The organism is Variovorax sp. GW821-FHT06D12, from assembly GCF_059419205.1.
Window position 1 is genome coordinate 1 of the sequence record NZ_JBWKRI010000010.1, and the last position, 110,550, is coordinate 110,550.

111 protein-coding genes and 1 pseudogene (1 of these 112 only partly in view) are annotated in these 110,550 nt (G+C 68.0%); 70 read left to right on the top strand and 42 right to left on the bottom strand.

The window, feature by feature from the left end:
- Positions 1–137: 137 nt before the first annotated feature.
- From AC07SQ_RS26890 to AC07SQ_RS26925, 8 genes are all read right to left on the bottom strand, one after another.
- Positions 138–1,574: an aldehyde dehydrogenase family protein gene (locus tag AC07SQ_RS26890; protein ID WP_307694252.1), complete on the bottom strand. Its 1,437-nt coding sequence runs from the start codon at positions 1,572–1,574 to the stop codon at positions 138–140.
- A gap of 53 nt (positions 1,575–1,627) precedes the next feature.
- Positions 1,628–2,725 carry an SMP-30/gluconolactonase/LRE family protein gene (locus AC07SQ_RS26895; RefSeq protein WP_495273354.1) on the bottom strand — a complete coding sequence of 366 codons (1,098 nt, stop codon included), beginning with the start codon at positions 2,723–2,725 and terminating at the stop codon, positions 1,628–1,630.
- A 52-nt stretch (positions 2,726–2,777) separates the two neighbouring features.
- A complete protein-coding gene (gene gudD, locus AC07SQ_RS26900) occupies positions 2,778–4,139 on the bottom strand; it encodes a glucarate dehydratase (RefSeq protein WP_495273353.1) in 1,362 nt (453 codons plus the stop codon).
- Positions 4,140–4,155: 16 nt separating this feature from the next.
- The gene (locus AC07SQ_RS26905; protein ID WP_495273352.1) at positions 4,156–5,145 is read right to left on the bottom strand and encodes a Bug family tripartite tricarboxylate transporter substrate binding protein; all 990 of its coding nucleotides are present in this window, start codon (positions 5,143–5,145) and stop codon (positions 4,156–4,158) included.
- Positions 5,146–5,159: 14 nt separating this feature from the next.
- Positions 5,160–5,618, bottom strand: a complete 459-nt coding sequence (locus tag AC07SQ_RS26910) for a nuclear transport factor 2 family protein (protein ID WP_495273351.1) — start codon at positions 5,616–5,618, stop codon at positions 5,160–5,162.
- A 52-nt stretch (positions 5,619–5,670) separates the two neighbouring features.
- Positions 5,671–6,582: a 5-dehydro-4-deoxyglucarate dehydratase gene (gene kdgD, locus AC07SQ_RS26915; RefSeq protein ID WP_062470656.1), complete on the bottom strand. Its 912-nt coding sequence runs from the start codon at positions 6,580–6,582 to the stop codon at positions 5,671–5,673.
- Positions 6,583–6,643: 61 nt separating this feature from the next.
- Positions 6,644–7,633, bottom strand: a complete 990-nt coding sequence (locus AC07SQ_RS26920) for a Bug family tripartite tricarboxylate transporter substrate binding protein (protein ID WP_062470659.1) — start codon at positions 7,631–7,633, stop codon at positions 6,644–6,646.
- Positions 7,634–7,756: 123 nt separating this feature from the next.
- The gene (locus AC07SQ_RS26925; protein ID WP_495273350.1) at positions 7,757–8,617 is read right to left on the bottom strand and encodes a FadR/GntR family transcriptional regulator; all 861 of its coding nucleotides are present in this window, start codon (positions 8,615–8,617) and stop codon (positions 7,757–7,759) included.
- Positions 8,618–8,726: 109 nt separating this feature from the next.
- Between AC07SQ_RS26925 and AC07SQ_RS26930 the strand changes: the two genes are divergently transcribed.
- The 18 genes and pseudogenes from AC07SQ_RS26930 to AC07SQ_RS27015 all read left to right on the top strand — a co-directional run bounded on the left by AC07SQ_RS26930 (position 8,727) and on the right by AC07SQ_RS27015 (position 29,654).
- Complete coding sequence (locus tag AC07SQ_RS26930) at positions 8,727–9,551, top strand: NAD-dependent epimerase/dehydratase family protein (RefSeq protein WP_495273349.1); 825 nt, start codon at positions 8,727–8,729, stop codon at positions 9,549–9,551.
- Between the two features lie 14 nt (positions 9,552–9,565).
- Positions 9,566–10,453, top strand: a complete 888-nt coding sequence (locus AC07SQ_RS26935) for an SMP-30/gluconolactonase/LRE family protein (protein ID WP_495273348.1) — start codon at positions 9,566–9,568, stop codon at positions 10,451–10,453.
- A 46-nt stretch (positions 10,454–10,499) separates the two neighbouring features.
- Positions 10,500–11,477, top strand: coding sequence for a TRAP transporter substrate-binding protein (locus AC07SQ_RS26940; protein WP_495273347.1), 978 nt, complete (start codon positions 10,500–10,502; stop codon positions 11,475–11,477).
- Between the two features lie 97 nt (positions 11,478–11,574).
- Complete coding sequence (locus AC07SQ_RS26945; protein ID WP_062470671.1) at positions 11,575–12,063, top strand: TRAP transporter small permease; 489 nt, start codon at positions 11,575–11,577, stop codon at positions 12,061–12,063.
- Positions 12,064–12,071: 8 nt separating this feature from the next.
- A complete protein-coding gene (locus AC07SQ_RS26950) occupies positions 12,072–13,367 on the top strand; it encodes a TRAP transporter large permease (RefSeq protein ID WP_070059673.1) in 1,296 nt (431 codons plus the stop codon).
- 22 nt (positions 13,368–13,389) lie between these two features.
- Entirely contained in the window at positions 13,390–14,961 is a 1,572-nt protein-coding gene (garD, locus tag AC07SQ_RS26955; RefSeq protein ID WP_495273346.1) for a galactarate dehydratase, read from the top strand.
- Positions 14,962–14,987: 26 nt separating this feature from the next.
- Positions 14,988–15,749 carry an SDR family NAD(P)-dependent oxidoreductase gene (locus tag AC07SQ_RS26960; RefSeq protein ID WP_159277605.1) on the top strand — a complete coding sequence of 254 codons (762 nt, stop codon included), beginning with the start codon at positions 14,988–14,990 and terminating at the stop codon, positions 15,747–15,749.
- A 53-nt stretch (positions 15,750–15,802) separates the two neighbouring features.
- Positions 15,803–16,783, top strand: a complete 981-nt coding sequence (locus AC07SQ_RS26965; RefSeq protein WP_495273345.1) for a tripartite tricarboxylate transporter substrate binding protein — start codon at positions 15,803–15,805, stop codon at positions 16,781–16,783.
- A 26-nt stretch (positions 16,784–16,809) separates the two neighbouring features.
- On the top strand, positions 16,810–17,802 hold the full coding sequence (locus AC07SQ_RS26970; protein WP_390345252.1) for a Bug family tripartite tricarboxylate transporter substrate binding protein: 993 nt from the start codon (positions 16,810–16,812) through the stop codon (positions 17,800–17,802).
- A 337-nt stretch (positions 17,803–18,139) separates the two neighbouring features.
- A complete protein-coding gene (gene asd, locus AC07SQ_RS26975; protein WP_070059678.1) occupies positions 18,140–18,985 on the top strand; it encodes an archaetidylserine decarboxylase in 846 nt (281 codons plus the stop codon).
- Positions 18,986–19,174: 189 nt separating this feature from the next.
- Positions 19,175–19,477: pseudogene (locus tag AC07SQ_RS26980) on the top strand (winged helix-turn-helix transcriptional regulator); the annotation flags it as partial.
- A 213-nt stretch (positions 19,478–19,690) separates the two neighbouring features.
- Entirely contained in the window at positions 19,691–20,041 is a 351-nt protein-coding gene (locus AC07SQ_RS26985; RefSeq protein WP_495273344.1) for an FKBP-type peptidyl-prolyl cis-trans isomerase, read from the top strand.
- A gap of 224 nt (positions 20,042–20,265) precedes the next feature.
- Positions 20,266–20,838, top strand: coding sequence for a nucleotide exchange factor GrpE (gene grpE / locus AC07SQ_RS26990; RefSeq protein ID WP_082817966.1), 573 nt, complete (start codon positions 20,266–20,268; stop codon positions 20,836–20,838).
- A 114-nt stretch (positions 20,839–20,952) separates the two neighbouring features.
- A complete protein-coding gene (gene dnaK / locus AC07SQ_RS26995; protein WP_495273343.1) occupies positions 20,953–22,890 on the top strand; it encodes a molecular chaperone DnaK in 1,938 nt (645 codons plus the stop codon).
- Between the two features lie 103 nt (positions 22,891–22,993).
- A complete protein-coding gene (dnaJ, locus tag AC07SQ_RS27000; protein ID WP_062470698.1) occupies positions 22,994–24,130 on the top strand; it encodes a molecular chaperone DnaJ in 1,137 nt (378 codons plus the stop codon).
- A 656-nt stretch (positions 24,131–24,786) separates the two neighbouring features.
- Positions 24,787–26,709 carry a PrkA family serine protein kinase gene (locus AC07SQ_RS27005; RefSeq protein ID WP_062470701.1) on the top strand — a complete coding sequence of 641 codons (1,923 nt, stop codon included), beginning with the start codon at positions 24,787–24,789 and terminating at the stop codon, positions 26,707–26,709.
- A gap of 81 nt (positions 26,710–26,790) precedes the next feature.
- Positions 26,791–28,083, top strand: coding sequence for a YeaH/YhbH family protein (locus AC07SQ_RS27010; protein ID WP_095744575.1), 1,293 nt, complete (start codon positions 26,791–26,793; stop codon positions 28,081–28,083).
- The gene (locus AC07SQ_RS27015; protein WP_495273342.1) at positions 28,080–29,654 is read left to right on the top strand and encodes a SpoVR family protein; all 1,575 of its coding nucleotides are present in this window, start codon (positions 28,080–28,082) and stop codon (positions 29,652–29,654) included. Before AC07SQ_RS27010 ends, AC07SQ_RS27015 begins: the two co-directional genes overlap by 4 nt.
- Before the next feature lie 170 nt (positions 29,655–29,824).
- Here AC07SQ_RS27015 and aroQ read toward each other — a convergent pair whose 3' ends face one another.
- A complete protein-coding gene (gene aroQ, locus AC07SQ_RS27020; RefSeq protein ID WP_062470706.1) occupies positions 29,825–30,265 on the bottom strand; it encodes a type II 3-dehydroquinate dehydratase in 441 nt (146 codons plus the stop codon).
- Positions 30,266–30,312: 47 nt separating this feature from the next.
- Positions 30,313–31,308 (bottom strand): LysR family transcriptional regulator, encoded by a 996-nt coding sequence (locus tag AC07SQ_RS27025; protein WP_495273358.1) that lies wholly within the window; start codon positions 31,306–31,308, stop codon positions 30,313–30,315.
- 170 nt (positions 31,309–31,478) lie between these two features.
- Here AC07SQ_RS27025 and AC07SQ_RS27030 point away from each other — a divergent pair, with 170 nt between their 5' ends.
- The 10 genes from AC07SQ_RS27030 (at position 31,479) to AC07SQ_RS27075 (ending at position 38,738) form a co-directional block, all read left to right on the top strand.
- Positions 31,479–32,153 carry a Rieske 2Fe-2S domain-containing protein gene (locus AC07SQ_RS27030; RefSeq protein ID WP_495273341.1) on the top strand — a complete coding sequence of 225 codons (675 nt, stop codon included), beginning with the start codon at positions 31,479–31,481 and terminating at the stop codon, positions 32,151–32,153.
- Positions 32,154–32,172: 19 nt separating this feature from the next.
- Complete coding sequence (locus AC07SQ_RS27035; RefSeq protein WP_495273340.1) at positions 32,173–33,018, top strand: aromatic ring-hydroxylating dioxygenase subunit alpha; 846 nt, start codon at positions 32,173–32,175, stop codon at positions 33,016–33,018.
- On the top strand, positions 33,015–33,665 hold the full coding sequence (locus tag AC07SQ_RS27040; RefSeq protein WP_495273339.1) for a glutathione S-transferase family protein: 651 nt from the start codon (positions 33,015–33,017) through the stop codon (positions 33,663–33,665). Before AC07SQ_RS27035 ends, AC07SQ_RS27040 begins: the two co-directional genes overlap by 4 nt.
- Positions 33,666–33,717: 52 nt before the next feature.
- Complete coding sequence (locus AC07SQ_RS27045) at positions 33,718–34,824, top strand: S-(hydroxymethyl)glutathione dehydrogenase/class III alcohol dehydrogenase (RefSeq protein WP_070059685.1); 1,107 nt, start codon at positions 33,718–33,720, stop codon at positions 34,822–34,824.
- Between the two features lie 131 nt (positions 34,825–34,955).
- A complete protein-coding gene (locus tag AC07SQ_RS27050) occupies positions 34,956–35,885 on the top strand; it encodes an alpha/beta fold hydrolase (protein WP_495273338.1) in 930 nt (309 codons plus the stop codon).
- Positions 35,882–36,766, top strand: coding sequence for an S-formylglutathione hydrolase (gene fghA / locus AC07SQ_RS27055; RefSeq protein WP_495273337.1), 885 nt, complete (start codon positions 35,882–35,884; stop codon positions 36,764–36,766). The genes AC07SQ_RS27050 and fghA overlap by 4 nt, the downstream gene beginning before the upstream one ends.
- Before the next feature lie 46 nt (positions 36,767–36,812).
- Positions 36,813–37,307, top strand: coding sequence for a GNAT family N-acetyltransferase (locus tag AC07SQ_RS27060; RefSeq protein WP_255221040.1), 495 nt, complete (start codon positions 36,813–36,815; stop codon positions 37,305–37,307).
- A gap of 26 nt (positions 37,308–37,333) precedes the next feature.
- The gene (locus AC07SQ_RS27065) at positions 37,334–37,729 is read left to right on the top strand and encodes a VOC family protein (RefSeq protein ID WP_235926677.1); all 396 of its coding nucleotides are present in this window, start codon (positions 37,334–37,336) and stop codon (positions 37,727–37,729) included.
- Positions 37,726–38,118: a TfoX/Sxy family protein gene (locus AC07SQ_RS27070; RefSeq protein ID WP_495273336.1), complete on the top strand. Its 393-nt coding sequence runs from the start codon at positions 37,726–37,728 to the stop codon at positions 38,116–38,118. Before AC07SQ_RS27065 ends, AC07SQ_RS27070 begins: the two co-directional genes overlap by 4 nt.
- Positions 38,115–38,738, top strand: a complete 624-nt coding sequence (locus tag AC07SQ_RS27075) for a 3'-5' exonuclease (protein ID WP_495273335.1) — start codon at positions 38,115–38,117, stop codon at positions 38,736–38,738. The genes AC07SQ_RS27070 and AC07SQ_RS27075 overlap by 4 nt, the downstream gene beginning before the upstream one ends.
- A 10-nt stretch (positions 38,739–38,748) precedes the next feature.
- Here AC07SQ_RS27075 and AC07SQ_RS27080 read toward each other — a convergent pair whose 3' ends face one another.
- Positions 38,749–39,477 (bottom strand): alpha/beta fold hydrolase, encoded by a 729-nt coding sequence (locus AC07SQ_RS27080; protein ID WP_495273334.1) that lies wholly within the window; start codon positions 39,475–39,477, stop codon positions 38,749–38,751.
- A 168-nt stretch (positions 39,478–39,645) separates the two neighbouring features.
- Here AC07SQ_RS27080 and AC07SQ_RS27085 point away from each other — a divergent pair, with 168 nt between their 5' ends.
- The 5 genes from AC07SQ_RS27085 (at position 39,646) to AC07SQ_RS27105 (ending at position 43,892) form a co-directional block, all read left to right on the top strand.
- On the top strand, positions 39,646–39,963 hold the full coding sequence (locus AC07SQ_RS27085) for an ArsR/SmtB family transcription factor (RefSeq protein ID WP_159272634.1): 318 nt from the start codon (positions 39,646–39,648) through the stop codon (positions 39,961–39,963).
- Between the two features lie 304 nt (positions 39,964–40,267).
- A complete protein-coding gene (locus tag AC07SQ_RS27090; protein ID WP_159277622.1) occupies positions 40,268–41,554 on the top strand; it encodes an arsenic transporter in 1,287 nt (428 codons plus the stop codon).
- A gap of 30 nt (positions 41,555–41,584) precedes the next feature.
- Positions 41,585–42,016 (top strand): arsenate reductase (glutaredoxin), encoded by a 432-nt coding sequence (gene arsC / locus AC07SQ_RS27095; RefSeq protein ID WP_495273333.1) that lies wholly within the window; start codon positions 41,585–41,587, stop codon positions 42,014–42,016.
- A complete protein-coding gene (gene arsH / locus AC07SQ_RS27100) occupies positions 42,000–42,719 on the top strand; it encodes an arsenical resistance protein ArsH (RefSeq protein ID WP_495273332.1) in 720 nt (239 codons plus the stop codon). The genes arsC and arsH overlap by 17 nt, the downstream gene beginning before the upstream one ends.
- A 147-nt stretch (positions 42,720–42,866) precedes the next feature.
- Complete coding sequence (locus tag AC07SQ_RS27105; protein WP_495273331.1) at positions 42,867–43,892, top strand: AraC family transcriptional regulator; 1,026 nt, start codon at positions 42,867–42,869, stop codon at positions 43,890–43,892.
- A gap of 10 nt (positions 43,893–43,902) precedes the next feature.
- Here the strand turns inward: AC07SQ_RS27105 and AC07SQ_RS27110 are convergent, their stop codons facing one another.
- Positions 43,903–45,099 carry an ABC transporter substrate-binding protein gene (locus tag AC07SQ_RS27110; protein ID WP_159277626.1) on the bottom strand — a complete coding sequence of 399 codons (1,197 nt, stop codon included), beginning with the start codon at positions 45,097–45,099 and terminating at the stop codon, positions 43,903–43,905.
- A 189-nt stretch (positions 45,100–45,288) separates the two neighbouring features.
- On the opposite strand from AC07SQ_RS27110, the gene AC07SQ_RS27115 reads away from it, so the two are divergent.
- From AC07SQ_RS27115 to AC07SQ_RS27140, 6 genes are read left to right on the top strand one after another with little or no spacing between them, the layout of a single operon-like run.
- Entirely contained in the window at positions 45,289–46,551 is a 1,263-nt protein-coding gene (locus AC07SQ_RS27115) for a dienelactone hydrolase family protein (protein ID WP_495273330.1), read from the top strand.
- Positions 46,548–47,513, top strand: coding sequence for a PDR/VanB family oxidoreductase (locus AC07SQ_RS27120; protein WP_495273329.1), 966 nt, complete (start codon positions 46,548–46,550; stop codon positions 47,511–47,513). Before AC07SQ_RS27115 ends, AC07SQ_RS27120 begins: the two co-directional genes overlap by 4 nt.
- 23 nt (positions 47,514–47,536) lie before the next feature.
- Entirely contained in the window at positions 47,537–48,904 is a 1,368-nt protein-coding gene (locus AC07SQ_RS27125) for an aromatic ring-hydroxylating dioxygenase subunit alpha (protein ID WP_495273328.1), read from the top strand.
- Complete coding sequence (locus AC07SQ_RS27130; protein WP_492741420.1) at positions 48,901–49,389, top strand: aromatic-ring-hydroxylating dioxygenase subunit beta; 489 nt, start codon at positions 48,901–48,903, stop codon at positions 49,387–49,389. Before AC07SQ_RS27125 ends, AC07SQ_RS27130 begins: the two co-directional genes overlap by 4 nt.
- A complete protein-coding gene (locus AC07SQ_RS27135; RefSeq protein WP_495273326.1) occupies positions 49,386–49,979 on the top strand; it encodes a cysteine hydrolase family protein in 594 nt (197 codons plus the stop codon). The genes AC07SQ_RS27130 and AC07SQ_RS27135 overlap by 4 nt, the downstream gene beginning before the upstream one ends.
- Entirely contained in the window at positions 49,976–50,761 is a 786-nt protein-coding gene (locus tag AC07SQ_RS27140; RefSeq protein ID WP_495273325.1) for an SDR family oxidoreductase, read from the top strand. Before AC07SQ_RS27135 ends, AC07SQ_RS27140 begins: the two co-directional genes overlap by 4 nt.
- 7 nt (positions 50,762–50,768) lie before the next feature.
- On the opposite strand, the gene AC07SQ_RS27145 is transcribed toward AC07SQ_RS27140, so the two are convergent.
- Positions 50,769–51,752, bottom strand: coding sequence for an AraC-like ligand-binding domain-containing protein (locus AC07SQ_RS27145; protein ID WP_495313013.1), 984 nt, complete (start codon positions 51,750–51,752; stop codon positions 50,769–50,771).
- A gap of 143 nt (positions 51,753–51,895) precedes the next feature.
- Here AC07SQ_RS27145 and gnd point away from each other — a divergent pair, with 143 nt between their 5' ends.
- On the top strand, positions 51,896–53,317 hold the full coding sequence (gene gnd / locus AC07SQ_RS27150; protein ID WP_495273323.1) for a decarboxylating NADP(+)-dependent phosphogluconate dehydrogenase: 1,422 nt from the start codon (positions 51,896–51,898) through the stop codon (positions 53,315–53,317).
- Positions 53,318–53,460: 143 nt separating this feature from the next.
- On the opposite strand, the gene AC07SQ_RS27155 is transcribed toward gnd, so the two are convergent.
- On the bottom strand, positions 53,461–53,970 hold the full coding sequence (locus AC07SQ_RS27155; RefSeq protein ID WP_240531376.1) for a gluconokinase: 510 nt from the start codon (positions 53,968–53,970) through the stop codon (positions 53,461–53,463).
- 113 nt (positions 53,971–54,083) lie between these two features.
- Positions 54,084–54,914 carry a helix-turn-helix transcriptional regulator gene (locus tag AC07SQ_RS27160; RefSeq protein ID WP_492695060.1) on the bottom strand — a complete coding sequence of 277 codons (831 nt, stop codon included), beginning with the start codon at positions 54,912–54,914 and terminating at the stop codon, positions 54,084–54,086.
- Between the two features lie 286 nt (positions 54,915–55,200).
- On the opposite strand from AC07SQ_RS27160, the gene AC07SQ_RS27165 reads away from it, so the two are divergent.
- Positions 55,201–60,306, top strand: a complete 5,106-nt coding sequence (locus tag AC07SQ_RS27165; RefSeq protein ID WP_495273322.1) for a DUF5801 repeats-in-toxin domain-containing protein — start codon at positions 55,201–55,203, stop codon at positions 60,304–60,306.
- Positions 60,307–60,398: 92 nt separating this feature from the next.
- Here AC07SQ_RS27165 and AC07SQ_RS27170 read toward each other — a convergent pair whose 3' ends face one another.
- A complete protein-coding gene (locus AC07SQ_RS27170; RefSeq protein ID WP_495273321.1) occupies positions 60,399–61,493 on the bottom strand; it encodes a PA0069 family radical SAM protein in 1,095 nt (364 codons plus the stop codon).
- A gap of 134 nt (positions 61,494–61,627) precedes the next feature.
- Between AC07SQ_RS27170 and AC07SQ_RS27175 the strand changes: the two genes are divergently transcribed.
- From AC07SQ_RS27175 to AC07SQ_RS27200, 6 genes are all read left to right on the top strand, one after another.
- Positions 61,628–62,230, top strand: coding sequence for a GbsR/MarR family transcriptional regulator (locus AC07SQ_RS27175; RefSeq protein WP_139705802.1), 603 nt, complete (start codon positions 61,628–61,630; stop codon positions 62,228–62,230).
- Between the two features lie 69 nt (positions 62,231–62,299).
- On the top strand, positions 62,300–62,731 hold the full coding sequence (locus AC07SQ_RS27180) for a thiol-disulfide oxidoreductase DCC family protein (RefSeq protein WP_495273320.1): 432 nt from the start codon (positions 62,300–62,302) through the stop codon (positions 62,729–62,731).
- Between the two features lie 49 nt (positions 62,732–62,780).
- Positions 62,781–63,713 carry an SAM-dependent methyltransferase gene (locus tag AC07SQ_RS27185; RefSeq protein ID WP_495273319.1) on the top strand — a complete coding sequence of 311 codons (933 nt, stop codon included), beginning with the start codon at positions 62,781–62,783 and terminating at the stop codon, positions 63,711–63,713.
- A 30-nt stretch (positions 63,714–63,743) separates the two neighbouring features.
- Positions 63,744–64,784 (top strand): SRPBCC family protein, encoded by a 1,041-nt coding sequence (locus AC07SQ_RS27190; protein WP_495273318.1) that lies wholly within the window; start codon positions 63,744–63,746, stop codon positions 64,782–64,784.
- Positions 64,781–65,398, top strand: coding sequence for a DUF4166 domain-containing protein (locus tag AC07SQ_RS27195; protein ID WP_495273317.1), 618 nt, complete (start codon positions 64,781–64,783; stop codon positions 65,396–65,398). The genes AC07SQ_RS27190 and AC07SQ_RS27195 overlap by 4 nt, the downstream gene beginning before the upstream one ends.
- Before the next feature lie 7 nt (positions 65,399–65,405).
- Positions 65,406–65,753: a DOPA 4,5-dioxygenase family protein gene (locus AC07SQ_RS27200; RefSeq protein ID WP_070059711.1), complete on the top strand. Its 348-nt coding sequence runs from the start codon at positions 65,406–65,408 to the stop codon at positions 65,751–65,753.
- Here the strand turns inward: AC07SQ_RS27200 and AC07SQ_RS27205 are convergent.
- The 3 genes from AC07SQ_RS27205 to AC07SQ_RS27215 form a co-directional block, all read right to left on the bottom strand.
- A complete protein-coding gene (locus tag AC07SQ_RS27205; RefSeq protein WP_495273316.1) occupies positions 65,750–66,382 on the bottom strand; it encodes a phosphoribosyltransferase in 633 nt (210 codons plus the stop codon). The genes AC07SQ_RS27200 and AC07SQ_RS27205 overlap by 4 nt on opposite strands.
- Before the next feature lie 83 nt (positions 66,383–66,465).
- A complete protein-coding gene (locus tag AC07SQ_RS27210; RefSeq protein WP_495273315.1) occupies positions 66,466–67,800 on the bottom strand; it encodes a Rieske 2Fe-2S domain-containing protein in 1,335 nt (444 codons plus the stop codon).
- Positions 67,801–67,833: 33 nt separating this feature from the next.
- Positions 67,834–68,817 (bottom strand): Bug family tripartite tricarboxylate transporter substrate binding protein, encoded by a 984-nt coding sequence (locus tag AC07SQ_RS27215; RefSeq protein ID WP_495273314.1) that lies wholly within the window; start codon positions 68,815–68,817, stop codon positions 67,834–67,836.
- A gap of 115 nt (positions 68,818–68,932) precedes the next feature.
- Between AC07SQ_RS27215 and AC07SQ_RS27220 the strand changes: the two genes are divergently transcribed.
- Positions 68,933–69,760 carry a helix-turn-helix domain-containing protein gene (locus tag AC07SQ_RS27220; RefSeq protein WP_495273313.1) on the top strand — a complete coding sequence of 276 codons (828 nt, stop codon included), beginning with the start codon at positions 68,933–68,935 and terminating at the stop codon, positions 69,758–69,760.
- Between the two features lie 10 nt (positions 69,761–69,770).
- On the opposite strand, the gene AC07SQ_RS27225 is transcribed toward AC07SQ_RS27220, so the two are convergent.
- The gene (locus AC07SQ_RS27225; RefSeq protein ID WP_062476661.1) at positions 69,771–70,427 is read right to left on the bottom strand and encodes a glutathione S-transferase; all 657 of its coding nucleotides are present in this window, start codon (positions 70,425–70,427) and stop codon (positions 69,771–69,773) included.
- A 91-nt stretch (positions 70,428–70,518) separates the two neighbouring features.
- Here AC07SQ_RS27225 and AC07SQ_RS27230 point away from each other — a divergent pair, with 91 nt between their 5' ends.
- Together AC07SQ_RS27230 and AC07SQ_RS27235 are read left to right on the top strand one after the other, a co-directional pair.
- Positions 70,519–71,739, top strand: a complete 1,221-nt coding sequence (locus tag AC07SQ_RS27230; RefSeq protein ID WP_495273312.1) for a polyhydroxyalkanoate depolymerase — start codon at positions 70,519–70,521, stop codon at positions 71,737–71,739.
- Positions 71,740–72,145: 406 nt separating this feature from the next.
- A complete protein-coding gene (locus tag AC07SQ_RS27235; RefSeq protein ID WP_495276211.1) occupies positions 72,146–72,844 on the top strand; it encodes an N-acetyltransferase in 699 nt (232 codons plus the stop codon).
- Here AC07SQ_RS27235 and AC07SQ_RS27240 read toward each other — a convergent pair.
- Positions 72,841–73,743 carry a LysR family transcriptional regulator gene (locus AC07SQ_RS27240; RefSeq protein ID WP_495273310.1) on the bottom strand — a complete coding sequence of 301 codons (903 nt, stop codon included), beginning with the start codon at positions 73,741–73,743 and terminating at the stop codon, positions 72,841–72,843. The two genes, AC07SQ_RS27235 and AC07SQ_RS27240, sit on opposite strands and share 4 nt — an antisense overlap.
- Positions 73,744–73,828: 85 nt before the next feature.
- On the opposite strand from AC07SQ_RS27240, the gene AC07SQ_RS27245 reads away from it, so the two are divergent.
- Together AC07SQ_RS27245 and AC07SQ_RS27250 are read left to right on the top strand one after the other, a co-directional pair.
- On the top strand, positions 73,829–74,941 hold the full coding sequence (locus tag AC07SQ_RS27245) for an adenosine deaminase family protein (protein WP_495273309.1): 1,113 nt from the start codon (positions 73,829–73,831) through the stop codon (positions 74,939–74,941).
- A gap of 8 nt (positions 74,942–74,949) precedes the next feature.
- Positions 74,950–75,933, top strand: coding sequence for a Bug family tripartite tricarboxylate transporter substrate binding protein (locus AC07SQ_RS27250; RefSeq protein WP_495273308.1), 984 nt, complete (start codon positions 74,950–74,952; stop codon positions 75,931–75,933).
- A gap of 30 nt (positions 75,934–75,963) precedes the next feature.
- Here the strand turns inward: AC07SQ_RS27250 and AC07SQ_RS27255 are convergent, their stop codons facing one another.
- Positions 75,964–76,422, bottom strand: coding sequence for a CBS domain-containing protein (locus tag AC07SQ_RS27255; RefSeq protein WP_062476634.1), 459 nt, complete (start codon positions 76,420–76,422; stop codon positions 75,964–75,966).
- Positions 76,423–76,570: 148 nt separating this feature from the next.
- Between AC07SQ_RS27255 and AC07SQ_RS27260 the strand changes: the two genes are divergently transcribed.
- On the top strand, positions 76,571–77,881 hold the full coding sequence (locus tag AC07SQ_RS27260; protein ID WP_495273307.1) for an O-acetylhomoserine aminocarboxypropyltransferase: 1,311 nt from the start codon (positions 76,571–76,573) through the stop codon (positions 77,879–77,881).
- A gap of 1 nt (position 77,882) precedes the next feature.
- Positions 77,883–78,689, top strand: coding sequence for an alpha/beta fold hydrolase (locus AC07SQ_RS27265; protein ID WP_070059720.1), 807 nt, complete (start codon positions 77,883–77,885; stop codon positions 78,687–78,689).
- Positions 78,690–78,708: 19 nt separating this feature from the next.
- Here AC07SQ_RS27265 and AC07SQ_RS27270 read toward each other — a convergent pair whose 3' ends face one another.
- Positions 78,709–79,374, bottom strand: a complete 666-nt coding sequence (locus tag AC07SQ_RS27270) for an NAD-dependent epimerase/dehydratase family protein (RefSeq protein WP_495273306.1) — start codon at positions 79,372–79,374, stop codon at positions 78,709–78,711.
- A gap of 21 nt (positions 79,375–79,395) precedes the next feature.
- Positions 79,396–79,779: a thioredoxin family protein gene (locus tag AC07SQ_RS27275; RefSeq protein ID WP_139705773.1), complete on the bottom strand. Its 384-nt coding sequence runs from the start codon at positions 79,777–79,779 to the stop codon at positions 79,396–79,398.
- 98 nt (positions 79,780–79,877) lie between these two features.
- On the opposite strand from AC07SQ_RS27275, the gene AC07SQ_RS27280 reads away from it, so the two are divergent.
- Positions 79,878–80,228: an Mpo1-like protein gene (locus tag AC07SQ_RS27280; protein ID WP_487849331.1), complete on the top strand. Its 351-nt coding sequence runs from the start codon at positions 79,878–79,880 to the stop codon at positions 80,226–80,228.
- Positions 80,229–80,250: 22 nt separating this feature from the next.
- Here AC07SQ_RS27280 and AC07SQ_RS27285 read toward each other — a convergent pair whose 3' ends face one another.
- Positions 80,251–81,462 (bottom strand): YihY family inner membrane protein, encoded by a 1,212-nt coding sequence (locus tag AC07SQ_RS27285; RefSeq protein ID WP_495273305.1) that lies wholly within the window; start codon positions 81,460–81,462, stop codon positions 80,251–80,253.
- Positions 81,463–81,528: 66 nt separating this feature from the next.
- Between AC07SQ_RS27285 and AC07SQ_RS27290 the strand changes: the two genes are divergently transcribed.
- Both AC07SQ_RS27290 and AC07SQ_RS27295 read left to right on the top strand, forming a co-directional pair.
- On the top strand, positions 81,529–81,942 hold the full coding sequence (locus AC07SQ_RS27290) for a DUF2069 domain-containing protein (protein ID WP_489057548.1): 414 nt from the start codon (positions 81,529–81,531) through the stop codon (positions 81,940–81,942).
- On the top strand, positions 81,939–83,366 hold the full coding sequence (locus AC07SQ_RS27295) for an FAD-binding oxidoreductase (RefSeq protein WP_354348183.1): 1,428 nt from the start codon (positions 81,939–81,941) through the stop codon (positions 83,364–83,366). The genes AC07SQ_RS27290 and AC07SQ_RS27295 overlap by 4 nt, the downstream gene beginning before the upstream one ends.
- Here the strand turns inward: AC07SQ_RS27295 and AC07SQ_RS27300 are convergent.
- The 3 genes from AC07SQ_RS27300 to nthA are packed head-to-tail and all read right to left on the bottom strand — an operon-like array spanning position 83,363 to position 85,040.
- On the bottom strand, positions 83,363–83,740 hold the full coding sequence (locus tag AC07SQ_RS27300) for a nitrile hydratase accessory protein (protein WP_070059726.1): 378 nt from the start codon (positions 83,738–83,740) through the stop codon (positions 83,363–83,365). The two genes, AC07SQ_RS27295 and AC07SQ_RS27300, sit on opposite strands and share 4 nt — an antisense overlap.
- The gene (gene nthB, locus AC07SQ_RS27305; RefSeq protein WP_495273304.1) at positions 83,737–84,402 is read right to left on the bottom strand and encodes a nitrile hydratase subunit beta; all 666 of its coding nucleotides are present in this window, start codon (positions 84,400–84,402) and stop codon (positions 83,737–83,739) included. Before nthB ends, AC07SQ_RS27300 begins: the two co-directional genes overlap by 4 nt.
- Positions 84,399–85,040: a nitrile hydratase subunit alpha gene (gene nthA, locus AC07SQ_RS27310; protein WP_495273303.1), complete on the bottom strand. Its 642-nt coding sequence runs from the start codon at positions 85,038–85,040 to the stop codon at positions 84,399–84,401. Before nthA ends, nthB begins: the two co-directional genes overlap by 4 nt.
- Before the next feature lie 36 nt (positions 85,041–85,076).
- On the opposite strand from nthA, the gene AC07SQ_RS27315 reads away from it, so the two are divergent.
- Genes AC07SQ_RS27315 through AC07SQ_RS27330 form a run of 4 tightly spaced genes read left to right on the top strand, consistent with a single transcriptional unit; the run spans position 85,077 to position 89,481 of the window.
- Positions 85,077–85,916 (top strand): thymidylate synthase, encoded by an 840-nt coding sequence (locus AC07SQ_RS27315; protein WP_095744526.1) that lies wholly within the window; start codon positions 85,077–85,079, stop codon positions 85,914–85,916.
- Between the two features lie 46 nt (positions 85,917–85,962).
- Positions 85,963–87,828 (top strand): M48 family metalloprotease, encoded by a 1,866-nt coding sequence (locus tag AC07SQ_RS27320; protein ID WP_495273302.1) that lies wholly within the window; start codon positions 85,963–85,965, stop codon positions 87,826–87,828.
- 25 nt (positions 87,829–87,853) lie between these two features.
- Entirely contained in the window at positions 87,854–88,357 is a 504-nt protein-coding gene (locus AC07SQ_RS27325; RefSeq protein ID WP_495273301.1) for a dihydrofolate reductase, read from the top strand.
- Positions 88,354–89,481 carry a phosphatidate phosphatase App1 family protein gene (locus AC07SQ_RS27330; protein ID WP_495273300.1) on the top strand — a complete coding sequence of 376 codons (1,128 nt, stop codon included), beginning with the start codon at positions 88,354–88,356 and terminating at the stop codon, positions 89,479–89,481. The genes AC07SQ_RS27325 and AC07SQ_RS27330 overlap by 4 nt, the downstream gene beginning before the upstream one ends.
- A gap of 7 nt (positions 89,482–89,488) precedes the next feature.
- On the opposite strand, the gene AC07SQ_RS27335 is transcribed toward AC07SQ_RS27330, so the two are convergent.
- Positions 89,489–90,730: an NADH:flavin oxidoreductase/NADH oxidase family protein gene (locus AC07SQ_RS27335; protein ID WP_495273299.1), complete on the bottom strand. Its 1,242-nt coding sequence runs from the start codon at positions 90,728–90,730 to the stop codon at positions 89,489–89,491.
- 69 nt (positions 90,731–90,799) lie between these two features.
- On the opposite strand from AC07SQ_RS27335, the gene AC07SQ_RS27340 reads away from it, so the two are divergent.
- Both AC07SQ_RS27340 and AC07SQ_RS27345 read left to right on the top strand, forming a co-directional pair.
- Positions 90,800–91,294, top strand: coding sequence for a MerR family transcriptional regulator (locus AC07SQ_RS27340; RefSeq protein WP_492681270.1), 495 nt, complete (start codon positions 90,800–90,802; stop codon positions 91,292–91,294).
- Between the two features lie 55 nt (positions 91,295–91,349).
- Entirely contained in the window at positions 91,350–91,589 is a 240-nt protein-coding gene (locus AC07SQ_RS27345) for a hypothetical protein (protein ID WP_095951069.1), read from the top strand.
- 25 nt (positions 91,590–91,614) lie between these two features.
- Here AC07SQ_RS27345 and gdhA read toward each other — a convergent pair whose 3' ends face one another.
- Complete coding sequence (gene gdhA / locus AC07SQ_RS27350) at positions 91,615–92,958, bottom strand: NADP-specific glutamate dehydrogenase (RefSeq protein ID WP_095744520.1); 1,344 nt, start codon at positions 92,956–92,958, stop codon at positions 91,615–91,617.
- Between the two features lie 232 nt (positions 92,959–93,190).
- On the opposite strand from gdhA, the gene AC07SQ_RS27355 reads away from it, so the two are divergent.
- Positions 93,191–93,682 carry a hypothetical protein gene (locus AC07SQ_RS27355; RefSeq protein WP_495273298.1) on the top strand — a complete coding sequence of 164 codons (492 nt, stop codon included), beginning with the start codon at positions 93,191–93,193 and terminating at the stop codon, positions 93,680–93,682.
- Positions 93,683–93,738: 56 nt separating this feature from the next.
- Here AC07SQ_RS27355 and AC07SQ_RS27360 read toward each other — a convergent pair whose 3' ends face one another.
- On the bottom strand, positions 93,739–94,758 hold the full coding sequence (locus tag AC07SQ_RS27360; RefSeq protein ID WP_495273297.1) for a TRAP transporter substrate-binding protein: 1,020 nt from the start codon (positions 94,756–94,758) through the stop codon (positions 93,739–93,741).
- A 45-nt stretch (positions 94,759–94,803) separates the two neighbouring features.
- The gene (locus AC07SQ_RS27365) at positions 94,804–95,586 is read right to left on the bottom strand and encodes an IclR family transcriptional regulator (RefSeq protein ID WP_062476577.1); all 783 of its coding nucleotides are present in this window, start codon (positions 95,584–95,586) and stop codon (positions 94,804–94,806) included.
- A gap of 196 nt (positions 95,587–95,782) precedes the next feature.
- On the opposite strand from AC07SQ_RS27365, the gene AC07SQ_RS27370 reads away from it, so the two are divergent.
- Genes AC07SQ_RS27370 through AC07SQ_RS27390 form a run of 5 tightly spaced genes read left to right on the top strand, consistent with a single transcriptional unit; the run spans position 95,783 to position 100,513 of the window.
- Positions 95,783–96,766, top strand: a complete 984-nt coding sequence (locus tag AC07SQ_RS27370; RefSeq protein WP_495273357.1) for a TRAP transporter substrate-binding protein — start codon at positions 95,783–95,785, stop codon at positions 96,764–96,766.
- A 28-nt stretch (positions 96,767–96,794) separates the two neighbouring features.
- The gene (locus AC07SQ_RS27375) at positions 96,795–97,262 is read left to right on the top strand and encodes a type II 3-dehydroquinate dehydratase (protein ID WP_495264001.1); all 468 of its coding nucleotides are present in this window, start codon (positions 96,795–96,797) and stop codon (positions 97,260–97,262) included.
- The gene (locus AC07SQ_RS27380; protein ID WP_062476567.1) at positions 97,259–97,825 is read left to right on the top strand and encodes a TRAP transporter small permease; all 567 of its coding nucleotides are present in this window, start codon (positions 97,259–97,261) and stop codon (positions 97,823–97,825) included. The genes AC07SQ_RS27375 and AC07SQ_RS27380 overlap by 4 nt, the downstream gene beginning before the upstream one ends.
- Positions 97,822–99,102, top strand: a complete 1,281-nt coding sequence (locus tag AC07SQ_RS27385; RefSeq protein ID WP_390345359.1) for a TRAP transporter large permease — start codon at positions 97,822–97,824, stop codon at positions 99,100–99,102. The genes AC07SQ_RS27380 and AC07SQ_RS27385 overlap by 4 nt, the downstream gene beginning before the upstream one ends.
- A 4-nt stretch (positions 99,103–99,106) precedes the next feature.
- Entirely contained in the window at positions 99,107–100,513 is a 1,407-nt protein-coding gene (locus tag AC07SQ_RS27390; protein WP_495273296.1) for an ELWxxDGT repeat protein, read from the top strand.
- Here AC07SQ_RS27390 and AC07SQ_RS27395 read toward each other — a convergent pair.
- The 9 genes from AC07SQ_RS27395 to AC07SQ_RS27435 form a co-directional block, all read right to left on the bottom strand.
- A complete protein-coding gene (locus AC07SQ_RS27395; RefSeq protein WP_495273295.1) occupies positions 100,494–101,426 on the bottom strand; it encodes an alpha/beta fold hydrolase in 933 nt (310 codons plus the stop codon). The genes AC07SQ_RS27390 and AC07SQ_RS27395 overlap by 20 nt on opposite strands.
- Before the next feature lie 12 nt (positions 101,427–101,438).
- Positions 101,439–102,608, bottom strand: coding sequence for a pyrroloquinoline quinone biosynthesis protein PqqE (gene pqqE, locus AC07SQ_RS27400; protein WP_495273294.1), 1,170 nt, complete (start codon positions 102,606–102,608; stop codon positions 101,439–101,441).
- The gene (pqqD, locus tag AC07SQ_RS27405; RefSeq protein ID WP_070059765.1) at positions 102,586–102,855 is read right to left on the bottom strand and encodes a pyrroloquinoline quinone biosynthesis peptide chaperone PqqD; all 270 of its coding nucleotides are present in this window, start codon (positions 102,853–102,855) and stop codon (positions 102,586–102,588) included. The genes pqqE and pqqD overlap by 23 nt, the downstream gene beginning before the upstream one ends.
- Positions 102,852–103,589, bottom strand: coding sequence for a pyrroloquinoline-quinone synthase PqqC (gene pqqC, locus AC07SQ_RS27410; protein ID WP_070059766.1), 738 nt, complete (start codon positions 103,587–103,589; stop codon positions 102,852–102,854). Before pqqC ends, pqqD begins: the two co-directional genes overlap by 4 nt.
- A gap of 4 nt (positions 103,590–103,593) precedes the next feature.
- Positions 103,594–104,514: a pyrroloquinoline quinone biosynthesis protein PqqB gene (gene pqqB, locus AC07SQ_RS27415; RefSeq protein ID WP_495273293.1), complete on the bottom strand. Its 921-nt coding sequence runs from the start codon at positions 104,512–104,514 to the stop codon at positions 103,594–103,596.
- A 58-nt stretch (positions 104,515–104,572) separates the two neighbouring features.
- Entirely contained in the window at positions 104,573–104,647 is a 75-nt protein-coding gene (gene pqqA, locus AC07SQ_RS27420; RefSeq protein ID WP_013539171.1) for a pyrroloquinoline quinone precursor peptide PqqA, read from the bottom strand.
- 36 nt (positions 104,648–104,683) lie between these two features.
- On the bottom strand, positions 104,684–106,909 hold the full coding sequence (locus AC07SQ_RS27425; protein ID WP_495273292.1) for an outer membrane protein assembly factor BamB family protein: 2,226 nt from the start codon (positions 106,907–106,909) through the stop codon (positions 104,684–104,686).
- A gap of 91 nt (positions 106,910–107,000) precedes the next feature.
- Positions 107,001–108,065 carry a ThuA domain-containing protein gene (locus AC07SQ_RS27430; protein ID WP_495273291.1) on the bottom strand — a complete coding sequence of 355 codons (1,065 nt, stop codon included), beginning with the start codon at positions 108,063–108,065 and terminating at the stop codon, positions 107,001–107,003.
- A 155-nt stretch (positions 108,066–108,220) separates the two neighbouring features.
- Positions 108,221–109,228, bottom strand: a complete 1,008-nt coding sequence (locus AC07SQ_RS27435; RefSeq protein WP_083277155.1) for a TRAP transporter substrate-binding protein — start codon at positions 109,226–109,228, stop codon at positions 108,221–108,223.
- A gap of 141 nt (positions 109,229–109,369) precedes the next feature.
- On the opposite strand from AC07SQ_RS27435, the gene AC07SQ_RS27440 reads away from it, so the two are divergent.
- The gene (locus AC07SQ_RS27440; protein ID WP_062481672.1) at positions 109,370–110,152 is read left to right on the top strand and encodes an IclR family transcriptional regulator; all 783 of its coding nucleotides are present in this window, start codon (positions 109,370–109,372) and stop codon (positions 110,150–110,152) included.
- A gap of 16 nt (positions 110,153–110,168) precedes the next feature.
- Here the strand turns inward: AC07SQ_RS27440 and AC07SQ_RS27445 are convergent, their stop codons facing one another.
- A protein-coding gene (locus tag AC07SQ_RS27445; RefSeq protein WP_495273290.1) for a prealbumin-like fold domain-containing protein crosses the window boundary here: on the bottom strand, positions 110,169–110,550 show its final stretch. It continues 6,788 nt past the right edge of the window; the window shows 382 of its 7,170 coding nt (coding positions 6,789–7,170); its start codon lies off the right edge, out of view; the stop codon is at positions 110,169–110,171.

The window sequence follows — 110,550 nt, forward strand, 5'->3', positions numbered from 1 at the left end:
AGCGAAATCAAGGAGGAGGGGCGAAGCCCCGGGGGACATTCGCGGAGGGAAGTACCCGGTGGCCTGTGCACGCGCCCCGAACCAGGCAGACGTAAAAAAGCCCCCAACTGGGGGCTTCCAACGAGACAAGAAAAGCGTCAGGCCAACGTGTAAGCCGTCTTCACCGTCGTGAAGAACTCCTGCGCGTACTTGCCCTGCTCCCGCGGTCCATAGCTCGATCCTTTGCGCCCACCGAAGGGCACGTGATAGTCCACCCCCGCCGTCGGCAGGTTGACCATCACCATGCCCGCCTGGCTGTGGCGCTTGAAGTGCGTCGCGTACTTCAGCGAGGTCGTCGCAATGCCGGCCGAGAGACCAAACTCGGTGTCGTTCGCCGTCGCCAGCGCCTCTTCGTAGTTCTTCACGCGGATCACGCTCGCCACCGGCCCGAACACCTCCTCGCGGTTGATGCGCATGTTTGCGGCGGACTCGCTGAACAGCGCCGGCGACATGTAGTAGCCGTCCGTCTCCAGCTTCAGCAGTTCGCCGCCGGCCGCCAGCGTGGCGCCTTCGCCCTTGCCGATGGCGACGTATTCCATGTCCTGGTCGAGCTGCGACTTCGACGACACCGGCCCCACGTCCGTGCCCTGCGCGAGCGCATCGCCGACCTTGATCTTCGCCATGCGCGCCTTCATCGCCTCGATGAACTTCGGGTAGATGCCTTCGGTCACGATGAGGCGGCTCGACGCCGTGCAACGCTGGCCCGTCGAGTAGAACGCGCTCTGCACGCTGAGCTCCACGGCCTGTGCGAGGTCGGCATCGTCGAGCACCACCTGCGGGTTCTTGCCGCCCATTTCGAGCTGAACCTTCTTGTGGTTGGTGACGCATTGCACCGCGATGTTGCGGCCCACGCCCACCGAGCCCGTGAAGCTGATCGCATGGATGCCCGGGTGGTTGACCAGCGCATCGCCGATCACGCTGCCGCGGCCCATCACGAGGTTGAACACGCCGGCCGGAATGCCCGAGCGGCTGATGATTTCGGCCAGCGCCCAGGCGCAGCCCGGCACGAGGTCGGCGGGCTTGAGCACCACACAGTTGCCGAAGGCCAGCGCGGGCGCGATCTTCCAGGCGGGAATGGCGATGGGGAAGTTCCACGGCGTGATGAGCCCGACCACGCCGACCGGCTCGCGCGTGATCTCCACGCCGATGTTCGGACGCACCGACGGCAGCACCTCGCCCGACAGGCGCAGGCACTCGCCCGCGAAGAACTTGAAGATCTGCCCCGCGCGCGTGGCCTCGCCGATGCCTTCGGCCTTGGTCTTGCCCTCTTCACGCGCTAGCAGCGTGCCCAGCTCTTCCTTGCGCGCGAGGATCTCGGTGCCGATCTTGTCGAGCGCGTCGGAGCGCGCCTGGATGCTGCCCGTCGCCCAAGCGGGGAAGGCCGCGGTGGCAGCAGCCACAGCCGCGTCGACCTGGCCCTTGTCGCCCTGCGTGTACTGGCCCAGCACGTCGGCCAGGTTGCTGGGGTTGATGTTGGGGCTGTAGCTTTGGCCAGCCAGCCATTCGCCATTGATGAGGTTGTTGAATTCAGTCATCGTCGATGTCCTTGTGTGCGTGTTGCGGTGAGGAGGCTGGAAAAGTCCCAAGGCTAGGTGGCGCCTTCGGACTCCACGTAGAGGGCGTACAGCGAATGGCTGGCCGCCATGTAGAGGCGATTTTTCTTGGGGCCGCCGAACGTCAGGTTGGCACAGCGTTCGGGCAGGCGGATGAAACCGATGGGCTTGCCTTGCGCATTGAAGATCTTGACGCCATCGAGGTCTTCGGACTTCGCCTGCGGCTGATAGACCTTCATGCCGTTGCCGGCATCGATGGGTTCGGGAGCGACGGCGCCGTTCCAGCCCCAGCCCATCCAGAGATTGCCGTCGCGGTCGACGCGAAAGCCATCGAGCGCCGCGGCGCCCGTGCCGTCGATGAGCTTCAGCTTGTTCGACACGCTGCCATCGGCCGCCACGTCGTAGCTCCAGAGGCTGCGGTTGGGCGTGCCCTTCCACTCGACAACGTAGAGCTTTTTCTCGTCCGGCGAGAAGGCCAGGCCGTTCGGGTTCACGAGGTCGGTGATCACCGCCGAGAGCTGGCCGTCGGGCGTGAGGCGGTACACGTTGGTCGTCGCCTGCTCGGGCGCGGCCTTCTCGCCTTCCCACGTGCCCGAGATGCCGAAGAGCGGGTCGGTGAACCACACGGTGTCGTCCGACTTCACAACCACGTCGTTCGGCGAATTCAGCCGCTTGCCCTGGTAGCGGTCGGCCAGCACGGTCATGCGCCCGTCGGCCTCGGTGCGCACCACGCGCCGCGTCACCGAGTGCTCGCAGCTGATGAGGCGGCCCTGCCGGTCGCGCGTGTTGCCGTTGCAGTAGCCGGCGTTCGCCTTGTGGACCTTGAACTCGCCGGTCTTCTCCTCGTAGCGCATCAGCCTGTTGTTCGGGATGTCGCTGCACACGAGGTAGCCCTCGCGCGGCAGGTACACCGGGCCCTCGGCCCAGCGCATGCCGGTGCCGACCTGCTCGAGCGTGCTGCTGTAGATGCGGTACTTCGCAAAGCTGGGGTCGAGGATCAGCACCGACGGATCGGGATACCGCTGCTGCGGCTTGTAGGGAAACGACTGGGCGCCCGCGGCGGCGGCCACCGCGCCGAGTGCCGAGCCGGCGGCTGCTTGCAGCAGGCGACGACGGTCCATGTGCTTGTTCATTCAGTCTCCTTGAATGTCGGGACGGTCGGCGCGTAAACAGCGCCGGGGGCGCTCAGCGGACCATGCAGGGCCGCTTGTTGTCGAAGGTCCAGTTCGAAATGAGGAACTGCATCGCCTGCGCATCGTTGCGCGCGCCCAGGCCGTGCGTCAGGTACAGCTGGTGCGCCTTCTCGACCTCGGCCATGTCGAGCTCGATGCCCAGGCCGCCGCGCGTGGGCACCTGCACGAGACCGCCCTCGATCTGCAGCGGCGCCTTCGTGAGGCGCTGGCCGTCCTGCCAGATCCAGTGCGTGTCGATGGCCGTGACCTTGCCGGGTGCCGCCGCGGCCACGTGCGTGAACATCGCGAGCGACACGTCGAAGTGGTTGTTCGAATGCGAGCCCCAGGTCAGGCCCCAGGCCTGGCACAGCTGCGCCACGCGCACCGAGCCCTGCATCGTCCAGAAGTGCGGGTCGGCCAGCGGGATGTCGACCGACTGCAGCGAGAGGCTGTGCACCATCTCGCGCCAGTCGGTGGCGACCATGTTGGTGGCGGTGGGCAGGCCGGTGGCGCGGCGGAACTCGGCCATCACCTCGCGGCCCGAGAACACGCCCTCGGCACCGCACGGGTCTTCGGCATAGGCCATCACGCCGTGCAGGTCGCGGCACAGGCGGATGGCGTCGGCCAGCAGCCAGCCGCCGTTCGGGTCGAGCGTGACGCGCGCCTGCGGAAAGCGTTCGTGCAGCGCGCGGATCGCCTCGACCTCTTCCTCGCCGCGCAGCACGCCGCCCTTGAGCTTGAAGTCGGTGAACCCGTAGCGCGCGTGCGTGGCCTCGGCCAGGCGCACGATGGCCTCGGGTGTCATGGCCTCTTCGTGGCGCAGGCGGAACCAGTCGTTGTCGGCGCCGGGGTCGGTCTCGTACGGCAGGTCGGTCTTGGTGCGGTCGCCCACGTAGAAGAGGTAGCCGAGCATCTGCACCGCATCGCGCTGCTGGCCTTCGCCGAGCAGCGCGGCCACGGGCACGCCCAGGTGCTGGCCCAGCAGGTCAAGCAGCGCGGCTTCGGCGGCGGTCACGGCATGGATGGTCACGCGCAGGTCGAAGGTCTGCAGGCCGCGCCCGCCGCTGTCGCGCGCGGCGAAGGCGCTGCGCATGCGGTTGAGCACGGCGTTGTGGTTGCCGATGGGCTGGCCCACGATGAGGTCGCGCGCGTCTTCGAGCGTCTGGCGGATCTTCTCGCCGCCCGGCACTTCGCCCACGCCGGTGTGGCCGGCGCTGTCGGTGAGGATCAGCAGGTTGCGCGTGAAGAACGGGCCGTGCGCGCCGCTGAGGTTCATCAGCATGCTGTCGTGGCCGGCCACGGGCACGACGCGCATGGCGGTGACGACGGGCGCGCCCGACACGACGGGGGAGGCAGCGGATTCAGGAGAGGTCATCTTCGGGCTCGGTGGCTCAGTCTGCGGTGATGTGGCGGGTGTCGATCAATGTCTTCCATCGCGCCCACTCGCGCAACTGGAAGGCGGTGAAGTCCTCGGGCGTGCTGGCGACGATTTCCAGGCCCTGGTCGAGCATGCGTTTCTTGGTCTCGGGGTCTTGCATGGCGGCGATGACCGCGTCGCTCAGCTTCTTCTTCGTGGCGGCGGGCAGGCCCTTGGGCGCGGCCATGCCCTGCCACGAATAGACCTCGGCGCCCTTCACGCCGGCTTCGGCGAGCGTGGGCACGTCGGGCAGCACGGGCGAGCGCCTGTCGCCGGTGACGGCCAGCGCGCGCAGCTTGCCGGCGCGGATGTGCGGCAGCACGGCGTTCACGTTCTGGAACGAGAAGTCGACCTGGTTGCCCAGCAGATCGTTCACCGCCGGCGCGCCGCCCTTGTAGGGCACGTGCACGCCTTCGGTCTTCGATTGCTGCCAGAAGAGTTCGGCCGACAGGTGGTCGGACGAGCCGTTGCCAGAGCTCGCGAACGAGACCTTGCCGGGCGCCTTGCGCAAGAGCGCGAGCACGTCGGCCACGCTGCGCTCGGGCCGCGCGACATTCGCCACGAGCACGTTGGGCGCCTGCACGGGCACGCTGATGTAGTCGAAGTCCTTGGTGGCGTCGTAGGGCACGCCCTTTTGCAGGTGCGGTGTGACGACGAAGGCGCCGAGCGACGACACCAGCAGCGTGTAGCCGTCGGGCAGTGCGCGCTTCACGAAGCCGGTGCCGATGGTGCCGGTGGCGCCGGGCCGGTTGTCGACCACGAAGCTGCCGCCGAGCTTGCCCTGCAGCTGCTGCGCCAGCGCGCGCGCCACCATGTCGGTGGAACCGCCGGCCGGGAACGGCACGATGATCGTCACGGGTTTCTGCTGCGGCCATGCATCGGCCTGCGCCGAGGCGTGCAGCGGCAGCAGCAGCGCGGTGGTGGCGAGTGCGAGGCCCGTCGCCAGGAATTGCGTTCTCTTCATGCGCGGTGGTCCGATCAGGAAGGAAGGCGCACAGCCTGGCGCGCGAGCAGCTTCCACTCGCCGCCCTGCTTCTGCCAGACGCCGAGGATCTTCAGCGCGACCTTGCCGGGCTTGCCCGAGTCGTTGGTGTCGGCCGTGAGCGTGTGGCGCACGATGGCGGTGTTTCCGTCGACGACCTTCACGGTCTGGTCGGTGATCGCGATGGTCACGAAGTCGGACTTGCGGTCGAGCAGGTCGCTGATGAAGCTGGCCTGCGTGTCGACCTTGCCGCCCGAATGGCCGTAGCTCAGGTCGTCGGACACCAGCGCGCGCAGCGCGGCGGGCGTCGGGTCGACCATGGCGACGCGCAGCCGCTCGGCGGCCGCCGCAACTGCGGGTTCGGCCGCTGCGCCGCTGCTGCTGCCACCGCTGGTGGCACAACCCGCGAACACGGCGGTCGCTGCGGCGGCGAGCAGGAATTTTCTGATGAGCATGTCGTTGTCTCCTGTTTGTCTTGTGGTGCGGTCGACTGCGATCAGTGCCGGCTTACTGCGGGCCGAGCGTGTCGATGAGCGCCTTCAGTGCGTCCATCTCGTCGGGCTTCAGGTCGGTCAGCGGCGCGCGCACGGGGCCGGCGTCGTGGCCGACAAGCTTGGCGCCCGCCTTCACGATGCTCACGGCGTAGCCGGGCACGCGGTTGCGCAGCTCCAGGTAAGGCATGAAGAAGTTCTTCAGCAGGCGGTGCTGCGTGGCCATGTCGTCGTTGGCGACCGCGTGATAGAAGTCCATCGCCGTCTTCGGAATGAAGTTGAAGACCGCCGACGAGTACACGGGCGTGCCCATCGCCTTGTAGGCGGCGGCATAGACCTCGGCCGTGGGCAGGCCGCCCAGGTAGGCAAAGCGGTCGCCCATCTTCTGGAAGATCGCGACCATCGCTTCGATGTCGCCCACGCCGTCCTTGAAGCCCACGAGGTTCGGGTTGCGCTCGGCCAGGCGGGCCAGCGTGTCGGGCTTGAGGCGGCTGCTGGCGCGGTTGTAGACGATCACGCCGAACTTCACGCTCTTGCACACGGCCTCGACGTGCGCGGCCAGGCCTTCCTGGCCGGCTTCGGTGAGGTAGTGCGGCAGCAGCAGGATGCCGTGCGCGCCGGCCTTCTCTGCGGCTTGTGCGCATTGGATGGCGAAGCGCGTCGGGCCGCCGGCGCCAGCAATGATCGGTACCACGCCGCGGCAGGTGTCGACCGCGGTCTGGATGATGCCGGGGTACTCGTCACCCGTCAGCGAGAAGAACTCGCCCGTGCCACCCGCGGCGAACAGCGCGCTCGCGCCGTAGGGCGCCAGCCATTCGAGGCGCTCGATGTAGCCCTTCTTGTTGAAGTCGCCGTTGCTGTCGAAGTCGGTCAGCGGGAACGAGAGCAGGCCGGAGCCCATGATGGTCTTGAGTTCTTGCGGATTCATCGGAAGTCGTCCAGTGAAAAAAGAGAAATGAGGAAAAGAAGAGATAAGAAGAAGGGGCCGCTCAGTCGAGCTTGAGATTGGCCTGCTGGATGACCTGCGCCCAGCGCGCGCGTTCCTTGGCGAAGAACTGGTCCTGCTCGGGCGCGGTCATGGTCACGACCTCGGCGCCCTGCCCCGCAAGGCGCGCCCGGATGTCGGGCGTGCGGATGATGCGGACCAGTTCCTTGTTGAGCCGGGCGATCACCGCGTCAGGGGTGCCGCGCGCCGCGACCACGCCCTGCCATGTGCCGGACTCGTAGCCGGGAACGCCCTGCTCCGCGATGGTCGGCACGCTGCCGATCAGCGGCATGCGCGTCGACTTCGACACCGCGATGAGCTTGAGCTTGCCGCTTTGCACATGCGGGTAGGTGGCCAGCATGCCGTTCATGAGCACCTGCGTCTGGCCCGCGACGGTGTCGAGCACGGCCTGCACGCCGCCCTTGTAGGGCACGTACTCCCACTTGGCGCCGCTCTTGCGCTGCAGCTCGACGCCGGCCAGGTGCGCGGTGCTGCCGCTGGCGGTGACGGCGAAGTTGAGGTCGCTCTTCTTCGACAGCTCGACCAGCTCCTTCAGCGTGTTGGCCTGCACCGACGGGTGCACCACCAGCAGGTGCGGCGAGTAGGCCAGCATGGCCACGCTGCGCAGGTCCTTCGACGGATCGAACGGCAGCTTGGGGTACAGCGACGGGCTGATGGCCAGCGCGCCGAGGTCGCACAGCATGAGCGTGTGGCCGTCGGCCGGCGCCTTGGCCAGCATGTCGGCGCCGAGGTTGCCGTTGGCGCCCGCACGGTTCTCGATGACCACGGGCTGGCCCAGCGCTTCGGACAGCGGCTGGCCGATGGCGCGCGCAATGATGTCCGACGAGCCGCCCGGCGGGTACGGCACGATGAGACGGATGGGCTTGGAAGGCCAGGTGCCGCCCGCCCCTTGCGCAAACGCGTGCAAGGGCAGGCTGGCGGCCAGTGTGGTGGCGAGGGCGGCGCCGAGCGCGCCGCGTCGGTTGACGGTCATGGGGGCTGTCTCCTGAGGTTCGATGCAGGCATGCGAGGCCGTGATGGCTCCGCATGTTATCAGTCATCGTACAACTAGAAAATCAGCTTGTCCAGACTTGAGCCCCGAAAACCCGGGGCGAACTCAGCGCGAAGGGGTGTTGTCGGACGAGGCGGCGCCGTTTCCGGCCGCCTCTGCCCTGGCTTTGTGCTGTTGCGCGGCTTCCTGCGCCATGCGCAGCCGCTCGCGGCTGTTGGTCAGGTGGATGCGCATCGCGGCGCGTGCCGACTCGGGGTCGCGGCGCGCGATGGCCGCGTAGATTTCCTCGTGCTCGCGGTTCACGCGGCTCAGGTAGCTGCCGTCCTGCACGCGGATCGCGCTGATGCGCGTGCGCGGGATGATCGTCGTGCCCAGGTGCCGCATGATGTCGGCGAAGTAGGGGTTGCCGGTCGACTGCGCAATCTCCAGGTGGAAGGCGAAATCGGGCGCCACGGTGTCGCCGCCCACCTTGACGTTCTGCTCGAACGCGTCGAGCGCCTGGCGCATCGCCACCAGCTGCTCGTCGGTGCGCCGGCTCGCGGCCAGCCCGGCGGATTCGGTCTCCAGGCTGATGCGCAGCTCGAGCACGGCGAGCACGTCGACCGAGGTCGCGATCTCGCCGGGATCGAGGCGGAACACGCCGCCCATGCCGCCCGGACGCGGCTGCAGCACGAAGGTGCCCACGCCGTGCAGCGTCTCGACCAGCCCGCCCGCCTGCAGCTTGGACAGCGCCTCGCGCACCACGGTGCGGCTCACGCCGTAGGCCTGCATGATGGCCGACTCGGTCGGCAGCTTGTCGCCCGGGCGCAGCGACTGGCTGCGGATCTTCTCGCCCAGGTCTTCCACCAGCCCGTTCGCCAGGCCGCGCGCGCGCTGGCGCGGCCGCCCCACGAAAGCGGCGTTGCCCGCCGGGTTGTCAGCGGTCGTTGTCTGAACCTCGGGATTACCCGCAGTCGTTGAGGCCATGACGACGATCATAATCCCCTCACAGTTGTACGACAACAGATAACTTATCACCTAAAAACGGTGACGACGTTGTCCACCTCCTCCGCTTCCCCTCACACATCCCGAAGACATGTCGACGCCTGAAGCCCCCTCCCCCCAGCTCGGCCGCCTGCTGCTGACCGGCGCCGCCGGCGGCCTGGGCCGCGTGCTGCGCGAACGGCTCGCGCCTTTTGCGAACGTGATCCGCCTTTCCGACATCGCCGACATCGCGCCGGCCACGGGCGCGCATGAAGAAGTCGTGCCCTGCGACCTGTCCGACAAGGCCGCGGTCGACGCGCTGGTGGCCGGCTGCGACGCCATCGCGCATTTCGGCGGCGTGTCGGTCGAGCGCCCGTTCGAAGAAGTGCTCGAAGCCAACATCAAGGGCGTGTTCAACCTGTACGAGGCCGCGCGCCGCCACGGCGTGAAGCGCGTGGTGTTCGCCAGCTCGAACCACGTGATCGGCTTCTACAAGCAGGACGAGCACATCGACGCGCACGCCGCGCGCCGTCCCGACGGCTACTACGGCCTGTCGAAGTCTTTCGGCGAAGACATGGCGCAGTTCTATTTCGACCGCTGGAGCATCGAGACGGTGAGCATCCGCATCGGCTCGTCGTTCCCCGAGCCGCTCAACCGCCGGATGATGAGCACCTGGCTCAGCTACCGCGACCTCACGACGCTGATCGAGAAGTCGCTCTTCACGCCCGACGTGAAGCACACGGTGGTCTACGGCATGTCGGCCAACCGCGACCTGTGGTGGGACAACGCCGCCGCCACGCACCTGGGCTTCGTGCCACAAGACAGCTCCGAGGTGTTCCGCGACAAGGTCGAGGCACAGCCACCGGTGGCGCCCACCGACCCGAACGCCATCTACCAGGGCGGCGCCTTCACCGCGCAAGGCCCGTTCGGCGACTGACCGCGCCGCACCGCATGCAAGCCGAACTCGTTCTCGACGCGCGCAACGGCACGGGCGAAAGCCCGGTGTGGCTGGCCGCGCAGCAGGCGCTGTACTGGGTCGACATTCCCGCGCGCACGCTCAGCCGCTGGCATGCCGGCGAAGGCCATGGGCAATGGCGCGCCGATGAAATGATCGCCTGCATCGCACCGCGTGCCGACCGGCCCGGCGAATGGATCGCCGGCATGGAAAGCGGCCTGTTCTCTCTGCGCCCGCGCACCGACGGCACGCTCGCGGCCACGCCGCTCGCTCCGGTGGCACACGCCGCGCCGGGCATGCGTTTCAACGACGGCCGCTGCGACCGGCAAGGCCGCTTCTGGGCCGGCACGATGCTGCTGGACATGGCCGCGGGCGCGCGCGTCGGCCGCCTGTACCGCCACGGCCCCGGCGACGACGGCGCGGCCTTGCAACTGGACGACCTGATCGTGCCCAACGGCCTGGCCTTCAGCCCCGACGGCCGCACGATGTACCTGTCGGACTCGCACCCGAGCGTGCAGGCCGTCTGGGCCTTCGACTACGACACCGACACCGGCACGCCGAGCAACCGCCGTCTCTTCGTCGACATGAATCCCCTGCCCGGCCGCCCCGACGGCGCGGCGATGGACGTCGACGGCTGCTACTGGATCTGCGGCAACGACGCCGGCCTGGTGCATCGCTTCACGCCCGACGGCCGGCTCGACCGCTCGCTCGCCGTGCCGGTGAAGAAGCCCGCCATGTGCGCCTTCGGCGGCACGAACCTCGACACGCTGTTCGTCACCTCGATCCGCCCCGGCGGCATCGACCTGTCGGACCAGCCGCTGGCCGGCGGCGTGTTCGCGCTGCGCCCCGGCGTGGCGGGCGTGCCAGAGCCGGCCTTCGGCTGACCCCTTTTCTTTTTTATTGACGACAACCACCAAGAGGACGAGACAAATGAAGCTCTACAAGACACTCATCGCACTTGCTGCCGGCGCTGCGGCCGCGTTGACCACACTGGCTGCAGGCGCCACCGAGTTCCGCTCGGCCGACATCCACCCCGACGACTACCCCACCGTGACCGCCGTGAAGTTCATGAGCGAACGGCTCAAGGCGTTGTCCGGGGGCAAGCACAGCATCAAGGTCTTCAACAACAGCGCGCTCGGCAACGAGAAGGACACGATCGAGCAGACCAAGATCGGCGCGCTGCAGATGGTGCGCGTGAACATCGCGCCCATGAACAACATCTGCCCCGAGACGCAGGTGCCGACCATGCCCTTCCTGTTCCGTTCAGTGGAGCACCTGCACAAGGTGCTCGACGGCCCGGTCGGCGAAGAAATCCTGAAGTCGTGCGAGAAGCAGGGCTTCGTGGGCCTGGCCTACTACGACAGCGGCGCACGCTCGATGTTCACGGCCAAGAAGGCCGTGCGCAACTTCGCCGACATGAAGGGCCTGAAGGTTCGCGTGCAGCAGTCCGACCTGTGGGTGTCGATGCTCGAGGCCATGGGCGCCAACGCCACGCCGATGCCGATGGGCGAGGTCTACACGGGCCTGAAGACCGGCCTCATCGACGCCGCCGAAAACAACTACCCCACCTACGAAAGCGCGCGCGCCTTCGAGGTCGCCAAGTACTACAGCAAGACCGAGCACTCGATGGCGCCCGAGATGCTGCTGTTCTCCAAGCGCGCGTGGGACAAGCTCTCCACCGAAGAACAGGGCTGGCTGCGCCAGGCCGCCAAGGAATCGGTGCCCTACATGCGCAAGCAATGGCAGGAGCGTGAAGTGAAGTCGCTGGCCACGGTGAAGGCCGGCGGCGCCGAGATCATCGACGTCGACAAGGCCCCGTTCCAGGCCGCGATGAAGCCGGTGTACGACAAGTTCATCACGGACGCGAAGCTCAAGGACCTGGTCAAGCGCGTCCAGGACACGAAGTAAACAGGGCTCGCCCCCAGGCTTCGCGCACTTCGTGACCCTGCGCCCCCTGCCGGGGGCCACGAAGAGGCGGAGCCTCTCCATTTTTCGCGCTGGAAATATGTACACCAAACTTTGCCGCACGCTCGCCCGTGCCTGCATGTGGTTGGGCATCCTCGGTCTCGTCGCGGTGATCTGCGCCGTGAGCTGGCAGGTGTTCGGCCGCTACGTGCTCAACAACACCCCCACCTGGGCCGAGAGCCTCGCACTGCTGCTGGTGCTCTACGTGACCATGCTGGGCGTGGCCGTGGGCGTGCGCGACGCGGGCCACATCGGACTCGAATCGTTCCTCGTGCTCGCGCCCGACTGGCTGCGCCTGAAGATGGAATACCTCATCCACGCGCTGATCCTGCTGTTCGGCCTGGCCATGGCCTGGAACTGCGCCTCGCTCGCCGAATCGGTGTGGGACTACCGCCTGCCCACGCTGTGGATTTCCGAAGGCTGGAAGTACGTGCCCGCCGCCGTGTCGGGCGTCCTCATCGTGATGTTCTCGATCGAACACATCATCGCCTTGGCCCAAGGCCGCGAAGTCGAACCCGCCTGGGGCTGAACCTCATCATGACGACCCCTCTTCTCATTCTCTGCCTCTCGTTCACGCTGTTCCTGCTGCTCGGCGTGCCGGTAGCGTTCTCGATCGGCCTGTCGGCCCTGGCCACGCTGCTGTACGAAGGCCTGCCGCTCGCGGTGGGCTTCCAGCAGATGACCTCGGGCATGGGCATCTTCTCGTTCCTGGCCATTCCCTTCTTCATCTTCGCCGGCGAGCTCATGCTCTACGGCGGCATCGCGGACCGCATCGTCAACTTTGCGCGCAACCTCGTGGGCCACGTGCGCGGCGGCCTCGGCATGTCGAACGTGGTGGCCTGCACCTTGTTCGGCGGCGTCTCGGGCTCGCCCGTGGCGGACGTCTCGGCCATGGGCGCCGTGATGATCCCGATGATGAAGAAGGAGGGCTACCACGCCGACTACGCCGTCAACGTGACGACGCACGCGGCCCTGGTCGGCGCGCTGATGCCCACCAGCCACAACCTCATCATTTACTCGCTCGCGGCGGGCGGCAAGGTGTCGATCGCGGCGCTGATCCTGGCGGCGCTGCTGCCGGCGGCCGTGCTCACGCTGAGCAACCTCGCGGCCGCGTACCTCGTGGCGGTGAAGCGCGGCTACCCGGCCGGCAGCTTCCCGGGCTGGGCCATCGTGGCGCGCTCGTTCGCGGCGGCGCTGCCGGGCCTGTTCATCGTGGTGCTGATCCTCGGCGGCATCCTGTCGGGCATCTTCACGGCGACCGAATCGGCGGCGGTGGCGGTGCTCTATGCGCTGGCACTCACGATCTTCGTGTACCGCACGCTGAAGTGGGAGCACTTCATCAAGGCCGCCTCGAAGGCCGTGCGCACCACGGGCGTGATCCTGCTGCTGATCGGCATCTCGAGCACCTTCGGCTACCTCATCAGCCTGTACGGCGTGGCCGAGCTCACGGGCCAGATGCTGTCGCAGGTGACGACCACGCCGTGGATGATCTTCCTGCTCATCAACATCATCCTGTTCGTGCTGGGCACCTTCCTGGACATGGCCGCGACCATCCTGCTGTGCACGCCGATCTTCCTGCCCATTGCGCAGCAGTACGGCATGACCTCGGTGCAGTTCGGCGTGGTGATGCTCATCAACTGCGCGCTGGGCCTGAACACGCCGCCCGTGGGCACCACGCAGTTCGTCGGTTGCGCCATCGGCGGGGTGTCGGTGGGCACGGTGATGCGCACGATCTGGCCCTTCTACGGCGCGTTGATCTTCGCGCTCGGGGTCGTGACCTTCGTTCCCGCGTTTTCCACCTGGCTGCCCAGCCTGTTCATGGTGGTGAAGTAAAGAAAAGAGAAAGGGCCTCCCGATGGCCGATGCGAACACCCGACCGCCGCTGTACATCCGCATCCACGCGGCCGACAACGTCGCCATCGTCGCGAACGACGGCGGCCTGAAGGCCGGCACGGCCTTCGACGACGGCCTGGTGCTGGTCGACACCGTGCCCCAGGGCCACAAGGTGGCACTCGTCGACCTGGCCGAAGGCGACGCCATCCGCCGCTACAACGTGGTGATCGGCTACGCGCTCAAGGCGCTGCCGCGCGGCAGCTGGGTGCACGAGCGCGTGATGCGCATGCCGGTCGCGCCCGAGCTCGACGGCCTGCCCATCGCCACGGTCAAGCCCCCTGCCCTGCCGGCGCTCGAGGGCTACACCTTCGAGGGCTACCGCAACGCCGACGGCTCGGTGGGCACGCGCAACATCCTCGCGATCACGCAGACCGTGCAATGCGTGGCGGGCGTGACCGAGTTCGCCGTGCAGCGCATCAAGGCCGAGCTGCTGCCGAAGTACCCGCATGTGGACGACGTGGTGGCGCTCGAACACAGCTACGGCTGCGGCGTGGCCATCGACGCGCCCGACGCCATCGTGCCGATCCGTACCCTGCGCAACATCAGCCTCAACCCCAACTTCGGCGGCGAGGTGATGGTCGTGAGCCTGGGCTGCGAGAAGCTGCAGCCCGAGCGCCTGCTGCCGCCCGGCACCATCCCCATCGCCGACCAGCGCGGCGCGCCCGCCGAGGCGCTCGACGTGGTCTGCCTGCAGGACGATGCGCACGTCGGCTTCATGTCGATGATCGATTCGGTGATGCGCCAGGCCGACGCACACCTTGCGCGTCTCAACAAACGCCGGCGCGAAACCGTGCCCGCGAGCGAACTCGTCGTGGGCGTGCAGTGCGGCGGCAGCGATGCCTTCTCGGGCGTCACCGCCAACCCGGCCGTGGGCTTTTGCACCGACCTGCTGGTGCGCGCGGGCGCCACCGTGATGTTCTCGGAAGTCACCGAGGTGCGCGACGGCATCGACCAGCTCACCTCGCGCGCGGCCACGCCCGAAGTGGCCGACGCCATGATCCGCGAGATGGCCTGGTACGACGCCTACCTCGACAAGGGCCGCGTCGACCGCAGCGCCAACACCACGCCGGGCAACAAGAAGGGCGGGCTGTCGAACATCGTCGAGAAGGCGATGGGCTCGATCGTGAAGTCGGGCTCGGCGCCGATCACCGGCGTGCTCGCACCCGGCGAGAAGGCGAAGCACAAGGGCCTGATCTACGCCGCCACGCCGGCCAGCGACTTCATCTGCGGCACGCTGCAGCTGGCGGCCGGCATGAACCTACACGTGTTCACCACCGGCCGCGGCACGCCCTACGGGCTGGCCGAGGTGCCGGTGATCAAGGTCGCCACGCGCAGCGACCTCGCGCGCCGCTGGCACGACCTGATGGACGTGAACGCGGGCCGCATCGCCGACGGCGAGGCCAGCATCGAGGACATCGGCTGGGAGATGTTCCGCCTGATGCTCGACGTGGCCAGCGGCCGCAAGAAGACCTGGGCCGAGCACTGGAAGCTGCACAACGCGCTGGTGCTGTTCAACCCGGCCCCGGTCACCTGATCGAACCACCCTCACGGAGCACAGCCATGGAAGACCTCAAGGACAAGACCGCCCTCGTCACCGGCGCCAGCACCGGCATCGGCGCCGCGGTGGCCATCGCGTTCGCCGCGCGCGGCATGCGCGTGGCCGTGCACTACAACAGCTCGGCCGATGCGGCGACCCGCGTGGTCGACACCATCCGCGCCGCCGGCGGCACGGCCTTCGCGCTGCAGGCCGACGTGCGCGACACCGCCGCGATCCGCGCCTGCGTGCAGGAAACCACGGCGCAGTTCGGCCGCATCGACGTGCTGGTGAACAACGCCGGCAGCCTGGTCAAGCGCATGCCGATCGCCGAGTTCGACGATGCGCTGTTCGACGAGGTGATGCACATCAACGCACGCTCGGTGCTGGCCTTCTGCCGCGAGGCCGTGCCGCAGATGCGCAAGCAAGGCGGCGGCGCCATCATCAACGTGACCTCGGTGGCCGCGCGCACCGGTGGCGGCCCCGGCGCCTACCTGTACGCGGGCGCCAAGGGCTTCGTGAGCACCGCGACGCACGGCCTGGCCCGGGAACTCGTGGGCGACCGCATCCGCGTGAACGCGGTGGCGCCGGGCGTGATCCAGACGCCGTTCCAGGACCGCTTCTCGACGCCCGCGATGCTCGAGACCTTCAGGACCGGCATCCCGATGGGGCGCCTGGGCACGGCCGACGAATGCGTGGGCGCCTTCCTGTACCTCGCCTCCGAGCAGCTCTCGGGCTACGTGACGGGGCAGGTGCTCGAAGTGAACGGCGGGCAGTACATGCCCTGACGCACTCCCCCGCCTTCTCAGCACAACAGATCAACAACGGAGACAGAGACACCATGCAAAGAAGCCAGTTCGTCCGCGGCCTTGCCGCCCTTTCGGCCACCGCCGCCCTCTCGCTCGGCGGGGCCGCGCCCGCCGCGGCGCAAGCCAACGACTTCCCGAACCGCACCATCGAGCTGCTCGTGCCCTACCAGCCCGGCGGCGGCACCGACGGCCTGGCGCGCGCGTTTTCCGAAGCGAGCCGCAAGCACATCTCGCAGAGCATCGTGATCGTCAACCGCCCCGGCGCGGGCGGCGCCATCGGCTGGACCGAGGTGATCAACGCCAAGCCCGACGGCTACAAGCTCGCCGTGCTCACGGTGGAGCTGCTCACGCTGCCGCACCTGGGCCTGGCCAAGTTCAACTACGACGACTTCCAGCCCATTGCGCAGCTCAACGCCGACCCGGCCGCGATCACCGTGAAGGCCGATGCGCCGTGGAACACCATCGAAGAATTCCTCGCCGCCGCGAAGAAGTCGCCCGAGAGCATCCGCGTGGGCAACTCGGGCAACGGCTCGATCTGGCACCTGGCCGCCGCCGCGCTCGAAGACAAGACCGGCACCAAGTTCGGCCACATCCCGTTCCAGGGCGCCGCGCCCGCCGTGCTGGCGCTGCTGGGCGGCCACATCGAGGCCGTGGCCGTGAGCCCCGCCGAAGTCACGACGCACGTACAGGGCGGCAAGCTCAAGGTGCTGATGGTGATGGCCGACAAGCGCGTGAAGGGCTTCGAGAAAATCCCGACCGCCAAGGAGCGCGGCATCGACCTGTCGATCGGCACGTGGCGCGGCCTCGGCGCGCCGAAGAACACGCCACCCGAAGTGATGGCCAAGCTGCGCGAGATCACCGCCAAGACCGCCGCCGAGCCACTCATGCACGAGGTGATGGACAAGCAGAACCTGGGCTACGTCTACACCGACGGCGCGGTGTTCAAGGAAACGCTGGCCAAGGACAACGCCTACTTCAAGGCGCTGATCACCAAGCTGAACATCAAGCCGTGAACGCGACACGACAAGGAAACACAGCCATGCAACGTCGCACACTCATCCAATCCGCCCTCGCCGCCTCGCTGGCGGCAGCCCTGCCCGCCTTCGCGCAGGGCGGCAACACCTGGCCCACGGGCAAGGCCATCACCTACCTCGTGCCCTTTCCCGCGGGCGGCACCACCGACGTGCTGGGCCGGCTCATCGGGCAGAAGCTCGGCACCGTGCTGGGCACGAGCGTGATCATCGACAACAAGGGCGGCGCCGGCGGCAGCGTGGGCTCCGAGATCGGCGCGCGCGCCGCGCCCGACGGCTTCACGCTGGTGGGCGGCACGATCAGCTCGCACGCGATCAACGTGAGCCTGTACCCCAAGCTGGGCTACGACCCGCAGAAGTCGTTCGCGCCCGTGACGCTGATCGGCACCAACCCGGTCGTGCTGGTGGTGAACCAGGCCAGCCCGTACAAGACGTTGAAGGACGTGATCGCCGCGAGCAAGGCCAAGGCCGGTGGCCTCTCGTCGGCCTCGGCGGGCACGGGCACCTCGCAGCACCTGGCGCTGGAACTGCTGGGCTACAAGTCGGGCGTGAAGTTCACGCACATCCCGTACAAGGGCAGCGGCCCCGCGATCCAGGACGTGATCGGCGGACAGGTCGACATGATGTTCGACACCACAGTGGTGGCCGGCCCGCACATCCAGAGCGGCAAGCTGCGCGCCATCGCCGTCACTTCGGCCAAGCGCCTGGCCTCGATGCCCGATGTGCCCACGGTGGCCGAGTCGGGCGTGCCCGGCCTGCAGGACTTCGAGGTGGTGTCGTGGCAGGCGATCTTCGTGCCCGCGGGCACGCCGCCCCCCGTCGTCGACCGCCTGCACACCGAGATCCGCAAGATCCTCGCAACGCCCGAGATGCAGGACAAGCTCAAGGGCTTCGGCATGGAGCCCGCCGACCTCACGACCGCGCAGATCGCGGCCTTCCAGAAGACGGAAGTGGAGAAGTGGGCGCAGGTGATCAAGGCCGCAGGCATCAAGGCCGACTGACCTCCCCGAATCCGGCAGCCACCACACCCCCACAAGCGCCTGGTGGGCGGTGTGGTGCGGGCGGCCCCTCTGTGCCGCCGAGGCGCGCAGCGTTTCGCGGATCAGGGCTCGCAGCTGTTTGAGCGCAGCGAGTTCTGCGAGACCCCGCGAAACGCGAGCACCGCAGGGCAGCCGCGAAGCGGCCGGCACAGTGGGGCCGCCCGCGCCGCGCCGCCCGCCGGGCGCGTGCCCCGCAAAGAGCGCCCACCCTCGCGAACCAAGGGAAGCTTCCTACGCTCCCCCGGAGAAGCGCTTTATAGAATGCCCGTCCGATTCCGCATTCCAGGCCTTCCACAACGTGTCCGATCGCTCCGCAGTTCTGCCCCAATACCTGTTCCCCAAGCAGGCCCTGACCAATTTCGCCGGCTGGGTCGCAGGCAAGGAACGAGGCGCGGTCACCACCTGGATCATTCGCCGCTTCGTTGCCAAGTACAACGTCGACATGGGCGAAGCGCTCGAGTCCGACATCCATCACTACAAGAGCTTCAACCAGTTCTTCACGCGCGCCCTCAAGCCCGGCATGCGCCCGCTGGCGCAGGCCGACCTCGTGTGCCCCGTGGACGGCGCCATCAGCCAGTTCGGTGCCATCGAGGGCGACCAGATCTTCCAGGCCAAGGGCCACAACTACACGACCACCGCGCTGGTCGGCGGCGATGCCGCGCTGGCTGCCAAGTTCGCGCACGGCAGCTTCGCCACGCTGTACCTGAGCCCCAAGGACTACCACCGCATCCACATGCCCTGCGACGGGCGGCTGGTGCGCATGATTCATGTGCCCGGCGACCTGTTCTCGGTCAACCCGACCACCGCGCGCGGTGTGCCCGGCCTGTTCGCGCGCAACGAGCGCGTGGTGTGCGTCTTCGAATCGGCCAACGGCCCCTTCGTGCTCGTGCTGGTGGGCGCCACCATCGTCGGCAGCATGGCCACCGTGTGGCACGGCGTGGTCAACCCGCCGCGCGTGGGCGAGCTGCGCGAGTGGCACTACAACGACCAGCAGATCGACATCAAGAAGGGCGACGAGATGGGCCGGTTCTTGCTGGGCTCGACCGTCGTCATGCTGTTTCCGGCGCCCGCGCTGGCCTTCAACCCGGACTGGTCGCCCACCCGCGCGATCCGCCTGGGCGAAGCCATGGCCAACTACGCCTGATTTGTGAAGCTTTGTCTCGAAACCCGCATGCTGCATGCCTGTACAGCTATAAAACCAGTAGCATCCTGATCCTTCGCGCTATAGTCGTCGGCCAGCCAGACGGTCCATGACGACCAATCACAAACAAGAGTGCGCCGCCCCGGCCCGCCCCCGGCCGACGGTCCGCCCAGCTTCGAGGAGATGATGTCGATGAGTACCAAGGAAAACGCAGCCATCAGCCAGTTGCTCGCCCTGCTCGAAGCCCGCTATGCGCTGCGTGTGCTGTGGGCCCTGCGCGACGGCCACGCCCAGACCTTCCGGTTGCTGCAGGACAGCGTCGGCGGCATCACTCCCAACACCCTCAACACCCGCATCAAAGAATTGCGCGAAGCCGGCGTCGTGAGCCACGGCAGCGACGGCTACTGCCTCACGCTGAGCGGACAAGACCTGCTCAAGCGCCTGTCCGACCTGCAGGCCTTCGCCGCCAAGTGGCAGCTCGGGCAGAGCAAGAAGGCCGCGGGGCCGGCCGCCGCGCAGCCTGCATCGGCCGAGGCATCCTCGCCCGTGGCGCCTGCTGCGCCAGCGCCGTCCGCCCCCGACGCGGCACCACCCGCAACCACGCCGCCCGGCTCCGACAGCCAGGGCTGAAGCGGGGGCCCGCCGGGCCTCGGTAAACTCCGCGCCTCCGATTCCTCTCCCATTTCATCGACGCAAGGAGCGTTTCCCATGCCCACCACCCCCTCCGGCCTGCAATACGAAGACACCGAAGTCGGCACCGGCGCTGAAGCCAAGGCCGGCCACCACGTGCACGTGCACTACACGGGCTGGCTCTACAACGACGGCGTGCAAGGCGCCAAGTTCGACTCCAGCCGCGACCGCAACGACCCCTTCGCGTTCTCGCTGGGCGCCGGCCAGGTCATCAAGGGCTGGGACGAAGGCGTCGCCGGCATGAAGATCGGCGGCAAGCGCACGCTGGTCATCCCCGCCGCGCTGGGCTACGGTGCCCGCGGCGCCGGCGGCGTGATCCCCCCGAACGCCACCCTGAAGTTCGACGTCGAGCTCCTCGACGCGCATTAAGGGCTCGCCCCCAGGCTGCGCGGCACTTCGTGTCCGCTTCGCCAACCCCCTACCGGGGGCGACACCTGCGGCCCGGCGAAGCCGGTTCCGCGGTGTCTCTCGCGAAAGCCACTTCGCACCCCTCTTGCGGCCGCTTTGGCCGCATTTTTACGCTTGAAAAGCCCTAGAGCAGCCCCAAGTGGCTGGCTGTGTTTGTTTTCCGGCGCACGCCGGTTCTTTGAAAAATGTCTGACCCGCAACAATCCGCACAGAATTCTCAAATGCTGCAAGGCGAGCCCAGTCCCGAAGAACTGGAGGCCGCGCAAGCCGCCAACGAAGCCGAGGCGCTCGACGCCCTGGCCGTGGCGCAAGGCGAACTGGCTGCCCTTCAGACCAAGAATGCCGAGCTGGCCGACCAGTACCTGCGCGCCCAGGCCGACGTGCAGAACGCCCGCCGCCGCGCCGACGACGAGATCACCAAGGCCCGCAAGTTCGCGGTCGAAGCCTTTGCCGAGAGCCTGCTGCCGGTGACCGACAGCCTCGAAGCCGGCCTGGCCGTCAAGGACGCCACGCCCGAGCAGATCCGCGAAGGCGCCGAAGCCACGCTGCGCCAGCTCAAGAGCGCGCTCGAACGCAACAAGGTGATCGAAGTGGCCCCCGCTGCCGGCGACAAGTTCGACCCGCACCTGCACCAGGCCATCTCGATGGTGCCCGCCGACCAGGACGCCAACACCGTGGTGGGCCTCCTGCAGAAGGGCTACACCATCAACGAACGCGTGCTGCGCCCGGCGCTGGTCACCGTGGCCGCGCCCAAGTAAAGCGGCATCGACCCACAAGATTCCCACAGGAAATCCCCGCGTCATCCCTTGAATCGCACCGGGTTATCCACAAGTTCATAACAACATATTTTTCCGAATTTCAGGAGTAAGAACATGGCAAAGATCATCGGCATCGACCTCGGCACCACCAACTCGTGCGTGTCGATCATGGAAGGCAACACCACGCGTGTGATCGAGAACTCGGAAGGTGCGCGCACCACGCCGTCGATCGTCGCGTACCAGGAAGACGGTGAAGTCTTGGTCGGTGCCTCGGCCAAGCGCCAGGCCGTCACCAACCCCAAGAACACGCTGTACGCGATCAAGCGCCTGATCGGCCGCAAGTTCGAGGAAAAGGAAGTCCAGAAGGACATCGACCTGATGCCCTACACCATCGCCAAGGCCGACAACGGTGACGCATGGGTGGAAGTGCGCGGCAAGAAGATGGCCCCGCAACAGGTCAGCGCCGACATCCTGCGCAAGATGAAGAAGACCGCCGAAGACTACCTCGGCGAAACCATCACCGAAGCCGTGATCACGGTGCCGGCGTACTTCAACGACGCACAGCGCCAGGCCACCAAGGACGCCGGCCGCATCGCGGGCCTGGACGTCAAGCGCATCATCAACGAGCCCACCGCTGCAGCCCTGGCCTTCGGCCTGGACAAGCAGGACAAGGCCGACCGCAAGATCGCCGTGTATGACCTGGGCGGCGGCACCTTCGACGTGTCGATCATCGAGATCGCGGACGTCGACGGCGAGAAGCAGTTCGAAGTGCTGTCGACCAACGGCGACACCTTCCTGGGCGGCGAAGACTTCGACCAGCGCATCATCGACTACATCATCGGCGAGTTCAAAAAGGAACAAGGCGTCGACCTGGGCAAGGACGTGCTGGCCCTGCAGCGCCTGAAGGAAGCCGCTGAAAAGGCCAAGATCGAGCTGTCGAACAGCGCGCAGACCGACATCAACCTGCCGTACATCACGGCCGATGCGACCGGTCCGAAGCACCTGAACATCAAGCTCACCCGCGCCAAGCTGGAAAGCCTGGTCGATGAGCTGGTCGAGCGCACCATCGCGCCCTGCCGCCTGGCCATCAAGGACGCCGGCATCAGCGTGAGCGACATCAACGACGTGATCCTGGTCGGCGGCATGACCCGCATGCCCAAGGTGCAGGAAAAGGTGAAGGCCTTCTTCGGCAAGGAACCGCGCAAGGACGTGAATCCCGACGAAGCCGTGGCTGTCGGCGCCGCCATCCAGGGCCAGGTGCTCTCGGGCGACCGCAAGGACGTGCTGCTGCTCGACGTGACCCCGCTGTCGCTGGGCATCGAGACCATGGGCGGCGTGATGACCAAGATGATCACGAAGAACACCACGATCCCGACGAAGTTCGCGCAGACCTTCTCGACCGCCGAAGACAACCAGCCGGCCGTGACCATCAAGGTGTTCCAGGGCGAACGCGAGATCGCCTCGGGCAACAAGCTGCTGGGCGAGTTCAACCTGGAAGGCATTCCGCCGGCATCGCGCGGCACGCCGCAGATCGAGGTGAGCTTCGACATCGACGCCAACGGCATCCTGCACGTGGGCGCCAAGGACAAGGGCACCGGCAAGGAAAACAAGATCACCATCAAGGCGAACTCGGGCTTGAGCGAAGACGAGATCCAGAAGATGGTCAAGGACGCCGAGCTCAACGCCGACGAAGACAAGAAGAAGCTCGAGATCGTGCAGGCGCGCAACCAGGGCGAAGCCATGGTGCACAGCGTGAAGAAGTCGCTCGGCGAGCATGGCGCCAGCCTCGAAGCCGCCGAGAAGGATGCGATCGAAGCCGCGATCAAGGACCTGGAAGAAGCCCTCAAGGGTGAAGACAAGGCCGCGATCGAGGAAAAGACCAACACGCTGATGACCGCGAGCCAGAAGCTCGGCGAGAAGATGTATGCCGAATCGCAGGCTGCGGCCAACGCCTCGGCCGCCAGCGGCCCGGCAGGCGCGGAAGCTTCCGCCAGCGCGCAGGCCGACGACAACGTGGTCGACGCCGAAGTCAAGGAAGTGAAGAAGGGCTGATCCCCTGCCCTTCTAACAAGGCTGGAACACCTGAACAGGTGCTCCAGCCTTTCTCGCTTCCAGTTCCCCGACGAGTTCCCGCCGCCCGACCGAATCTGCTGCCATGGCCACCAAACGCGACTACTACGAAACCCTCGGCGTTCCCAAGAACGCGAGCGAGGAAGAAATCAAGAAGGCTTATCGCAAGCTTGCGATGAAGCACCACCCCGACCGCAACCACGGCGACACCAGCAAGGACGCCGAGGCCAAGTTCAAGGAGGTGAAGGAAGCGTACGAAATGCTGTCGGACGGCCAGAAGCGCGCGGCCTACGACCAGTACGGCCATGCCGGCGTCGATCCCAACATGCGCGGCGGCCCCGGCGCGGAAGGCTTCGGCGGCTTCGCGGAGGCCTTCGGCGACATCTTCGGCGACGTGTTCGGCGGCGGCCGCGGCCGCACCAGCGGCGGGCGCCAGGTGTTCCGCGGCAGCGACCTGAGCTACGCGATGGAAGTCACGCTCGAGGAAGCCGCCGACGGCAAGGACGCACAGATCCGCATCCCGAGCTGGGACGACTGCGGCACCTGCCACGGCTCCGGCGCCAAGCCCGGCACCAAGCCCATCACCTGCACCACCTGCCACGGCGCGGGTGCCGTGCAGATGCGCCAGGGCTTCTTCAGCGTGCAGCAGACCTGCCCGACCTGCCACGGCAGCGGCAAGATCGTTCCCGAGCCCTGCACCGTGTGCCACGGCCAGGGCAAGATCAAGAACAACAAGACGCTCGAGGTGAAGATTCCGGCCGGCATCGACGACGGCATGCGCATCCGCAGCACCGGCAACGGCGAGCCCGGCACCAACGGCGGGCCGCCCGGCGACCTGTACATCGAGATCCGCCTCAAGAAGCACGACCTGTTCGAACGCGACGGCGACGACCTGCACTGCGTGGTGCCCGTGAGCGTCACCACCGCGGCGCTGGGCGGCGAGATCAACGTGCCCACGCTCAAGGGCGCGGCCGCCATCGACATTCCCGACGGCACCCAGAGCGGCAAGCAGTTCCGCCTGCGCGGCAAGGGCATCAAGGGCGTGCGTTCGAGCTACCCGGGTGACCTGTACTGCCACGTGCGCGTGGAAACGCCCGTGAAGCTCACCGAGCACCAGCGCAAGCTGCTCAAGGAGCTCGACGAATCGCTCAAGAAGGGTGGCGAGAAACACAGCCCGACCGACAAGGGCTGGTTCGACAAGGCCAAGGAATTCTTCAGCTGATGATGCTGCTGACGCGCTGACGGCCTTCGTCAGCGCCGGGCCGACGCCCTGTCGGCCCGAAGCGTGCCCTCTTTCGGCCGCTGCCGCCCTGTGGCGGCGCGCCAGGCACGCGAACGGTGCTCCCCGCACCGTTGCGGAACGCCGCCGACCGGCGCCCGCGTTGTCTTCCCACGTTGCCACGCGCCAGCCACTCGCCACAGGAGTGGCGCGGGGATTGCTTTAATGTTTTTTTGGATATGCAATAAACCAAACGACAGGTCGCGCGTTATTGCTGAAAGGCATCGGCTTTATTGAACCCGGGTTCAATTAGGAAAGGTGTTCGCCACAGAATTTCAATGAGGACGATAGCCATTCGGCATAGTCATTTCATCCGGGGACAATTACGCGAGCGCGAGCTTTTCAATTTAACAGAAACACGAATAGAAGTTCCTTGTTTTCCGAGGAACTTTACTCGGCAGAGGGGTTCAGAATAAATAAAACATTTGCCCGGTTCATTCTTTGCTTTATGCTGATTGAACCGATTGTGTAGATAGTGTGTAAGGGAGTTTTCCACGGCATACGGCCATGGGCGGGGCCCCTCTTCCAAGAGGAGCGACGCAGTCTCTGGCTGTAGGCATCGGGGTCAAAAGCCCCGCCGACCTGAAGGAGGCGCGACCATGGACGTGATCAGCAACTTTGCAGCCCGCTACGAACGCACCCGCGAGGAAGTTCTCTCGCTGCAGGAATATCTGGATATCTGCAAACGCGATCCGACGGCATATGCAACGGCCTCCGAACGAATGCTCCAGGCCATTGGCGAGCCGGAACTGGTAGATACCCGCAATGACCCCCGTCTTTCGCGGATCTTCGCGAACAAGGTCATCAAGATCTATCCGGCGTTCAAGGAGTTCTATGGCATGGAAGATGCCATCGAGCAGGTGGTGTCCTATTTCCGCCACGCCGCGCAGGGACTGGAAGAAAAGAAGCAAATCCTTTACCTGCTGGGGCCCGTCGGCGGCGGCAAGAGCTCGATCGCGGAGCGCCTGAAGCAGCTCATGGAGCACGTGCCCTTCTATGCGATCCACGGCTCCCCGGTGAACGAATCGCCCCTCGGGCTGTTCGACACCCTCGAAGACGGCGAGATCCTCGAAAAAGAGTACGGCATCCCCGTGCGCTACCTGAACCGCATCCTGTCGCCCTGGGCCGTGAAGCGGCTCGAGGAGTACGGCGGCGACATCCGCCAGTTCAAGGTGGTCAAGCGCTACCCCTCGGTGCTGCGCCAGATCGCGGTCGCCAAGACCGAGCCGGGCGACGAGAACAACCAGGACATCTCTTCGCTCGTCGGCAAGGTCGACATCCGCAAACTCGAAACCTACGCCCAGGACGACCCCGACGCGTATGCCTACTCCGGCGGCCTGTGCCTGGCGAACCAGGGCCTGCTCGAGTTCGTGGAAATGTTCAAGGCGCCCATCAAGGTGCTGCACCCGCTGCTCACGGCCACGCAGGAAAGCAACTTCAAGGGCACCGAAGGCTTCGGCGCCATTCCCTTCGACGGCATCGTGCTGGCCCACAGCAACGAGAGCGAGTGGAAGGCGTTCCGCAACAACAAGAACAACGAGGCTTTCCTCGACCGGATCTACATCGTCAAGGTGCCGTACTGCCTGCGCGCCTCCGAAGAGATCAAGATCTACGAGAAGCTGGTGCGCAACTCCTCGCTGGCCAAGGCCCCGTGCGCGCCCGGCACCTTGCGCATGATGGCGCAGCTGTCGGTGCTCACGCGCCTGAAGGAGCCCGAGAACTCGAGCACCTTCAGCAAGATGCAGGTCTACGACGGCGAAAACCTGAAGGACACCGACCCCAAGGCCAAGTCGATCCAGGAGTACCGCGACTACGCGGGCGTCGACGAAGGCATGAGCGGCGTCTCCACGCGCTTCGCCTTCAAGATCATCTCCAAGGTCTTCAACTTCGACAGCACCGAGGTGGCCGCCAACCCGGTGCACCTGATGTATGTGCTCGAACAGCAGATCGAGCGCGAGCAGTTTCCGCCGGAAACCGAGCAGAAGTACATCAGCTACATCAAGGAGCTGCTGGCGCCGCGCTATGCCGAGTTCATCGGCAAGGAGATCCAGACTGCCTACCTCGAGAGCTACAGCGAGTACGGCCAGAACATCTTCGACCGCTACGTGACCTACGCCGACTACTGGATCCAGGACCAGGAGTTCCGCGACGTGGACACCGGCGAAGTGTTCGACCGGGCCTCGCTCAACGGCGAACTCGAGAAGATCGAGCGACCCGCCGGCATCGGCAACCCGAAGGACTTCCGCAACGAGATCGTCAACTTCGTGCTGCGCGCGCGGGCCGGCAACGCAGGGCGCAACCCGGCGTGGACCAGCTACGAGAAGCTGCGCGCAGTCATCGAAAAGAAGATGTTCTCCAACACCGAAGAGCTGCTGCCGGTGATCAGTTTCAACACCAAGAGCAGCGCCGACGAGCAGAAGAAGCACGAAGACTTCGTGACCCGCATGGTCGAGAAGGGCTACACCGCCAAGCAGGTCCGGCTTCTGTGCGAGTGGTACCTGCGGGTGCGCAAGAGTTCATAGCGGACAGCGGGAACAACGGACGCGTGCGAAGGACCTAACCAGCGCACCGTCCACCGTTTTGCAAGGAGCTTTGAAAACATCGTGGCCATCCTGCAGCAGATCATCGATCGCCGGCTCTCGGGCAAGAACAAGTCCATCGGCAACCGCGAGCGCTTCCTTCGGCGCTACAAGGGCCAGATCCAGGAGGCGGTGCGGCGCGCGGTCAGCGGGCGCAACATCCGCGAGCTGGAGCAAGGCGAAGACGTGACCCTGCCGCGCCACGATGTCTCCGAGCCGGTGTTCGGCCATGCGCGCGGCGGCGACCGCGAATACGTGCACCCCGGCAACCAGGAATACCTCAAGGGCGACCGCATCGCGCGCCCCGAGGGCCAGGGCGGCGGTGGCTCGGGCAGCGGAGAGGCCAGCGACAGCGGCGAAGGCGAGGACGACTTCGTCTTCCGCCTCACGCGCGAGGAGTTCATGCGCGTCTTCTTCGACGACCTTGCGCTGCCCCACCTCGTGCGCACCCAGATCGCCGAAGTGCCCGAATGGAAGAGCCACCGCGCCGGCTTCACCAGCGACGGCTCGCCCAACAACCTGCACGTGGTGCGCTCCATGCGCGGCGCGCTGGCGCGGCGCATTGCATTGGGCGGCGAACCGCGCAAGGAGCTCAAGCGCCTGGAGGCGCACCTTCTGGTCCTGAAAGCGCATCCACAGGTCGAGACCGCATTGATCCAGAAGGAAATCCGCGAGACCGAGGACCTCATCGCCGAGCTGCGCCGCACCATGCGGCACGTGCCCTACATCGACCCGATCGACCTGCGCTACCGCAACCGCGTGAAGACGCCCGTGCCCAGCGCCAAGGCCGTGATGTTCTGCCTCATGGACGTGTCGGGCTCGATGGACGAGGCGCGCAAGGACATGGCCAAGCGCTTCTTCATGCTGCTGTACCTGTTCCTCACGCGGCACTACGAGCGCATCGACCTCGTGTTCCTGCGCCACCACACGCAGGCGCAGGAAGTGACCGAGGAAGAGTTCTTCCACGCCACAGAGACCGGCGGCACCGTGGTGTCGAGCGCGCTGGTGCTCATGGACGAGATCATCAAGGCCCGCTACGCCAGCGGCGAATGGAACGTGTACGGCGCCCAGGCCAGCGACGGCGACAACTGGCACCAGGACAGCGGCCGCTGCCGCGAACTGCTGGTCGACAACATCCTGCCCGTGGTGCGCTACTACGCCTACGTGCAGGTGGCCGAGACCGAGCAGAACCTGTGGCAGGAGTACCAGCAGCTCGAAGGCGTGGCGCCCAACTTCGCCATGCGCAAGGTATCGGACGCGCAGGACATCTACCCGGTGTTCCGCGACCTGTTCAAGAAGGAAGGGGTGCCCACATGATCACCACCGAACGCCCTCCCGGGGCCCCTGTCCTGCCGCGCAGCACCGAACTGCCCACCTCCCGCCTCGAGCGCCTGCCCAGCCCGTCCGACTGGACCTTCGAGCTCATCGAGACGTACCACACCGAAATCGCGAAGACCGCGAGGAGCTTCGGCCTGGACACCTACCCGAACCAGCTCGAGGTGATCACGGCCGAGCAGATGATGGACGCCTACGCCAGCGTGGGCATGCCCATGATCTACAGGCACTGGTCGTACGGCAAGCAGTTCATCTCCACCGAGAAGAACTACAAGCGCGGCCACATGGGGCTGGCCTACGAGATCGTCATCAACTCCGATCCGTGCATTGCCTACCTCATGGAAGAAAACACCATGGCCATGCAGGCCCTGGTGATCGCGCACGCGGCCTACGGGCACAACAGCTTCTTCAAGGGCAACTACCTGTTCCGCATGTGGACCGACGCGTCGTCGATCATCGACTACCTCGTCTATGCGCGGCACTACATCGCCGAGTGCGAGGAACGCCACGGCCTCGATGCGGTGGAAGACCTGCTCGACTCCTGCCACGCGCTCATGAACTACGGCGTCGACCGCTACCGCCGTCCGCAGAAGCGTTCGCTGGCACAGGAGAGCGCGCAGCGCACCGACCGCGAGCGCCACATGCAGCAGCAGGTGAACGACCTGTGGCGCACGCTGCCGCGCAAGAGCGAACAAGCCGCCGAGTCCGAAGCCGCGCGCCGCTTTCCGCCCGAGCCGCAGGAGAACCTGCTCTACTTCATCGAGAAGAACGCCGCCCTGCTCGAGCCGTGGCAGCGCGAGGTAGTGCGCATCGTGCGCAAGATCGCGCAGTACTTCTACCCGCAGCGCCAGACCCAGGTCATGAACGAAGGCTGGGCCACCTTCTGGCACTACACGCTGCTCAACACCATGTACGACCGCGGCCAGCTGGACGACGGCTTCATGATGGAATGGCTCAGCTCGCACACCAGCGTGGTGTTCCAGCCGCCCGTGGGCCACCGTGCCTACAGCGGCATCAACCCCTATGCGCTGGGCTTCAAGATGTTCACCGACCTGCGCCGCGTCTGCGAAAAGCCGACCGACGAAGACCGCCGCTGGTTCCCCGACTTCGCGGGCACCGACTGGGTCAAGACGCTCGACTACGCGATGCGCAACTTCAAGGACGAGAGCTTTGTCGGCCAGTTCCTCAGCCCGAAGACGATGCGCGATTTCCGCCTGTTCTCGATCCGCGACTACCAGAGCGAATCAGAGCTCGAGGTGTCGGCCATCCACGACGACAGCGGCTACCAGGCGCTGCGCGAATCGCTGTCACGCCAGTACGACATCGGTAACCGCGAGCCCGACATCCAGGTCTGGAGCGTGGCCACGCGCGGCGACCGCTCGCTCACGCTGCGCCACACGCAGCGCAACAACCTGCCGCTGAACGACAACGCCGAAGAAGTGCTGAAGCACGTCGCAAGGCTCTGGGGCTTCGACGTGCACCTGGAGAGCGTCGACAGCGCAGGCCGGGTCAGCCGCAGCTGGAAAGCTGCCGCACCCAAGCAGACCTACTGAGACGCTGCGATACAAAGAGAGCGGCTGTCTATCAGCCGTTCACCCCAGCAGAGCGTGCCCTCGTGCGCAGGGCACTGGGTGCTTCCCGCAGCGAAATCAAGGAGGAGCCGAAGGCGGGGGACATTCGCGGAGGGAAGTACCCGGTGTCCTGCGCACGCCCCCCGAAAAACTCAAGGAACCAGCGCAGCAATCGCCAGCGTGTACCCCTTCACCCCCAGCCCCACGATGATCCCGCGCGCCGCAGGCGAGATGTACGAGTGGTGGCGAAACTCTTCGCGCGCATGCACGTTCGAGATGTGCAGCTCGATCAGCGGCACGCTCGCCCCCTTGATGGCGTCGTGCAGCGCGATCGACGTGTGGGTATAGGCGCCCGGGTTCATCACCACGCCCAGCATGTTGCCGGCGGCCACTTCGCGGCCCGCCTCCTGGACCCAGTCGATCAGCACGCCTTCGTGGTTCGACTGGCGGCATTCGATCTCCACGCCGAGTTTCGCGCCCGTCTCCTTGCACAGGCGTTCGACGTCGGCGAGCGTGTCGCGGCCGTACTGTTCGGGCTCGCGCGTGCCGAGCAGGTTGAGGTTGGGGCCGTTGAGGACGAGGATTTTCTTCATGATGGATCGGTGAAGGAAGCTGGCGGATGCAGGAAGAAGAAAGCCGATTATGGTCGCGCCGCCGACCGCGCCCGCCGTGCAGGTGACGACGCCGCGGTCGACCCCACGTAGTGGTTGTACGAGCCGATGTCCGCCACGCAGCGCGCCATCAGGTCGACGAAGGCCCGCAGCTTCTGCCCCATGTAGCGCTGCCGCTGGTAGGCGCAGTACAGCCGCCGCGCCTCCGGCGGCCACTGCGGCAGCACCGGCACCAGCACGCCCTGCGCCACCTCGGGCCCGGCAAAGAACACCGGCAGCGGCGCAATGCCCAGGCCGTCGATGCAGAAGGTCTTCATCACCCAGTGGTCGTTGGTCTCGAAGGCCGGCTCCGTGCGCACCACGTGGCGCCCCGAGGCCTGCTGCGACACCAGCCGCAGCGGCGACGGCGGCCCCGACGGCTCGCGCATCGCGATCATCCGGTGCTGCGCCAGCGCCTCGGGCGTGTGCGGCGTGCCGTGCCGCGCCAGGTACTGCGGGCTGGCGTACAGGCCGTAGGCCAGCCGGCCCAGCAGCTTGGCGACCAGGTCCGGCAGGTCGGGCGGCGCCGAGCCCACATAGCAATCGACCTCGCCGATCCGCGGGGCCTGCGCGCCGTTCGCCACGTCGAGCTGGCACCGCACGTTCGGGTGCGATTCGAGAAAGATGCGCACCACATGGCAGACGAAGGAGGTGCTGAACTGCGTGTCCGACAGCAGCGTGAGCCGCCCCGACACCCCGCCCGTGAGCTCCTGCACCTCGGTGCGCGCCGTCTCCAGCCGACCGCTCACCTCGCCGAGCAGCCCCTCGCAGCGTGCGAAGAACGCACGCCCGGCCTCCGTGGGCGCAATGCGGCGCGAGCTGCGCAGCAGCAGCTGGGCGCCCAGCAGTTCCTCCAGCCGCGTGAGCTGCCGGCTCAGCGTGGCTTTCGACACGCCCGACAGGCTTTCGGCCTTGGTGAGGCTGCCGCTCTTCATCACGAGGACGAAGGCCTCGACCAGCGCGAGGTCGATCCGCCCCGCCGTCATGGACGCCACCGCTGTGGAAGTCGTCGTTGCAGGAATGAAAAGGAGCGTCTTGGCATGGGGCTTTCATCGGTGCGACGGACACGCTACGGTAGGCGGCACCGCCGACAAGGGCATGGCCGATGCTATGCCGATTCGCGGCGCCCTTCCCCGCTGCCCCACGATCAAGACCCATGAATCCTTCCGCCACCTGGCACCCCGTCACGCCCTCCGCCGAGGTGCGCGCCGGCGTCAACATCGTCGCCGGCTTTGCGCAAGGCCAGGAGCTCGCGCTGTGGCGCGCAGCCGATGGCTCCCCGCAGGCCTGGGAGAACCGCTGCCCGCACCGCAGCGTGCGCTTCACGCTCGGCCAGGTGACCGGCGGCGACCGCCTGGCCTGCGCGTACCACGGCTGGCAGTACGAGGCCGGCAGCGGCGCGTGCGTGCGCATCCCGGCGCACCCGGCCATGCCGGCGCCGCGCAACGTCTGCGCCAAAACGTTCGCCACGGCGGATGCCGCAGGCATGCTGTGGGTGCGCCTCGCGGCCGACGGCGCAGATGCGCCACCCGAACTGGCCGGCGCCGTGCCCGCCGGCTGGCACCTCGCCCGCACGCTGACGCTGCGCGTGGCTGCGTCCGAGGTGCGCGCTGCGCTGGCGCCGCATGGCTTCGCATCGACGGGAACGCCCGATGCATGGCAAGGCACGCTGGGCGAATCGCCCGTCGCCGCGCTGCTGCTCGACGCCCAGCCGCAGCTGAGCTTCCTGCACCTGTGGACCGACGCGGCCCCCGGCTCCGACGCGATGGCCCGGGTGCACCGCGCGGCGCGCCAGCTGCGCAGCGACATCGAAGCCGCCGCCTCGCACTGAACAGGAAGAAAGAAGCAACATGCCCTTCGTCACCGACGATCCCAACATGCTCGACGACTGGCTCGTCGTCGGCCCCGCCAGCGGCTTGCCGCGCGCTGCGCGGCTGCTCGGCGAAACCCTGCACCTGCACACCGATGCCGACGGCACACCGCACGCCCTCCTAGGCAACGACGCACTCACCGTGCAGTCGCGCTACGGCTTCCTCTGGGTCTGCCCCAGCGGCCGCCCCGCGCGCCCGCTGTTCGCCTTCCCCGAATACGACGAGCCCGGCCGCCGCATCGTCGATTGCGGCGGGCTCGGCGTGGCCGTGTCGGGCCTGCGCGTGATCGAGAACTTCCTGGACATGGCGCACTTTCCCTTCGTGCACCCCGACTACCTCGGCAAGGTGCCGCACACCGAGGTGGCCAAGTACAACGTCGAGGTCGACGGCGCCACCGACGAGATCTGGGCCACCGACTGCCGCTTCTGGCAACCCCGCGCCTCGGCCGCCCACGACACGGGCAGCGAGGTGTTCTACAAGTACCGCGTGATGCAGCCCTTCTCGGCCATGCTCTACAAATCGAGCCACCGGCCCGACAAGCTCGACGCCATCGGCCTGTTCCTGCAGCCGGTGGACGACGAGCACGTCATCGCCCACACGCTGCTGGCCTACTTCGACGACGTGTCGAGCGACGCCGAGCTCATCGCCTTCCAGCACACGATCTTCGGACAGGACAAGCCGATCCTGGAGAACCACGCCTTCAAGCGCATGCCGCTCGAAGGCCGCGCCGAGACGCCCACGCGCGGCGACACCACCTCCGTCACCTACCGCCGCTGGCTGCGCGAGCGCGGCATGCGTTTCGGCACCGCGAGGGCCACCGCATGACCGTCCAGCTCTACGACTACCCGCTCTCGGGCAACTGCTTCAAGGTGCGGCAGATGCTGCTGTGGCTCGGCGTGGACCACGCGAGCGTGCCGGTCGATTTCCATCCGGGCCGCGAACACAAGTCCGCCAGATTCCTCGAACAGGTCAACCCGCTCGGGCAGCTCCCGGTGATCGACGACGAGGGCTTCGTGCTGCGCGACGCGCAGGCCATCCTGGTCTACCTCGCGAGCCGCTACGACGACGCACGGCAGCACTGGTACCCCGCCGACCCGAAGCTGCGCGGCCAGGTCGCGATGTGGCTCGCCATGGCCGACGAGATCACGCGCACCGCCTCGGCCGCCCGGCTGCACGACGCGCTGGGCTACACGCACCTGGACATCGAGGCCTGCCGGCGCGGTGCGCGCGCGGCCTTCCGTGTGCTCGACGACCACCTGGCCGAGCAGCACGCCGCCACCGGCCTGCGCTGGCTCGTGGCCGCGCCCGAGCCGACCATTGCCGACCTCGCCTGCTTTCCGTACGTGGCGCTGGCGGGCGAAGGCGGCGTCTCGCTCGACGAGTTTCCCGCGCTGCGCCGCTGGGTCTGGGACTTTCGTCACCTGCCGGGCTTTGTGGGCATGTCGGGTATCTTCCCGGCTGGCCCCACCTGAAGGCTCGCCTGAGTATCCTTGTCCCCTTCCGCTCTCTGAAGAACCGAATCCCATGAAAACCAAAGCCGCCGTCGCCTGGCAAGCAGGCCAACCCCTGACCATCGAAACCGTGGACCTCCAAGGCCCCAAGTTCGGTGAAGTGCTGGTCGAGATCAAGGCCACCGGCATCTGCCACACCGACTACTACACGCTCTCGGGCGCCGACCCCGAAGGCATCTTCCCCGCCATCCTGGGCCATGAAGGCGCGGGCATCGTGGTCGACGTCGGCCCCGGCGTCACCACGCTGAAAAAGGGCGACCACGTCATTCCGCTGTACACGCCCGAATGCCGCCAGTGCAAGTTCTGCCTGAGCCGCAAGACCAACCTGTGCCAGCTGATCCGCGGCACGCAGGGCAAGGGCCTGATGCCCGACGCCACCAGCCGCTTCAGCCTCGACGGCAAGCCCATCTTCCATTACATGGGCACCAGCACCTTCAGCAACTACACGGTGGCACCCGAGATCTCGCTGGCCAAGATCCGCGAAGACGCGCCCTTCGACAAGGTCTGCTACATCGGCTGCGGCGTCACCACCGGCATCGGCGCCGTGATCTTCACGGCCAAGGTCGAAGCCGGCGCGAACGTCGTGGTGTTCGGCCTGGGCGGCATCGGCCTGAACGTGATCCAGGGCGCCAAGATGGTGGGCGCCGACAAGATCATCGGCGTCGACCTGAACCCCGAACGCGAAGCCATGGCCCGCCAGTTCGGCATGACGCACTTCATCAACCCCAAGACCACCGAGAACGTGGTCGATGCCATCGTGCAACTGACCGACGGCGGCGCCGACTACAGCTTCGAGTGCATCGGCAACACGCAGGTGATGCGCCAGGCGCTCGAATGCACGCACAAGGGCTGGGGCCGCAGCATCATCATCGGCGTGGCCGAGGCCGGCGCCGAGATCAGCACCCGCCCATTCCAGCTGGTCACCGGCCGCAAGTGGGAAGGCTCGGCCTTCGGCGGCGCACGCGGTCGCACCGACGTGCCGAAGATCGTCGACTGGTACATGGAAGGCAAGATCAACATCGACGACCTGATCACGCACACCATGCCACTCGAAGACATCAACAAGGGCTTCGACCTGATGAAGCGCGGCGAGTCGATTCGCGGCGTGGTGCTTTACTAACCCCCAGTCTTCGCGCACTTCGTGTCGCTTCGCCAACCCCCTTGCAGGGGGCAACACCAGCGGCCCGGCAAAGCCGGTTCCGCGGTGTTCCTGGAAAAGACATCGACTCCCCCTTTGGAGGTGATCTCGTGATGGAAAGAATGGAACCCCTGCGCACCATCGAAGCGGGCGTCCTCGAAGTCGCCTATTACGAAGCCGGCCCGGCCGATGGCCCGCCCGTGCTGCTGATGCACGGCTTTCCGTACGACATTCACACTTACGCCGAAGTCGCGCCGATGCTGGCCGCTCAAGGCTGCCGCGTGATCGTGCCGTACATGCGCGGCTACGGCGCCACGCGCTTCCTCGCCGACGCCACGCCGCGCTCGGGCGAACAGGCGGCCTTCGGCGCCGACCTGCTCGCGCTGCTCGACGCCCTGAAGATCGAGCGCGCCGTGCTCGCCGGCTACGACTGGGGCGGCCGCGCCGCCTGCGTGGTGGCGGCGCTGTGGCCCGAACGCTGCGCGGGGCTGGTCTCGCTCAACAGCTACAACATCCAGAACATCGCCAAGGCGATGGAGCCGGACACCGCAGAGAACGAGCACAGCCTCTGGTACCAGTACTACTTCCACAGCGAACGCGGCCGCGCCGGCCTCGCGAAGGACCGCAAGGCCCTCACGAAACTGCTGTGGCAGTTGTGGTCGCCGACCTGGCCCTTCGACGACGCCACCTTCGCGCGCAGTGCCGCCGCCTTCGACCACCCCGACTTCGTGGACGTGGTGATCCATTCGTACCGCCACCGCTTCGGCCTCGTGCCCGGCGACCCGGCCTATGCCGACATCGAACGCCGCCTTGCCGCGCAGCCGACGATCACCGTGCCCGCCATCACCTTCGACGGCATCGACGACGGCGTGCGACCGCCCGCCGATGCCTCGGCCCACGCGCACCGCTTCAGCGGGCCGCGTTCGCACCGCCTCGTGCCCGGCGCGGGCCACAACCTGCCGCAGGAAGCGCCCCGCACCTTCGCGGACGCCGTGCTTGAACTCGTGCCCGCGCTGCGCAGCCAGACGACCTCTTCTTCATGACCGACACCGCCCCGACCCTTCTTTCCGAACACCACGCCTTCGGCGGCGTGCAGCGCTTCGTCGAGCACCGCTCGCACGAGATCGGCCTGCCGATGCGCTTCTCGGTCTACCTGCCGCCGCAGGCCGCGACCGCGGGCAAGCCCGTGCCCGCCCTGCTCTACCTTGCCGGCCTGACCTGCAACGAAGAGACCTTTGCGGTGAAGGCCGGCGCGCAGCGCATGGCCGCCAGCCTGGGCGTTGCGCTGATCGCGCCCGACACCAGCCCGCGCGGCGCCGAACCCGAAAGCCTGCCGGGCGCAAAAGACAGCTGGGACTTCGGCATCGGCGCCGGCTTCTACCTCGACGCCACCGCCGAGCCCTGGGCCACGCACTGGCGCATGGAAAGCTGGATCGTGCACGAGCTGCTGCCGCTGGTGGCCCGCCACTTTCCCATCGACGGCGAGCGCATTGGCATCTTTGGCCACTCGATGGGCGGCCACGGCGCGCTCACGCTGGCGCTGCGGCACCCGGGGCGCTTCAAGTCGCTCTCGGCCTTCGCGCCGATCTGCGCACCCACCCAGTGCCCGTGGGGCCAGAAGGCCTTCGCCGGCTACCTGGGCGAGCCCGGCGACGACCGCGCGCAGTGGCTCGCGCACGACGCCACCGCGCTGATGCAATCGCAGACCGTGGCGCCCTATCCGCAGGGCATCCTCATCGACCAGGGCCTGGCCGACAAATTCCTCGCCGAACAGCTGTACCCCGAAGCCTTCGAGGCCGCCTGCTTCGCCGCCGGCCAGCCGCTCACGCTGCGCCGCCATGCGGGCTACGACCACGGCTACTACTTCATCCAGAGCTTCATCGCGGACCACATCGCGCACCACGCGCAGACGCTGAACGCCTGACTACAAAGGGGTGCGGTTCGCACCCGGCGTGGCTATCATGGTCCGCATGTCCGCCGCCCAGATTCCTGCCTTCCAGCTGCGCTCGCGCGATGGCGGCGCCGAAGAGAACATGGTGCTCGCGGGCATCTGGCGCCGCGCCTGGGTGTCGGCCAACCGCAGCGCCGTCCACGTCGAGCCCATCGGCCACTGGCTGCGGCGCGTGCAGACCGAATTCATCCCGCCCGCCGACGTGGTGCTGGCCGAGCGCGACGGCCAGGTGCTGGCCTTCATGGTGCTGCTCACGGCGCGCGAGTATGTGGCCCAGCTCTTCGTCGAGCCGCACCTGCGCAGCCAGGGCCTCGGCAAGGCGCTGCTCGACGAAGCCTGCGTGCGCATGCCGCACGGCTGGCGGCTGCACGTGGCCGTCACCAACACCGAGGCGCAGCGCTTCTACGAACGCTACGGCCTCGTGCGCGGCGTGGTCGACCGCCACCCCGGCAGCGGGCGCGAACGCATCGCCTACCATTGGTCGCCCAGCCGCGCGCCCTGGCGCACGGGCTGACACCCTCCGCACTTCCTTCCTGCCCCATGCGCATCCGCATCGACCACATCGCCCTCTGGACCACCGACCTCGAACGCTGCAAGCGCTTCTACGTCGATTACTTCGGCGCCACCGCCGGCGCCGGCTACGTCAACCCGGCCAAGGGCTTCGCCTCGTGCTTCCTGAGCCTGGGCGACGGCGCGCGCATCGAGGCCATGACCACGAGCACCCTGTCGCCCGTGGTCGCCGAGGCCGGCGCGCAGCGCATGGGCTGGACGCACCTGGCGATCTCGGTCGGCTCCGACGCCGAGGTCGATGCGCTCACGCAGCGGCTGAAGGCCGACGGCTATCCGCTGCTCGACGGCCCGCGCCGCACCGGCGACGGCTACTACGAGAGCGTGGTGCTCGACCCGGACGGCAACCGCATCGAGATCACGTCATGAGCGCGTTTGTTCAAAGCCTGCACGAGACCTTCGAACGCCTCGGCCGCATCGAGACGCGCCGCATGTTCGGCGGCCATGGCGTGTGGCACGAGGGCCGCATGATCGCGCTCGTCGCCAAGGACACGCTGTACCTCAAGTCCGACGCCGGCAGCGCCGCGCACTTCGACGCGCTGAACCTGCCGCCCTTCACCTACGTGCGCGAGGGCAAGGAGATGCCGATGTCGTACCGCCTGGCGCCGGCCGACCTGTTCGAAGACCGCGAGGAAGCCGCGCGCTGGGGCCGCCTGGCCTACGAGGCCGCACTGCGTTCGGGCCAGCCGCCGAAGCAGAAGAAGCCCAAACCTAAACCCAAGACAACCCCCAAGGCCGCGAAAGCGAAGACCCGGTGAACGACCAGAACAACAACCACGGCCACCGGCTCCCTCCGCTTCCCGAGCGCGAACAGATCGCGCTGCTCGACCCCTTCGACAGCCTCGACCTGAAAGACATCGTGGTCGTCACCTCGCTCGCCGAAGCCGAGCGCGCCGCCGACGAATTGCTCGACGCCGGCGTGGCGGGCTTCGACACCGAGTCGCGCCCCACCTTCGCGAAGAACGAAGTGTCAACCGGTCCGCACGTGGTGCAGTTCGCCACGCGCGACACGGCCTGGCTGTTCCAGCTGCACCGCGACGAATGCAACCCCGTGGTCGCGGGCCTGCTCGCGTCCACCGAACTGCGCAAGGTCGGCTTCGGCCTTTCGAGCGACCTGTCGCTGATCCGCCTGCGGCTGGCCATTGCGCCGCAGGCCGTGTTCGACATCGACGACGAGTTCCGCCGGCGCGGCTACCGCCGCTCGGTGGGCGTGAAGACGGCGGTGGCGCTGATGTTCAACCGCCGCTTTGCCAAGTCGCGCAAGGCGACCACCTCGAACTGGGCGCACAAGCAGCTCACCGAGTCGCAGATCCGCTACGCGGCCAACGACGCCTATGCGTCGCTGCGCGTGTTCGACGCGCTCTTCCCGAACGACTGAACCTCCGCCCTCAGTCGCGCCCTGCTTCGAGAATCGCCTGCGCCAGCCGCTGTGGGTTCGAGAAGAACATCTCGTGGCTGCCCGGGCACTCCACGAGCCGGAACAACCCCAGCCGCTCCGACAGCCGCGGATGCCACGGCAGGCTGTGCGGCAGCGCCGTGTCCTGCTGGCAGTTGACGTACGACTTGCCCAGCGCCAGCGCCGCCAGCGGCTGCTTCAGCTGGATCTTGTCGGTGAAGGTGCGGTACGGGTGCGGGTTGAGCTTGTCGTAGGCGGACTGCGCCAACGCGAGGTCGGCGTCGTTGATGAAGGCCTCGCGCCAGATCTCGAAGGGCAGCATCACGGCGTTCTTGTTGGCGGCCGCCACCGCGTCGAACATGGTCACGTAATGCGGCGGCACCATGTCGTTGAGCGCTTCGCCGTCGAACGGCACGAAGGCGTTGATGTAGACCAGCCGCCGCAGCCGCGCCGCGATGCGGTCGGCCACGCCCGAGATCACCATGCCGCCGTAGCTGTGGCCCACGAGCCGCACCTGCGTGAGGTCTTTTCCCTCGATGAAGCGGACCACCGACGCAATGGCGTCGGCCAGGCCGGTGCCCGCGCGGTCGTCGCCGGGGTTGTTGCCTGCCACGGTGGGGCAATGCACGGTGTGGCCGGCCGCGCGCAGGCCGTCGGCCACGGCCTCCATTTCGGCGCCGGTGTGCCAGGCGCCGTGAACCAGAACATAGGTGTCGGACATGGGTGTCTCCTTCGTTGGATGCGTCATTGGGGAATGGACCGAGGGCGACTGTAGAAAAAGCGGTACGTCGTGGATGGCCGTTGCCTGCCAGGGCGATGGCCGATTCGTGCCACCGGTCTTTTTGCGCCGCGGGTTGCCTCGATTCAATAATTCAAAGATACTTGAATAATGGAAGAAAACGATGTGGTCCGCGCCTTGGGCGCACTCGCGCAACCCGTGCGCCTTCGGGTGTTCCGTGCCTTGGTGGTCGCCGGGCCCGACGGGCTGACGCCGGGTGCGCTGACCGAAGCGCTGGCGGTACCGGCGACGGGGTTGTCCTTTCACCTCAAGGAGCTGGTGAACGCGAGCCTCGTCTCGCAGGAGCGCCAGGGGCGCAACCTCATCTACCGCGCGTCGTTCGACCGGATGAACGGCCTGCTCGGCTACCTCACCGAGAACTGCTGCCAAGGCGAGCCCTGTCTTCCGGCGACCACCTGCGACTGCTGACCATGAAAGCTTGTGCTGTTGCACGCAGCGTGCGTGTGCTCTGGCGTGCTCCCGCCGACGGGGCACCTTGCTCCGCGAATGTCCCCCGGGGCTTCGCCCCTCCTCCTTTATTTCGCTGCGCAAGGCACCCCATCGACGTGAGCGTGTTCAGAGCGGTCGTTGATCCGCTGCACACCAGCACCGCGTCCCGTGCGCAGGACACCGGGTGCTTCCCGCAGCGAAATCAAGGAGGAGCCCGAAGGGCGGGGGACATTCGCGGAGGGAAGTACCCGGTGGCCTGTGCACACCCCCTGAACAGAAGAACATGACCACCGCCCTCCTCATCTTCGCCGGCACATTGCTGCTCGTCATCTGGCAACCCCGCGGCCTCGGCATCGGCTGGAGCGCCTCCCTGGGCGCCGTCATCGCCCTGCTCTTCGGCGTGGTGCAGCTCACCGACATCCCCGTCGTCTGGGCCATCGTCTGGAACGCCACCGCGACCTTCATCGCGGTCATCCTCATCAGCCTGCTGCTCGACGAGGCCGGCTTCTTCGAGTGGGCCGCCCTGCACGTGGCCCGCTGGGGTCGCGGCAACGGCCGCCGCTTGTTCGCCTTCATCGTGCTGCTGGGCGCCGCGGTCTCGGCCCTCTTTGCCAACGACGGCGCGGCGCTGATCCTCACGCCCATCGTGATGGCCATGCTCGTGGCGCTCGGCTTCACGCCGGCGACCACCCTGGCCTTCGTCATGGCGGCGGGCTTCATTGCCGACACGGCCAGCCTGCCGCTCATCGTGTCGAACCTCGTGAACATCGTGTCGGCCGACTTCTTCGGCATCGGCTTCAACGCATACGCCTCGGTGATGGTGCCAGTCAACGTCGCGGCCGTGCTCGCGAGCCTGGGCGTGCTGCTGTGGTGCTTCCGGCGCGACATTCCCGCCCACTACGACATGGCTCGCCTCAAGCAACCCGCCGATGCGATCCGCGACCGCGACACCTTCCGCGCGGGCTGGGTCGTGCTCGCGCTGCTGCTCGTGGGCTTCTTCGGCCTGGAGCCGCTGGGCGTGCCGGTGAGCGCCGTGGCCGCCTTCGGCGCGGTGATCCTGCTCGCGGTGGCGGCACGCGGCCCGGTGATCGGCACGCGCCAGGTGTTGCGCGGCGCGCCCTGGCAGATCGTCGTCTTCTCGCTGGGCATGTACCTCGTGGTCTACGGGCTGCGCAACGCGGGGCTCACCGGCCAGATCGCCACGCTGCTGAACCTGTTCGCGCAAGGCGGCGTCTGGGGCGCGGCCATGGGCACCGGCTTTCTCGCGGCGGTGCTCTCCTCGGTCATGAACAACATGCCGACCGTGCTGGTCGGCGCGCTGTCGATCGAGGCCTCGGGCGCGGTCGGCCTCGTGAAGGAGGCCATGGTCTATGCCAACGTGATCGGCTGCGACCTCGGCCCGAAGATCACGCCCATCGGCAGCCTCGCCACGCTGCTGTGGCTGCACGTGCTCGCCAGGAAGGGCATGACCATCACCTGGGGCCACTACTTCCGCATCGGCATCGTGCTGACCCTGCCCGTGCTGGCTGCGACGCTCGCCGCGCTGGCGCTGCGGCTCAGCCTGGGCTGATCCATTTTTTCTTCTCTCAACGAGCCTGCCATGAGCGACATCACCATCTATCACAACCCCGCCTGCGGCACCTCGCGCAACGTGCTCGCGCTGATCCGCAACACGGGCGACGAGCCCACCGTCATCGAGTACCTGAAGACCCCACCCGACCGCGCCACGCTCACGCAGCTGATCGCGGCGATGGGCGTGCCCGTGCGCGACGTACTGCGCCAGAAGGGCACGCCGTACGACGAGCTGGGCCTGGGCGATCCGAAGTGGAGCGACGAACAACTCATCGACTTCATGCTGCAGCACCCGATCCTCATCAACCGCCCCATCGTCGTCACGCCGCTCGGCACGCGCCTGTGCCGGCCTTCGGAGGCCGTGCTCGACATCCTGCCCAAGCCGCAGCAAGGCGCATTCGCCAAGGAAGACGGCGAAGCGGTGATCGACGCGAAAGGCCAGCGTGTCGCCAAGCCCTGATCTGCCCCATGTCGACGCCGACGCGTTCCGCGTCCCCCGCCTGCAGGAGCTGCTTCCCACCGCACGCGCCACGCACGCACCACGCATCCTGCTGCTGTACGGATCGCTGCGCGAGCGCTCCTACAGCCGCCTGCTGACCGAAGAAGCCGCGCGCCTGCTGCGCGCGATGGGCGCCGAGCCCCGCATCTACGACCCGCGCGGCCTGCCGCTGCCCGACGGCGAACCCGAAGACCATCCGAAGGTGAAGGAGCTGCGCGATCTCGCGCAGTGGGCCGAGGGCATGGTGTGGACCTCGCCCGAACGCCACGGCGCGATGACCGGGATCATGAAGGCGCAGATCGACTGGATTCCGCTGGCCGTCGGCTCGGTGCGGCCCACGCAGGGCAAGACGCTCGCGGTGATGGAGGTGTCGGGCGGCTCGCAGTCGTTCAACGCGGTGAACCAGCTGCGCGTTCTGGGTCGCTGGATGCGCATGATCACCATCCCCAACCAGTCGTCGGTGGCCAAGGCCTTCCTCGAATTCGACGATGCAGGCCGCATGAAGCCCTCGCCCTACTACGAGCGCGTGGTCGACGTGATGGAAGAACTGGTGAAGTTCACGCTGCTCACGCGCGACTGCGCGGACCACCTGGTCGATCGTTACAGCGAACGGCGCGAGAGCGCGGAGGCCCTGTCCAAGCGGGTCAACCTGCGCAGCATTTAGACACAAGCCCGGCAAGCTTCTTGCAACGGGGACGCCCGTTGCCCGGGCAACTCCCATGGCGGCGCGCGGCGCACCCACGTAGATTCCAGCGTAGAAAAAAGCGTCCGTTTCCGTCGCTTTCCCCACTTTGGCCCCGCAGGAGTGTCCATGGACGCATGGTCGAGTCAGCAACTGTCCCCGCTGTACAGGCGCGAGGTCTTCCGCTCGCGCGAGGCCGAAGAGACGCACGCGCGCGTGGCCCATGAGCTGAAGCCGCACCGCAGCGTGTGGCGCTCGGGCGATGTCGACGCGATCTTCTGCCGCGCCGAGATGAGCGCACTGTCGCTGTGCATCCTGCGCTATGGCTGCGACGTCGACATCGAGCCCGACGCGCTTGGCAACTTCGTTCTGGTGCAGATGCCGCTGCGCGGCCGCGCCGACATCCACACCGGCGGACAAACGCTGCAGATCCACCCCGGCCAGGGCGCCATCATTTCGGCCCACAAGCCGGTGCGCCTGCGCTGGCATGCCGACTGCGAACAGCTGATGCTGAAGATCGAACTCAGCCGCCTGCAGGAGGTGGCGCGCCATGCCTTCGCGCTGCGCGGCGGCGACACCGTGGGCGAGATCGATTTCGACATGCCCCTGCGCCTGGACGACGCGGCGGGCACGCAGTGGTGCCGCATGGTGGCGAGCCTGGCTTCGCTGCTGCCGCCCACCGAGTTCGAGCGTTACGACCCGCGCTGGCTCGCGCACTGCGAAGACAACCTCATGCTCTACCTGCTGTGCCACCGACCCAACTCGGTGCTGCAGCGGCACGCCGACGCGCAGCGCGGCACCGAAGAAACCAGCCTGCGGCAACTGCGCCGGGCCGAAGAATTCATGCGCGAGCGGCTCGACTCACTGCTGTCGCTCGAAGACGTGGCACAGGCCGCGGGCGTCACGCGCCGCGGCCTCGCCCTGCTCTTCCGCCGCTACCGCGACCTCTCGCCCGGCGAGGTGCTGCGCAACATGCGGCTCGACGCCGCGCACGCACTGCTGGCGCGGCACGACGGCGCCAGCGTCACCGAGGTGGCGCTGAACTGCGGCTTCTCGCACCTGAGCCGCTTTGCCGCCTGCTACCGCGAGCGCTTCGGACAGCTGCCGCGCGACACCTCGCGCGATCCCGCACGGCTCCCGGCCGCGCGGCACTGAACACCCATCCTCAGGACTTCATCGCGCACTGCGCGGCGGTGCGGTCCTGGTAGCGCTCCAGCACGGTGCCGATCACCTTGTTGGCGATGCGCCCGCTGCCGTCCTTGGCGACCACGCGCAGGTAGTAGTTCTGGATCGGAAAGTTGTTGGGGCCGTAGCGGAAATCGCCGCGCACCGACTTGTAGTTGGCCGCCTTGATCGCCTTGAGCAGCGCGGGCTTGTCGGCCACCTTGCCGCCGACGTCGCGCACCGCCGCATCCATCGCCATGAGCACGTCGTAGGCCTGGCCGGCATAGAACGACGGGTTGCGGCCGTTGTTCTGCTGGCGGAACGCGGCCACGAAGCGCTGGTTGGCCGGGTTGTCGAGGTCGAACGACCAGTGCGCGGTGTTGAACAGGCCCAGCATCGGCTCGCCGACGGCGGGGATCATGTCCTCGTCGGCCGAGAAGGCGGTGGAGATCAGCGCCACGTCCTTCGACAGCCCCGCGCCGACGAACTGCTTGATGAAGCTCACGCCCATTGCGCCGGGCAGGAAGAAGTACAGCGCATCGGGCTTCGATGCACGGATCTGCGCCAGCTCCGCCGAGTAGTCCAGCTGCCCGAGCTTGGTGTACAGCTCGTCGCCCACGGCGCCCTTGAAGGTGTGCTTGAAGCCGTTGATGGCGTCCTTGCCGCCGGGGTAGCTGGGCGCGATCATCGCGACCTTCTTGAAGCCCTTGTCGCTCGCGAACTTGCCGGCCGACTCGTAGTACGCGTCGTTCGGGTACGAGGCGCCGAAGAAGTACGGGTTGCAGCGCGCACCCGAATAGTCGCTCGGGCCGGTGTTGCTCGACAGGTAGGGCACCTTGGCGGCGAAGAGCGGCGGGCCGACGGCCAGCGCGACCGACGAGCCGACGGGCCCGGTGAACAGGTCGATCTTGTCGCGCAGCAGCATGCGCTCAACCACCTGGCGCGCCATCTCGGGGTTGCCGGCCGTGTCGGCCTCGACGAACTCCACCGGCACGCCGCCGAGCTTGCCGCCCAGCTGCTTCATCGCCACGGCGAAGCCGGCCTTGGCCTCGGCGCCGCCGACGGCGAAGGGGCCGGACAGGTCCATCGCCAGGCCGACTTTCACGGTCTGCGCGGTCTGCGCCTGCGCGGGTAAAGCCAGCGCGCCCACCAGGACGGTGAGCGCGCACAAGACGGATCGGGGCGTGGCCTGCGACATGAAAGGTCTCCTCGGGGTGAGTTCGTTGAACGTGGGGGGCTGCTGCAAATGCAGGGCGCAGTCTCTGTGCGGCGGCGGCGCCCCGCTATCCGTTTCGTGCGACCGAAACCGCTGCACGAAATGGACAGACAACAGGCCGGCGCGCTCCCCAGAATCGCCGCCGACCCCACCACTTCGAGAGACGAACCGATGAGCGACACCATCGACATCCCGGCCGGCGACGGCACCCAGACCTTTCGCGGCTACCTGGCCCTGCCGGCTTCGGGGCGCGGCCCCGGCATCGTGCTGTGCCAGGAAATCTTCGGCGTCAATGCCTACGTGCGCGAGGTGGCCGACCTCTATGCGCAGGAAGGCTACGTGGTGCTCGCGCCCGACCTGTTCTGGCGCATGGAGCCCGGCGTCGATCTGGGCTACTCGCCCGAAGACTGGCAGCGCGCCTTCGGCTTCTTCCAGAAGTTCGACATCGAGGCCGGCGTGGCCGACGTCACGGCGAGCGTGAAGGCGCTGCGCGCGCACCCGGCCTGCACCGGCAAGGTCGGCGCGCTGGGCTTCTGCCTCGGCGGCAAGCTGGCCTACCTGGCCGCCGCGCACTCGGGCGTGGACGCGGCCGTGGGCTATTACGGCGTGGGCATCGAAGGTGCGCTCGACCTCGTGCCGCAAATCGAATGCCCGATCGCCCTGCACTTCGCCGAGCTCGACCAGTTCTGCCCGCCTGGGGCCCGCGCCCAGGTGCTCGAAGCCTTCGCCGGCCGGCCCGATGCGCAGATGTACGTTTACCCTGGCGTCGACCACGCCTTTGCGCGCACCGGCGGCGACCATTTCGACAAGCCCTCCACGCTCATGGCGCACCAGCGCTCGATGGCGCTGTTCAAGGACGCGATCGGCCCGGTGTACGACCTCTCGGCGCTGTGGGACAAGCACTGCGAGTACGAGTTCGCCACGCGTGACGTGGTCGCCACCATGGCCACGATGGTGAGCGAGCCCTACGTGAACCACATCCCGACCATGACCGGCGGCGTGGGCGCCAAGGAGCTGTCGCGCTTCTACAAGCACCACTTCATTCCGAGCACGCCGCCCGACACACGGCTCACGCCCATCTCGCGCACCGTGGGCGCCACGCAGATCGTGGACGAGATGCTGTTCAGCTTCACCCACACGGTCGAGATCGACTGGCTGCTCCCGGGCATCGCGCCCACCGGCAAGCCGGTGGAGATTCCGCTCGTGGCCATCGTGAAGTTCCGCGGCGACAAGCTCTACCACGAGCACATCTACTGGGACCAGGCCAGCGTGCTGGTGCAGATCGGCCTGCTCGATCCGAAGGGCCTGCCCGTGGCCGGCGCCGAGACGGCGCGCAAGCTGGTCGACGAAACACAGCCGTCGAACACGCTGATGCCGCGCTGGGAAAAATCGACCGGCCTCACCATCGCCGACCCGGCGCTGCCCCTGGGATGAGCCACGCCGCCGACATGCTGGCGCTGGTCGTGGACGCGGTCACGCCGCTCACGCCGGCCATCAAGGCCTTCGTGCTGCGCTCGGCCAGCGGCGAGCCGCTGCCGCCGTTCACGCCGGGCGCGCACCTGGGCGTGCAGGTGGTGCAGGCCAACGGCCACGCGGGCCAGCGCGCCTACTCGCTCGCCAAGCCGCACGACGGCTCCGACCGCTGCGAGATCGCCGTGCTGTGCGAACCGCAGGGCGCGGGCGGCTCGGCCTGGATGCACGCGCTGCAACCCGGCACCGCGCTGGCCGCGCACGCACCGCGCAACGACTTCGCCTTGCACGCGGGCAACGCGCCGCCGCTGCTCCTTGCGGGCGGCATCGGCATCACGCCGCTGCTGTGCATGGCGCGATCGCTCGCGGCCGAAGCCCGCCCCTTCGACTTCGTCTATGCCACGCGCAGCGAAGAAGCCACGGCCTACCTGGCCGAGGTGCGCGCGCTCGGTGGCACCGTGGTGCACGACGGCGGCGACCCGGCACGCGGCCTCGACCTGCGCGCGCTGCTGGCCGCGCCCGTGCCCGGTCGCCACCTGCATGTGTGCGGCCCGCGCGGCATGGTGCAGGCGGTGGTCGACACCGCCCGCGCGCTCGGCTGGCCCGACGACCACGTGCACTTCGAACTCTTCGCCGGCGCCATCGAGCAGGCGGGCGATGCGCCCTTCGAGGTGCGCACGCTGCGCTCGGGCAAGACGCTGACCGTGGCGCCCGACCAGAGCCTGCTCGACGTGCTCATCGCCGCCGGCCTGGACCCGCTGTACGACTGCCGCCAGGGCGACTGCGGCGTGTGCGTGGTGGACGTGGTCGAGGGCGTGCCCGACCACCGCGACCACAACCTCAGTCCGCGCGAGAAGGCGGACGGCAAGACCTTGTGCACCTGCGTGTCGCGCGCCAAGACGCCGCACCTGGTGCTCGACATCTGATGACGTTTCAGGAGACCCACCCGATGAATTCCGTGATCCCCATCATCCCCATCGCGGCGACAAGCCCGATCGACATCCAGTCGCTCGTGCAGCCCGACCGCGTGCACAAGCGCGTCTACACCGACCCCGCCATCTTCGAGCTGGAAATGGACCGCGTGTTCGGCCAGGCCTGGATCTACATCGGCCACGAAAGCCAGGTGCCCAAGCCCGGCGACTACTTCACCACCCGCCTGGGCCGCGAGCCCGTGGTGATGGTGCGGCACACCGACGGCCAGGTGCACGTGATGTTCAACCGCTGCCCGCACAAGGGCGCCAAGCTCGTGCCCGACGGCAGCGGCAGCGCCGGCAAGTTCCTGCGCTGCCTGTACCACGGCTGGACCTTCAAGTGCGACGGCAGCCTGCTGTCGGTTCCGCTGCGCAGCGGCTACGAATGCACCGCGCTCGACCTGAAGGACCCGCAGTACGGCGTGCGCAAGGTGGCGCGCGTGGCTTCGCACCGCGGCTTCGTGTTCGCCAGCCTGTCGGAAGACGGGCCCGAGCTGAAGGAGTTCCTGGGCGGCGTGGCCACGTCGCTCGACAACTTCTGCGACCGCGCGCCGGAGGGCGAAGTGGAAGTGGCCGGCGGCGTGCAGCGCGTGATCCAGCGCAACAACTGGAAGATCTTCTTCGAGAACCTGCACGACACCATCCACGCCGTGGCCACGCACGAGTCGTCGTGGCGCGCGGCCAAGGAAGAGCACGAGGCCATGCCGGCCGGCACGCCCAAGCCTTTCGAGGTGGTGATCGTCGACGGCAACGGCGAGCCGCTGGAGTTCTGGGAGAAGCTGGAGCTCAAGGGCTACGACCACGGCCACGGCTTCATGGAAGGCATCTTCGTGCCGCCCACCGACCCGGTGAGCCTGGCCTACGTGGCCTCGCTCGAAGCCGCGAAGGGCGCCGAAGAGGCCGACGCGATCCTGCGCGTGAACCGGCACAACACCATCGTGTACCCGAGCTGCTCGCCGCACACCTCGTTCCAGCAGATCCGCGTGATACGGCCGCTGTCGGTGGACCGCACGCTGGTCGAGATCTTCAGCTTCCGGCTCAAGGGTGCGCCCGAGGCCACCTTCCAGCGCACGCTCAAGTACACCAACATCGTCAACTCGCCCTCGTCGAACGTGATGCCCGACGACCTGGAGGCCTACAACCGCGTGCAGGAAGGCCTGGGCTCGGACGGCGGCGACTGGGTCAGCATGCACCGCGCCGCCGGGCGCGACCAGCCGCTGCCGGGCGGGCGCGCGTCCAACGGCAATAGCGAGATGCCCTCGCGCAACATGTTCGCGGCGTGGGCCGGGTACATGGGTGTCGACACGGGTGCAAAGACGAACGAACAGACCGGGAGCGCCGAATGAACTTCCGCGACTGGAACGAACAGCAGGACCTCACGCAGTTCCTGCACCACGAAGCACGCCTGCTCGACGAGCACCGCTGGGACGAATGGCAGAAGCTCTTCACGCCCGACGGCCTGTACTGGGTGCCACTGGTGCACGGCCAGGCCGACCACCTGAACCACGCCTCGCTGTTCTGCGAGGACGCCCTGCTGCGCTCGATGCGCGCGCGGCGGCTCGAGCAGGCGCGCGCCTATTCGCAGCAGCCGCCCACGCGCACCGTGCACGTGCTGGGCAACATCGCGCTCGAGTCGCGCGACGACGATGCGGTCTGCACCGTGCGCTCGACCTTCCTGCTGCTGGAGTGGCGCAAGACCGAGCAGCGCACCTTCGGCGGCAGCGTGCTGCACACGCTGCGCCGCGCCGACGACGGCTGGCGCATCCAGACCAAGCGCGTCGACCTCGTCAACTGCGACGCGCCGCACGAAGCCCTGCAGGTGTTCCTGTGAAGGCCGCGCTGCTGGCGATGCACTACCAGAACGACGTGCTGCACGTCGACGGCAAGGTGCGCGTGGGCGTGGCCGCCGACGACCCGGCGCGCCCGCGCCTCATCGCCTCGGCCGCCCGGCTGATCGCCGGGGCGCGCGCGAACGGCGTGCCGGTGATCTTCGTGCGCATCGCCTTCGCGCCGGATTACGCGGACTGCCTGCGCAACTGCACGCTGTTCCGCCGCGTGGCCGAGAGCGGCGCGGTGCAGGAGGGCAGCTGGGGCGCGGGCTTCTACGACGAACTCGCGCCGCGGCCGGGCGAAGCCGTCGTCACCCACAAGCGCAACAACCCCTTCTGGGCCAGCGGGCTCGACGAGGCGGTGCGCGCCACCGGCGCCAGCCGCCTGTACGTGGCCGGCATCGCGACCAACCACGTCGTCGAGCACGGCGCGCGCCATGCGAGCGACCTGGGCTACGACGTGGCGGTGGTGGCCGACGCCTGCAGCACCGCGCAGGCGCACCTGCAGGCCGCGAGCCTCGAAACCCTGGCGATGCTCGCGGACGTGGTGCGCGTGGACGATGCCGTCGCGCAGATGGGAGGCCGCGCATGACCCCGCTGCAAGGCAAGGTCGCCATCGTGACCGGCGCCGCTGCGCTGCTGGGCAGCGCCATCGTGCGCGCCTTCGTGCAGGCCGGCGCGCGCGTGGTGGCGGTCGACATCGACACGGCGCGCGGCGCCGCGCTGGCGGCCGATGTGGGCGCGGGCTGCCGCTTCGTTGCCTGCGACATCGCGTCGGACGACGCGCTCGATGCGCTCGTGGCCGGCGTGCTGCGCGCAGAAGGCCGCATCGACTTTCTCGTCAACAACGCCGTGGTCTACGGCGACGCAGGCTTGGATGCCGCGCGCGCCGACTGGCTGGGCGCGCTGAACGTCAACCTGGTCTCCGGCGCGATGCTGGTGCAGAAGACCGCCGACGCGCTGGCCGCGCACGGCGGCGCCATCGTGAACATGGGCAGCGTCGGCGGCAAGTTCGGCGCGACGGGCCGGGCGCTGTACCCGGCGGCCAAGGCCGCCATCCTGCAGCTCACGCGCAACCAGGCCGCCACGCTGGCGCCGCGGGGCGTGCGGGTGAACTCGGTGTCGCCGGGATGGACCTGGTCGGACGCCCTGTCGCGCATGGCGGACGGCGACCGCGCACGGGCCGACCGCGTCGGCGCGCCGATGCACCCGCTGGGCCGCGTGGGCGACGGCGACGACGTGGCGCAGGTGGTGCTGTTCCTGTGCTCGGACGCGGCGCGCTTCGTCACCGGCGCCGACATCCCGGTCGACGGCGGCTTCTCGATGCTGGGGCCCGACCAGGGCCGCTCGGCGCGCGACTGGTTCGGGGCCTAGCCGCCGTTCAGCCGCGCGACTGCCGCAGCGCCCCCGGCGTGCCGCCCAGGTGGCGGCGGCACAGGCGCACGAAGTGCGAGGCGTCGGCCAGCCCGACGCGCAGGCCGATCTGCGCCACGCTCAGGCGGTCGAAGCGCGCATCGGCCAGCATGCGCTGGGCCACCTGCATGCGGCAGGCGGCCAGTGCGTTGGCGAAGGTGGTGGCGCCTGCCCCTGCCCCGCCGCCTTCGGCCAGGCAGCGGTGCAGGCTGCGCTCCGAGATGCCGAGGCCCTGCGCCACAGCCGCGGCCGTGAGGCCCGGCTCGGCATGGCGCTCGCGGGTGGCGTCGAGCACGCGCTGGCGCAAGGCGGCGCGGCCGCACGGGTCGGGCATCGCCCCACCGCCTCCCGGGCCGAGCGCCAGGGCCAGCAGGCCGCCGAGTTGGTCGGCCAGCAGCGCCGCCGGCAGCGGCGGCCGCAGGGCCACCTCGGGCGACAGCGCCTGCGCGAAGCCGCTGAGCGCCGCGCCCCAGCCGCTGTGGCCGTCGATGCGGCGCGCCACGTGATCGCCGGCGTCGGGCAGCCACGACTCGACCCACGCGGTCGGCAGCTCGATCGACACCGTGTCGGCCGACTGCTGCAGGTGGAAGGCGTAGCAGCGCCGCGAATCGACCAGCACCGCGTCGCCGGGCAGCAGGCGCGCCGAGCGCTCTTCCTGCACCGCGACCCAGGGCGAGTCGGCCTTGCACAGCAGGTAGTAGAAGTTGTGGCGGCTGTGGGCGATGGCGCGGCGCGTGCGGTACACGTCCTGCGCGCTGCCGCGCACGCGGTTCACGTGCAGCGGCCCCAGCGGCGCGGATTCGAGCGAGGCGCCGAAGCGGCCGGCCAGCGGGCTGGTCACGTCCATCTCGAGAAAGCCTTCGCAGACCGCGCCGATCCAGTAGTCCAGCCGCTGCGGCGGCGGCACGGTGTCGGTCGACCAGGTGTGGATCGCAGCAGGGGCTGCGGGCATGGCGGCGGAAGTCATCCCGCCAACATAGCCAGCCCGGGCCCGTTTGCCAAGCGGGTATAGACGCCCTCCGACGCCGCACCGCGCGGGCGCCCGGCACAATGGCCCGCTTCATCCACCGCACACGCACGAAGGGCCCGGCACACATGAGCAAGCAAAGCGATTTCGGATTGATCGGCCTGGCCGTGATGGGACAGAACCTGGTGCTGAACGTGGAAAGCCGCGGCTTCCAGGTCAGCGTCTACAACCGCACCGAGGCCACCACCGAGGCCTTCATTGCCGCCAACCCCGGCAAGCAGCTGGTGGGCGCCAAGACGCTCGAAGAGTTCGTCCAGAGCCTGGCCCGACCCCGCAAGATCCAGATCATGGTCAAGGCCGGCGCGCCGGTGGACCAGGTGATCGAACAACTCATTCCGCTGCTGGACAAGGACGACATCGTCATCGACGGCGGCAACAGCCTGTACACCGACACCGAACGCCGCGACGCCTACCTTGCGAGCAAGGGCCTGCGCTTCATCGGCGCAGGCGTGTCGGGCGGCGAGGAAGGCGCGCGCAAGGGGCCGTCGATCATGCCGGGCGGCCCGGCGTCGACCTGGGAGGTGATGAAGCCGATCTTCGAGAGCATCGCGGCCAAGGTCGACGGCGAACCCTGCGTGATCCACATCGGCCCGGGCGGCGCGGGCCACTACGTGAAGATGGTGCACAACGGCATCGAGTACGGCGACATGCAGCTGATCTGCGAGGCCTACAGCCTGTTCAAGGCGGCCGGCTTCACGACCGACGAGATGGCCGCGATCTTCAACGAATGGAACGAGGGCGAGCTGCAGAGCTACCTGATCCAGATCACCGCCAAGGCGCTCGAGCAGAAAGACCCCGAAACCGGCCAGCCGGTGGTCGACCTCATCCTGGACAAGGCGGGCCAGAAAGGCACGGGCCAGTGGACGCTGCTGAACGCGGCCGAGAACGCGGTGGTCATCAGCACCATCAACGCCGCCGTCGAGGCGCGCGTGCTGTCGTCGCAGAAGAAGCAGCGCGTGGCGGCCAGCCAGCTGCTGCAGGGGCCGAAGATCGCACTGTCGCTGGAGAAAAAGGCGCTGGTGGCCAAGGTGCACGACGCGCTCTATGCCTCGAAGGTCATCAGCTACACGCAGGGCTTCGACCTGATCCAGACCATGGGCGAGAAGAAGGGCTGGCAGCTCGACCTGGGCGGCATCGCCTCGATCTGGCGCGGCGGCTGCATCATCCGCGCGCGCTTTCTGAACCGCATCACCGACGCCTTCCGCCGCGACCCGGCGCTGGGCAACCTGATGCTCGACCCGTTCTTTCAAGACCTGCTGAACCGCACGCAGCAGAACTGGCGCGAGGTGGTGGCGCTGGCGGTGAGCAACGGCATCCCGGTGCCGGCCTTCAGCGCCTCGCTGGCCTACTACGACAGCTACCGCACGGCGCGCCTGAGCGCGAACCTGCTGCAGGCGCAGCGCGATTTCTTCGGGGCGCACACGTACGAACGCGTGGACAAGCCCGAAGGCCAGTTCTTCCACACCGACTGGCCCGAAGTCATCGAATAAATAAATTGGGCTCGCCCCCAGGCTTCGCGCACTTCGTGTCGCTTCGCCAACCCCCTACCGGGGGCAACACCAGCGGCCCGGCAAAGCCGGTTCCGCGGTGTTTCTGGTGAATGCCCGCTCGCCGCCTCTTCAGGTGATGCGACTCAGCCGGCGTCGGCCAGCCAGTCGCGCACCACGCCGACCGACTGCGCCAGCGGCGCCGTCGCATCCACCGCCAGCACGCCGGCCTCGCCCACCGGCGATTCGAGCGTGGCGAACTGGTTGGCCACGAGGCTGGCCGGGAACATGTGCAGCCCGGCGCCCGCGCGCGCGGCCACGCGGCGCTCGGCTTCGGCGCGGTCGATCTGCATGAACACGAAGCGCAGGCCCGGCGCGGCGGCGCGCAGCTGGTCGCGGTAGCTGCGCTTGAGCGCGGAGCAGGTCATGACGGCGCCCTGCGGCGCGTCGGCCAGGGCGCGGCCCAGCGTGGCCAGCCAGCCGGCGCGGTCGGCGTCGGTGAGCGCGATGCCGCGGCTCATCTTGTCGACGTTGGCGGGCGGATGGTGGTCGTCGCCCTCGATCAGCGGCAACCCGAACGCCGTGGCCAGCGCCGCGCCCATGCTGGACTTGCCGCAGCCCGAAACCCCCATCACCACGAGCCAGACCCTGTTCATGCGCACCCTTGACCTTTGTTGAAGCTGACAGGCGCGTGCCGGAGCCGGCACGCGCGGTCACGAATCTACCGCGTCGGCGCCCGGGTGGGCGCAAAGCCGGTGCCGGCCACGGCTCAGACGAGGTGCCAGCGCCGGCTGTGCGGCCCCTGCTTCGCGAACACGTGCGCGAGGTGCTTCTTGACCGTGTTGACACTGATGCCGAGCCGCTCGGCGATCTGCTTGTTGGTCATGTCCCGGTGCATGAGCGACAGCACCTCGTCTTCCCGTGCAGTCAGCCGGAGGGCCGGCGTGGTGCCGCCGGACGCCGGCCGCCCGCCGCTGGCCTTCGCGCGCAACACGCACAGGTACAGCGCCTGCACCACCGGCCCCGGAAAGCCCAGGGTACCCGCCAGCACGGCGTCCAGCGATTGCGCAAGCTGCTCGGCGCTCGCGGCCCACTCGACGCTGCCGCGCGCCTGGCTGCGGAGCGCGGCGTCCAGGCCCTGCGGGGACGGCGCCTCCCAGCCGAGGAGCCAGTCGGTGGCGGGAAAGCGGCGGCGCAGACCGTCCAGGCTGGCGACGTTCTCCGGCGCCATCAGCGCGATGTCCACCAGCAGCAAGCGCGGCGCCTGCGGCCGGCAGCGGGCTTCCAGCTCGAAGAGGCTGTTCACCTGCACGCACGCGACCTCGTACATCCGCCCGGCCCGCTGCCGCGAGGCCAGCAGGCCCTGCCCGAACCGCGGTGACGCGCGGCCGGTGCCGGTGGCGACAAGCACCGGCACGCGGAGGTCGGCCGCAGGGCAAGGGAGGTCGGGGAACGCCGGTTGAAAGCAGTCCGATGCCAACAGCGCGGGTGGCACGAAGGGCGCGAACGGCGACAGGGGACGCAAGCCCTGCATGAACGGCAGCGGGTCTGCGTTCCACGCAGGTTCCAGCCCAGCAGACGGCAGTGGGACTTGTTCCATGGTTTCCCTCCGAGGTGCCTATTGGGAGGCAGCCGGAGCTTAATGATAAAGACCACAAATTCCTGCAGACAGGTCTGCCGACCTCGCAAGGTATCAAAGGGTAAGGGCGCGCGATCGGCGCGGCACATCACCCAGTGGGTGACAACTTTTATCCTATGGACAGGGCGCAGCCCGGCGGTTCAGCATCCCTTTCTGCTGATATGTGAACGTGGTTGATCGCCAGTGCATGCAGGTCAATCGGGAGCACTGATTCCAGTCGGCGCATCTTTTCAACCAAGGAGTTCCCATGGCTGCGCTCAACCTGACGGCCGGCTCGACCGTCACCCTGGATGAATCCGCCAATTTGCAGAACCTTGCCGCTACTCCCGCTGCCGCCGGCGACAGTAACGACAATGACATCTCCGCAAGTTCGCTGCCCACCGCCTTCAGCACCCGCCTGACGGCCCAAGGCGTCGGCACCGCCATCAACGCGGCGTTGAGTGGCTACAACGGGACCAACACCGGCACCAACGCCTTCACGTTCAGCGTGACAGGCACGGTCACCGACATGTCCTTCACGGACGCGAACGGCGCGCCGCTCAATGGCCTGGACAGCGGCCTCAACACCGCCGACGGCGAAGACATCTTCCTGTACACCGACACGACCAACAACAACGTCGTCTACGGAAAGACCGCCCTCAACGTCGTCGTGTTCGCCGCCTACCTGGAAGAGACGGGCAGCCCGGTGAACGGCGCCAAGATCTGGACCGTCCAGTACGAAGCGATGTCGAACCCCGACGCGGCCAACGCCGACGATCCGATCGACCTGACGGACAAGGTCTTCGTCAGCGTCAGCCAGGACACGGAGTTCAACCTCGCGGACGCGCCCTCCGGCCAGAACCTGTTCCTGATGTTCACGACCGGCAGTCCGACCATCGTCGATGGCCGGATCTCCAACGTGTCGATCATCGCGACGGGCAAGGACCCGGCCAACCAGTCCGGCGCCAACCCCAACAGCACCGCCGACGACATCAACATCTCGACCGGCGACACGATCAACACCAGCAAGGCGGGCGGCCCGACCACGTTCGGCACCAACAGCCAGATGATCACCGAGCAGGAAGGCATCCGCTTCACGTTCGTGACGGGCGCCCGGGCGGACGTCACCATTCCGAACCTGGACCAGAACGAGGCCGACCTGGAGTCGAACATCGACTTCACCGGCATGTTCGGCGCGAGGACCGCCGACTTCGACGTGGTGCAGCTGCAAAGCGGCAAGAGTGCCCAGGTCAAGATCTCGGCCTTCAGCACGGCGGCGGAGTCCGGCAACAGCTTCATCGACGGCTATGCAGGCGACGCGACGGTTGCGATCACCAGCGTGCGCGTGCTCAACTCCGCCACCGGGGCCGTGCTCGAAACCTTCTCGGCCGGCGCCGAAGGCGGACTGAGTTCGAGCCTCGCCATCAGCATCACCGGCGGCGTCGCGACCATCACCGGCGTCGTGGCCGGCCAATCGATCGAGTACACGACGTCGGCGGACCACAACCGCGTGCTCATCGAAAACGGGGCGGCCCTCAATGCCTCGGGCAACACGCACGCGGACTTCGACATCGGAGGGTTCCGGCTGCTGAGGTCGTCCACCGCCACGGCGCAGATCGGCTCGCAGATGATCTTCGAGGACGACGGGCCGAGCATCGCGGTCGCCGATACGGCGCCGCCCGACGCATTGACGGTGGACGAGAGCGCCCTGGCCACCAACGCGTCGGCCAGCTTCGCCGACAACTTCTCCAGCACGCCGAGCTACGGTGCGGACGGCGCAGGCACGGTCACCAGCGCCTACGCGCTGAGCCTGAAGACCAGCGGCGCGGACTCCGGGCTGGACGACGTGGCCACCGGCAACAGCGTGTTCCTGTTCCTCAACGCCTCGGGCGTCGTCGAGGGACGCCAGGGCACGGACGCCGCGGCGGCCGCCACAGGCGACATCGTCTTCACGGTGAGCGTCAACGCCGCCGGCACGGTCACGCTCGACCAGGTGCGTGCGATCGTGCATCCGAACATCGCCAACCCGGACGATTCGAAGACACTGGCCGCATCCGACCTGATCGTGCTGACGCGCACCGACACCATCACCGACAGGGATGGCGACCCGAACACAGGTTCGGATTTCCTCAACATCGGCCAGGCCCTGAACTTCAAGGACGACGGCCCGAGCATCGTGGTGGCCGACACGGCACCGCCCGACGCATTGACGGTGGACGAAACCGCCCTGGCCACCAACGCGTCGGCCAGCTTCGCCGACAACTTCTCCAGCACGCCGACCTACGGCGCGGACGGCGCAGGCACGACCAGCAGCGCCTACGCGCTCAGCGTCAAGAGCGCGGGCATCGCCTCGGGCCTGGTCGACACCCTGACGAATCAGAGCGTGGTGCTGACCATTAACGCCGGCGTGGTCGAAGGGCGTACCGCCATCAGCGGTGCGCTGGTCTTCACCGTCAGCGTGAACGCTGCGGGCCTCGTCACGCTCGACCAGCTGCGTGCCGTCGTGCATCCGGACGCCACCAACCCGGACGACTCGAAGACGCTGGCCGCGGCCGATCTGGTCGTGCTGACCCGCACCGACACCATCACCGACAAGGACGGCGACCAGAACACCGGTTCGGACTTCCTCAACATCGGCCAAGCCCTGAACTTCAAGGACGATGGGCCGAGCATCGTGGTGGCCGACACGGCACCGTCCGACACGTTGACAGTGGACGAAACCGCCCTGGCCACCAACGCGTCGGCCAGCTTCGCCGACAACTTCTCCAGCACGCCGACCTACGGCGCGGACGGCGCGGGCACGGTCACCAGCGCCTACGCGCTCAGCGTCAAGAGCGCAGGGATCGCCTCGGGCCTCGTCGACACCCTGACGAACCAGAGCGTGGTGCTGACCGTCAACGCCGGCGTGGTCGAAGGACGCACCGCCATCAGCGGTGCGCTGGTCTTCACCGTCAGCGTGGACGCTGCGGGCCTCGTCACGCTCGACCAGCAGCGCGCCGTCGTGCATCCGGACGCCACCAACCCGGACGACTCGAAGACGCTGGCCGCGGCCGACCTGATCGTGCTGACCCGCACCGACACCGTCACCGACAAGGACGGCGACCAGAACACGGGCGCGGACTTCCTGAACATCGGCCAGGCCTTGAACTTCGAGGACGATGGGCCGAGCATCACGGTGGCCGACACGGCGGCCGCCGATCCACTGACAGTGGACGAAACCATCCTGGCCACCAACGCGTCGGCCAGCTTCGCCGACAACTTCACCAGCACGCCGACCTACGGCGCGGACGGTGCAGGCACGACCACCAGCGCCTACGCGCTGAGCGTCAAGAGCGCAGGCGTCGCCTCGGGCCTGGTCGACACGCTCAGCAACCAGAGCGTGGTGTTGACCCTCACCGCCGGCGGCGTGGTCGAAGGGCGCACGGCCGGCAGCGGATTGCTGGTCTTCACCGTCAGCGTGAACGCTGCGGGCCTCGTCACGCTCGACCAGCAGCGCGCCGTCGTGCACCCGGACGCCACCAACCCGGACGACTCGAAGACGCTCACTGCAGCCGATCTGGTCGTGCTGACCCGCACCGACACCATCACCGACAAGGACGGCGACCAGAACACGGGCTCGGACTTCCTCAACATCGGCCAGGCCCTGAACTTCGAGGACGACGGCCCGACCATCCTGGCCCGCACCGACCTCATCTACGCGAACACCAGCAACCCGTCGCCCGGCGGCACCGGCACCTTCGACTACGAGATCGGCGCCGACGCGCGGTCGAGCTACAGCGTCTCCAACTCCGACTTTTCAGCGATCACGCTGACCGGCACGGTGGGCAATGCGGCGATCACCAGCCCGACGGTGACCTGGACCTCCGAGACGGCGACGAGCGCCTCGTTCGCCGTGAGTTTCAGCTACAAGCCGGACCCGGGCTCGGCCACCACCACCAACGCGACCGGCACGCTGAGCTTCGACAAGGTGAACGGCACCTACTCGCTCGCGCTGAACGCGCCCATCGCGGGCTTCAACACCGTCTCGACCGGCCAGGCGCTGGGCTTCACCGGCTACACGGTGGGCACATCGACAGTCGACCAGACGCAGCCCGACGTGTCGGTGGCCCAGTTGAGCAGCAACTTCTTCGTGCAGTTCACCGGCTACAGCGAGCCGGGCGGCGGCACCGGTGCCAACAACATCCAGGCGATCGCTCCGGCAGCCCCGTTGGGCACGGCCAACGGAACCGCCTTCGTGAACGGCGAGCTGTTCAAGCAGGCAGGAACGTGGGTGAGCGTGTCCAACCTGGCCAACGGCGTGGCGGGCGACACCATCCAGCAGGGCGAGGTGCTGGACCTCGACTTCTTCGCCGCGAACCCGTTCGGCTTCACGACCGCGACGCCGACCACGCAGGCCGCCGGCATGTTCCTCAAGTTCGACGGCATCGGCAGCGAGGACCTGGTGCTCGTGCTCAAGCTGGTGGACCCGGACGACGGCAGCCGCACGACGAAGGCCATCATCATCGACAACGCCGACATCATCAAATCCGGCGGCACCATTCCGGCCCCGTACAGCATCTCGCTGGACAACAACGACGGCGCGGTCATCATCGAGTCGAACGACTTCAACACCGGCACCGAGAACTACGTCATCGAAGGGGCGCAACTGCTGGTGTCGACCGAAGGCGTGACGGGCACGGCCATCAACCTCAATGCGCTGACCGGGGCCGGCGGCAACAGCACCACGCTGCAGGAATTCTCGGGAACACCCGGCACGGCCAACCCCGAAGCGGCCACGTCCGACAACGACGTCATCAAGATCTCGGACATCGGGTTCGTCACGCTCAACAGCGGCCAGCTCGACGCCAACCTGCAGTTCTCGCTGGCGGTCAAGGACGCCGATGGCGACGCCACCGCGACGCAGGTGCTGGACGTCGGCATCGTCGGCGGCACCGCCTTCACCGGCGGTGCGGACGACGAAGCGATCCAGGGCAGCGCGGGCAACGACACGCTCAACGGCGGCGGCGGCAACGACACGCTGACCGGCGGACTGGGCAAGGACTCGCTCACCGGGGGCGATGGCAACGATATCTACGACTTCAATGCCGTGGCCGAGAGTGCGGCCGGTGCGAACAGGGACGTGGTCTCCGGATTCATGAGCGGTGCGGACACGCTCGACCTGTCGGGCATCGACGCCATTTCGGGCAACGCGAACGCGGACGACGCCTTCAGCTACCTCGGCGATGCGGCGTTCACCAACATAGCCGGACAGCTGAGGTTCGACGTCGCCACCCAGACGCTGCAGGCCGATATCGACGGCAACGGCACCGCCGACTTCGAAGTGCAGCTGGTGGGTGTCGTGGCGCCGCCACCGCTGGACGACTTCTTCATGTAGGCCCGGGCATTGCGTGGAAGCGAGGGCGGCCCTAGCGACCGCCCTCGTCAGCCGCAGCGGTCCGGGCCGGGGCGCGTCAGCGTTGCTCGCACTCAGAACAGGCTGCCCTGCCCTTGCGCGCCGGGCGGGCGGAACGCGCTGGTGTCGAGCGCGATCCGCTCGCGGTTGAAGCCCAGCCGGTGTGTCGCTTTCTGGAAGCGCTGGTGGATCAGGTCGGCCCACAGGCCGCTGCCCTTCATGCGCGTGGCGAAGTCGGCGTCGTAGTCCTTGCCGCCGCGCATCTCGTGGATGCGCGCCATCACGCGATCGGCGCGCTGCGGGTAGTGCAGCTCGAGCCATTCCTTGAAGAGCGGCGCCACCTCCCATGGCAGCCGCACCACCGTGTAGAAGGCGCTGCGCGCGCCGGCCTCCCAGGCGGCTTCGAGCACCTGCTCCATGTCTTCGGTGATGAACGGAATCTGCGGCGCCACGCTCACGCCCACCGGCACGCCGGCCTCGGCCAGGGTGCGGATGGTGCGCAGCCGCCGGTGCGGCGCGGCAGCGCGCGGCTCGAGCTTGCGCGCCAGCTCGCCGTCGAGCGTGGTCACGGTGACGTACACGGCCGCGAGCCGGTCGGCGGCCATGGGCGCGATCAGGTCGAGGTCGCGCTCGACCGCGCTCGACTTGGTGACCAGCGCGAACGGATGTCGCACCTCGCTCAGCAGCTCGATCACGCCGCGCGTGAGCCGCAGCTCGCGCTCGATGGGCTGATAGCAGTCGGTGGCGGTACCGATGGCGAGGTTGCTGGGGCGGTAGCCCTTGCGCCCGAGTTCGGCGCGCAGCACCTCGACGAGGTTGCGCTTGGCGATGAGCTTGGTCTCGAAGTCGAGGCCGGGCGAGAGGTTCAGGTAGCTGTGCGTGGGCCGCGCAAAGCAGTAGATGCAGCCGTGCTCGCAGCCGCGGTACGGGTTGAGCGAACGGTCGAAGGGGATGTCGGGCGACTCGTTGCTGCTGAGCACCGACTTCACGTCCTCGAAGCGCACCTCGGTGGCCAGCGGCAGCAGCCCGGCGGCCTCGGCTTCGCCGTCTTCCAGCGTGCCCCAGCCGTCGTCGAAGGCGTCGCGTTCGTCCTTGGAGAACCGGTGCGCGAGCCGCGTGGCCGCGCCTCGGCCCTTGATGATGTGGATGGGAACCTGGGCGGCGGGCATGGCGAGTCCTTGGAAGGAAACAGGAAACAAGTCGAATAACTGTTTATTCATACAGTATTTCACTTTTGATCCAGACATGCACAGTTTTTTATTTCTGTCTTGACAGAAATTCAGGAATTCCTAAACTCGACGCCATGGAACTCACCGACATTCAACGCAAGTTCGTCCTGCACTGGGGCGAGATGGGCTCCATGTGGGGCGTGAACCGCACGGTCTCGCAGATCCACGCCCTGCTCTTCGCGCACGGCAAGCCGATGCACGCCGAAGAGCTGTCGGAAACGCTGGGCGTGGCCCGCTCCAACGTCAGCAACAGCCTGAAGGAACTGCAGGCCTGGAACCTCGTGCGCGTCACCCACACGCTGGGCGACCGGCGCGACTACTTCGAGACCAGCGTCGACGTGTGGGAGCTGTTTCGTACCGTGGTGCGCGAGCGCAAGGAGCGCGAGTTCGACCCCACCATCCGCGTGCTGCGCGAGATCGTTTCCAGCCCCGATTTCCAGAAGGAGCCGCCCGACGCGCAGGACCGCATCCGCTCCACCATGGACCTCATGACCAAGCTCGCCACCTGGGCCGACGAGATGCTGCGGCTGTCGCCCGGCACGCTCGACAAGGTGCTCACGCTCGGCGCCAGCGTGCAGAAGTTCGTGCGCGGCGACAGCGCGCCGCCCCCCGCCCCTCCTGGCGCCGGCAAGGGCGACGACCCCGACGCGCACCACGCCAGCCTGCCCATGATCTGAGAAAGGCCGCGTCCTTTTTTTTGCCTTCTTATTTCTGTTTTGACTGAAATATCGAGAACCAAAAGCACCATGACCCGCTTCGCCCCCGCCACCTACCCGCTCACCGTCTATTTCGACGCCACCTGCCCGCTGTGCACGGCCGAAATGGGCGCCATGCAAGCGCGCGACGCCGCGAAGCGGCTGCGCCTGGTCGACTGCTCGCCCATCGGTTTCGCGAGCGGCCCGGCACCGCGCGAGGCGCTGATGCGTTCGCTGCACGCGGTCGATGCCGCAGGCCGGCTGCGCGTGGGCGTCGACGCCATCCGCGCCTGCCGCGCAGCGGTGGGCCTGCCGGCCGGCGGCGCGGTGCTCGACCTGCCGGTGGTCGGCCGGCTGGCCGATCGCGCCTACGCGGTGCTGGCGCGCAACCGCTACCGGCTGCCGCGCTGGCTGGTCCTGCGGCTCGCGGGGCATGGCGCGATCGCGCCGGCCACCTGCGCTGACGACCACTGCAAGCTCTAAAAAACCCACGCTGTCACACCCCATCCGCCCACGTCCGAAGGAGTTTTCGATGCCCGACGTCTTCCAGCCCGACTTCCGCCTGCCCGGCACCGCGCGGCCTGCCGTCGAAGGCCGCGTGAGCCGCGAGGACACGCAGGACTACTTCACCGAGGTCGCCGACGACTACCGCGCCTGGAGCCCCAGCTACAACATGCACTTCGGCTTCTGGCGCCTGGGCCTGAACCCGCTGCGGCGCGAGGGCATGCTGATCGAGATGAACCGCACCGTCGGGCGCGCACTGCGGCTCGACACGGCCACCACCGGACCGCGCTGCGTGCTCGACCTCGGCTGCGGCGCCGGCGCCACCTCGCGCACGCTGGTCGGCGACGACCCCGCGCTGCATGCGGTCACGGTGACCAACGTGCCGGTGCAGAACGGCATCGCCGCGCGCCTCGACGCCCGGGCCGGCGTGGCCGACCGCGTCGCGCACGTCGAGGCCGACTACACGCGCACCGGCCTGCCCGCCGCCCAGGCCGACGGTGCCTGGGCGCTCGAAAGCGCCTGTTATGCCGAGGGCACCGCCAAGGCCGACTTCGTGCGCGAGGCGGCGCGGCTGCTCAAGCCCGGCGCGCGGCTGGTGGTGGTCGACGGCTTCCTGCTGCGCCGCCGTCCGGGCCGGCTCGCGGGCTGGCTGCACCGCCTGTGGGCCGACAGCTGGGCCGTGCCCACGCTGGCCCAGCGCGAGGACTTCACGGCCGCGCTGCGCGCACACGGCTTCGAGGACATCGCGTTCACCTCGCTGCGCTGGCGCGTGGCACCGAGCGCGCTGCACATCCCCGTGCTGGCCACCCGCTTCACGCTGGCCGAACTCTGGAAGGCGCGCGGCAAGCTCAGCCCCTGGCGCCGCAAGCACATCGTCGCCAGCTACTGCGCGCTCGCGCTGGGCATGTTCTGGCGCGACTTCGACTACGCCATGGTGACGGCCCGGCGCAGCGCCAGCTGAGACATCACAAAAAGAGGAGAAGAGATTTCCATGCGCACCGAGCCCGAAGAAAGCAAACTCGCCGACCTGCCGGCCAACGACGACGTGCCGGCCCCCAAGCCCGTGCGCGGCATGCCCTTCGGCTGGTTCTGGCCCATGTTCGCCGGCGCGGCGCTGGCGCTCGTGCTGCGCCTCGTCTTCAGCGGCGGCCCCGGCGAACCCTTCTCGGCCATGCTGGGCTCCTTCGTCTACTTCGCGCCCGCGGCATGCGGCGCGGTCACGGTGTACCTGGCCGAGCGCATCGAGCGGCGCAGCTGGGGCTACTACCTCTGGGCGCCGTGGGTGGCCACCGCGCTGTTCGTCGGCGGCACGCTGATGGTCTTCATCGAGGGCATCATCTGCGCCGCCTTCATCGTGCCGCTGTTCGCGGTGATGGGCAGCGTCGGCGGGCTGGCCATGGGCATCGTGTGCCGCATCACCAACTGGCCGAAGCCCGCGCTCTACAGCTTTGCCCTGGTGCCGCTGCTGCTCGGGGGCATCGAGCCGCAATGGCCCAACCCTGACCAGTTCTCGAACACCTCGCGCACGCTCTTCATCGCGGCGCCGGCCGAGCGCGTGTGGCACGAGCTCAACGCCGCGCGCGACATCCGCCCCAGCGAAGTCGGCGACGCGTGGGCCTACCGCGTCGGCGTGCCGATGCCGGTGTCGGGCGTGACCGTCGACACGCCCGAGGGCCGCGTGCGCCAGGTGCAGTGGCAGAAGAGCGTGCATTTCGAAGAGGTCGTCACCGAGTGGCAGCCCGATCGCCTGCTGAAGTGGCGCTTTCGCTTTACGCCCGATTCCTTCCCCGCCGGCGCGCTCGACGACCACGTGATGATCGGCGGCCAGTATTTCGACCTGCGCGACGCCACCTACACCCTGACCCCGCGCGACGGCGGCACCGAGTTGCGCGTCGCGGTGTCGTGGCGGCTGAGCACGCGCTTCAACTGGTATGCGGACCCGGTCATGCAGTTCCTTCTTGGCGACGCTTCCGAGAACATCCTGCGCTTCTACAAGGCGCGCAGCGAAGCCACCCAGGCGGTGGCGGGATGAGCGCGCCCCCCGTCTTCCAGCAGGCGCTCGGCCCTGCGTGGCACCAGCTCGGCGACGTGATCCGCCGCCACTACACGATGGCGCCGTTCTCCGACGATTACGTGTGCGTGCGCGGCACGATGCGCGAGGTCTGGCACGCCCCGTGGGCCGCGCTGCTGATGCCCTTCGGCCGGCTGTTCGGCGCACTGGTTCCGCACCAGGGTACCCACGTGCCGATCGAGGTGCACTACCGCTGCCACCCCGACAACGCCCACCTCTACTGGGACCGCGTCTTCCACTTCCCGGGCAGGCCGCCTTTCCATTTCCGCTCGCACATGGAACACGACGCGGCGCAAGGCAGCGAGGTGATCGAATACGTGCGCTTCGGCATCGGCATGCGCCTGGCGGTGAGCGCGGAAGACGGCGCGCTCGTGTTCCGCGACCGGGGCTACATCTGGCGCCTCGCGGGGCTGCGCATTCCGCTGCCGCTGGGCCTCTTTCTCGGCACTGCCTACGTCGAGGAGCGGCCCGATCCGTCCGACCCCGACCACTTCACGATGAAGATGCTGCTGCGCCACCGCTGGTTCGGCGATGTGTTTCGCTACAGCGGACGCTTCCGCCTCGGTTCACAATGAGCCCACCATGCCGCGCCGCCCTGAAAACCTCTACGCCCAGTACCACGCCCACATCTACTTCGCCCCCGCCACGCTGGCGCAGGCGCGCGAGCTCAGCGAGCGCGCCGGCCGCGAGCTGATGGTGGTGGTGGGCCGGGTGCACGAACGCCTCGTCGGTCCGCACCCGCACTGGAGCTGCCAGCTCGCCTTCGACGCCGCCGAGTTCGACGAAGTCATCGGCTGGCTCGATGCCAACCGCAACGGCCTGGACATCTTCGTGCACGGCGTGACCGGCGACGACTTCGCGGACCACACAGCCCATGCGATGTGGTTGGGCGAAGAGAGCGCGCTCGATCTGCGGATGTTCAGGCGCTAGGCCTGCGCCAGCAGCGCGCAGACTTCTTCATCTGTCGTCTGCGAGAAGTCTTCATACCAGGCGCCAACCGCCCGGAACACCGTGGGGCAGCGCACGCACAGCACATCGTCGGCTTCGCGCTGCAAGGCCTCGCAGGCCTCGGGCGACGCCACGGGCACGGCGGCGATGACGCTGCCGGCGCTCTGCCGCCGCAGTCCGCGAACCGCAGCGCGCATGGTGGCACCGGTGGCAAGTCCGTCATCGATGACGAGCACCGTGCGGCCTTGCACCTCGCATGCCGGGCGATCGCCGCGATAGACCTGCGTGCGGCGCGCCAACTCGGCAAGTTCAGCACGGACCACGGCATCGATCTCCGAAGGCCGCAGGTCCAGCGTGCGCACCAGGTGTTCGTCGATCTCGGGCACGCCGTCGCCCGCGAGCGCGCCGAAGGCGTACTCGGGTTGTTCGGGCAGGCCCAGCTTGCGCACCACCAGCACGTCGAGCGGCAGCCGCAGCGCGCGGGCCACCTCGAAGGCCACCGGCACGCCGCCGCGCGGCAGCGCCAGCACCACGGCGTCCGCAAAACCGCCGCGCCGCTGCAGCAACGCAGCGAGCTGGCGGCCGGCCTGTGCGCGATCACGAAACTTCACGGCGTGTGCTCCCGACACGGGATGTTCACACGCCGTTCGCGTCGAGGCGAGCCCCGGCGCAAAGACCCGGATCGCGGCGTGCGTTACGCAGCCTCTTGCGTTTCCACCTCGGCGTCCGATGTGCCGCCGTGCACCTTGAAGAACTGCGCCCCTTCGACCTTCTGCCCGATGGCCTGCTCGTACGCCGCGCGCACGTCGTCGGGCTGCCCGGCCTGCCCGAAGAAGTCCTTCAGGTACGGCCCCAGCAGCGGATGCGCCGCCAGCTCCTCGCGCGGCAGGCCGTGCAGCATCTCGTCGCGGCAGGCCGAGGGCAGGCACACGTCGCGGTTCCTTTCGGGGTCGCGGATCAGGCCCTTGGGCTCGTGCGCCGGGTCGGACTGCATCGACTCGAGTTCTTCGAAGAAGCGCCGGCGCATCATCACGATGCCCTTGTCGCTCTGGCCCAGCTTCTCGCGCGTGCGGTCGGTCACGGTGCCCTGCCCCACCCACACGACGAAGTCCTGGTTGGCGACATGGCTGGTGATCCAGCGACCCGTGGCCGGGTCCTTGATGGGGCCATACCACGAGGGAATGCGTTCCTGCACATACGGTTCCTGTTCGGTCGGCACGCGGCTGAGCACCCACAGCACGCTCAGCGTGTGGTGGTCGTCGATGGGCACGCGCCATTCGAAGTGGTGGCCCAGGAAGAAGCCGTTGGGCCACAGCGTGACGCGGCCGGTGGTCCACATCACGTTGTCTTCGCGCTCGCCGCCGCGCAGGCGCTTGTAGACGAAGCCGTGCTCGAACTCCTCGAAGGCGAGCTTCAGGTGCGTGGGCACGTAGGGGCCTTCATCACCCTGCAGGCGCGTGGTCCAGTTGTTGTGCGTCCACTCGAAGTGCACGGGGTCGATGGAGTTCTCCTGGCACTGGAACCAGTTGCAGGGGATCTCGGCGAACACGGCCTGCGCAAAGCCGTTCTTGCAGTTGAAGAGTTCCCAGTCGGGCAGCAGCGGCGCGGGTTGCGGGCCCATGTAGGCCCACAGCAGGCCGGCCTTTTCCTGCACGGGATAGGCCTTGATCTTCGTGTTCTTGCGCATGCGCGCATCGGGGTCCAGCGTTTCTTCAAACGGCTGGTGGATGCACTGGCCACTGGTGTCGTACTGCCAGCCGTGGTAGCTGCAGCGCAGGCCGCACTTCTCCACGTAGCCGTACGACATGTCGGCGTTGCGGTGCGGGCAGCGGCGGTCGACGAGGCCGTAGTTGCCGCTCAGGTCCTTGTAGAGCACGAGGTCCTCGCCGAGGATGCGCAGCGGCTTCACGGCCTTGTCGTCAAACTCGCTGGCGCCGGCGATCGGGTGCCAGTAGCGGCGCAGGTAATCGCCCATGGGCTTGCCCGGACCGACTTCGGTCAGCAGGCGGTTCTTTTCTTCGCTCAACATGCATCGTCTCCTTGTCTGCGGGTGTGTGTGTCGTCAGTCGGCGCGGATGCCGAACTCGCGCACCAGCTTGCCGAAGCGCTGGTCGTCGTCGGCGATCTGGCGGGCCAGCACGGCCGGCTCGCCGCCCACGGGCTCGATGCCGAGCGCGGCCATGCGGGCCTGCACATCGGGCATCTTCAGGATCTCGTTGACGTGGCGGTTGAGCGTCTGCACGACCTCGGCCGGCATCGCTTTCGGCCCGAGCAGGCCCATCCAGGCGCTCACGTCCATGTCGCGATAGCCCAGTTCCAGGAAGGTGGGCACGTTGGGCATGAGCTTCGTGCGCTGGCGCTCGGCCACGGCCAGCGGCACCAGCTTGCCGGCGGCGATGTGGCCCGCCACCGCGCCGGGCGTGATCCAACCCACGCTCACGTGGCCGCCCAGCGTGTCGTTGACCACCGGCGCCACGCCGCGGTACGGCGCGTGCGCAATGGCCACGCCGGCGTCCTTGTTGAAGAGCTCGCCCGCGATGTGCATCGGCGAGCCCGCGCCCGGCGTGCCGTAGGTGAAGGCCTTGCCGGCCTTGGCACCGGCCACGAGCTGCGCCACGTTCTGGATGCCGCTCGTGGGCGCCGTGACCATCAGCACCGGGATGTTGCCGGTCTTGACGATGGGGGTGAAGTCTTTCACCACGTCGTGCGCCACGCCGGGGCCGGCCTTGAGCACGTGCTGCGCGATGGGGAAGGTGCTGGGCGTGAAGAGCAGCGTGTAGCCGTCGGCCGGCGCCTTCGCGACCCAGGCGTTGCCGATCATGCCGCTCGCGCCGGGGCGGTTGTCGACCAGCACCGGCTGGCCCAGGCGCTGCGCGAGCTTCTCGGCGTAGGTGCGCGCGATGGCGTCGGTGTCGCCGCCGGCCGGGTAGGCGACGACCAGCGTGACCGGCTTCGCGGGCCACGATTGCGCCAGCGCCGCGGTCGCGGCGCACAGCAAAAGAATGGCTCCTGCAGCGGCACGGACCATGTTTCGTTGGTGGAACATCTTGCGTTTTCCTTCTCGGTGAGACGACGTGGGGGTGTCGTCGGACTGTAGGAACGGCGTCGCGCGGCCAGAAGATATAGTTTCACTGAGTGAACCTTTATTCTTTGGAGGCGGCATGTCGGACACCAGCGGCGCGCACAGCGTGAAGTCGATCGACGCCCTGCGCCGCGGGCTCGACGTGATGCTGGCCATCCAGCGCTCGTCGGCTGTCACGTTGCAGGAGCTGCACCGGCAGACCGGCTTGTCGAAGGCCACGCTGCTGCGCATCCTGAAGACGCTGCAGCAGGCCGGATGGGTGGAGCGCAACGAGCTGGAGAAGCGCTATGTGCCCACCTCGGCCACCGGCCAGTCGGGCGCTGCAGCGGCATGGCGCACGCGGCTCACGGCCCTGGCCGCATCGCCGCGCGCCACGCTGCAGCGGCTGGTGCCATGGCCGATCGACCTCGGCGTGCGCGACGGCACCGCCATGCTGATCCTCGACACCGACCGGCCGCGCAACGGCCTCGCGGTGAACTACCGCGCGCTGGGCTTTCGTCCGCCGATGCTGCTGTCGTCGCTCGGGCGCTGCTACCTCGCGTTCTGCCCCGAAGACGAGCGGCGAGAAATCCTCGCCGCACTGGCGCGTTCACCCAACGATTTCGACCGCGGCGCGCGGCGCCCCGACAGCATCCGCCGCATGGTGGCGCACGCACGCGACCAGGGCTACGCGGCGCGCGACCCCACCTCCACCAGCCTCGATTCGCCCGACCGCTTCGGCGCGGTGTCGGTGCCGCTGCGGTTGGGCGAGCAGGTGGTGGGTTGCCTCAGCTGCGCGTGGCTGCCGGCGGTGAAGAGCGAGCGCGAGATCGTGGCCGCGCACCTGGGCGACCTGCAACAGGCCGCGCAGAGCATCGAGCGCCGGCTGCGGCAGGACGGCCTCGGCCTGCCGCCCGCGAGCACCTGAAGAAGCAGCGTCAGAACTCCGCGTCGAGCTCGTCGATCTCGTCGGGCTCCTGCAGCGCGGCGGCCACCCATTCCTTCATGGCGGGCAGTTCCATCACGCGCTTGCAGTACGCGGCGCACACGCTGTCCAGCGCCACGTCGTAGCTCAGGAAGCGCGTGACCACGGGCGCGTACATCGCGTCGGCCATGCCGGGCTGCTTGCCGAAAAGGAACGGGCCGCCGTAGGCCTTGAGGCACTCGCGCCAGATGGCGACGATGCGGTCGATGTCGCCCTGCGCACGCGACCACACCTTGAAGTTCTTGAAGCGGGCCTTGATGTTCATCGGCAGCGCGCCGCGCATCGAGGCGAAGCCCGAGTGCATCTCGCCGCAGATGGCGCGGCAGTGCGCGCGCGCCGCGGCGTCGGCGGGCAGCAGGCCGGCCTTGGGCTTGATCTCGTTGAGGTACTCGCCGATGGCCAGTGTGTCCCACACCTTGATGCCGCCATGCTGCAGCGAAGGCACCAGCATCGACGACGACAGCAGCAGCATCTCGGCCTTCATGGCCGGATCGTCGGGCGGAATGACCTTCTCGCTGAAGTCCAGCCCCGCGAGCCTGCACATCAGCCAGCCGCGCAGCGCCCAGGCGCCGTAGTTCTTGCTGCTGATCGTGAGAACGGGTTTGGCCATCGCGACACTCCTTGGACGATGCGTGCTGTGTGCAAGCGCCGTGCCACGAGTCGCCATGCTTGTTGGCCCGCAACTTGCCTGCAACCCGTGCATGCTGTACCGCGCTTACCAGAACCAGGCCGACCTGCTCTCGCCATGGCGGCTCACCGCGCAGTACCTGGGCCGCGCCCTCTGGCAGGACGGCACCGAGCGCACCGCGCTGCGGCGCATGGCCGCGCGCTGCGAGGTCTTCTCGCGCATGCGGCTCACCCACACGCGGCCGGCCTACGGCATCGACAGCGTGGTGGTCGACGGCGCCGACGTGCCCGTGCACGAAGAGGCCGCGCTGGTCTCGCCTTTCGGGACGCTGTTGCACTTTCGCAAGGCACACACCGAAGCGGTGCACCCGCGCGTGCTGCTGGTCGCACCACTGTCGGGCCATTTCGCCACGCTGCTGCGCGAAACCGTGCGCACGCTGCTGCGCGACCACGACGTGTACCTGACCGACTGGCACAACGCGCGCGACGTGCCGCTGTGGCAGGGCCGCTTCGGGCTCGACGACTACACGCTGCAGCTGATGCGCTTCGTCGAGGCCGTGGGCCCGGGCGCGCACATGGTCGCCGTGTGCCAGCCCTGCGTGGCCGCGCTGGCCGCGACCGCGCTCATGGCGGAAGACGACCACCCGGCCACGCCGCGCAGCCTCACGCTGATGGCGGGGCCGGTCGATTGCCGCATCAACCCGACCGGCGTGAACAAGCTCGCGACCGACCGGCCCATCGACTGGTTCCGCCGCAACCTCATCAGCCATGTGCCGTGGCCGCATGCGGGCGCGATGCGGCGCGTGTACCCGGGCTTCCTGCAGCTCACGGCCTTCATGAGCATGAACCCCGAGCGCCACAAGAAGCAGTTCGAGGACATGGAACGCCTGCTGGTCGAGGGCGAACTCGACAAGGCCCGCGCCATCGCCGAGTTCTACGACGAGTACCTGGCGGTGAACGACCTGCCGGCCGAGTTCTACCTGGAGACCGTCGAGCGCGTGTTCCAGACCTACGACCTGCCGCGCGGCGTGCTCACCGTGGCCGGGCGCACCGTGAACCCCGCGGCGATCCGGCGCACCGCGCTGCTCACGGTGGAAGGCGAGCGCGACGACATCTGCGCGGTCGGCCAGACCGTGGCCGCGCAAGACCTGTGCAGCGGCATCCGCCCGTACCTCAAGACGCACCACCTGCAGGCCGGCGTGGGGCACTACGGCGTGTTCAGCGGCAGCAAATGGAACACGCAGATCTATCCGCGCGTGCGCGAGACGATCCACGCGGCCGATGAACTGCACTGAGCGCAACCAACATTCAATCTGGCAGAGACCGCGGGGGCTTTGGTTGCCCGAACACCCCCGGCTTCCTACAATCGACCCTATGAACGTCATGGTTTTCATCCCCGGTTTCGATCGCGCGGCGGCCTCTGCGGCCCCGGGCGACGCGCGCGTGCGCGCACCCGCGGCGATGACGGCGAGGTCGCAGCAGACCCTCGCACATCCCTGAGCCCGGCGGTCAGCCTCCTTTTTTCTTCAGCGCACATCGACCGTCGGGCACCCGCCCCGCGCGGTCGCGCGTCCTGGCTTTGATCCGCCCGGGCGACGCACCACTTCCCCCAGCGTCCGACCTTCTTCCCGCCTCCGGCCCCGTGCCGCGCGGAAGGACCTCGCCCGCTTCGCCGTCGTGTTTCGTCGTGAGGATTTCCCCGTGGTGGCTCTTGCCTGCTCCCCTTCCGTTCCTTTTTCGCCTTCGCCTGCCCTGCCGCCCTGGCCCGCATGGCTGTCGTTCGACGCGCTGCGCCGCCGCCTGCTGCGGCCGGCCGAGCTGCGCATCGACGTCGATCCGAAGAAGGGTCGCCCGAGCGAACCGCTGACACCGGTGTACGAGCGCATGCGCGCGATGGGCGACCGGGTGCAGGACCTGCCCGCGCTGCGCCTGGACGACCCCGACCTGCGCGCGCGCTTTCGCGAAGCCGACGGCGAGACCTACGTGTACATCGAGGACGTGCGCCACCAGCGGCTGGTCGGCTACACCGTGTTCAACCGCCTCATCGAACTCGACCGCCGCGCCGACCGCCACATCCGCGCGCCGCATTCGCAGTACGACCCCGCCTACCAGCGGCGCGGGCTGGCCACGGCCGTGTACCGCTGGGCACTGGGCAGCGGCATGTGCCTGATGAGCGGCGCGCGCCAGTCGCCGGGCGCGCACGCACTGTGGCTGCGCCTGGGGCGTGACTACACGACGGGCTTTGTCGACCTGCGCGAGAAACGCCTGAGTTATCTCGGCAGCGAAGTGGACGGCGACACGCTGTCGCAGCTGCACACGCGCATGTTCATGCTCGGCGAAGGCTGGACGCTGGAGCGTTTCAGTAGCGAAACGCGCATGGCGATGCTGGAGACTGCCTAGGCCTGCGGCAACCGCTCGCGCAAAAACCCGATGAGTTCCTGCGCCGCCACGTTGCGCATCGGCCCCGGCAGATAGGCCAGCACCACGCGCCGCTCGATGCGCGGCGCCGACAGCGGCACCACGGCCAGCTCGGGGTCTCGCAGCGACGAGGTGTACAGCCGCGGCATCAGCCCCAGCGCCTGCCCGCTGCGCACCAATGCATAGAGCGTTTCGGAATAGCTCACGCGGTACGGCTGCGCGCCCTGCGCGAACTGCGCGCGCGCCGGGTCGCCCAGCGCCGGCATGCTGCCGCTTTCGAACAGCACGAGGCGCTCGCTGCCGATGGCCTCCCAGCGCGCCTCGCCGGCCGCCGCCAGCGCGTGGTCGCTGCGCACCACCAGCACCAGCGGGTCGCGGAACAGGTCGAGGCATTCCAGCCCGCCGGGCGGCTCGGTGATCGCGGCCACGGCCATGTCGAGCTGGCCGCTGCGCAGCTCGGCCAGCAGCACCGTGGAGGGCGCGTCGCGCCAGGCCAGTTCCACCTCGCCGCGCTGCTGCAGGAAGCCGGCCGCCGCCGCCGCGACACGCGCGCTGGCCGAGGGGATCACGCCCACGCGCACGTACGCCCGGCCGCGCTGCACCGTGCTCTCGATGTCGCGCAGCGCCACCTCGAAGGTGTGGACCAGGAAATCGGTGCGCGCCAGCACCTCGGCACCGACCGGCGTGAGTTCGAGCCGGTGGGTGGAGCGGGTCAGCAGCTCGGCGCCGAGCAGCTTTTCCATCTGCTTGATCGCGTTGCTCAGCGCGGGCTGCGTGATGGCGAGCCGGCGCGCCGCGCGGCCGAAGTGCCCTTCCTCGACCAGCACCGAGAAACACTGCAGCTGGCGCAGCGTGAGCGCACGCAGGGGCAAGGCGGCCATGGTCGTCCTGGTTATCGATTCAATGAATCAAATTATAGAAATTCAAAATTTTCCTTATGAGCACGCACTGCCTAGACTGCGCCGCATGACCCTTGCCGCGCCTGCGCCCGCCGCCGCTCCTTTCACGCTCGAAGCGATGCTGCGCGCGATTCCCAAGGTGGAGCTGCACTGTCACCTCTTCGGCACCGTGCGCCACGAGACCTTCCGCCAGCTCAACCAGCGCGCCGGCGCGCCGCTGGCCGACGCGGAAATCGACGGCTTCTACACGCGCGGCGAAAAGCCCGTGGGCGTGCTGCGTGTGCTGCGCGCGCTCGACGCCCAGCTGGTGCGCAGCGCCGACGACCTGTACCAGCTCACCCTCGAATACCTGCAGGACGCGGCCTCGCACCAGGTGCGCTACGCCGAGTTCTTCTGGAACCCGACCGGCACGGTGCACGGCTCGGGCATTGCGTACCCGCTGGCGCAGGGCGCCATCGTCCGCGCGATCCACGATGCGCAGAAGGCGTTCGGCATCACCGGGCGGCTCATTGCCGCCATCGACCGCGAGGCCAGCGCCGAGGCCGCCGTGGAGATGGTCGAGTGGGTCAAGGCGCATCGCTGCGACGAGGTGATCGGCATCGGCATCGACTACCGCGAGAACGACCGGCCGCCCGAGCTGTTCGCGCGGGCGTATGCCGATGCGAAGAAGGCCGGCCTGAAGACCACCGCGCACGCTGGCGAGTTCGGCATGCCCTGGACCAACGTGCGCACCGCGCTCGAGCTGCTGCAGGTCGACCGCATCGACCACGGCTACACGGTGGTCGACCAGCCCGACTTCGCGCGCCAGTGTGCGGATCGCGGCGTGATCTTCACCGTCGTGCCGACCAACTCGTACTACCTGCGCACGTTGCCGCCCGAGCGCTGGGCGCTGGACCACCCGATCCGCCACATGCCCGGCCTGGGCCTGCGCATCCACCCGAACACCGACGACCCGACGCTGCACCAGGTCACGCCCACGGGCGCGTGGCTGATGATGGTGCGCGACTTCGGCTTCGGCCTGGACGACCTGCGCGGCTTCATGCACAACGGCCTGGACGGCGCCTGGATCGACGACACGCAGCGCCGCCAGTGGCGCGCCGAATGGAGCGCCGACTTCGACGCGCTGCGCGCCCGCCTGCCCTGCGAACCCACGCCTTCCGCCACCCCCTTCCCCGGATGAACCCCGCCATGACCACGAACCGCCGCCTGATCCTCGCTGCCGCCGCCCTCTGCGCCGCCCTGCCCACGGGCGCCTTCGCGCAGCCCGCCTGGCCCGCTGCCAAGCCCCTCACGCTGATCGTGCCCTTCACGGCCGGCGGCAGCGTGGACGTCAACGCCCGCCTCGTGGCGCAGCGCCTGGGCGGACGGCTCAAGCAGTCGGTGGTCATCGAGAACGTGAGCGGCGCGGGCGGCGCCATCGGCGTGGCCAAGGCCGTGAGCGCGGCACCCGACGGCTACACGCTGGTGGTCGGCCCCGACAGCGCCATCGCCATCGGCCGGCTGGTCAACCCCTCGGCCTTCCGCTTCGATCCGCTCAAAGACCTGGCACCCGTCGGCCTGCTCAACACCGCGCCGATGGTGCTGGTGGCGCGCCCCGGCCTGGACGTGCACAGCTACGCCGACTTCGTGAAGCTCGCCAAGGCCAAGCCGGGCCACTACAACTACGCCACCTCGGGCGTGGGCACCGTGCTGCAGCTGGCGATGGAACTGCTCAAGGAGCGCAGCGGCATCTTCGTGACGCACGTGCCCTACCGCGGCGGTGCGCAGATCGCCACCGACGTGATCGGCGACCAGGTCGACCTCGCGATGCTGGTGAGCACCAGCGCCATCCCACATGTGAACGGCAAGCGCCTGAAGGCCCTGGGCATCACCGGCAGCCAGCGCCTGCCGGCGCTCGCGCAGGTGCCCACCTTCAACGAGATGCCCGGCCTCAAGGGCTACGACATGGTGAGCTGGACCGGCATCTTCGCGCCCGCGAAGACGCCGCCGGCCGTGGTGGCGCGGCTCAACCAGGAACTGAATGCGGTGCTGCAGGAAGAAGGCGTGCGCGCCAAGCTGGCGGAGCAAGGCGCATTGCCGGGCAGCGGAACGCCGGAGGCGTTCGGGAAGTTCGTGCAGTCGGAGTACGCACGCAACAAGAAGATCGTCGAAACCGCCAACATCAAAGAGTAGGCGGTCCGTCCGTCAATCGGCCGGCTAGGCTCAGCCGGCCTTTTCGTTGCTCTCGTCTTCCGGCCAGTCGCGGATGTAGGCCTTGAGCATCTTGTTCTCGAAGTTCTGCGCGTCGACCACGGCCTTGGCCACGTCGTAGAAGCTGATCACGCCCATGAGCATGCGCTTGTCCATCACGGGCATGTAGCGCGCGTGGCGCTCCAGCATGATGCGGCGGATTTCGTCAAGGTCGGTTTCGAGCGTGCAGGTGACGGGCGCGTCGTCCATGGCCTTGCGCACCAGCGTGGTCCCGACCTGGCCGCCGTTGTTGACGACCGCCACGATCACTTCACGGAAGGTGAGCATGCCGACCAGGTCGCCGTGTTCCATGACCACCAGCGAGCCGATGTCCTTGTCCGCCATGGTCTTGGCGGCTTCCGCCAGCGGGTCGTCGGGCGTGGTGGTGAAGAGCGTGTTGCCCTTGACGCGAAGAATGTCGCTGACTTTCATGGTGGTGCTCCTCTCGGGGATTCGTCGTTCTCGGCGTCGTGCCGATTTGAATATAGCCCACAATCGACGCCGACCCGAACGCCCCTGTCGCCTGTGCAAGCATTGCCGGTGTCACGGGGCATTGCGAAGAGACAACAGAAAGGCCTTCATGCCCGGTTATTCCGACCCCGGTTTCGACACCCTCGCGCTGCACGCCGGCGCCGCCCCCGACCCCACCACCGGCGCGCGGGCCGTCCCCATCCACCTGACGACCTCCTTCGTCTTCGAATCCAGCGACCACGCGGCCGCGCTGTTCAACCTGGAACGCGCGGGTCACGTCTACTCGCGCATCAGCAACCCGACCAACGCGGTGCTGGAGCAGCGCGTGTCGGCGCTCGAAGGCGGCATCGGCGCCATCGCCACGGCCAGCGGCCAGGCGGCGCTGCACCTGTCGGTGGCCACGCTCATGGGCGCGGGCTCGCACATCGTGGCCAGCACGGCGCTGTACGGCGGCTCGCAGAACCTGCTGCACTACACGATGCGCCGCTTCGGCATCGAGACCACCTTCGTGAAGCCCGGCGACCTCGACGCCTGGCGCGCCGCGGTGCGCCCCGAAACCAAGCTCTTCTTCGGCGAGACCGTGGGCAACCCGGGCCTGGACGTGCTCGACATTCCCGCCGTGAGCGACATCGCCCACGAAGCCGGCGTTCCGCTGCTGGTCGACTCCACGCTCACCTCGCCCTACCTCATCAAGCCCTTCGACTGGGGCGCCGACCTGGTCTACCACTCGGCCACCAAGTTCCTGTCGGGCCACGGCACCGTCATTGGCGGCGTGGTAGTCGACGGCGGCAGCTTCGACTGGGAGAAGTCGGGCAAGTTCGCCGAGCTCACGCAGGCCTACGACGGCTTCCACAACATGGTGTTCAGCGAGGAAAGCACCGTCGGCGCCTTCCTGCTGCGCGCGCGCCGCGAGGGCCTGCGCGACTTCGGCGCCTCGATGAGCCCGCACACGGCCTGGCTCATCCTGCAGGGCATCGAGACGCTGCCCCTGCGCATGGAGCGCCACATCGACAACACGCAGAAGGTGGTCGAGTTCCTGGCCAGCCATCCGTTCGTGTCCCGTGTGGGACATCCGCTGATCGAGTCGCACCCGAGCCATGCGCTCGCGCAGAAGCTGCTGCGCCATGGTGCGCGCGGCGCCGGCGCGGTGTTCAGCTTCGACATCAAGGGCAGCCGCACGCAGGGCAAGGCCTTCATCGAGGCGCTCAAGCTGTTCAGCCACCTGGCCAACGTGGGCGACTGCCGCAGCCTGGTGATCCACCCGGCCAGCACCACGCACTTCCGCATGACCGACGAGGCACTGGCGGGCGCGGGCATCTCGCAGGGCACCATTCGCCTGTCGATCGGCCTGGAAGACCCGGCCGACCTGATCGACGACCTCAAGCGCGCGCTGAAGGCCGCGGAAAAGGCGGGTGCCTGAGATGAACTACACCGTCAACGGCCACGACACCTACTGCTACACCGCCGGCAAGCCCTTCGATGCGGCCAAGCCCACGGTGGTGTTCATCCACGGCGTGCTCAACGACCACAGCGTGTGGATCCTGCAAAGCCGCTGGTTCGCCAACCACGGCTGGAACGTGCTGGCGGTCGACCTGCCGGGCCACTGCAAGAGCGCCGGCGCGCCGCCGGCCAGCGTGGAAGAGGCGGCGCAGTTCGTCATCGCGCTGCTCGACGCGGCGGGTGTGCAGAAGGCCGCACTGGTCGGCCACAGCTTCGGCTCGCTGATCGCGCTCGAAACCGCGGCACGCGCGCCCGAACGCATCACGCAGCTCGCGATGGTCGGCACGGCCTACCCGATGGTGGTGTCGCCCGCGCTACTCGAAAGCTCGGTGAGCGATCCGCAGCGCGCCATCGCGATGGTCAACACCTTCTCGCACTCGCTGCTGGCACCGCCGCCTTCGTCGCTCGGCCCGGGCACGTGGCTGTACGGCAGCTCGCGCGCGCTGATGCGCCGCGTGCTCGCGAGCAACCGCGAGGCCAATGTGTTCCACATCGGCTTCAAGGCCTGCAACGACTACGCGAACGGCGAAGCGGCGATGGAGAAGGTGCAGTGCCCGGTGCTGTTCCTGCTCGGCGACGCCGACCAGATGACGCCGCCGCGCGCCACCAAGGCGCTGGTGGGCAAGGCGCGCAACGCCAAGGTGGTGACGGTGCATGCCGGCCACGCGCTGATGAGCGAGGCGCCGGACGAGGTGCTGTTCGCGCTGCGCGACTTCGTCGCGGGCTGAAAGAACGCGGGGCGGTGTTTCAGCTGCCCAGCGTGTTGATGTCCGCCGGATCGAGCAGCACCTTGCGTGCGCCCCGGCGCGCCACCGCGAGCATCGCGCGGCCCACCTTCTCCGTGGTGGTCACGCGGTCGGGCCACCAGCGGTGGGCCAGCCCGAGCACGGGCTTGAGCACCACGATCGCGGCGTCGTACAGCGGCGTCTTCGAGCGCACGCCGTGCAGCGGCTGGATCATGCCGGGCCGGAACATGTAGGACGCGCGAAACGGCAGGCGCATCAGCGCGTTCTCGGTCGCGCCCTTCACGCGCGCCCACATGCGTTCGCCGCGCTCGCTGCTGTCGGTGCCCGCGCCCGTCACGTAGGTGAAGGTCATGCCCGGGTTGAGCCGCGCCAGCACGGTGGCGGCTGCGATCGTCAGGTCGTAGGTGATGCGCTTGTACTCGGGCTCCTTCATGCCGACCGAGGACACGCCCAGGCAGAAGAAGCAGGCGTCGAAGCCTGTCAGCTGCGACTCGATGGCGCGGTAGTCGAACATGTCGGTGTGCACCAGATCCTGCAGCTTGGGATGCTGCTGCCCGGTGGCGCTGCGTCCCACGGCCACCACGCGTTCCACGTCGGGCGCCAGCAGGCACTCGCGCAGCACGCCCTGCCCCACCATGCCGGTGGCGCCAAAGATCAGGATGTTCATGGGAAGGAAGCTCCGAAGCGGTCAGACCGCGAAGGCCGCGGGCTTTTTCTCGAGCACGGCCAGCAGCAGGTCGACGTCGAGGCTGGAAGGCTGCGGCGGTTGCAGCGCGCCGAGCAGGCGCGACAGCGTTTCGATGTGCGGCAGCAGCGGACCGAGAAAGCGCGTGCCGTCGGCCCCCGCCACCAGCAGGGTCGGGAAGGTCTCGACGTCGAAGGCATCGGCGATCTCGGCGTGGTCCTCGATGTCGACCCAGGCGAAGCGGAACTGCGGATGCGCCTTTGCCAGCTCGACCAGCAGCGGCCGGTAGTCGCGGCAGGTGCCGCACCATTCGGCGCACAGGCAGACGACCCACAGCGCGTTGGCATCGGCGGAAGAATCGACGGGGACGACGGGAACAGCGCTCAAGGTGGATACGGCGAAGGTGGGATGGCGAACCCGGGTGGTGCGGCCGCGGGGTCGTGGCTATTATCAACAAAGCCCCTGCGGGGCGCAGGAGACCCACGATGAACACCTCCACCCCTGCCGCGCCGGACGCGCCGGCCACGGTCGATCCGCGCCGCTTCACCAGCTTTGCCGAGTTCTATCCCTTCTACCTGACCGAGCACGCCAACGTCACCTGCCGGCGGCTGCATTTCGCGGGCTCGACGATCTCGCTGCTGTGCCTCGTGGCGCTGGTGGTCACGCTCAATCCGTGGTGGCTGCTGGCCGGGCTGGTGGCGGGCTACGGCTTCGCCTGGGTCGGGCACTTCGGCTTCGAGAAGAACAAGCCGGCCTCGTTCAAGCGCCCGCTGTACTCCTTCATGGGCGACTGGACGATGTACCGGGACATCTGGGCCGGCCGCGTCAAGATCTGACGGCCCCAGCCCCAGGGCGCTCCTAGATTAATAGCACGTCACCCAGCCGCAGCGTGCGCAGCGGGCCCTTCTGCCACAGGTCTTCCAGCGGCTCGGCGCGCGGCATCAGCAGCTCGCGCAACAGCGGCTCGATGGGCGTCGACGGGTCGGCCAGCAGCACGTAGCGCGGGTCCTGGTTGGCGGGCTCCTCGGCCAGCGGCGCGATCCAGTCGAGCCGCACCAGCGTGTCGATCACCGGCACCAGCTGCAGCCCGTCGACCCGCATGCGCGTCAGCAGTTCGCTCGCGCCCATGCCCTTGGCCGGCGTGGCCTGTGCGCGTGCCAGGTGCTGCAGCACTTCCATCGCGAGCTGCATCGGCCAGCCCGCCGCGCCGCCCCGGCGCGCCACGCCGGTCAGCAGGCTCGGCAGGTAGGCCGCGATGACGGCGCCCAGCAGCACGATCACCCAGGCCACGTAGATCCACACCAGCAGGATCGGGAAGGTGGCGAAGGCGCCGTACAGCACCGAATAGGTCGGCACGAGGCTCAGGTAGTAGCCCAGCACGCGCTTGGCGATCTCGATGGCGGCCGCCACGAAGAGGCCGCCGGCCCAGGCGTGCGACCAGCGCACCGTGGTGTTCGGCACGTAGTGATACAGCCCGGCCATGCCGGCCGCGAGCAGCAGGAATTCCAGGGAGTCGAAGGCCAGCTTGACGATGCCTCCGCCCACCACGTCGCGCGAAGCGGCGAACACGTACGAGGTGGTCGACAGGCTCACCGCAAGAATCAGCGGCCCCAGCGTGATGGTCGCCCAGTAGATCAGCACCCGCTGCGCGAGCGGCCGCGGCGTGCGCACGCGCCAGATGTTGTTGAGCGTCTTGTCGATGGTGAGGATCAGCGCGATGGCGGTGATCAGCAGCACCACCAGGCCCGCGATGCCCAGCCCGCTGGCCTTGCTCGCGAACTGGTTCAGGTAGCCCAGCACCTGGCGCGCGATGTTGTCGGGAATCAGGCTCTCGATCAGCCAGCGCTGCAGGCGGCCCTGCATGGTGGCGAACATCGGGAACACGGTGAACAGCGCGAGCGCCACCGTGAAGAACGGCACCATGGCGATGGTCGTGGTGAAGGTCAGGCTGCTGGCCGTGAGGCCGAGGCGGTCTTCGCGGAAACGCTCGCCCAATACCGCGGCGGTGTTGCGCCAAGGAAAGCGCGAAAGATCCCTCCAAAGCTGCCTGCGATTCATGGCCGGTATCATGCCATCCGCTCTTTCCCGAGACGCGCCACACCCGGTGCGCCTCCCCCTCTCTCTTTCGCCGCCACCGTGTCCGACACCCCACTCCCGCCCTCTTCCGTCCGCGCCACCCGATGGGCCGCCGTGGGCAGCCTCGTCGGCCTGATCGTGCTGGGCCTGGCCTGGGAGCTGTGGCTGGCGCCGCTGCGCCCGGGCGGCTCGCTGCTGGCGCTGAAGGTGCTGCCGCTGGTCATTCCGCTCGCGGGGCTCTACAAGAACCGCATGTACACCTACCGCTGGGTCAGCCTGATGATCTGGCTCTACTTCACCGAAGGCGTGGTGCGCGCCTGGAGCGACACCAACGGCGTGGGACAAATCCTTGCGCTCGTCGAGGTGCTGCTGTGCCTCGTGCTCTTCGCGGCCTGCGCGTGGCATGTGCGCCTTCGCCTGCGCCACGCCAAGGCCGCTGCTGCTGCCCGTCCCCTGGAGGCTTCCGCCCAATGACCACCTCTTCTTCCCTCATCGACCAACTGCGCGCCATCGTCGGCGCCACGCACGTGCTGACCGAGGGCGACCTCGCGGCCTACGAGCAGGACTGGCGCAAGCGCGCACGCGGCAAGTCGCTCGCCGTGGTGCGCCCGGCCAATGCACAGCAGGTGGCCGACGTGGTCAAGGCCTGCGCCGCAGCCGGCACGGCCGTCATTCCACAGGGCGGCAACACCGGCCTGGCGGTCGGCTCCATTCCCGACGACAGCGGCACGCAGGTGGTGCTGAGCCTGCAGCGCCTGAACGCCATCCGCAACATCGACGCCGCCAACCTCACGATGACCGTCGAGGCGGGCTGCATCCTGCAGACGCTGCAAGAGACCGCCGAGAAGGCCGGCTACCTGTTCCCCCTGAGCCTGGCGGCCGAGGGCAGCTGCACCATCGGCGGCAACCTCGCGACCAACGCGGGCGGCACGCAGGTGGTGCGCTACGGCAACACGCGCGACCTGTGCCTGGGCCTGGAAGTGGTCACACCGCAGGGCGAGATCTGGGAAGGCACGAGCGGCCTGCGCAAGGACAACACGGGCTACGACCTGCGCGACCTGATCGTCGGCAGCGAAGGCACGCTGGGCGTCATCACCGCGGCGACCATGAAGCTGTACCCGCTGCCCGCCGCGCAGCTCACGGCCTGGGCAGCAGTGCCTTCGCTCGACCATGCGGTCACGCTGCTGGGCCTGGCGCACAAGCACCTGGGCTCGGGCCTCACGGGCTTCGAGGTGATGGGCAAGTTCGCGCTGAGCCTGGTCGACAAGCACATGCCGCAGCTGCGCGTGCCCTTCATCGCCGACGAGGCCGTGCCCTACTGCGTGCTGCTCGAGAACTCCGACAGCGAGTCCGAGGACCACGCCCGCGCGCGCTTCGAGGCGCTGCTCGAAACCGCCTTCGAAGACGGCTGCGTGACCGACGCGGTGGTGGCCGAGAACCTCACGCAGGCGCACCAGCTCTGGCACATCCGCGAGAGCATTCCGCTCGCGCAGGCCGAGGAAGGGCTGAACATCAAGCACGACATCTCGATCCCTGTGTCGCGCATTCCCGCCTTCGTGGAAGCCACCGACGCCCTGCTGAAACGCGAGATCGCCGGCGTGCGGCTCGTGAACTTCGGCCACCTGGGCGACGGCAACCTGCACTACAACGTGCAGGCGCCCGAGAACATCGACACCAAGGCCTTCCTGAAAAACGAGGAAGAGCGCATCAACACGCTGGTCTACGACGCGGTCGAGCAGTTCGGCGGCTCGTTCTCGGCCGAGCATGGCGTGGGCTCGCTCAAGGTCGACAAGCTCGAGAAGCACAAGTCGCCGGTGGCGCTGGAGATGATGCGGGCGATCAAGCGCGGGCTCGACCCGAAGAACATCCTGAACCCGGGGCGCGTGATCCGGGTCTAGCCCGGAAAGTCTTCGCCGCGCAGCTCGATCGGCTGCCCATGCGGCGTGCGCTCCGCCGCATGGTCCCAGGCGTGGCGGTAGCGGGCCAGCTCGTCGCCGGAACTCGCACCCTTGCGCGCCACGAGGTTTTCGAGCGCGGCGAGCCAGTGGCGGTAGTAGGTGTCGCCCGTGTCCGGGTCGCCCGCGGCTTGCGCGGCGCTGATCTGCGTGGCCAGCGCCTCGGCCCATTCGACCCAGCTGAACAGCCCGCGCTCGTGCAGCGCGAGCGTCATCGCAAAGGCCTGCGCCTCCCACGGTTCCCTGAACACCGGCCCGTCGGCGTCGCGCGGCATGCCCGGAGCGAGTGCGAGCGGCGGCATGTCGTTCGCCTTCATGCCGCGGGCTCCAGGTAGCTTTCCCACGCATCGACCGATACCGCGAGGTTCTGGCGCGGCGCGGCGTCGCCCCACAGCTCGGCTTCGGCGAAGACCACGGTGTAGAGCCATTGCGGCTGCTCGCCCAGGCCCTGCGCATTCGCATCGGCGAACACGTGCGCGCCGTGGATGTGCTCGATCGTGCCGCGCTTGCCCTGCACATAGGCCGGCAGGCGCGTGTGGTGGTCGACGCGCCCGAGGTGCATGCGCACGGCCTGCCCGACCGCAAAGCGCGCGGGCGCCGATGCGGGGCGTTCGGTACCCGAGCCCTTGGCGAGCACGGCGGGCACGTTCGCGGCCTGCAGCACGCGGGCGACCGGCGCGGCCGGATGGTGCATCTGCCCGGACGCGATCTCGTCCGCGAAGACCTGCCCGCGCTGCAGCATCAGCTGCTCCAGCGCGCCGAGCCAGATCTGGTAGTAGCTCAGGTCGCGGTAATCGGGCAGCGTTTCGCGCGCGGCGCGGCTGGTGTCGATGTTCCAGGAGCCGGTGGCGCCCATGGCCAGGGTGAGCGCCAGCGCGCGCGGCTCCCAGGCGCCATGGAACAGCTCGCCCTCGGGTTCGGGCGTGACAGGGCCGAAGCCGGGTTGTCCGCCGAGGTCGGCGTGCGTCGTGTAGGTCATGTCGTGCTCCTTGCCGACGGCGCCTCGACCACGCGCGTGCCGATCATCGAATCGCGCGAGACCAGCGCGGCGAGTTCGTCTTCGCTCCAGCCCTCGGTGCCGACGGGCCGCTGCGGGATCACGAGGTAGCGCACTTCGGCGGTCGAGTCCCAGACGCGGATGCGCGTGGTCTCGGGCAAGGTGGTGCCGAAATCGGCCAGCACGCCGCGCGGGTCTTTCACGGCGCGCGAGCGGTAGGGCGCGCTCTTGTACCAGGTGGGCGGCAGGCCGAGCACGGGCCAGGGGTAGCAGCTGCACAGGGTGCAGACGACCATATGGTGCTGCTCGTCGGTGTTGGCCACGGCCACCATGTGCTCGCCCTGTCGGCCCGTATAGCCCAGCGAGGCGATAGCCGCCGTGGCATCGGCCATCAGCCATTCATGGAACTTGCGGTCGACCCAGGCCCGCGCCACCACCCGTGCGCCGTTGCGCGGGCCGATGCGGGTCTGGTAGGTGTCGATCAGCGCATCGAGCGCGGCGGGGTCGATGTAGCCTTTTTGCGTGAGCACGCTTTCGAGGGCGCGCACGCGCAGGTCCATCTCGCCGAGTTCGCTGCTGTGGTCGTGGGAATGGTCGTGGGAGTGGTCATGGCCGGTCATCGGCCGATGCTAGCGCCGCCCCGTAAAATTCCCAACATGACCCTCCCAGCCCGCCCCGTCCGCTCCCAGTACGAAGATTTCATGCGCCACGTCGACACGCACGGCGTGTTCAAGAGCGACCGCACGGGCACCGGCACCAAGAGCGTGTTCGGCCACCAGATGCGCTTCGACCTGAACGAGGGCTTTCCGCTGGTGACCACGAAGAAGGTGCACCTCAAGTCCATCATCCAGGAACTGCTGTGGTTCCTGACCGGCTCCAGCAACAACAACTGGCTCAAGGAGCGCGGCGTCACCATCTGGGACGAATGGGCGCGCGAAGACGGCGACCTGGGCCCCGTGTACGGCGTGCAGTGGCGCAGCTGGCCCACGCCCGACGGCGGACACATCGACCAGATCTCCGACGTCATCAAGACGCTGAAGAGCAACCCCGACTCGCGCCGCATCATCGTGAGCGCCTGGAACGTGGCCGAGCTGTCGAAGATGGCGCTCATGCCTTGCCATGCCTTCTTCCAGTTCTACGTGGCACCGCCGCAGGCCGAGGGCGAGCGCGGCAAGCTCAGCTGCCAGCTCTACCAGCGCAGCGCCGACATCTTCCTGGGCGTGCCCTTCAACATCGCGAGCTACGCGCTGCTCACGCACATGGTGGCGCAGCAGTGCGACCTCGACGTGGGCGACTTCATCTGGACCGGCGGCGACTGCCACATCTACAGCAACCACGCCGAGCAGGTGAAGCTGCAGCTCAGCCGCACGCCTTTCCCCTACCCCACGCTGAACATCAAGCGCAAGCCCGATTCGATCTTCGACTACCAGTACGAAGACTTCGAAGTGCTGGACTACAAGCACGGCGATCCGATCAAGGCGCCGGTGGCGGTGTGATGCCGATGCGCCGTGCGGCTGCCTCGCCCAGCCTGAGCGACGCGCGGTGACGGTGGCGGCCCAGGCTCAGCCCCACCCATTCAGCCAGCGTGCGACGCTGGCAACGCTCGCCGTGCTGGCCGAGCTGACTTTCGTCGGCGCCTCGATGCTGGGCTGGCTTCCCTTGATCATCCTGCAGGGCGTCTTTCTCGGCCCCGTGGTGGCCACCGCCACCGGCGCTGCCTTCACCCTGATGACCTGGTGGATCGTCCAGCCGACGGTTTCAATCACCGGCACGGCGCTGCCCCGGGACAAGGCGCCCACCTTCTTCCGCGCGCTCGACGATCTCCGACAGCAGCTCGACGCACCGTCGATCGACCACGTCGTGCTGATCGACGAACCCAATGCCGCCGCCTACCAGTCCGGCGGCTTTCTGGCCCTGGCCGGTGGCCGGCGCACCCTGATGCTCGGCGTGCCGCTGCTCAAGCTGCTGTCCGACCGGGAACTGCTGGCGGTGGTCGCGCACGAGCTCGGTCACTTCTCGCGCCGCCATGGCCGGCTCGGGCACTGGATCTACAACGTGCGCGCCAAGTGGGACATCTATCTCGACAGCAATCCCGCACGCGACGGGGGCATCGATCGGTTGCGCCGCTGGATCGCGTCGGGCTTCCTGCCGCGCTTCATCCGGATGTCCGCGAGCTGGTCGCGCGCCTGCGAGTTCGAAGCCGATGCGCTCGCGGCCCAGGCCACGAGCGGCGCCGATCTCGCGCGAGCGTTGACCAAGCTCGAAATCACCGACAGCTTGATGCGATCGGACCTGCGTACCCGATTGGGCGAACTGCAGGCCGAATCGATCGATGCGCCACGGACCTTCTGGAACGTCGTCCGGGAATTCGTGCGCGACACGGGCACCGCTCAGCTGGAAGCAGCCCTCGCCGATGTGCGCCGCCGCCCGCCCCGGCGCAACGACAGCCATCCCGCGCTCGACGACCGCGCTCAGGCACTCGGCCAATCGGTCGCCATCCCCCACTGGACCGAGCCCGTCTGTGCCGGCGAACTCCTGTTCGGCGCCAACTGGGCCACCGAACTGGCAGCCGCCAACGCACGCTGGCACGAAAAGACGGCGCCCACCTGGCGGCTTCAGCATCTGAAGCTGGCGGCCCTGCAGGCGCAACAATGGCCTACGGGCGCGCCCGGCGGCGATGGCCACGCGCTCGAGCGTCTGCTCGCGGACGATGCGATCAATGCAACGGACGAAAGCCTGGCGAGTCTGGAGCGCCACGCCCAAGCGCACCCATCCGATGCGCTGGCGCAATACGGGCTGGGCCGCGCGCTGCTCCAGCGCGCCCGCACCGAGGGCATCGAGCAGGTGCGCAGCGCCATCCGTCTGGACAAGCGCCTGGCCGTGGCGGGCTACGGTGAGATCCTCGGGCATCTGCATGCGCATGGCACTGAAGCCGAGATTCGCGAATTCACCAAACGACTGGACCTCGCCGCGGAAAAGCTGGACAAGATCCGGGAAAAACTCTGGCGCCATCTGTTGAAAGAGCCCCTGAACGCGCCACCCCTCTGGGCAGCGCAGCTGCTCTCCAAGGCGATCGACGAAGACGACGCCATCGACGGCTGCTGGGCAGTCCGCACCGACATCGCGAACGAGGCGGAGCTGGTGTTCACCGTGAACATCCTGGTCGTGCGCGTGCGCCATGCAAAACTGACCGTCGAAGAAGCCAACGAAGACGTGCTCATCGAACGGTACGCGTCCTACCTCGGAACGCTTTTCCCTCACAATGAACTGGCGCGCGTGCGCGTGTTCTTCGACACGGAAGTCATGAGTCCACGCCTCCTGGAGCGCTTCGCACAAGTCCCTGGCTGCGAGATCCGCACGCCGACCGTACCGATCAACGTGGGCCTGATCAAGATCGATTCGCTCTGATTCCGACGAAACTGCCGTACCTGCCATGAACATTCACCTGATCTTCGCGCGCGCCGCCAATGGCGTGATCGGCGCGAACAACACCATTCCCTGGCACCTGCCGGAGGACATGGCGCACTTCAAGCAGCAGACGCTGGGCGCGCCGGTGATCATGGGCCGCAAGACCTGGGACTCGCTGCCGCCGCGCTTTCGTCCGTTGCCGGGCCGCCAGAACATCGTGATCACGCGGCAGGCCGACTGGGCCGCCGATGGCGCACAGCGTGTGGGCAGCGTGCAGGAGGCGATCGCGCTGTGCGAAACGCTGAAGCTGCCCGATGCCTGGGTCATCGGCGGCGCACAGATCTACGCCGAAGCCGAACCACTGGCCCAACGCGCGGTGGTCACCGAGATCGCACGCGACTACGAAGGCGACGCGCATGCCCCCGTGCTCGACGCCGCCGTGTGGCGCGAGACGCAGCGCGAGTCGCACGTCTCGGCCAAGGACGGCCTGCCCTTCAGCTTCGTGACCTACGAACGCGTCACTGCATGACGATCAAGCACCGCGCGCCCGGTACCTCGCCACAACTGTCGCGGCGCACCGTGCTGGCCGGTGCCGCCCTGCTCGCCGGCCTCGCGCCGCTGCAGGCCCTGCATGCTGCCGGGCCGCTGGAGTCGGACGAAGAGGCGCTGTTCATGCCCGGCACCGCGCGCCCCACGGCCGATGGCCGGCTCGAGGTCGACGTGCATGCCTGGGTGTTCGAGCGCGAGCACCGCTGGGGCCTGGACGCCGCGCTCGCGCGCTACCTCGGCATGAACCTGAAGAAGCTCACGCCGGCCGCGCGGCTGCGCTTCAGCCAGCGCACCGCGCTGTTCCATGCCGAGTCGGAAGAAGACAAGGTGATCGACGTCGTCTTCGACGGCTCGGCCACGCGCCTCACGATGCCGCCCACGGGCGCCGACGGCCGCAGCAATCTGCGCGCGGTCGTCGAGGCCTCGCACATCCCGGCGTCGCAGGAGTGGCTGCCCTTCCATGGCGTGACCGGTCCGGGCGAGCTGCTGCCGCGCTTTCGCGGCCGTGCGCAGATCGTGCCGGCGCAAGGCGTGTCGGTCATCTCGGACATCGACGACACCATCAAGCGCACGCAGGTGCGCGACCGGCGCGAGATGCTGCTGAACACCTTCGCGCGCCGCTTCGAGGCCGCGCCGGGCATGGCGGCGCACTACCGCGCGCTGGCGCAGGCGCCCGGCACGCGCTTTCACTACCTCTCGGGCAGCCCGATCCAGCTGTACCCCGCGCTCACCGACTTCATTCGCGACGCCGACTTCCCCGCCGGCAGCATGCACCTGCGCGAGAGCACGACGTGGCGCACGCTGATCCCCAGCGCCGAGGATTCGCGCGCACACAAGCTCGGCGTGATCGAGCGGCTGCTGGCCGAATTTCCGCAGCGCCGCTTCCTGCTCGTGGGCGATTCGGGCGAGGCCGACCCCGAGATCTACGCGCAGATGTTCCGCGCGCATCCGCAGCGCATCGACGGCATCGTGATCCGCGACGTGACCGACGAGAACCGGCTGTCCGATCGCTACCGCGCCACCTTCGAAGGCATCGAGCCCGTGGTCTGGCACCTGCTGCGGCCCGACACCACCGCCTGGCCGATTCAACCGGCCAATCGATAGCGGCGGCTCACGCCGCCCGCGCGCCCAGCCAGCGCCGGTAGCGCTTCGTCAGCCGCTTCGTGCGCAACTGGTCGAGCACCAGGGTCAGGAACGGCGAATGCGCGGGCGCTGCGTTGCGCCCCGGGCGCAGCGTGCGCAGCCGGCGCTTCACCAGCGCCATGCGCGCCAGCGCGGCCATGACCTGGTCCTTCCAGTCGACCTGCGGGCTCTGCGCCGCCGCGTCTTCGCCCGCGCGCCAGCGTGCGGGCAGGTCGGGCGCCACGGCCAATGCGGTGGCCATGCCCACCACGGCGACGCCTTCTCCCAGCACCCGTTCGGCGACGGCGCGGCGCACGATGCCGCCCGTGGTCATGACCGGCATGCGCGCCTCGGCGGCCAGCTCCCGGGCGAACTCCAGGAAGTAGGCCTCGCGCGCCAACGTGCGGCCGTCGGCGGTGCGTCCCTGCATCGCCGGGCTCTCGTAGCTGCCGCCCGACAGTTCGACCAGGTCCACGGCCTCGTCGTTGAGCCAGCGGATGACCTGCTTCGCATCGTTCTCCGAGAAGCCGCCGCGCTGGAAGTCGGCGGAGTTGAGCTTCACGGCCACGGCGAAGCCAGGCGCCACGCGGGCCCGCACGGCACGCACCACGTCGAGCAGAAAGCGCGCGCGGTTCTCCAGGCTGCCGCCCCAGGCATCGGTGCGCTGGTTGGTCAGCGGCGACAAGAACTGCGAGAGCAGGTAGCCATGCGCCGCATGCACCTGCACGCCGGTGAAGCCCGCGCGCTCGGCGGCCTGCGCCGTGGCGGCGAAGCGGTCGACGGTCTCGGCGATCTCCGCCTCGCTCATCGCCTTGGGTTGCACGAAAAGCTTGCTGTGCTTGCCCAGGTCGAGCGCCACCGACGACGGCGCCCACGCCGTGCCGCCCATGTTGATCTGCACCTGGCGACCCGGATGGTTGATCTGCATCCACACCTGCGCGCCGCCGCTGCGCGCGGCCGCGGCCCATTCGCTGAAGCGCTCGAGCGGCGTGCCGGCTTCGAGCACGACGCCGCCTGGGCCGGTGAGCGCGCGGCCGTCGATCATCACGTTGCCCGTGAGGATCAGGCCCGCCCCGCCCTGCGCCCAGACGCGGTACAGGTCGTGCAGCGCCGCGCCCGGCAGCTGCCCGGCGTCGGCCATGTTTTCCTCCATGGCGGCCTTGGCCAGGCGGTTGGGCAGGACGCTCCCGTTGGGCAGGGTCAGCGGCAGGAAAAGCGGCGAGGAGTTCACGATGAGGACCGGGTGGTGGAGTGGAAAAACCCGATGCTAAGATTAAAGCCAACTTGAAGGTCAAGCGATATGAAGATCGGTGAACTGGCAGACAAGACCGGCATGGCGCCCTCGGCCATCCGCTTCTACGAGCAAAGCGGCCTGCTGCCCGCGCCCGAGCGCGGCGCCAATGGGTACCGCGTCTACACCGAGGCCGCGCTCAAGCGGCTGCAGCTGATCCAGATCGCGCAGAACCTCGGCTTCTCGCTGGACAGCCTGCGCAGCGCCTTCGCGGGCTGCGAGGTCTTCTCGGGGGACGACCTGCTCGAGCGGCTCGACGGCCGCGTGCGCGAAATCGACCAGCTCATGGCCGGCCTGCGCGCGCAGCGGCGCGACCTGACCGACCTGCGCACCACATTGCGCCAGACCTGGGCCGATGGCGAATGCATGGACCCCGCCACGCTGGCCGAAAGCATGGCTACGACCAGAAACAAAGTGGCACGTCCTTCGCGCCCGCAGAAAGAACTGGAAACTTCGGTACACGCCTCGAAAGGCATGCGCGGCGCAGGGTTTAGACAGCGCTAATTGTTTGTGCGCACAATGTCCTGACCGCCCTCCCCTCAACACAAGGAGACGACCCATGTCCATGGAATTTCTTCGGACCCTCGCCGAGCAGAAATTGCCATACGTCCTCCACACGCCCGCAGACATCGACAGGCTGCGCGTGCTGCGTGCCGCCGATCTCGTGACTGCCTTCATTCCGCCGTCGGAGCACGCGCCCGACGAGCGCGCGATCCATCAGCTGGCCCAGGTGGAATCGATCACCGCGAAGGGTCGCCTCGCCCTGAACAAGGCGACCTCTTCGTTCATCGAACTCTGAGGCGCCACGTCCGCTCGGGCAACGCTCAGACCACGCCCTGCGCCAGCATCGCATCGGCCACGCGCACGAAGCCGGCGATGTTCGCGCCATCGACGTAGCTCACGCTGCCGTCGGCGCGCGAACCGTAGTGCAGGCACGACTCGTGGATGCCCTGCATGATCTGCAGCAGGCGCGCATCGACCTCGTCGCGCGTCCATGACAACCGCGCCGCGTTCTGGCTCATCTCCAGGCCCGACGTGGCCACGCCGCCCGCGTTGCTGGCCTTGCCCGGCGCGTACAGCACGCCGTGGCCTTCGAGCACCTTCACGGCCTCCATGGTCGAGGGCATGTTGGCGCCTTCGGCCACGCACACCACGCCGTTCTTCACCAGCGTGCGCGCGTCTTCCTCGTTGAGCTCGTTCTGCGTGGCGCTGGGCAGTGCCACGTCGACCGGCACGTGCCACGGCGTGGCACCGGCCACGAAACGGGTGCCGGTGCGCTCGGCGTAGTCGCTCACGCGGCCGTAGAGGTGGTTCTTCACGTCCATCAGCACGGCCAGCTTCTCGGGCGTGAAGCCTTCCTCGTCGACCACGGTGCCGCTCGAATCGGACACGGTGACCACCTTGGCGCCCAGCGCCATGGCCTTCTCGATGGTGTACTGCGCCACGTTGCCCGCGCCCGAGACGCTCACGCGCAGGCCGTCGAAGCTGCGGCCCTTGCGCTTGAGCATTTCCTGCGCGAAGTAGACGTTGCCGTAGCCGGTGGCCTCGGGGCGGATCAGCGAACCGCCGAAGCTCAGGCCCTTGCCGGTGAACACGCAGTCGGCGCGGTTGGTGAGCTTCTTGACCATGCCGGCCATGAAGCCGACCTCGCGCCCGCCCACGCCCACGTCGCCCGCCGGCACGTCGGTGTCGGAGCCCACGTGGCGGAACAGCTCGGTCACGAGCGCCTGGCAGAAGCGCATCACCTCGCCCTGGCTCTTGCCCTTGGGGTCGAAGTCGGCGCCGCCCTTGCCGCCCCCCATGGGCAGCGTGGTCAGCGCATTCTTGAAGGTCTGCTCGAAGGCCAGGAACTTGAGGATCGACAGGTTCACCGAGGGGTGGAAGCGCATGCCGCCCTTGTAGGGGCCGATGGCCAGGCTGTGCTGGATGCGGAAGCCGCGGTTGACCTGCACCTCGCCGTGGTCGTCCACCCAGGACACGCGGAACATGATCACGCGCTCGGGCTCCACCAGCCGCTCCAGCAGGCTGTGGCTCGTGTACTTGGGGTGCTTCTCGATGTAGGGCCACAGGCTCTCCATCACTTCGGTCACGGCCTGCAGGTACTCGGGCTGTCCGGGGTTGCGTTGTGCGACGTGTGCGAGGAACCCCCCGACGGATGCGTGCTTCATTCCAATCAATCCTCTGTTTTCCAAAACGGTGCATAACCTTATGCGAATCCTGCATTTTGCCGGATCGGAGAACCAGATTGAGGCGCAAAGCCCTAACAAGGTGCGTTGTTTGGGGCGCGTGACGTGATGAGGCCCCAACTTGGAACATCGCCGGAGCGCACCGGCGCACGCAAAAAACGGTCAGAATCCCGCCCCGCGCGCCCTCCCGCACGGCCCGTCTCGGAATTCAAAGATGCAGATCAGCTACCGCTTCCAGTTCTCGCAGGCGCATGTGCTCACCGGCTTCCTGCGCAACCTGCAGCAGGTCTGGTGGGTCCGGTTCAAGTGGCCGTTGGCGCTGCTGTTTGCCCTGGCCCTGGCCGTGTGCGTCTACGAAGGGTTGCCCATCCTGGCGGTCGTTTTCGCGGTCGGCATCGCGCTGCTGCTGAGCGCGCCGGCCATCGCCCGGCTGGCCCTCCATCGCTTCAGGAAGAGCCCCTTCTACAACGACGAGATCGACTTCTCGCTGTCGGAGAGCGGCTCCCACGCACGGGGCCGCCACAGCGAGGTGCGCCACGGCTGGGAGGCCTACACCAAGGCCCGCCGCTTCAAGGACGGCCTGCTGCTGTGCCACGGCCCGGACGCCTTCCACTGGTTGCCCGATGCGGCCGCGGCCGATCCGGCCGCCATTGCAGCGGCGCAGCAGCTCGCACGCGCGCGCATCCGGGACTACCGCGAGCTCTGACCGGGAACCGGGGACGATGAAGGCAAGGCGCCCCGGATCAACGGCACGCCCGCCTGCTACTTGCGCGCCTTCTCGATCTCCGCCATCAGTTCCTTGACGGTGGCCTCGCCGACCGAGGCCGTGTACTTGTCGATCACCGGCTTCACCTTGGCGCGCAGCTTCGCCATTTCTTCGGGTGGCAGTTCGGAGACCGTCATGCCGGCCTTCTTGAGCGCATCGAGCGCGCTGTCGGCGGCGCCGCGCGAGGCCTGGCGCTGGAACGTGGTCGCCTCCGCGGCGGCCTCGTTGACGATCTTCTTTTCGTCGGCACTCATGCCGTCCCAGGTCTTGCGGCTGATCAGCAGCGCCTGCGGGTTGTAGATGTGGCGGGTCTGGGTAATGTACTTCTGCACTTCCGCGAACTTGGACGACAGGATGGTCGTGTTCGGGTTCTCCTGGCCGTCGACCGCCTTCTGGTCGAGCGCGGGGTACAGCTCGGGGAACGGCAGCGGCGTGGCGTTGGCGCCCAGCGCGCTGAACATGTCGATGTAGATCGGCGACTGGATCACGCGGATCTTCAGGCCCGCGATGTCGTCGGCCTTGACGATCGGACGCTTGCTGTTCGTCAGGTTGCGAAAGCCCAGGTCCCAGTAGCCCAGGCCGTGCAGCGCCTTGTCCTCCAGCTTGGCCATCAGCTTCTGGCCGAAGGGGCCGTCGGTGACGACGTCGGCTTCCTTGCCGCTGTTGAAGAGGAACGGGAAGTCGTAGGCCGCGAACTCCTTCACCTGCGCCGACAGGATGCCGGCGTTGAGCACGGTCATCTCCACCGTGCCGCCCTGCAGTGCCGACACCGTCTGCAGGTCGCCGCCCAGCGTGCCGCCCGGGAACAGCTTCACGGTGAGCTTGCCGCCCGACTTCGCGGCCACGAGGTCGGCGAACTTCTGCGCGCCCTGCGCCTGCGGATGGCCGGCCTGGTTCTGGAACGCGAACTTGATGGTGCGCTCCTTGAGCTGCGCGAACGCACCTGGGGCGGCGAACGCGAGGGCCGCCGCCATGGCGGCCAGCAGCAGGGTGCGCTTCGAATGCTTCGTCTTCATGGTGATGTCTCCTTCTCTTTTTGGGGGTGGTGAAACCGGCAGGGCCTACGCCCTCTTCTTGAACAACGCCGAGGCCCCGCTGGCGCGCGCCACCTCTTCGGCGGCCTGGCACAGCGCCGGTCCCAGCGCTTCCATGCGCTGCGGCGTGAGCCGCACCGACGGGCCCGCGATGGTGACGACCCCGATCGCCGTGCCGTCGGCGCCGAACACGGGCGCGGCCATGGCGGTCATCGCGGGGGCGAACACCTCGTTGATCATGCTGAAGCCGCGCTGGCGCGCCGCCTTCACGAAAGCCATCACGGCCTTGAGCGACGTGGGGGCCTTGGGGCCGTAGTCCTCGGGCTTGCCCAGCCCCTTCTTGGCGACGAGCGCCATCGCATCGTCCTCGCCCATGGTCGACAACCACGCATGCCCGGCTGCGCTGCACGAGAGCGCCACCGACAGGCCCATGTCGGGGTCGTAGCGCAGGCCATGCGTGGCGCCTTGGGCCTTGGCGACGAAAGTCAGGTCTTCGCCATCGACCACCGCCAGGCGCACGAGCTCGCCCGAGGTCGAGGCCAGCTGGTCGAGCAGCGGCTGCGCGATGTCGACGATGCCCGAGCGGCTGAGGAACGACAGGCTGATCGAGACCAGCTTGATGGTCAGCACGTAGTGGCCGTCGCGCGCCTCCTGCCGCACGTAGCCGCAGCGAATGAGCTCCGCGAGCAATCGGTGCGATGCACTCAATGGAATCTGCAATTCGCTGGCCAACGCCGACAGCGCGCATCCCTCGGGATGCTCCGCCAGATGTTCCAGCACCTTGAAGCTGCGTTCCAGTATTCCGCTCATTTCGTCCTCCAGATGTCGTCTCGTCAACGCGGGCGATGCGGCCCGCCACTCAGGGTCCGCCAGCGTAGCAGAACTCGGGGAAGGGATTTCCATTATGGAAATTCTTTCCAACAAAAATACGATCGCCTCCGTCCGGCATTTTTTCCTTCCCCCTTTCTTCCTTCCCGCCTGAGGACCCTTCGTGAAACTTCTTCGTATGCTTGCCGTGGCCGGCCTGTGCGCCGGCCTCACCGCCCCGTCGTGGGCGCAGCAGGAGCGCGTGATCCGCTTCGGCCACCTGAACAACGCCGACCACCCCGTGAGCTTCGGCGTCAAGCGCTTTGCCGAACTCCTGTCGGCCAAGAGCGGCGGCAAGATGAAGGTCCAGGAGTTCCCCGCCTCCCAGCTGGGCAACGAGATGCAGCAGCAGTCGGCCTTGCAGGGTGGTGTGCAACAGATGTCTGCGCCGGCCACCACATCGCTCGCCGGCATCGTCAAGGAGTTCGGCCTGGTCGACTTCCCCTTCTCGGTGAACAACTTCGCGCAGGCCGATGCGCTGCTCGACGGCCCGTTGGGCCAGGCGCTCATCGCCAAGCTCCCCGAGAAGGGCCTCGTCGCCCTGGGCTACTGGGACCTCGGGTTTCGCAACGTCACGAACAGCAAGCGCCCCATCGCCAAGCCTGAAGACCTCGAGGGTCTGAAGATCCGCGTGATCCCCAATCCCGTGTTCCTCGAAACCTTCAAGGCCTTCAAGGCCAACCCGGTGCCGATGCCCTTTGCCGAGCTGTACGGCGCCCTCGAAGCCAAGGCGGTCGATGGCCAGGAGAACCCCTATGCGGTGATCCTGTCGAACAAGTTCTACGAAGTGCAGAAGTTCGTCAGCGCCACCAACCACGTGTACGCCGCCAACATCGTGCTGGTGAGCAAGAAGTTCTGGGACTCGCTCACGCCGGCCGAACAGAAGATGATGAACGACGCGGCCAACGAGGCACGCGGCTACCAGCGCCAGGTCAGCCGAGCCGCCGCGCAAAAGGCGGTGGGCGACCTGCAGGCCAAAGGCGCGCAGTTCAACGAACTCAGCGCCGCCGAGCAAAAGCGCATGCGCGACATCGCCAAGCCCGTCGTCGACAAGTTCGCCGCACAGTACGACCCCGCCATCGTCAAGCTCTACAACGACGAGCTCGTGCGCATCCGCAAGTAAGCCAGCCCGTCCCTCACCGAAGCTCCCCATGAAGATCCTCGTTCTCCACGGCCCCAACCTCAACCTGTTCGGTCGCCGCGAACCGCACATCTACGGCAAGACCACGCTCGCCGAAATCAACGCGCAGTTGCAGGCCCTTGCCGGCGAACTCGGCGTGACGCTGGACACCATCCAGTCGAACCACGAAGGCGACCTGATCGACTTCCTGCACACCCACATCGACGATGCGCAGGGCGCGCTGGTGAACCCCGCCGGCCTCACGCAGCACGGCGTGCCGCTGCACGACGCGATCAAGGCCATGCCGTTCCCGACCATCGAGGTCCACATGTCCAACATCGCCGCGCGCGAGGCATGGCGCGCGCATTCGATCATCTCGCCGGCGGTGAAGGGCACGGTCCAGGGCCTGGGCCCGCTGTCGTACCTGGCCGCGTTGCGCGCGCTGGTCGACATGCAGCGCCAGGCGCAGGCTCAAGTCCAGGCGCAGGCCTCCGCATGACCCGCTGGCTCGACCGGTGCTGCACCGGCATCGAGGCGCTGATCGCGGCCGCGCTCGCGGTCATGGTCGTGCTCGTGTTCGGCAACGTGGTGCTGCGCTACGGCTTCAACTCGGGCATCACCGTGTCCGAGGAAATCTCGCGCTGGCTCTTCATCTGGATGACCTTCCTGGGCGCCGTGGTGGCGCTGAAGGAGCACGGCCACCTGGGTGTCGACATGGTGGTGCAGAAGCTGCCCCCCATCGGCAAGAAGATCTGCCTGGCCGTCGGCCATGCAGTCATGCTCTACATCGTCTGGCTGCTGCTGCAGGGCAGCATCGCGCAGGCGCGCATCAACTGGGACGTGACGGCGCCCGTCACCGGCGCGTCGATGGCCATCGTCTACGCCGCGGGCATCGTGTTCTCGGTGCTGGCCGGGCTCATCCTGGCGCTCGACCTGCTGCGCCTGCTCACGGGCCGCATCGCCGACCATGAACTGGTGATGGTGCAGGAGTCGGAAGAAGCGGTGCAGCTGCAGCAGATCCTGGGTTCGCAAGACGCCAAGGAACCGGGGGCACGGCCATGACCATCGTTGTTTTCGTCGGCTCGCTGTTGCTTGCCATGGCGATGGGCATTCCCATCGCCTTCTCGTTGCTGGCCAGCGGTGTCGCGCTGATGTGGCACCTCGACCTGTTCGACGCGCAGATCCTCACGCAGAACGTGATCGGCGGCGCCGACAGCTTTCCGCTGCTGGCCGTGCCCTTCTTCATGCTCGCGGGCGAGATCATGAACGTGGGCGGCCTGTCCAAGCGCATCGTCGACTTCGCGCTCGCGCTCGTGGGCCACGTGAAGGGCGGCCTGGGCTACGTGACCATCATGGCCGGCTGCCTGCTGTCGGCGCTCTCGGGCTCGGCCGTGGCCGACGCCGCCGCGCTCACCGCGCTGCTGCTGCCGATGATGGTGCGCGCGGGCCACGACAAGCCGCGCGCGGCCGGCCTCATTGCAGCCACCGGCGTGATCGGCCCCGTGATCCCGCCGAGCATCGGCCTCGTGATCTTCGGCGTGGCGGCCAACGTGTCGATCTCCAAGCTGTTTCTCGCGGCCATCGTGCCCGGGCTGCTGATCGGCGGCGCGCTATGGATCACCTGGGCCTGGCTGGTGCGGCGCGAAAAGATCGTGCCGCCGCCGCGCAAGTCGTCGGCCGAGATCGCCGCCGCCTTCCGCAACGCGCTGTGGGCGCTGATGCTGCCGGTGATCATCCTCGTGGGCCTGCGCATGGGCGTGTTCACGCCCACCGAGGCCGCGGTGGTGGCCGCCGTGTACGCGCTGTTCGTGTCGACGGTGGTGTACCGCGAGATCACCTGGAAAGACCTGTACGCCATCTTCGTGAGCGCAGCCAAGACCAGCGCCATCGTGATGTTCCTGATCGCCGCGGCGATGGTGAGCGCCTGGCTCATCACGGTGGCCGACCTGCCCTCGAAGATCGTGGGCATGCTGCAGCCGTTCATGGGCAACCAGATGCTGCTCATGATCGCGATCATGGTGCTCGTGATGGTGGTGGGCACGGCGATGGACATGACGCCCACCATCCTCATCCTCACGCCGGTGCTCATGCCCGTGGTGAAGGCGGCCGGCATCGACCCCGTGTACTTCGGCGTGCTGTTCATCATCAACAACTCGATCGGGCTCGTCACGCCGCCGGTGGGCACGGTGCTCAACGTGGTGGCCGGCGTCGGCAAGATCTCGATGGACGACGTCACGCGCGGCGTGGTGCCGTTCATGCTGGCCGAGTTCGCGATCCTGTTCGTGATGGTGGCGTTTCCGCAGCTGGTGATCGTGCCGGCGCGGTGGTTCGGGGGCTGAGCCGATGCGCGCTATCTGTCTCGCCGCGCTCGCCCTGCTCGCGGCTTTGCCCGCGGCCGCACAAGACCCCGAGCGCGAGGTGCTGCCCGAGCAGCGCCAGCGACTGGCCTTCATCGCGCCCTCCGGCTTCGCGCCACTGGGCAGCGGCAAGATGGTGTTCAGCGCCTTTCACGTCACGACCGGCCAGGAGCTGTGGGTCACCGACGGCAGCAACGCCGGCACCACCCTGTTGAAAGACATCCGGCCGGGCTTCCGGGGGTCGTTCCCTGCCGGTCAGGTCGCGTTCAAGGGCCACGTCTACACCACGGCCACCGACGGCGCGAGCGGGCTCGAACTGTGGCGCACCGACGGCACCGCCGCCGGCACGACGCAGGTGATCGACCTGCGCCCCGGCGAGGAAGGCGCGATGCCCAACGAGCTGACCGTGTTCCGCGACGCGCTCTACTTCGTGGCCGACGACGGCCAGACCGGCTTCCAGGTGTGGAAGACCACTGGAGACGCGAAGAGCACCACGCGCGTGTCCGCCGTCGACGCCGGGCCGCGCGCCCTCACCCGCCAGCTCACCGTGGCCGGCCCGCGCCTGTTCTTCACCGCGACCACGCGCACGCACGGCCACGAACTCTGGGTGACCGACGGCTCGCCCGAGCACACACGCCTGGTGAAGGACATCCGCCCAGGCATCGAGGATGCGGGCATCCAGAACCTCACGGCCGTGGGCAACGACCTCTACTTCACCGCGCACGACGGCGAACACGGCGCCGAACTATGGAAGAGCGACGGCACCGAACACGGCACGCAGCTGGTGAAGGACCTGCGCCCCGGTGCCGCGCCTTCGCGACCGACGCACCTGGCGGTGCTGGGCCGCACGCTGTACTTCTCGGCCGACGACGGCGTGCACGGCATCGAGCTGTGGAAGACTGACGGCACGGCGAAGGGCACAGTGCTGGTGAAGGACATCCGCCCCGGCCCGGGCGGCGCCATGTCGAGCGCGATCGCCGTGATGGGCGGCAAGCTCTACTTCGCCGCGACCGACGGCGTGTCGGGCGCGGAGCTGTGGCGCAGCGACGGCACGGCGGCGGGCACGGTGCGCGTGAAGGACATCGCACCGGGCGCGGAGAACGGCTCGCCCGCGCGCTTCGCCGTCATCGGGGCGCGCCTGTGGTTCGCGGCGAATGGCGGCGGTGGCCGGGGCGTTGAGCCATGGACCAGCGACGGCACGCCCGCCGGCACGCGCGCCGTGGCCGACCTCGCCGCGGGCGAACGCCACGCGATGCCGCTGGGCTTTCGTGCGCTCGGCGACGCCGTGCTCTTCGTGGCCGACGACGGCCATGGCAACGACCGACTTTGGTCCTATCGCAAGAACGGCAAGGTGACGCTGATCGGCGATCCGCTCAAGGCGCGGCTGCGTTGAAGCCGAAGGCCTGCGTGGCCGCGTAGTCGCGCAAGGCCTGCTGCATGGCCGCGGCGATGGCGGGGTGCGTCGGGTCGTGGCCCGCGCCCTGCGCCCACTGCAGCGGCGCGCCCAGCACCTGCGCCAGCGCCTGAGCGCCCTCGGGCGGACACAGCGCGTCCTGCGTGCCATGCACGATCAGTGTGGGAACAGCAGGCAATGCGACGCAGCGCTGCAACAACGAGGGCGCATCGAGCCAGCAGCCGTGCCGCAGATAGTGGCTCTGCACGCGGTAGCGCGCCACGAGCCGCGGCAGCATCGCTTCGTCGATCGGCGGCGCGGCGCCACCGGTGGCGAGGCGCTGCTCCCAATCGAACCAGTGGCGCGTCAGCGCGCACTGCCGCTCCCAGGTGCCGTGCGCGAAGACCTCGGCGATCGGCACCGTCACCGGGCATTGCCGGCGCCCGGCCTCGCCCCACAGTGCGCGCCATGCGGGGCCGTCGTGCTGCAGGGCCCCGGCGAAGAGCGCGTGGATGTCGCCCGGACGCGCGAGGAACACGTTGCGCAGCAGCAGGCCCGCGACGGCCTCGGGCGCATCGAGCGCATGCATCAGCGCCAGCGTGGCGCCCCACGAGCCGCCCACCACCAGCCATCGATCGATGTGCAGGTGCGCGCGCAGGCAGCGCAAGTCGGCCACCAGATCAGCGAGCGTGTTGTGTTCAATCGATCCTGCGGGCGTGCTGAGGCCTGAACCGCGCTGGTCGGGGCAGACGATGCGGTAGTGCGCCGGATCGAAGTCCCGGCGCAACAGCGGCGAGCAGCCCGAGCCCGGCCCACCATGCAGCACCACCACCGGCAGGCCCGCCGGATTGCCGTGCTCCTCGACGTGCATCACATGCCCGCCGTCCAGCGGCAGGCGATGGGTGATCGTCATTGGCGCGTGCTCTCAGCTCAGCGCGTTCGCGTCGGTGCGAAAGACGAGTTCGCCCGCACGCCGCGCGCCCGGCACGAAGCGGATCGGCGTGCCGACGTCGCGCGGATCACCCGCCGCCTTGACCATCGCCTCCACCTCCTCATGCCGCGGGCTCTTCGGGCACACCGGGTCCGTGGCCGCCGCGTCGCCGGTCAGCAGGAAGGCCTGGCAGCGACAGCCGCCGTGGTCCTTCTCCTTCTCGTCGCAGCTCTGGCAGGTGCTGCTCATCCAGCCCGTGCCACGGTACGCGCCGAAGGCCGGGCTCTCCTGCCAGATGCTGCGGATGCTGTGCTCGCGCACGTTGGGAAAGTCGAGCCCGGGCAGCATGCGCGCGCTGTGGCACGGCAGCGCTACGCCGTCGGGCGCCACCACGAGGAACACGCTGCCCCACCCCGCCATGCAGGGCTTGGGCTTGCCTTCGGCGTAGTCGGGCACCACCCAGAGGATCTTCATGCGACCGTCCAGGCGCGGGCGATGGGTTTGCACCACCGCCTCGGCCGTGGCCAGCATCTCGCGCGAGGGCATCAGCATCTCGCGGTTGCGCCAGGCCCAGCCGTAGTACTGCACGTTGGCGAGTTCGAGAAAGTCGGCCTCCATTGCCTCGGCCATCTCGATGATGCGACCCACGTGCGGCAGGTTGTAGCGGTGCATCACGCAGTTCAGCACCATCGGGTAGCCGAGGTCCTTGATGGTGCGGGCCACGCGCTGCTTGAGGTCGAAGGTCTTCGTGGAGCTGAGGAAGTCGTTGAGCTCGCGGCTCGAATCCTGGAACGACAGCTGGATATGGTCCAGCCCCGCGCGCTTCAACGTTTCGGCGCGCTGCGGCGTGAGACCCACGCCCGAGGTGATCAGGTTGGTATAGAAGCCGAGCTCGTGCGCCGCCGCGACCAGTTCGGGCAGGTCGTCGCGCAGCAGCGGCTCGCCGCCCGAGAAGCCCAGCTGCACCGCCCCCATCGCGCGTGCCTCGCGGAACACGCGAATCCATTCGGCCGTGTCCAGCTCCTCGCGGTAGCGCGTGTAGTCGACCGGGTTGGAGCAGAAGGCGCAGTGCAGCGGACAGCGGTAGGTCAGCTCGGCCAGCAGCCACAGCGGCGGCTTGGCCGCGGCACGGGGTTGCACCTCAGCGTATCCAGTGGCGTCCATGGGCCTGCTCCAGGAATTCAAGCACGTCGGCATGCAGGTCGCTCTCGCCGAAGGTGCGCTCCAGGTCGGCCACGAGCGCAGCCACCGAGGTCTTGCCGTCGCAGCGCTGGAGGATCTCGGCCGCCGGCCCATTGAGCTTGATCATGCCTTCGGGGAACAGCAGCACGTGGCACTGCTGCGCCTCTTCCCACTGCATGCGGTAGATCGAGGTGAGCGCCGGCTGGGCATCGTCGGTCCATGCGGTCATGGTTGCTGGTCTTTCGGAAGGTCGTCGGGATAAGCCTTCTCGATCGCGTCGAGCATGGCCCAGAGGATGTCGAGCTTGAAGCCCAGGATGTGCAGCGCGCGCTGCTGCCGCTCGCGCGTGGTGCACCACTGCATCGCCACTTCGAGGCCGTGCTCGACGTCGCGGTCGGCCAGCGGAATGCGGCTGCGAAAGTAGTCCAGGCCCGAGGTGTCGATCCACGGGTAGTGCGTGGGCCAGCCCGCGAGCCGGTCCTTGTGGATGCGCGGTGCGAACATCTCGGTGAGCGAGGAGATCACCGCCTCCTGCCACGGCGCCGTGCGCGCGAAGTTGACGTAGGCATCGACCGCGAAGCGCACGCCGGGCACGACGAGCGCGTGCGACTCGAGCACCTCGCGCGCCAGGCCGGTGGCGATGCCCAGGCGGGTCCAGATCTCGATGCCGCCCGCGTTGGCGCCTTCATGGTCGCCGTGCCCGTCGTGGTCGAGCATGCGCACCACCCAGCGCCGGCGCGTGGCGCGGTCGTCGCAGTTGGACAGAACGGCGGCGTCCTTCACCGGGATGCGGCACTGGTAGTAGAAGCGGTTCGCCACCCAGCCGCGCACCTGGAAGGGCTGCAGCTCGCCCGCGTTGAGCCGGCGATTGAACGGGTGGTGGCTGTGGTAGCGCGACTCCATGGCGCGCAACCTCGCTTCAAACTCCTGCGGGGACCATGGGCCCTGTGTCTCTTGGGTCACGTGTTCAGATCTCCAGGACCATGCCGTCGAACGCGACCTCGATGCCGCGGCGCACGAGCTGCGCGCGCTGTGGCCCGTCTTCGTCCAGGATGGGGTTGCTGTTGTTGATGTGGATGAGCACCTTGCGCCGCGCCGCGCAGGCGTCGAGCGCCTGCAGCATGCCGGGGCCGTGCGGCCCGTCGCACTGCGGCAGGTGGCCCATGTCGGCCGCGTGCTTCTTGCCGAGCCCGGCCGCGACCATCTCGTCCTCGGTCCAGAAGGTGCCGTCGACGAGCACGCAGTCGCAGGCGTCGAGGCTGCGGCGCTCGGCCTCGCCGACCTGCGCCAGGCCCGGCGCATAGAGCGCGCGCTTGCCGGTGGTGGGGTCTTCGATGAGCACCGCGGCGTTCTCGCTGCGCGCCTCGGTCTGGCGGCGCGGCGAATACGGCGGCGCCTTGCCGGGCACCGGCACGGCCTGAAGCCGCAGGCCGGCGATGTCGTGCCAGGCGCCGCCGCCGGGCTCGAGCGACAACGGGTGCCAGGTCACGCCGCAGTAGCTGTCGAGGGTGCGCAGCAGCGGCAGGCTGCCGCTGAGGTCGTCATGGGCCTCGGGCGTGCAGTACAGCTGCAGCCGCTGCCCTTCGCGCAGGCTCAGCAGGCCTGCGACGTGGTCGATTTGAGAGTCCATCAGCACCACCGCCTCGATCGGCGAATGGCGCAGTCCGTGACGCGGCCACAGGGCTGGCGAGGCGCGCAGTTGCGCACCGAGGTCGGGGGAGGCATTCAGCAATATCCAGCGTTCGCCATCGGCCGACACGGCGATCGAACTCTGCGTGCGGGGCGTGGCCCGCACCTGCCCGCTTCGCTGGCCGGCGCACAGGCGGCAATTGCAATTCCATTGAGGGAAGCCACCGCCCGCTCCCGAACCCAGCACCAGAATCTTCATGGGGGCCCAACAAAAAAACACGGCACCGGCGCAAGGCCGGTGCCGTGGGTCTGCGCGCTCAGCGAGCGGAGATGTACATCGTGATTTCGAAACCGAAACGCATTTCTTCGAACTCAGGCTTGCACCATTTCATCGCATTGCTCCTTCAGTGGTTGGGGTTGAGGACATATCAATAGACGACGATCTTTCCCGTCGGGCGCGGGCTATGGCAGTCGTTGTAAAAGTATTCGCCCGGCGTGTCAAAGGTGTGGGTCTGCGACTGGCCCGGGGTCAGCCTGAAATTGAACCGCCCTTCGAAGAACTGCGTGGCGCAGTGGGTGTTGGCGTTGGCTGCGGGATTGGTGAAGGTCACGGCGGTGTTGACAGGCACGCGCATGAAGGTCGGCGTCATGGCATTGACGGCCGTCGATTCGGTCGCGCCAGGTTCGTTCGCCGCCGTCTGCACGCGCGCCAGGAACACGGTGTTCGGCGTCGGCAGTGCCGCGCCCTCCACCGCCGCGCCCGACACGGGCCGACGTACCACGGGCGGTGTCGGCGTGGCGGCCGCGGTCACCGCGCCGCCGACCTTGAAGGCCCACAGCCGGTCGCCGCGCGGGGCCGAGTCGCCGTACGGAATGCTGGTGCCGCCCGAGAACACCGCGATGTACTGCTCGCCGTCGATCTCGTAGGAGACCGGGCTCGCGCTGATCGCCGCGCCGGTCTGGAAGCGCCACAGCTCGGTGCCGTCCTGCGCGTCGAGCGCCAGCAGGTTGCCGTCGGGCTGCCCGATGAACAGCAGGTCGGAGGCCGTGCTCAGGATGCCGTTGCCGTGCGCCACCGAGTACGGCAGCGGCTTCTTCCACTTGACGAGGTTGGTGCTCGGGTCGACCGCCACGACCGCGCCGGTCATGTAGGTGCCCGGCGGGCGCAGGCCGTTGCTCGACTCGCTGAGCGAGTGCGCCGCCGACACGTAGCCCATGCCCGTGTAGACCAGGCCCGTGCGCTGGCTGAAGGACTGGTGGTTCCAGTTGGCACCGCCGCCATGACCCGGAATGGAAAGAATCGGCACGTCCCAGTGCGCGTCGTACAGGCAGCCCTTCGTGTAGTTGGGCACCGCGCGGTTCGGGTCGCCCGGAATGGCCGTGCCCAGCGGCTGGTCGACGATGCAGGTCTCGGTCCAGGCGCCCTGGCGCGGCAGGGGCTGCGTGGGCCAGCTGGCCTGGCGGGCGTCCTGCTTCACGGGCACTTCGTCGATGCCCAGCGGCGCGCTGCCGTCCTTGCGATCGAGGATGTAGTACATGCCCGTCTTGCTGCCGTAGATGACGACCTTGCGGTCCTTGCCGTCGATCTTCACGTCGGCGAGCACCGGCGACATCACGTTGTCCATGTCCCAGATGTCGTGGTGCACCGATTGGAAGTGCCACTTGTACTCGCCGCTCTTCAGGTCGAGCGCGACGATGGAATTGGCGAACAGGTTCTGGCCCGGGCGCGAGGAGCCGTCTTGCGACGAGCCGCCGCGCACGTTGCCGAAGGTCCAGTACACCAGGCCCAGCTCGGGATCGACCGCGGGATGGATCCACGGCGTGGCGCCGGTGCGTGCCGTGTCGGGGGCGCCGCCCCAGGTGTCGTAGCCGAGTTCGCCCGCGCGGGGCACGCCCCAGAAGGTGGTCAGCACCTTGCCGGTGAGTGCGTCGGCCGAGAATGCGGCGCCGCGGTTGCCATCGTTGGTGCCCAGGTACAGGCGCTTGTCGTGGTAGACCAGCGCGACCTTCTGCAGCGCGCCCTTGTAGTCGGGGTCGGTGCTGCTGGTCGGGTACTGCTTGATCCACTCGACGGCGCCGGTGTCGGTGCGCAGCGCCACGAGGCGGTTGCCGGTGGCCACGGTGAACACCAGGCCCAGGTCCTTGGCGACGGCCACGCCGCGGCGGGTGATGCTGCCGTAGGGCGTGGTCCACTTCCACTTCGTCACACCGGTCTTGCCGTCCACCGCGACCACGTTGCCCAGTGCGGACTCGATGTAGAGCACGCCGTCGACGACGACGGTGGTGCTCTGGTTGTTGCCGGTGGTCATGCCGCCTTCGATCTGGTTGACCCAGGCGCCGCCCAGTTGCGTGACCAGGCCCTTGTTGATCTTGCGCAGGTTCGAATAGTTCTGGTTGCCCAGGTTGCCGCCGACCTTCGGAAAGTCCTTGTCGCCGGCGGTGCAGCAGTCCGACAGGTCGGCCGCGGGTGCGGCGGCGGCCGGTGGCGATGCGGGCGGCGGTGTGCCGGCAGACGGCGGCGGCGCAGAGGCCGGCACGACAGGCAGCACGGGCGTGCCGCCACCGCCGCTGGAGCCGCCGCAGGCGGTGATCAGCAACGGCGATGCAAGCACGCCGCACGAGATCAGCAGCGTGACCAATGATTTTTTCTTCATGGATGTCTCTACTCGGTGAACGTTGGAACAGGGATGTTCGAAACGACCGGTGGCGCGCACACGGCGCCGCACCGGCCCCGGGAGGTCGTGGTTATTCAGTGGTGCAGAAAGGTGTCAGCCCCATCGCCGACTTCACGCCTTGCACGACGAGCTTCTGGAACTCGATGGCGCCCACGCCCGACAGGTCGGCGGTGAACGAGTGCGCGTTGTGCCCGAGGGTCGTGAGCCATGCGCGGCCGCCGTCGTAGTACTGGCACCAGGCGACCGGATGGAAGTCGGCGTGGCCGGGATGCGGCGCGGAAGTGAGCGGCTTCAGCGTCGAGGTGTCGACCTTGGCCAGGAACTTCACCTTCGTCGGGAAGGGCATCAGGTTGTACCACTCGTCCTGGAACGAGAAGCGCTTGGGCACGTCCTTCGTCGAAGGGTCGTCCGAGATGATCTCGACGTCGCCCGCGCGGTTCGGTCCGTGGTTGTAGAAGTTCGCGTTGCCCAGCAGGCCTTCGTAGTAGGGCCAGTTGTATTCCGCGCCGAAGGCGTTGTGCAGGCCGACGAAGCCGCCACCGCGGCGCATGTAGTTGCGCAGTGCGGTGCGCGCGGCATCCTGGCTGGTGCTCACCGCGCCGTTCCACAAGGTGTCGCGGTTCGAGCTCGCGAAGATGATCGCCTTGTAGTTGTTGATGCGGCTGCCCAGCACGGCCACGTCCTCGGTCCAGTCGACCGTGATGCCCTCGGCCGACAGCATGCGCACGAGGCCTGCCTGCATCACGTTGTCGGTGTTCATCGCCGGGTTCAGGCCGGCCGCCATCGGCGTGCCCAGCACGGCATGGCGCGGGCCGGCGGTGCGCGAGTAGATCAGCACGCGGTCGGGCGTGCTGGCGAAGGCGCCCCAGTCGTTGTAGCACTTGGGGTTGGTGCCGCGGCAGACGTTGTAGTACTCGTCGAAGCTGTCGTCGACCTCGGCCACCGGCTCGGTGGGCGTTGCCGGCACCTCGTCGGTCGGCGCGGGCGGCGGTGCCGATGCAGCAGGCGCAGGCGCCACGGGCAGGAACGGCAAGGCCGTGCCACCTCCGCCGTCGCCTCCGCCGCAGGCAGTCAATGCCAGCGCAAGCGCGGCGGCCGATGCAAGTCCGAAGGGAAAGGATCTGGAATGTTTCAACGGAGTCTCCTCTTGGTGGTCAATGGCGGAATCGGACGGGCGCACGCGCCCAGCACGTATCGCTGCGCCGCGGGTGGCGGCAGGCGCAGACGTGGGAGTGACGGAAATTGCCGGCGGGAACGAAGAAGGAATTCGTCGTCCGCCGTGGGGGCGCGTTACTTGCGGATGCGCACGAGCTCGTCGTTGTAGAGCTTGACGATGGCGGGGTCGTACTGGGCGGCGAACTTGTCGACGACGGGCTTGGCGATGTCGCGCATGCGCTTTTGTTCGGCGGCGCTGAGTTCGTTGAACTGCGCGCCCTTGGCCTGCAGGTCGCCCACCGCCTTCTGCGCGGCGGCGCGGCTGACCTGGCGCTGGTAGCCGCGCGCCTCGTTGGCCGCGTCGTTCATCATCTTCTGCTCGGCCGGCGTGAGCGAGTCCCAGAACTTCTTGCTCACCAGCACGATGTTGGCGGCGTACACGTGGTTGGTGGCGCTGACGAACTTCTGCACTTCGTAGAACTTGTTCGACAGGATCACCGCATACGGGTTCTCTTGCCCGTCGACCGCCTTGGCTTCGAGGGCGCCGTACAGCTCGGCGAAGGGCATGGGCACCGGGTTGGCCTTGAAGGCCTTGAAGGTTTCGAGGAACACAGGGTTGGGGATCACACGGATCTTCAGACCTTCGAGGTCTTCAGGCTTGGCGATGGGACGCTTGCTGTTGGTGACGTTGCGAAACCCGAGGTCCCAGTAGCCCAGGGCGACAAGGCCCTTCTCGGGGAGCTTGGCGATCAGGGCTTGGCCCAACGGGCCGTCGAGCAGCGCATCGGCCTGTGCAAAGTTGTTCACCGAGAAGGGAAAGTCGACGAGGCCGAACTCCTTGACGATGCCTGCGAGGGACGTGGTGGCCGGCGCCGACATCTGCTGCACGCCGCCCTGCAGGGCCGACTGCTGCTGCATCTCGTTGCCCAGCTGCGAGGCAGGGAACTCCTGGACCTTCATCTTGCCGCCGCTCTTGGCCGACAGGAGTTCGGCAAAGCGCTTGACGCCGAAGCTCACGGGGTGGTCGGCGTTGTTCAGGTGGCCGAAGCGGATCACGCGCTCCTGCTGCGCTTGCGCAACAGCAGGAACGACCAGGGCGAGGGCAAGGCCGGCGGTGGCCAGCGAGCGGTAAAGCGTTCTCAAAGTTGTTCTCCAGCGTGCGATGTGAGCGGTCCATGCCGGGGCGCTTCACACGCGTCCCAACTCCTGGCGGCGCGATCTTATCGATTTAGTGGAAAATCTTTCTACTAGTGAAAACACTTGGCAAAATGCTAGAGTCGTCTCATGACAGCCATACTCGAACGCAGCTTCAAGGTGCTCGAACACCTCTCCGGCCACCCCGAGGGCCGTGCGCTTTCCGCGCTTTCTGCCGAGCTGGAAATGCCGTTGAGCGCCACCCACCGCCTGCTGAGCGAACTGGTGCGCTACGGCTATGTGCGGCAGGACCAGAGCCATGGCGACTACATGCTGACCATCAAGCTGGTGTCGCTAGGCCTGAGCTTCTTGAGCAACAGCGGCATCGTCGACGTGGCACAGCCGCTACTCGACCGGCTCGCGGTCGCGTCGGGCGAGCTGGTGCGGCTGGCGGTGGTCGACGGCGACGAGCTCACCTTCGTCGCGAAGGCGCAAGGCGCCACGCGCGGGCTGCGTTACGACCCGGACATGGGCCTGTCGGTGAACCTCTCGTGCAGCTCCGCAGGCCACGCCTGGCTGTCGACCATGACGGACGAACAGGCGCTGCAACTCGTCGCGAAACAGGGCTTCGGCCAGCCGGAAGACTTCGGTCCGAAAGCGCCGACCACCGTGAAGGCGCTGCTGGTGTTCCTGCGCGCCACGCGCAAGCGCGGCTTCTCGATGATCAACGAGGTGTTCGCCCCCGCGATGACCGCCATGGCCGCGCCGGTGCGCGGTGCGCACGGCGGCGTGATCGGCGTCATCACCATCGCGGGGCCGCTGGTGCGGCTCACGGAAGAACGCATGCTCGCGCTGGGCCCGCAGCTGCTGGCCGCGGCGGACGACGTGGCGCGCGCCAGCGGCGCGTCCGCCCTGTTCAAGCGCCGGGCCTGAAGGCCCTGCCAGGTCCTTAGTCGACCTTCACCTGGAACAGCACGAAGCCCGTGCCGCTCGGCTCGACCGTGCCCGTGAAGCGCCAGTCGATCGCGCCCGTGCCCCCCGCGGGTTGAACGGTGGTGCAGGCCACCGCGCCCGCCGGCGGCGCGTTCGCCGGCGTGGTCTTGACGCAGCCCGTGAGCGACGCCGGCGTGGTGCCGGTGGTCGCGCTCACGAAGGTGGTGTAGCCCGGCGTCATGTCGTTCACGACCATGCTGCGGATCGGCGCGTCGCCGTTGTTCGTGTAGGTGATGCGGTACTCCAGCGTCTCGCCCGACTTGGCCTGGTTGTTGACGCCGAAGGTGCCGCTTTGCGTGATGTTGCGCACTTCCTTCTTCAGCTCCAATGCCACGCCC

Bases quoted from the DNA above. Each gene is read 5' to 3' on its own strand.
- AC07SQ_RS26890 (WP_307694252.1), bottom strand. From the start codon at position 1,574: ATGACTGAATTCAACAACCTCATCAATGGCGAATGGCTGGCTGGCCAA.
- AC07SQ_RS26895 (WP_495273354.1), bottom strand. From the start codon at position 2,725: ATGAACAAGCACATGGACCGTCGTCGCCTGCTGCAAGCAGCCGCCGGC.
- gudD (WP_495273353.1), bottom strand. From the start codon at position 4,139: ATGACCTCTCCTGAATCCGCTGCCTCCCCCGTCGTGTCGGGCGCGCCC.
- AC07SQ_RS26905 (WP_495273352.1), bottom strand. From the start codon at position 5,145: ATGAAGAGAACGCAATTCCTGGCGACGGGCCTCGCACTCGCCACCACC.
- AC07SQ_RS26910 (WP_495273351.1), bottom strand. From the start codon at position 5,618: ATGCTCATCAGAAAATTCCTGCTCGCCGCCGCAGCGACCGCCGTGTTC.
- kdgD (WP_062470656.1), bottom strand. From the start codon at position 6,582: ATGAATCCGCAAGAACTCAAGACCATCATGGGCTCCGGCCTGCTCTCG.
- AC07SQ_RS26920 (WP_062470659.1), bottom strand. From the start codon at position 7,633: ATGACCGTCAACCGACGCGGCGCGCTCGGCGCCGCCCTCGCCACCACA.
- AC07SQ_RS26925 (WP_495273350.1), bottom strand. From the start codon at position 8,617: ATGGCCTCAACGACTGCGGGTAATCCCGAGGTTCAGACAACGACCGCT.
- AC07SQ_RS26930 (WP_495273349.1), top strand. From the start codon at position 8,727: ATGTCGACGCCTGAAGCCCCCTCCCCCCAGCTCGGCCGCCTGCTGCTG.
- AC07SQ_RS26935 (WP_495273348.1), top strand. From the start codon at position 9,566: ATGCAAGCCGAACTCGTTCTCGACGCGCGCAACGGCACGGGCGAAAGC.
- AC07SQ_RS26940 (WP_495273347.1), top strand. From the start codon at position 10,500: ATGAAGCTCTACAAGACACTCATCGCACTTGCTGCCGGCGCTGCGGCC.
- AC07SQ_RS26945 (WP_062470671.1), top strand. From the start codon at position 11,575: ATGTACACCAAACTTTGCCGCACGCTCGCCCGTGCCTGCATGTGGTTG.
- AC07SQ_RS26950 (WP_070059673.1), top strand. From the start codon at position 12,072: ATGACGACCCCTCTTCTCATTCTCTGCCTCTCGTTCACGCTGTTCCTG.
- garD (WP_495273346.1), top strand. From the start codon at position 13,390: ATGGCCGATGCGAACACCCGACCGCCGCTGTACATCCGCATCCACGCG.
- AC07SQ_RS26960 (WP_159277605.1), top strand. From the start codon at position 14,988: ATGGAAGACCTCAAGGACAAGACCGCCCTCGTCACCGGCGCCAGCACC.
- AC07SQ_RS26965 (WP_495273345.1), top strand. From the start codon at position 15,803: ATGCAAAGAAGCCAGTTCGTCCGCGGCCTTGCCGCCCTTTCGGCCACC.
- AC07SQ_RS26970 (WP_390345252.1), top strand. From the start codon at position 16,810: ATGCAACGTCGCACACTCATCCAATCCGCCCTCGCCGCCTCGCTGGCG.
- AC07SQ_RS26985 (WP_495273344.1), top strand. From the start codon at position 19,691: ATGCCCACCACCCCCTCCGGCCTGCAATACGAAGACACCGAAGTCGGC.
- grpE (WP_082817966.1), top strand. From the start codon at position 20,266: ATGTCTGACCCGCAACAATCCGCACAGAATTCTCAAATGCTGCAAGGC.
- dnaK (WP_495273343.1), top strand. From the start codon at position 20,953: ATGGCAAAGATCATCGGCATCGACCTCGGCACCACCAACTCGTGCGTG.
- dnaJ (WP_062470698.1), top strand. From the start codon at position 22,994: ATGGCCACCAAACGCGACTACTACGAAACCCTCGGCGTTCCCAAGAAC.
- AC07SQ_RS27005 (WP_062470701.1), top strand. From the start codon at position 24,787: ATGGACGTGATCAGCAACTTTGCAGCCCGCTACGAACGCACCCGCGAG.
- AC07SQ_RS27015 (WP_495273342.1), top strand. From the start codon at position 28,080: ATGATCACCACCGAACGCCCTCCCGGGGCCCCTGTCCTGCCGCGCAGC.
- aroQ (WP_062470706.1), bottom strand. From the start codon at position 30,265: ATGAAGAAAATCCTCGTCCTCAACGGCCCCAACCTCAACCTGCTCGGC.
- AC07SQ_RS27025 (WP_495273358.1), bottom strand. From the start codon at position 31,308: ATGACGGCGGGGCGGATCGACCTCGCGCTGGTCGAGGCCTTCGTCCTC.
- AC07SQ_RS27030 (WP_495273341.1), top strand. From the start codon at position 31,479: ATGAATCCTTCCGCCACCTGGCACCCCGTCACGCCCTCCGCCGAGGTG.
- AC07SQ_RS27035 (WP_495273340.1), top strand. From the start codon at position 32,173: ATGCCCTTCGTCACCGACGATCCCAACATGCTCGACGACTGGCTCGTC.
- AC07SQ_RS27040 (WP_495273339.1), top strand. From the start codon at position 33,015: ATGACCGTCCAGCTCTACGACTACCCGCTCTCGGGCAACTGCTTCAAG.
- AC07SQ_RS27045 (WP_070059685.1), top strand. From the start codon at position 33,718: ATGAAAACCAAAGCCGCCGTCGCCTGGCAAGCAGGCCAACCCCTGACC.
- AC07SQ_RS27050 (WP_495273338.1), top strand. From the start codon at position 34,956: ATGGAAAGAATGGAACCCCTGCGCACCATCGAAGCGGGCGTCCTCGAA.
- fghA (WP_495273337.1), top strand. From the start codon at position 35,882: ATGACCGACACCGCCCCGACCCTTCTTTCCGAACACCACGCCTTCGGC.
- AC07SQ_RS27060 (WP_255221040.1), top strand. From the start codon at position 36,813: ATGTCCGCCGCCCAGATTCCTGCCTTCCAGCTGCGCTCGCGCGATGGC.
- AC07SQ_RS27065 (WP_235926677.1), top strand. From the start codon at position 37,334: ATGCGCATCCGCATCGACCACATCGCCCTCTGGACCACCGACCTCGAA.
- AC07SQ_RS27070 (WP_495273336.1), top strand. From the start codon at position 37,726: ATGAGCGCGTTTGTTCAAAGCCTGCACGAGACCTTCGAACGCCTCGGC.
- AC07SQ_RS27080 (WP_495273334.1), bottom strand. From the start codon at position 39,477: ATGTCCGACACCTATGTTCTGGTTCACGGCGCCTGGCACACCGGCGCC.
- AC07SQ_RS27085 (WP_159272634.1), top strand. From the start codon at position 39,646: ATGGAAGAAAACGATGTGGTCCGCGCCTTGGGCGCACTCGCGCAACCC.
- AC07SQ_RS27090 (WP_159277622.1), top strand. From the start codon at position 40,268: ATGACCACCGCCCTCCTCATCTTCGCCGGCACATTGCTGCTCGTCATC.
- arsC (WP_495273333.1), top strand. From the start codon at position 41,585: ATGAGCGACATCACCATCTATCACAACCCCGCCTGCGGCACCTCGCGC.
- AC07SQ_RS27105 (WP_495273331.1), top strand. From the start codon at position 42,867: ATGGACGCATGGTCGAGTCAGCAACTGTCCCCGCTGTACAGGCGCGAG.
- AC07SQ_RS27110 (WP_159277626.1), bottom strand. From the start codon at position 45,099: ATGTCGCAGGCCACGCCCCGATCCGTCTTGTGCGCGCTCACCGTCCTG.
- AC07SQ_RS27115 (WP_495273330.1), top strand. From the start codon at position 45,289: ATGAGCGACACCATCGACATCCCGGCCGGCGACGGCACCCAGACCTTT.
- AC07SQ_RS27120 (WP_495273329.1), top strand. From the start codon at position 46,548: ATGAGCCACGCCGCCGACATGCTGGCGCTGGTCGTGGACGCGGTCACG.
- AC07SQ_RS27125 (WP_495273328.1), top strand. From the start codon at position 47,537: ATGAATTCCGTGATCCCCATCATCCCCATCGCGGCGACAAGCCCGATC.
- AC07SQ_RS27130 (WP_492741420.1), top strand. From the start codon at position 48,901: ATGAACTTCCGCGACTGGAACGAACAGCAGGACCTCACGCAGTTCCTG.
- AC07SQ_RS27140 (WP_495273325.1), top strand. From the start codon at position 49,976: ATGACCCCGCTGCAAGGCAAGGTCGCCATCGTGACCGGCGCCGCTGCG.
- AC07SQ_RS27145 (WP_495313013.1), bottom strand. From the start codon at position 51,752: ATGCCCGCAGCCCCTGCTGCGATCCACACCTGGTCGACCGACACCGTG.
- gnd (WP_495273323.1), top strand. From the start codon at position 51,896: ATGAGCAAGCAAAGCGATTTCGGATTGATCGGCCTGGCCGTGATGGGA.
- AC07SQ_RS27155 (WP_240531376.1), bottom strand. From the start codon at position 53,970: ATGAACAGGGTCTGGCTCGTGGTGATGGGGGTTTCGGGCTGCGGCAAG.
- AC07SQ_RS27160 (WP_492695060.1), bottom strand. From the start codon at position 54,914: ATGGAACAAGTCCCACTGCCGTCTGCTGGGCTGGAACCTGCGTGGAAC.
- AC07SQ_RS27165 (WP_495273322.1), top strand. From the start codon at position 55,201: ATGGCTGCGCTCAACCTGACGGCCGGCTCGACCGTCACCCTGGATGAA.
- AC07SQ_RS27170 (WP_495273321.1), bottom strand. From the start codon at position 61,493: ATGCCCGCCGCCCAGGTTCCCATCCACATCATCAAGGGCCGAGGCGCG.
- AC07SQ_RS27175 (WP_139705802.1), top strand. From the start codon at position 61,628: ATGGAACTCACCGACATTCAACGCAAGTTCGTCCTGCACTGGGGCGAG.
- AC07SQ_RS27180 (WP_495273320.1), top strand. From the start codon at position 62,300: ATGACCCGCTTCGCCCCCGCCACCTACCCGCTCACCGTCTATTTCGAC.
- AC07SQ_RS27185 (WP_495273319.1), top strand. From the start codon at position 62,781: ATGCCCGACGTCTTCCAGCCCGACTTCCGCCTGCCCGGCACCGCGCGG.
- AC07SQ_RS27190 (WP_495273318.1), top strand. From the start codon at position 63,744: ATGCGCACCGAGCCCGAAGAAAGCAAACTCGCCGACCTGCCGGCCAAC.
- AC07SQ_RS27195 (WP_495273317.1), top strand. From the start codon at position 64,781: ATGAGCGCGCCCCCCGTCTTCCAGCAGGCGCTCGGCCCTGCGTGGCAC.
- AC07SQ_RS27200 (WP_070059711.1), top strand. From the start codon at position 65,406: ATGCCGCGCCGCCCTGAAAACCTCTACGCCCAGTACCACGCCCACATC.
- AC07SQ_RS27210 (WP_495273315.1), bottom strand. From the start codon at position 67,800: ATGTTGAGCGAAGAAAAGAACCGCCTGCTGACCGAAGTCGGTCCGGGC.
- AC07SQ_RS27215 (WP_495273314.1), bottom strand. From the start codon at position 68,817: ATGTTCCACCAACGAAACATGGTCCGTGCCGCTGCAGGAGCCATTCTT.
- AC07SQ_RS27220 (WP_495273313.1), top strand. From the start codon at position 68,933: ATGTCGGACACCAGCGGCGCGCACAGCGTGAAGTCGATCGACGCCCTG.
- AC07SQ_RS27225 (WP_062476661.1), bottom strand. From the start codon at position 70,427: ATGGCCAAACCCGTTCTCACGATCAGCAGCAAGAACTACGGCGCCTGG.
- AC07SQ_RS27230 (WP_495273312.1), top strand. From the start codon at position 70,519: ATGCTGTACCGCGCTTACCAGAACCAGGCCGACCTGCTCTCGCCATGG.
- AC07SQ_RS27240 (WP_495273310.1), bottom strand. From the start codon at position 73,743: ATGGCCGCCTTGCCCCTGCGTGCGCTCACGCTGCGCCAGCTGCAGTGT.
- AC07SQ_RS27245 (WP_495273309.1), top strand. From the start codon at position 73,829: ATGACCCTTGCCGCGCCTGCGCCCGCCGCCGCTCCTTTCACGCTCGAA.
- AC07SQ_RS27250 (WP_495273308.1), top strand. From the start codon at position 74,950: ATGACCACGAACCGCCGCCTGATCCTCGCTGCCGCCGCCCTCTGCGCC.
- AC07SQ_RS27255 (WP_062476634.1), bottom strand. From the start codon at position 76,422: ATGAAAGTCAGCGACATTCTTCGCGTCAAGGGCAACACGCTCTTCACC.
- AC07SQ_RS27260 (WP_495273307.1), top strand. From the start codon at position 76,571: ATGCCCGGTTATTCCGACCCCGGTTTCGACACCCTCGCGCTGCACGCC.
- AC07SQ_RS27265 (WP_070059720.1), top strand. From the start codon at position 77,883: ATGAACTACACCGTCAACGGCCACGACACCTACTGCTACACCGCCGGC.
- AC07SQ_RS27270 (WP_495273306.1), bottom strand. From the start codon at position 79,374: ATGAACATCCTGATCTTTGGCGCCACCGGCATGGTGGGGCAGGGCGTG.
- AC07SQ_RS27280 (WP_487849331.1), top strand. From the start codon at position 79,878: ATGAACACCTCCACCCCTGCCGCGCCGGACGCGCCGGCCACGGTCGAT.
- AC07SQ_RS27285 (WP_495273305.1), bottom strand. From the start codon at position 81,462: ATGATACCGGCCATGAATCGCAGGCAGCTTTGGAGGGATCTTTCGCGC.
- AC07SQ_RS27295 (WP_354348183.1), top strand. From the start codon at position 81,939: ATGACCACCTCTTCTTCCCTCATCGACCAACTGCGCGCCATCGTCGGC.
- AC07SQ_RS27300 (WP_070059726.1), bottom strand. From the start codon at position 83,740: ATGAAGGCGAACGACATGCCGCCGCTCGCACTCGCTCCGGGCATGCCG.
- nthB (WP_495273304.1), bottom strand. From the start codon at position 84,402: ATGACCTACACGACGCACGCCGACCTCGGCGGACAACCCGGCTTCGGC.
- nthA (WP_495273303.1), bottom strand. From the start codon at position 85,040: ATGACCGGCCATGACCACTCCCACGACCATTCCCACGACCACAGCAGC.
- AC07SQ_RS27315 (WP_095744526.1), top strand. From the start codon at position 85,077: ATGACCCTCCCAGCCCGCCCCGTCCGCTCCCAGTACGAAGATTTCATG.
- AC07SQ_RS27325 (WP_495273301.1), top strand. From the start codon at position 87,854: ATGAACATTCACCTGATCTTCGCGCGCGCCGCCAATGGCGTGATCGGC.
- AC07SQ_RS27330 (WP_495273300.1), top strand. From the start codon at position 88,354: ATGACGATCAAGCACCGCGCGCCCGGTACCTCGCCACAACTGTCGCGG.
- AC07SQ_RS27340 (WP_492681270.1), top strand. From the start codon at position 90,800: ATGAAGATCGGTGAACTGGCAGACAAGACCGGCATGGCGCCCTCGGCC.
- AC07SQ_RS27345 (WP_095951069.1), top strand. From the start codon at position 91,350: ATGTCCATGGAATTTCTTCGGACCCTCGCCGAGCAGAAATTGCCATAC.
- gdhA (WP_095744520.1), bottom strand. From the start codon at position 92,958: ATGAAGCACGCATCCGTCGGGGGGTTCCTCGCACACGTCGCACAACGC.
- AC07SQ_RS27355 (WP_495273298.1), top strand. From the start codon at position 93,191: ATGCAGATCAGCTACCGCTTCCAGTTCTCGCAGGCGCATGTGCTCACC.
- AC07SQ_RS27360 (WP_495273297.1), bottom strand. From the start codon at position 94,758: ATGAAGACGAAGCATTCGAAGCGCACCCTGCTGCTGGCCGCCATGGCG.
- AC07SQ_RS27365 (WP_062476577.1), bottom strand. From the start codon at position 95,586: ATGAGCGGAATACTGGAACGCAGCTTCAAGGTGCTGGAACATCTGGCG.
- AC07SQ_RS27370 (WP_495273357.1), top strand. From the start codon at position 95,783: ATGCTTGCCGTGGCCGGCCTGTGCGCCGGCCTCACCGCCCCGTCGTGG.
- AC07SQ_RS27375 (WP_495264001.1), top strand. From the start codon at position 96,795: ATGAAGATCCTCGTTCTCCACGGCCCCAACCTCAACCTGTTCGGTCGC.
- AC07SQ_RS27380 (WP_062476567.1), top strand. From the start codon at position 97,259: ATGACCCGCTGGCTCGACCGGTGCTGCACCGGCATCGAGGCGCTGATC.
- AC07SQ_RS27385 (WP_390345359.1), top strand. From the start codon at position 97,822: ATGACCATCGTTGTTTTCGTCGGCTCGCTGTTGCTTGCCATGGCGATG.
- AC07SQ_RS27390 (WP_495273296.1), top strand. From the start codon at position 99,107: ATGCGCGCTATCTGTCTCGCCGCGCTCGCCCTGCTCGCGGCTTTGCCC.
- AC07SQ_RS27395 (WP_495273295.1), bottom strand. From the start codon at position 101,426: ATGACGATCACCCATCGCCTGCCGCTGGACGGCGGGCATGTGATGCAC.
- pqqE (WP_495273294.1), bottom strand. From the start codon at position 102,608: ATGGACGCCACTGGATACGCTGAGGTGCAACCCCGTGCCGCGGCCAAG.
- pqqD (WP_070059765.1), bottom strand. From the start codon at position 102,855: ATGACCGCATGGACCGACGATGCCCAGCCGGCGCTCACCTCGATCTAC.
- pqqB (WP_495273293.1), bottom strand. From the start codon at position 104,514: ATGAAGATTCTGGTGCTGGGTTCGGGAGCGGGCGGTGGCTTCCCTCAA.
- AC07SQ_RS27425 (WP_495273292.1), bottom strand. From the start codon at position 106,909: ATGAAGAAAAAATCATTGGTCACGCTGCTGATCTCGTGCGGCGTGCTT.
- AC07SQ_RS27440 (WP_062481672.1), top strand. From the start codon at position 109,370: ATGACAGCCATACTCGAACGCAGCTTCAAGGTGCTCGAACACCTCTCC.